Below are 111,646 nucleotides of genomic sequence, written 5' to 3' on the forward strand. Positions count from 1 at the left end.
CTGCCCGGCCGCGCCGAAGGCCAGCGCCAGGACGAAGGACAGCAGGACCGTGGGAATGAGCAGACCCCACCACAGCCCGGTGGTCAGCGTCTTGCGGAACTCCGACTTGATCAAGTTGCCCATCAGGCGTTACCCCCGAACCCGCCCTGGCCCGGCTGCTGGTAGCCCTGCGGCGGGTACTGCTGCTGTTGTTGCGGTGGTTGTTGCTGGTAGCCGGGCTGCTGGTAGCCCTGCTGCGGGTAGCCCTGCGGTGGCTGCTGCTGGTACTGCTGCGGCATCGGCCCACTGGGCGGACCCTGGTAGCCGCCGGTCGGCGGACCACCCTGGTAGCCGGTGTTGCCGTACGGGCTCGGGGCGCCCGTGTACTGGCCGCTGGTCAGCTGGAAGAACAGCCGCTCCAGGTCGACCTGCTCCTCCTGGATGCCGTACACGGACACGCTGGCCTTGAGGGCGACGTCGGCGACCTGCTTGGCGTCCATGCCGGCCACGGCCAGCCGGCCGTCCGGCAGCTGTTCGACCTGGTGCACGCCGGCCTCGTTGAGCGCCCTGACCAGCGTCGCCGGGTCGGACGGCTGCACCAGCACCCGGCTCTGCTGGGACCGGCGCAGCGTCTCCAGCGGGCCGTAGTACATGGTCTGGCCCCGGCTGACGATCACCACCTGGTCCACGGTCTGCTCGACCTCGGCCAGCAGGTGGCTGGAGATCAGCACGGTCCGGCCGGCGCGGGCGAAGGACTGCAGGAAGGACCGCAGCCACGCGATGCCCTCCGGGTCCAGCCCGTTGGCCGGCTCGTCCAGCACCAGCACCTGGGGGTCGCCGAGCAGCGCGGTGGCCAGGGCCAGCCGCTGCTTCATGCCCAGCGAGAACCCGCCGGCCCTGCGGTTGGCGGCCTCGTACAGCCCGACCAGCTGGAGCACCTCCTGCGCCCGCTGGTCGGGCACGCCGATGGCCGCCGCGTAGACCTTGAGGTGGTTCAGGGCGGTGCGCTTGGGGTGGAAGCCCTGGGCCTCCAGCACCGCACCGACCACCCGGCCCGGATTGCCGAGCTTGTCGAACGGGCGCCCGTTGATGGTCGCCGTGCCCGAGGTCGGATTGACCAGGCCGAGCAGCATCCGAAGGGTGGTGGTCTTGCCCGCTCCGTTCGGTCCGAGGAACCCGGTCACCGACCCCGGTTCCACGGTGAAGCTGAGATTCTGCACCGCGGTGACCGGACCGAACTGCTTGGTCAGTCCCTGCACCACGATGCGGCCACTGCCGTCGTGCACACTTCCTCCCGGTTGACGGCCTGCACTGGCTGGCGTCGTGTGGGCGATCCTGGGCGCGGGTAGGTGAGCGCCTCGGTGATTCACCGCGTTCGAGATCGCTTTGTGACCCACGGGCCCAACTCGTCACCGTCCGGCACGGTGTTGAACGCTCACGGTCACCTGGCGACCCTGCCAGGGCGCCATCCTGCCTCATCTGGGGGGATCAACCGGAACCGAGGGAAGCTACGCAACCCTGCGTGTCCGGTCGATCACGAATCGCTGTCCTGCTGCCGGTCGGCTGGTGGCCGCGCCCGGCCGAACCGCCGGGACGCGCGGTCGAGCAGGGCGCGCAGCACGCGCGGGGGGCGCGGCGCGAGCGGTGAGCGCGGTGGGCGTCGCCCGGTCCGGGGCGGGATGGCCTCGCCGATCAGGTGCTGGTGTGCCATCAGCCACACCTGGCAGGGCCAGCGCCGGTTGCGCAGCCAGCCGGGGCAGGCCCGGCAGCGGCCGTCCGGCGCGGGCTGGTGCACGGTGAGCAGCAGCCGCCAGCCCTCGGCGAGGCGGTGCAGTTCCACCCTGGCCAGCGGCAGCAGGGCGTCGGCCGCGCCGTGCTCGGCGACCTCGTCGAGCAGGGCCAGGCGGCGGAGCACCGCCTCGCGCAGTGATGCGTGCACATTCCCCCTCAGGTCACGGGTGCCGGTGCCGCGCGAGGCGACAGCGGTGCGCGCCGCGGGGCCGGGGCCGACGCGTGGCGCGAGCGGACCGGCGTGCGGCGCCAGGCGAGAGCCTGGTGGTGAAACCGAGCGGAGCGAGTGCGGAATCGAGAGATTCGACACCGACCGCAGACTCCGTTATCGGCTACCCGCGTGGTCAACTGAAGGTTCGCTGCCCGATTTCACTCTGTTGACCGAGCAGTTCGGGCACATGATGGCCTGTCAGCGTGAGTTTTTACGCCGTATGAGTGGGAGGCCTGGTCGAGGCCGGCTGGCGTTGTATAAGCTTGGGTTCGGCGGCCCGCTCCCGGTGACCCCCAGGCTGGTAGAGCGGGCCGCCCCTTCGTGAACAGGATCAGATTTCCTGTGTTGATCGGCCCCACGTCGGGGCCTGGATCTCACTCCGTCGGGCCAACAGCCCTCACTTGGTGTCCAGCACCGCCGTCAGCGGGGTGTGGGCCAGCTCGTGCGCCTGGGCGACCGGCAGGTTGGTGAGCTGGTGCGCGTGCGTGTTCAGGCCCAGCGCCAGGCTCCTGTCCTCGCGCAGCGCGGCCTGCCAGCCCTTGTCCGCCAGGGCCACCGCGTACGGCAGCGTGACGTTGGTCAACGCGTAGGTGGAGGTGCGCGGCACCGCGCCGGGCATGTTGGCCACGCAGTAGAACACCGACTCGTGCACCGGGTAGGTGGGGTCGTCGTGGGTGGTCGGCCGGGAGTCGGCGAAGCAGCCGCCCTGGTCGATGGAGATGTCCACCAGCACGCTGCCCGACTTCATCCGGGCCACCAGCTCGGAGGACACCAGCTTGGGCGCCCGCGCGCCGGGCACCAGCACCGCGCCGATCACCAGGTCGGCCTCGACCACGGCCTCGGCCAGGGCGTAGGCGTTCGAGGCCACGGTGTGCAGCGCGCCCCGGAACTGGTTGTCGATCTGGCGCAGCCGGTCCACGTTGGTGTCCAGCACCTGCACGTCCGCGCCCATGCCCACGGCGATGGTGGCCGCGTTGACGCCGGCCACGCCGCCGCCGATCACCACCACCCGGGCCGGGTGCACGCCGGGCACGCCGCCGGGCAGCACCCCGCGCCCGCCGCGCGGCCGCATCAGGGTGTAGGCGCCGACCTGGGCGGCCAGCCGACCGGCCACCTCGGACATGGGCGCGAGCAGGGGCAGCGCGCCGGTGGGCGTCTGCACGGTCTCGTAGGCGATGGCGGTGGTGCCGGCGTCCAGCAGGGCGGTGGTCAGCGCGGGGTCGGCGGCCAGGTGCAGGTAGGTGAACAGCACCTGGTTGGCGTGCAGCCGGGAGTACTCCTCGGCCACGGGCTCCTTGACCTTGAGGACGAGTTCGCCCTCACCCCACACGTCCTCGGCGGTGGCCAGCACCTTGGCCCCGGCGGCGAGGTACTCCTCGTCGGTGATGGCCGAGCCGAGCCCGGCGCCGGTCTCGACGAAGACGTCGTGTCCTCGGCTGGTCAGCTCGTGGGCGCCGGCCGGGGTCAGCGCGACGCGGTACTCGTGGTTCTTGATCTCGCGGGGAACGGCGATCCGCACGACGACTTCCTCTCGGCGGCCGAGGTGGCCGGCGGTGGCCACCACCTCGGTTGAACAGTGGGTTGCCTTCACGGTGCGGCAGGTTGTGGCGGCTGTCATCGTGCCGGCCGCACTATCCCCCGCCAGTGTGGTTGTTCCGGTCGCACAAGTGCGGGTTGCACGCTCGTGGCCCTGGGTTACCACGAGGTTGACGGTTTTTTGGCACGCATGTATTAGTACGGATGTGTTAAAAAATGAACAGGTTGTCCGGCCGTCGGCGCGGCGCATCGCCCTGCTCGACGTGTTGAGGGGGACGGCCATCCTGGGCACGCTCGGCACCAACATCTGGATCCTGACCAACCCCGAGGGGATCATCGGGTTCCTCAACGGCGCCTTCTACCCCGGCTTCACCAGCCTGGCCGCGGGCGCGGAAACCCTGCTGCGCTTCCTGGCCAACGGCAAGAGCCTGGCCCTGCTGACCCTGCTGTTCGGGGTCGGCCTGGAGATCCAGCGGCAGTCCGCCGCCCGACGCGGCCGGCGCTGGCCAGGCCGCTACCTGTGGCGGGCCACCCTGCTGCTGGTCGACGGGTTCCTGCACTACCTGCTGGTGGTCGAGTTCGACGTGCTGATGGGCTACGCGGTGACCTCCGTGGTGGTCGCCTACCTGGTGGCCACCAGCGCACGGGCGAGCCGCGGGTGGCTGGTCGCGGCCGGCGCGCTGCACGTGCTGCTGGTCGGGCTGGCCACCGCGGCACTGGCCCTGCTGCCGGCCGGGCAGGGCGGGAACCCCCCGCCGGTCACCCTGTACACCGAGGGCGGCTACCTGGACCAGATCCGGTTCCGCTGGGAGTACCTGCCGCTGATGCGCGCCGAGGCGGTGTTCATCCTGCCCATGGCGGTGTTCCTGTTCCTGCTCGGCGCGCGGCTGTACCGGGCCGGCGTGTTCGGCGCCGACGAGCGTGGCCGCATGCTGCGGCGGCGGATGCTGGCGGTCGGCCTCGGCGTCGGCCTGCCGCTGAACGTGGCCACCACCGTCAGCGGCCTGGCGGCGCTGGTGCTGGTCGACCGGTACCTGATCCCGCCGCTGGTCGCGATCGGCCTGATCGGCCTGGTCGGCTGGCTGGTGGACCGCCGAGGTCAGCGGGACGGACAGCCGGGCCAGGGCTGGCTGGCCCGCCGGCTCGCCCTGGTCGGCCGGATGGCGTTGAGCTGCTACATGCTGCAGAACCTGCTCGGCGTGGTGCTGTGCTACGGCTGGGGCTTCGGCCTGGCCGCCCGGTTCGGCGCGAACCGGACACTGTGGACGGTGGTGCTGTTCGCGGGGATCTGCGCCGCGCTGATGGCGTTCAGCACGCTGTGGCTGCGCCGGTTCAGCCAGGGGCCGGTCGAGATCGTGTGGCGCTGGGCCTACGAGCGCCCGTTCCGCCGCTCGGCCGAGTCCGACCGGGTCGCCGCCGCGCCACGTTGACAGGCTGATCGGGGCGACATAGCTTCGGCGGTCAGCGGTCGTGCCCGGTGGGACCGGCCGCGACCGAGCAGACCTCAAGTGAACCCCAACTGAACACAGCCGCTGTGCCGTGCCCTCGGGTGCGGCACGCAACCCGCGCGGGAGAGACCCCGGCACACGTGCTGACCGGGGCGCCGAAGGAGCAAGCCTCCCCGCACACTCTCAGGCAGCGAGACCGCGCGGGCGAGGCGACTCTGGAAAGCGCGCCACCAGCGCGCACCCACGGTGCAAACCGCGTCCCGCGGTGAAGCTCTCAGGTCCGATGACAGAGGGGGAAACCGTCAGCCGAGGCCGACCAGGGTCTCGGCGCCGCCTGCCGTTGGCGAGGACCGTGGAGGACACCGTGGGAACGAACAACACCGGGCTGGGCCCGTGCGGCTGGCCGCGGCCGGTCAGGGGCTGAGCGCGCCATGGCCATCAGCGTGTTCGACCTCTTCTCCATCGGCATCGGACCGTCCAGTTCGCACACGGTCGGCCCGATGCGCGCGGCGGCCCTGTTCGTCGACCGGCTGCGCGAGCGCGGCCTGGTGGCGCGCACCGAGCGGGTGCACGTGGAGCTATTCGGCTCGCTCGGCGCCACCGGGCACGGCCACGGCAGCCCCAAGGCCGTGCTGCTCGGTCTGGAGGGCGAACTGCCCGAGCGGGTCGCCCCGGACGCGGCCGAGGCGCGGGTCGCCGAGGTGCGCGCCAGCGGGCGGCTGCGGCTGGGCGGCGAGCGGGAGATCACCTTCACCGAGCAGACCGACCTGGTGATGCACCGCCGCAAGCAGCTGCCACTGCACCCCAACGGGATGAGCTTCGCCGCCAGCGACGAGCACGGCGGGGAACTGGACCGGGCCGTGTACTACTCGGTCGGCGGCGGGTTCGTGGTCGACGAGACCGCCAGCGGCACCGACCGGATCAAGCCGGACACCACCGCGTTGCCCCACCCCTTCCGCACCGGCGACGAACTGCTGGCGCGCGCCAGGGAAACCGGCCTGCCGATCAGCCAGCTCATGCTCGCCAACGAGCAGTGCTGGCGCGACGAGGCCGAGATCCGGTCCGGGCTGCTGCGCATCTGGCAGGTGATGCGCGACTGCGTGGACCACGGCTGCGCCACCCGGGGCACCCTGCCCGGCGGCCTGAAGGTGCGCCGCCGCGCCGCCGACCTGCACGCCAAACTGACCAGCGAGGGCGACGACACCGATCCGCTGCGGGTGATGGACTGGGTCACCCTGTTCGCGTTGGCCGTCAACGAGGAGAACGCCGCCGGCGGGCGCGTGGTGACCGCCCCGACCAACGGCGCCGCCGGCATCGTCCCGGCCGTGCTGCACTACTACGCCCGGTTCGTGCCCGGCGCCACCGACGACGGCGTGGTCCGCTTCCTGCTCACCGCCGGCGCGATCGGCGTGCTGTTCAAGGAGAACGCGTCCATCTCCGGCGCCGAGGTCGGCTGCCAGGGCGAGGTCGGCTCGGCCTGCTCCATGGCCGCCGCCGGCCTGGCCGAGGTGCTCGGCGGCACGCCCGAGCAGGTGGAGAACGCCGCCGAGATCGCCATGGAGCACAACCTCGGCCTGACCTGCGACCCGATCGGCGGCCTGGTGCAGATCCCGTGCATCGAGCGCAACGCGCTCGCGTCGATCAAGGCCATCACCGCCGCCCGCATGGCCCTGCGCGGCGACGGCGCGCACTTCGTGTCGCTGGACAAGGTCATCAAGACCATGCGGGAGACCGGCCGCGACATGAAGGACAAGTACAAGGAGACCGCCCGCGGCGGCCTGGCCGTCAACGTGATCGAGTGCTGAGCCCGACGCTCGGCCGGTGAGAGCCAGTTCTTAATTTTTCCTGGCGGCTTCTACCGCTGATTGATACCTGATGGATGGTAGATGGCCCGCAAGGTCGGCGCCTGCGGAGTTGCTGGTCTCCCTCAAACGACGAACGTTGACTAAAGTCGACATGGGGTACGCAGCTGCGTATGCTTTGCCGTACTTGCCACATGTCAAGTGGAAGCCGACACCCCGGACTGAGCTAGCCCAGTCCGGGGCATGCTGGTTAGCCGTTCAGGACGTCCAGTACAAGCCTGACCAGCGTCAGGACGACCTGAGTGGCGCCGAGAAGGAGTCCAGGTCGAGAGGAGTTGCCTCTCCTGTTCGGCCTGGCCCTTCTTTTCTTCTTGGACAAGGAACCTCCATGCCGACTGCTGCTTCAAGTGTTGATCAGCCGTCGTCAGCTCCCGGCCGATCAGCTGCGTCGGCCGGGAAGCAAAGGGGCTCCGTTGTGCACTTCTCCGATGCTGTCTGTCACGGATTGTGAGTGATCCTACCAACCGTTCACGCTGCGACGCGCCCCAGTTGCAGTTGCGAAGAAAGTATTCGTCGGTAGGGAACCTGGGGGTGGTGGAGTGCAATCGATGCGGCTTATAGCGCTGACTGGTCTGTGAGTGCCTGGCGTACCGTACGCCCCGCTGCTTCACTAGTTCGACGGCGTGTCAAGGATCGTTCCGCGGGTGAGGGCTGCGGTGGTGAATTCCTGCCACCGGTAGAGCCGGTTGGCGCGTTCCAGGCGGATCAGGGAAGCGGTGTGAATGGTGACCTGGACTGGATCGGGGGTGACGGCTGAGAGGGCGTCGCGGACTGGGGTGGCCGGACCGTCGGTTCGCACGTAGGCGAGGCTGAGGTGCGGTTGGTAGCCGTCGGCCTGCTCGGGTACCCGGTCGGGTCCCCAGACGTCGGCGATTGCCGCGCGGATCGCCGTCCGGATGTGGTGAACGGGCTCGGCCGGTTGTGGTGGGAGTGCGATGGCCTCGGGGCGGATGGACGGCTTGTCGAAGGTCAGGGTCGGTGCGGGCAGTGCGGCGAGTCTGGCCTGCGCCGCCTCGGCGATCGCGTGAGCGTCCGATTTGGACACTTCGTCGACGAATCCCACGCCCTGCATGGTGAGGTGCAGCCAGTCGTGGGGGATGAGGTCGAGCCCGGGCAGGTGGCGCAAGGCGTTCTGGTAGGTGGTGATCAGGGCGTGCAGCGCTGGTTCGCCGGCGAAGGTGAGGTGCCAGGTGTAGAAGTGGCGGCCTGGTTTCCAGCCTGGCCGCCACCACCAGTGGTCGCGGAGTTCCTGGGCGTCCTCGATCACGCTCCGATCGTCCCGGGACGGATCAGATTTCGCTAGGTGCTGCGGAGTCGTCGGGCTCCTGGTCGATTGGGTACTCGTCGATGAGAACCACGCGATCGGCCGGCCACACGGACTCCGACACTTCGAGCACGTCGCCGTTCTCGTCCCGAGCGCAGTGGATGACGTGCAGGACTGGTGCCCCGGTTGGCAGATCGAGAGCGGCGCTCTCCTCGGCCGTTGGCATCCGTGCGATCCACTGGTCCTGCGCCTGGCTGTACTTGCGGCCGGTCAACTCCTCGACGCACAGGAACAGGGCTTTCGGTGCTACCTCCGGCTCTGCGAGGAAGGTGCCGTCGGCCATCTCAACGGGAAAGTAGCTGGCACCGATCTCCTCGGGCTGGTTGGTCTCCTTGTTGAACAGGTGACGACGGCGAATGACCACCTCGGTACCTGGCTCGACGCCCATCACTTCCGCGATGTGCGCGGGTACCTGGCCTCGGCCGGCGAACAGGATCTCGTGCCTCAGGTGGTGGGTCAGCAACTTCTGGTGGTTGCGCGCGTTGCCGTAGCGACCACGGGAGCGCCGTTGCAGGCGACGCTGCTCCTTGACGAAGGTGCCGATGCCGTGTCGTGACTCGATCAGTCCCTCGGCGCGAAGCACACCGAGGGCTTGTCGAATCGTCGGCAGACTCACCCGGAACCGCTCCACCAGTGTTGTCTCCGCTGGCAGGCGGTGTCCTGGCGGGAGGTCGCCGTTCTTGATCTCACGCCGCAGCGCGTCCGCGACGCGGTGGTACTTCGGTGCGCGGGCGCCCAACTCGTCAGCCATCGTGCCCTCCTCGACCCGGTTCTTGGCCCCACATGGCATCGACGATAGCTCCTCATGAGGACTTGACGACTGGTTGCCGCAGTCCTATGGTCAACTCCACTCCTAATGAGGACCTGATGAGTTACCGACCTTTCTGGTGAGGCTCGGGCTGGTGGCCAGGGCCTCCGTGCGTACGAACGCAGGGGGAACTGATGGGTTTCAACGTGACGTGTCAGCCGGGGCGGCAGGCGGCTGCGGGGGTTCAGCAGATCGGGCCGGACATGTTGGCGGTGGTCATGTACTTCGACCCGGTCAACCTGGCGGTGTACCTGCCGCTGGCCGCGGGCGCGGGCACCCGTCGGGAGTTGGGGCGGTTCCTGCGGGAGTTGGCCGTGGCCGCGGCTGAGTCGGCCGCGCGGGTCGATCCGGACGGGGAGGGGCGGCACTGCCTGGCCCCGGCGCCGACGACGCGGACCAGCGGTTCCGCTGTTCCGCAGGGGGACAGCGCGTCGTGAGTGAGCCGGTCGGGCTGTTGGCGGCGTTGAGCGCGCACTTGCGGGAGCCGCCGGTCGACGCCTCACCGCTGCACCGGGAGATCGCCCGGTACGAGCGCCGGGTCGAGGTGATGCAACGGGTGGTCGAGCACGGGAGTGCCGAGGACGCGGAGTTGGCCAGGCAACTGGCGCTGGGGGCGCGGGCGGCGGCGGAGCACCTGCGCACGTACCTGGGTGGGTGAGCTGCCCCGGGCTGGGGCATCGGCGCGATCGAGGTCGGCGGGCCTGCGGTGTTGTGCAGGCTCGTCGCTGGTCGGATCACCCGGATGGGCCTGTTTGGAAAGTCGACTCGCGGGGTTTGCAAAGTCGACTCGCGGGGTGGGGGATATACATACATGATGGATGTATGTAAGGATGAGGGGAGTAGAGGTGGTGTCGAGGGGAGCTTGGGATGGGGACGTTCGTGCTGGTGGCGGGGGCTTGGCATGGCGGGTGGGTGTGGGAGCGGGTGGCTGGGCCGCTGCGGGAGCGGGGGCACCGGGTCAGCACGCCGGAGCTGGCCGGGGTGGGCGAGCGGGCGGGTGAACTCACGCCCAGGGTGGGGTTGGCGACGCACGTGGACGAGGTGTGCGCGGTGCTCGCCGAGCAGGGGCAGGGGCAGGACGAGGTCGTGCTGGTCGGGCACAGCTACGGCGGGCTGGTGGTGTGGGGTGCCGCCGACCGGATGCCCGACGCGGTCGCGCACCTGGTGCTGGTGGACGGGTGGATCGCCGACGACGGCGAGTCGCTGCTCAGCGTGGTCCCGCAGCCGCTCGCCCAGGCCATGCTCGGGTTGGCGCAGCGGGGCGACGGCGTGGGCGTTCCGGCGCCCGGGCCGGAGAACTTCGGTGTCACCGACCCGGCGGACGCGGCCTGGCTGGTGGACCGGATGACCCCGCACCCGCTGCGCACGTTCACCGACCCCGCGCAGCTGACCGGTGCGGTGGACCGCGTGCCAGGCACCGCGCTGGTGTGCCGGCCGGGCAACGGGGCGCCGTTCGACCAGGTCGCCAAGGAGCACGGCCTGCCCGTGGTCGAGCTGGCTAGCGGGCACAACGTCATGGTCACCGCGCCCGACCAGGTAGTGCGCGAGTTGCTGCGGGTGGTCAGCGCGGCAGCAGTGGGCCCAGTGGCCCGAGATCGAGGTTGAGGTCCTCCTGGGACAGGCCGAAGCGTTCGCGCAGTTCGGTCATCCGGTCCTCCAGCAGCATCAGGGTCAGCCCGATGCGCTCCTCCTCGTCCTCGGTCAGGTCGCCCTGGTCGACGCGGCGCAGCGCCTGGCGCTCCACCAGTTGGCGCAGCAGTTCCACGACGGTGAGGACCAGCTTCATCAGGTCGCGCTCGATGGTGTCCGGCTCGGCGTTGATCCGGTTGGACACCTCGTTGGCCGCCCGGACCAGCCGGGTGGTGGTGTCGGGCGGTGCTGGCTCCGCGGTCATGGCACCTCCGTGCGGTGGTTGCCCCACGGCGAGGGGCGGTCCGGCGAGATCGAGGTGATCAGGGCGCGCAGCGAGATGTGCACCAGGTCGACGTCGGCGATGGCCAGGGTCAGGTCACCGGTGAGCACCACGCCACCGGCCAGCAGCCGGTCCAACAGGTCGACCAGGGCGATCTCCCGGTGGGCGAGGGGATCGTCCACGTCGTCCAGCAGACCGGCGGTGGCCAGTGTGGACCGTGGTGGCGCGGGATCGGTGGGCATGGGCATCAGGCGACCTCGGTGCCGGACCCGTTGGGGGTGAACGCCTGCGGGACGAACGAGTAGGGCACCCAGGGGCCGGTGAGTTCCACGCGCACCCCGGTCAGCCCGCAGGCCAGTTCGCGGGCGCGCGCGGCGAACTCGGCGGAGCGGTCGGCGGGCACCAGGTACGCCGCGTTGAACACGTTTTCGCCGGGTGCGCCGGACAGGGCCGCGTCCTGCGGTCGGTGGTGGCGGCGGTCCTCGGCGAGGTCGCCGAGGACCTGGTCGATGCGGCGGCTCAGCTCGGTGGCCCGTTGCCAGGAGTCCTCTCTGGACCGTCGCTGGGCCAGGCGGCGGCGCAGGTAGGCCTTGCCGGCGCCACCCGTGCCGCCGCCAGCCCCACTGTCGGCGCTGGTGCCCCCACCGGTGTTCCCGCCGGAGCTGGGTGGGCTACCGGGTGCGGTCGGGTCGGTGTAGACCTTCACGCCCCACTCGGTGCGGCCGGTGAGCCGGTCCAGCGCGGTGCTGAAGGCCTCCCGCTGGTCGGCCAGCATCCGCCGGACCCGGTCGTCGTCGTGGTACACCGTGGCCAGCCGCAGCGGCAGGGCGGCGGTGTGCCTGGCCACGGTGTCGACCACGCCGTGGTGCGCCCTGGCCACCGCGGCCAACCAGTCCAGGTTCTCCAGCCGGGCGCGCAGGGCCGACTCGTCGAAGCCGGCGGCGGGCACGGTGTCGACCACGGCGACCAGGTCCTGGCAGGCCACCAGGTGGGGCTGGCCGCCGTCCACCCCGCGCACCCCGGCCAGCACGGCCGCGTCGACCGGTCGGGCCACCGCGTACACGTAGCTGACCGTGCCGGTCGGGGCAGTGGTGTCAACGCTCACCGCTGTTCCTCCGGTGCCACTCTGTCCGATGTGGACATGTCTGTCCCGCGCCCGGTCCAGTTGTCCGATGTGGACGGATCGAGCGCCTTGGTGCGGGACTCCAGTTCCTCGACGCGCTCCCGCAGCCGCCGGTTCTCCTCGGCGAGGTCGCGGGATCCGGTGTCCCCTCGGGTGTTGGCCCGCGAGGACAGCGTGGGATCGTGCTCCCACCAGTCGATGCCCATCTCCTTGGCCTTGTCCACCGAGGCGACCAGCAGGCGCAGCTTGATGGTGAGCAGCTCGATGTCCAACAGGCTGATCTTGATGTCGCCGGCGATCACCACCCCCTTCTCCAGCACCCGTTCCAGGATGTCGGCGAGGTTGGTGGTGGCCGCCTGACCGTGCGGTTGGGCGAGCCCGCCCGACGGGGCGGCCTGCCACGGAGCTGGCTGGGTCACTGGTTCCGCCTTCTCGTCTGCCGGCCGGAGGAGGAGCCGCCGTTGTCGGACGAGCCGTTGGTGGCCGAGCCCTTGCCGGACGAGTTCTTGCCGGACGAGCCGTTGCCGGACGAGTTGTCGCTGGACGAGCCGTTGTCGGAGGTCTTGCTGCTGCGGGACGGCTTGCGCCCGGTGGTCGAGCGGCCGGTGGTCGAGCGCCCCCCGTTGCCCGAGCCAGAACCCGAGCCGGAGTCCGATGTGGACTTGGCGCGGGTGGACCTGGCCGTGGCCGACTTCTTGGTGGCGGCACTGGAGCGGGACGCGCGGGCGCCGCCGTTCTGCTGGGACTTCCCGCCCCGCCGCTCGACCACCTCGCCGTCGTGGATCTCGCCGCGCCACGCGCCCGTGGCCTCACCGCGCAGCATCACGAACCGGCGGAAGTGCTTGAGGTCCAGCCGGACCCGGCGGCCCTGCGCCCGCCACAGGTTGCCGACGCGCTCCACCAGCCCGCGCGGCCGGTACTCCAGCACCAGCAGCACCCTGGTCAGGTTCTCGGCCAGCGCGTGGAAGCTCACCGCGCCGCGGACCGTGCCCTTGTTCGCCTCGGTGACCCAGACGATCCGGTCGTTGGGCACCTGCTCGGTGATGCGGGAGCGCCAGCGCCGGCGCACCGGCCCCACCTTGGCCGTCCACTCGGTCGTGGTGTCGTCCACGTCCTCGACCTGGTACACGCCCTGGGCGAACGAGCGGAAGTCGCGGAACTGGGTCCACTGGTCGTAGGCCACGGCGACCGGCACACCCACGTCGATGTCCTCGACGATGTTGGTGCACCTGCCATCGGTGTCAGCGGCCGATCTGGCACGTCGGCGCCGGGGCAGCACCCCGCGCACCGCACCGGTCACGGTCTCGCCGACCGCGTGGGCGCCGTCGCGCAACGCCGGGGTGGCCTTGCCCTCGGCCAGGTCGGCGATCCGGCGGGTGGTGGCGCCCAGCTTGTGCCCGGCCCAGGACGCCATGCGCTGGGCCTGGGCGCCCAGGTACTCCTCGGCCTCGGTGAACAGGCGCTCGGTGGCCGGGTTGCGGCTGGCGGCCCGGCGCAGGCTGGCCAGCGGACCGTCGTGCTGGCCGTCGCCGCTGGCGCGCCGGGCGATGCTGGCGTCAGCCACGCTGTCCACCCCTCTCGCCGGCGCCGCCGGGCACGGCGCCGGCGAGCTGGCGCAGCCCCTCGGTGCGCTGGTGCAGTCCGTCGGCCAGCCGGCCGATGCCCTGGTTGAGCAGGGCGTCCGAGGCGGCTCTGCCGGCGGTGCGCACGGTGGTTCTCAACTCGTCGCGCAACCCGGCCACCTGCGGGGTGGCCGCCAGCTCCCGGCCGAGGCCCTGGAGCAGCTTCTTCGGGTCGAAGTCGGCCAGCCTGCGGCCGACCAGCCACAGGCCGAGGCCCACGGCCAGCTTTGCCTTGCGCTGCCGGCCGAGCAGGTAACCACCGCCGACGGCCAGCGCGATCTTGGTGGGAACGTTCATGGTCATCGCCTTTCGGTTGCTGATCCGCCGAACGGTTCGCCGAAGGGGGTCCTCGGGGCGGCCGCGGCGGAGTCGAGCCGGTCCAGCCGGTCCAGCAGTTCGTCCTCGCGCTGGTCGAACTCGGCCTCGCTGATCTCACCCGCGCGCAGTGCCCGGTCCAGCTCGGCGAGTTCCCGGCGGATCAGGTCCGGGTTGTGGTACTGGTCCTCGGCCGCTCGGACGAGTTGCCCGATGGTCCAGCCGACCCCGCGCAGCGGGGCCAGCGGCAGCGTGAGCAGGCCGGTCAGCAGTCCCATGGCGGCCTGCCGCCTCAGCGGGCCGGGGCGGTGGCCCTGGCCGGTTCGGCGCTGGCGAAGCTGTAGGCGGGCAACGGCCCGTGCAGCCGGAAGTCCATCACCGCGCCGTGCTGCTTGGCCAGTTCGGCCACGGCCGAGGAGAAGGCCGGCAGCTGGTCGCGGTCGACCAGGTAGGAGACGTTGAGGAAGTAGCCCTCCACGCGCGGGCCGATGCTCTCCCGCCTGGCCAGCGGGCGCAGGTGGTGGCGCACCTGCTCGCCGTCGCGCCGCTGCCGCTCGGTGACGGCCTGGGTGGCCAGTTCACCGAGGCGCAGCCGCTGCTCGTAGCTGCCGCCGCCGGCCGAACGGGTGGCCTCGTTGAGTTCGCGCAGTTCCGCGTTCTCGGCGAGCAGTTCCAGCAGCACCGCGTCCTCGTGGTGGGCCACCTTGAGGTTGACCTCCACCCGCCCGGTCAACTCGCCGAGCAGCTCGCCGAATTGGTCGGCCCGGTCCCGCAGCGCGGTGCGCACCTCGTTGTCGTCCCTGGCGACGGTGCCGAACCGGAGTGGCAGCACGGCGCCGTCATCGGTCAGCGACTCCAGCACGCCCTCGTGGGCCAGCAGGTCACGGCGCTTGGCGCGCAGGTCCACCGGTGCGTCGCTGACCACCGCGGCCAGCCCGTCCTGGCGGATGACGCGCAGCTCACCCGGGGTGGCGCCGACACCGGTGCGGCCGGTCAGCCGCAGCGGGTGGTCGGAACCGACGATGGCGTAGACGTAGGTGCTCATTCCGCCTCCTGCTTGCGACGTGTCCTGGACCGCGGCCGGCTCTCGGCCTCCTGCTCGTCGTTGTCCCGGCCGATCCCGAAGGCCTCGGCGAAGCTCTCGGCGGCGCCGCTGAGCACGCCCTTGGACTTGCCCCGCGCGCCGCTCTCGGTGACGTCACCGACCAGGTCGGGCAGGCCGGCGGGCGAGTTGCGTCTGCTGGTCAGGTCCAGGCGGTTGCAGGCTTCGGCGAAGCGCAGGTAGGTGTCCACGCTGGCGACCACCACGCGCGCGTCAATGGTGACCAGCTCGATGCCGACCAGCGACACCCGGACGAAGACGTCGATCACCAGTCCCCGGTCCAGGATGAGTTCGAGGATGTCGTAGAGGTTTCCCGTGCCCGATCCGGAGCTGGCAGCGGCCCGGTTCGGGGTGTTGGTCGCGACCGTCAAAGCTGATCATCCCTTCCGTGGCGGTCGGGTTCGGCCACGTGGTGGCCCTGTCGGTCGACGGTGTGCCGCCCGGTCGGCGGCGGCCTCAGCCGCGGTCGGCCTGCCCCCGCGGGTAGCGGCGGACGCGCTGGTAGCCCACGAGGTCGCCGTCCTCGTCCAGTTCGACCTGGTAGGTGGCGAGCAGGCTCATGGTGTCGGGGATGCGCTCCAGTTCGACCACCTCGAACTGGATCAGCCAGCCGTCCTCGGTCCGCCGCAGGCCGGACACGGATTCGGGGTGGTAGCCGGTGATCTCACCGAACTGCTCGCGGGCGATCCGCACGCAGCGCGCGACCTTGGTGCGGCCACCAGACCTGCTGTTGTCCTGCTCTCCGGTGTCGCCCATGGCCGCCGCCCTCGCTCCCCTCACGTCCGTCAGACCCACCGCGGGTGGCGATCACACCGCGGTGATCTCTCGCACCGTCATGGCAAGCAAGTACCCGGGGCCTTCACCGGACAAACACCCGATCTCGCCGCGGCCGCGCGTGATCGATCGCGGAACACGAAAAAGTCCCTGTGCCGCAAGGGAAAGCAGCACAGGGACGGGGATCGGGAGGTGACCCGCTACTGGCGCAGGCTCACCTGGAACCCGGTGAACTCGGCGATGCCGGTGGCGCCGCTGCCGCCGTTGACCGCGGACATGAACACGCCCACGTCCTGCTGGGTGTCCGCGTCGATCTCCACCGTGCCGACCTCGGTCCAGGTATCCGGGGTGCCGCACCACGCGGTGAACCGCTTGCCCGTGCGGGTCAGCTTGAGCCGGACCGGCGCGGAGAAGCCGCCCACGCTGGTGTTGGCCTCCAGGTTGCCGTCGCCGTTGTTGTCCCAGGACAGCACGCAGCCGTTGGCCGGGGTGATCGCCAGGTTCAGGTAGCCGCCGGAACCGTTGGCGGCCAACGAGTTGCGCACCACCAGGCCGGCGCGCGCCCACGCCCCGGTCTGGTCCTGGCTGAGCACGGCGGTGGTGGCCGTCGCGCCGTCCACCATCCCGCGGGCCAGGTAGGCGGCGCCGAACTCGTTGGTGCCCTCCCACATGTCCCGGCCGCCCCCGGCGATGGCGATCCGCTCGCCGGTCTGGCCGAAGCTGGCGCTGTTGAACGACACCGTGTGCAGCGGGCTGCTCACCCCGTTGGCGGCCAGCACCGCGGTCCGGCCGCTGGCGTGGCCCTCCTGGTCGTCGAAGCCGAAGGTGGCCTCGGCGGACAGGCGCAGCACCGGGGAGCCGTTGGGCAGCACCGGCAGGGTCACCCGCCACTTCGCCGTGAACGAGCCACCCACCGCCACCGCGGGCGTGGTGTTCGGGGTGGTCGGCACGGCGAACGGCAGGGACAGCTTCAGCGACACGTTGGTGGCCGGCACGAACGCGTTGAGGTTGCGCAGGGTCACGCTGATCTCCACCGGCTCGCCGGGCTTGGCGGCCAGCGGCTGCGGCGTCACCGAGATCACCGCCTGGTGCGGGTCGGCGCGCAGTTCGGCGAGCACCTGGGCGGCCACCTCACCGGGGTCGCCGGTGGGCGTGGTGGGCAGGCCGGTGGCGGTGCGGGCCCAGGCCTCGTCCATCTCGTACCAGTCGATCGGGCTGGGCTGGCGCACGTCGGCCATGGCCGAGGCCAGCTCGGCGAAGTAGCGTTCCCACCTCGGCTTGTACAGGCCGCTGATCAGGCCGGACCACTCGCGGTTGGCGTAGTCGTGCAGCCCGATGTCGGACGAGCGCCGGGTGCCCCACACGGTCAGCAGGCTGCGCGCGTCGTACTCCATCTCGGCGCGCTCCTCCGGCGAGTCAGCCCAGTTGGCGGTCTGCGCCAGCCACGGCCCCAGCATGAACCGGGTGTCCGTGCCGGTGATCTCCTCCAGCCGGTCCATCCAGTGCAGCCAGGTGGTGGTCAGGTCGGTGAACAGCTCCTGGTCGCGGCCCAGGTAGGCGGACCTGATCTGGGGCAGCAGCGCCCGGCTGCGGTTGGCCAGCGCCTGCCTGGCCACGTCCACCACGTCGTAGTGGTAGGCGTCGGAGTCGCGCAGCCGCGCGGGCACGGCCACCAGGTGGCTGAGCGCGCGCTCCACCGCGGCCGGGTCGTAGCGCAGGTACTGCGGCGACCAGGAGGCCGCCGAGGTCACGTCCAGGCTGGGCCGCGCGCTGAACAGGCTGTCCTGCGGCTCGGACCAGCCGTCCAGCGGCGGGTCGTAGACGGACCTGCGCAGCTCGTCCCAGGCCGCGGCGGCGTGCGGGTCGGCCGCGCCGTAGCGGCTGCGCGTCCAGTTGGCGAACCAGGTGCTGAGGTTCTGCGGCGCGCGCTGCCAGGCCAGGTCGGTGAAGAAGTCGAAGGCGAGCGGGTTGTTGTCGCCGGCCTCGGGCATGATCGCGATGCCCCTGAGGTTGCTGCCCGGCTTGTTCTTCCACTCCCAGTAGCGCTTGTTCCAGATGGACAGGTTGGCGCCGAGCGCGGTGTGGCCGCCGAAGTTGGGGATGGTGCCGAACGTGTAGGGCGTGTTCGGCCAGTTCCGCTCGCGGTCCAGGTTGTCGTAGCGGTCGGACACGCCGTCCAGGATCAGGGTGCGGCTCTTGTTCAGCGGCGCGAGCAGTTCCTGGCGCGGGTTCTCCTGCCAGCCGAGGATCGCCCAGGTGGCGCCGGGGTGGGCGGTCTGCAGGGCCCGCTCCACGGTGCGCGCGGCCGTGCCGATCGGCACGTCACCGGGATTGCCGCCCTCGTGCAGCAGGTCCATCTTGTACATGGTGGTGTCGCCGAACAGCCGGCGCTGCGCCGAGTAGAAGGCGTTGGCCACGGCGGGGAAGTAGGCGTTGCGCGGGTCCAGCCAGTCCGGCCGGGGGAAGCCGCCCCAGTCGCCCTGCGGGATCACCCGGGCGCCGGAGTTCTTCAGGTCGAACGAGGGTGGCACCGTGCCGAAGTAGCCGGGCAGCACCGGGGTCATGCCCAGCTCGCGCAGTCGGTCCACGATGCGCCGGCCCAGTGCGGCCCGCTCCTCGATGTTCTGTTTGGACAGTGTGCCGCCGAAGCAGCACATGTTCTGCAGCAGCCACCACGGCTGGTGCGCGATGCCGGGAATCCAGTCGCGCAGCTCCGGGTCGGTGTAGCCGAACTGCCGGAAGGTCTCGTAGAGCACGGCTTCCGAGCCCGCGTAGACCAGCACCTCGTTGATGCCGTGCATGGCCAGCACGTCGATCTCGTGTTCCCAGCGGGACCAGTCCCAGTACGGCCCGGTGTAGCCGTCGTTGGTGTCGTTGAGCGCGAACCGGTGGGCCACAGTGGACTGTCGGACGATGTCGGTGCCTGGCACGGGCAGTCGGTCGGGCAGGTTGAGCTGTTCCCCGGCCCAGGACACGCTCGCGCCGACCACCTCGTTGAGGTAGGCGTTGACGCCGTTGAGCAGGGCCACCGGTGACGTCCCGGTGACCACGACCCGGCCGCCCTGTCCGGTGACCGTGGCCCGGTCACCGCCACCGGGGACGGCGAGCAGCCTGATCTGGTTGGCGTGCGCGGGAAGCAGCCGGCGCAGGGTCGCGCGCACGGCCAGCACGGCGAACGCCTGGCCGGTGGTGTCCTCGGTGGCGACCGTGGCGTCGTCGGGATTTCCGCCGTCCGCGGCGCCCGAACCGGGTTGCGCCGCGGCCGGCTGCGCCAGGCAGAGCAGGAGCGTGGCCAGGGTGACAACAGCGAGCAGCGTGCGACGCATGGGATAGCTCCCTCCGCTGGCGATCATCCGGTCAACTCTCTGATGTGCCTGGTAGGCGGGTCAAGGAGAATGCACCGTCCAAACCGGTGAAACATCGGCGCAAGCGCGTGATCACGATCAGTGTTGGTCTTTTTCGCCGAAACACCTCCGGTGCGTTCGGGTCAATCTCCGGCGGAATCCCCGGAATGCCCTGCCGGGGAATCACATCCGCGCGCACTCGCCGCGCCCCCGGGAGCCGCCCCGCCCCGGCGTCACCGCACTCACCAACCACACACCGTGACAGGTCCGATCCCTGAGTCTGTTGTCCGTGCGCGACCATGAACGCGGCCCGGCCGACTGCCTGTTGAGTGTCAAGAGATCGGATGTCTAGCGGTCCGGCCTGGAGAAGTGCGGTGTCAACGGTGGCAGATCCGAACCGGCGGGAACCGACCGGGCGACAACGGCAGGCGACGACCCGGCCGGCGGCGGACATCCCCGGGGTCAGACCCGCACGCCAGCCGTGCGGGCTGTCCGGCTGAACCGCGCCGGCACCCGGCACGGGCGCACACGCGAGCGGGCGGGCACGTCCGGGGTGACGTGGCCCGCCCGCTCGGTGCGGTTCGGTTGTCGCTGGCTCAGAACTCGAAGACCTTGCCGGTCTTCGCGCGCAGTGCGCACGCGTTCGGGTACTCCTTGCGGAAGGACACCGGCTTGCCGCGCCAGGTGCCCTGGGCCGAGGCCGTGACCGGCCGGTAGTCCATCGTGCAGACCATGCTGTCCTGGCCGCCGGACAACTTGTCGAAGTCGCCCTCGGCGCTGGTCAGGGCCTGGCACGCCTGGTCGGCGGCCGGGTGGTTGCCCGAAGCCGGATCGCACAACAACGAGACACTGCGGCTGCCGTCCATGCCGGTGGTCGTCAACACCAGGGAGGACGGTTCTGGGGCCCGCTGGTCGTGCTCGCCGCTGGCCAGGGCCGGCGTGGCCAGCGGCGCGACCGCCACCACGGCGGCGGCGAGCACGGTGCCGACAATGAAACGATGAGATGCCATACAACAACGGTGCCGCCTGACGGCGAACCTCGACGGGTGACCGGCCGGTAGCCACCACATCGAGTGACGGGTGTCGGGCGCTGTCCCTCCTATTCGGACAGTGCGGTCCGGTCCGGTGTGCCGCCGAGCGCGTCGGTCACCAGCTCGGCCACCACGTGCATGCCGGCCAGGTTCGGGTGCACGGGCGCGGCCAGTGAGGTGGGCAGCAGCGCCTCCACCCACTTCACCCCGGGCAGCTGGCACACGTCGTGGCCGAGCGACGCCTGGTAGGGGTCGACGAACAGCGCGCCGTTGGCCGCGGCCTGCTCGGCCAGCATGCGGTTGAGCGCCTGCTGCACCCCGTCCAGGTAGGGCACGTCACCCGCGGACACCGGCAGCACCGGCCAGCACCCGCCGGTGGGCGGCAGGATCCGCAGGTACCCGACCAGCACCACGGTGGCGTGCGGGGCGCGCTGGTGGATGGTGGCCAGCGCGGTGGACACCTTGGCCGCGGTCTGGCCGATCCGGGCGCGCAACTGGTCGACGCCGTCCGCGGTGTACCGCTCGGTGCACGGCGCGCCGAACGGGTTGGTGAGGCTGGCCGTGCCGCAGGTGCTGATGATGTCGCCGAAGCCGATGTCGTTGCCGCCGATGGTCAGGGTGACCAGGTCGGTGCCGGCGGTGAGCGCGTCGAACTGGGGTGGGTTGCTGCCGAACAGCACGGACTGCGGCTCGGTCAGGTGGGGCGTCTGGGCGCCGCCGCAGCTCACGTCGGTGAACGAGGCGACGTCCAGGCGGTCGGCGACCAGCGACGGGTAGTTCTTGGTGGAGCGCAGGCAGCCGAGTGGATCGGTGCGCTGCACGGGGATCAGCGGGCCGGAGGCGAAGGAGTCGCCCAGGGCCACGTAGTCCAGGGCGGTGGTGGTGGTCGTGGGGGCGGCGGCCGCGGTGCCGGGCGTGCCGGTGAGCACGGCGACCAGCGCGGCGGACAACAGGCTGAGCAGGGTGAGTGGGCGTCGAACCGATCGACCGGACATGGCGCCTCGCTACTGGTGAGTAGGTACCGTCCCTGGATGGTTCTGGTGATCGCCATCACTGTCAATGCTCGATCGGTCACGCAGCGGAAACATCACCGCAACGGCGGCACCGCCGGGGTTGTCCGCCACGCGGGGCATTTCGGCGTCCGCTGCTCAACTCGCTGATTCCACCCTTGTGGGTGAACCGGTGAACCGGCGCCAATTCGATAACCTGACCAGCTCGGGGAGGAGAAAAGTATTCGGGGGGTTGCTCGTTGTCGGGGCGGTTACCGTCGTTTCAGCGGATAGCGGATTCATGTGAGAGCGCCGTTGATCTCCTGGGGCACGTCGAGCAGCTGATCTGCCTCGTCAGTGACCGGGTGGACGAGATCGTGGGGGTACTGGTCGTCGTCGGCGAGGGCACGACGTGGAACGATTTCGAGTTGGCCATCACCCGGTTCGGCCACCTCCAGACGCGTGTAGCGGACCTGCTGGTCTGTTGCGACACCGTCAAACAACACGTGGCGACCTGGCTGGCCAAGTCGCTGGGAATGACGCTCACCGGCCAGCCGGTCTACCCACTGCCCGACGACATTCCGGCCCCGGAACCGTTCACCCTGCCCAAGTACCCACTCCGCGAATGGGTGGACACCCACCTGTTCACCGGACACCGCCGCCGGAACCGGTTGTCGGGGTTGCACTACCTACCGGGTGAGGTGCTGCCACCGGGCATGTCCCTGGAAGGACGATCGCCAAATGATCACAATGGCGTTTTCGCAGGGAGGATGCGGCAGACGCTGCCAAACGGCGAGGAGGCCGCAAAGCCGCACTCGACATTCTTCCCATCCCACTGGAGCCGGGAGGAAGTGGCTCATGCCATCCGCTCCGCGTTCGCTGATCGACGCCGGCCAGAGCCTGACGCGCGGAATCAGGCTACCAATCAGAGCAAGTGGGAAGGCTACTATCGGGGAGTGCGCATCCAGGGCTTTGTTTTGCCTGGCAAAGACGCCATGAACGCCACTTTCGACGATGTGGGTACGGCCTGGCCAGTATATGAAGATCGGGAGGGGTTGAGGTGAAGGTTGAGATTGAGCGGCAGCAGGATGGCAGGCTGACCATTGAGATTGACACGAAAACGCATCCCGAGGCTCAGGTGCTCTACGACCTGATCGGCGACATCCGGCCGTGGCCGGAGTCTCTCCTGGAGGGAGTGGAACAGGCGCGGCATCCGGAGCAGCTCACCGCGGACAACGTGCCATTTTTTACTGGCAACGAGACTGAGGCCCAGGTGACCCCGGACGGTGTTCTTGTTGAGAACATGTGGACCGGGGGCAGGATGTTTCTCAGTCACGGAGATTTTGTTGACTTTGTTGATACCTACCTGCGGCTGCTGGAGTTGCGCAAGAGGGACAGGGACGCCAGGCACGACGCGAGCGGCATGACCGAGACGTGATCTCTGATGGGACCAGCGGTGCAGGTTTGGATTGAACGGCAGTCAGACGGCAGGCTGACCATTGAGATCGACACGAAAACCCATCCCGAGGCTCAGGTGCTCTACGACCTGATCAGGGACACCGAGCCGCAGCCCAAGTTTCTTGTCAAGGGCGCGGAACAGGCGCGGCACCCGGAGTTGGTCACCGCGGACAACGAGCCTTTTTACACCGGCGACGAGACCGAGGCTCAGGTGACTCCAGACGGCGTTCTCGTTGAGAACATGTGGACTGAGGACAAGATGCTCGTGAGTCATGAGGATTTTGTCAACGTCGTTGAGACGTACCTGCGGTTGCTGGAGTTGCGGAAGCGGGAGCGGGCGGCCGAGCGGGCGGCGGCGGACGAGGCCGAGGGGTGAGCCGCCGGGCCGGCCGGCGGGTGCGGCTCGCAGCGCGAAGCCCCTGGTGTGATCGTCCGCTGTGCGTGCGGGGAACGATCGACCAGGGGCTTCGCGCGTGATCAGCCGAGCTGGGCGGGGAAGCGCCGGCTAGTCCAGCAGGTCCTCAAGCAGGATGGGGATGTGCCGGATCCGGGTGCCGGTGGCGTTGTAGATGGCGTTGGCGATGGCGGCCGCCACGCCGACCACGCCGATCTCGCCGACGCCCTTGGCGCCGAGGTCGTTGTGCAGCGTGTCCGGGTACTCGACGAAGTGCACGTCGATCTCGGGGATGTCGGCGTTGACCGGAACCAGGTAGCTCGCCAGGTCAGCGTTGGCGGGGCGGCCGTTCGCCTCGAAGTCCAGTCCCTCGTGCAGCGCGGCGGACACGCCCCAGATCATGCCGCCCATGAGCTGGCTGCGGGCCGGCTGCGGGTTGATGATCCGGCCGGCGTCGAACACGCCGAGCAGGCGGGACACGCGGATCTCGCGCGTCCACCGGTGCACCCGGACCTCGCAGAACTGGGCGCCGAAGGAGCTGAACGAGTGCTTGGTCAGCTCCTCGCCGGGGGCGGACGAGCCGGTCGCGGTGATCGACTCGCGGCCCACCGCGCGCAGCAGTTCCCCGAACGTCATGGACCGGCCGTCGGCCAGCACGCGGCCGTCCGCGTAGGAGACCTCCGTGCCGGCGAACGGCGCGCCGGGGGCGGCGGCCAGGGCCAGCAGGTCGTCGATCACCTTGGCCGCGGCGACCATGATGGCCGTGCCCGCGCTCGCCGTGGCGGTCGAGCCGCCGGACATGCCGCCGGGTGGCAGTGCCGAGTCGCCCAGCTGGGGCGTGACCCGGTCCGGGGAGATGTCCAGCGATTCGGCTCCCACCAGGGAGAGCACGGTCAGCAGGCCGGTTCCCGGGTCCGCGCCGCTGGTCGCGACGAGTGCCGTGTCGTCGGCGCGCAGGGTGACCCCGACGGTGGCCGGGAACCGCAGGGCGGGGAACATCGCGGTGGCCGTGCCCAGCCCCACCAGCCAGTCACCGTCGGTGTGGCCGTTGGGGGAGCGGTTGGCCCAGCCGAACCGGGCCGCGCCGATGCGGAAGCACTCGTCGAGGTGTTTGCTCGACCACTGCAGGTCCTTGCCGGGCGGCGCGACCGAGTTGTTCCGCAGCCGCAGCTCGATCGGGTCCATGCGCAGTGCGACCGCCAGCTCGTCGATCGCGCTCTCCAGGGCGAACGACCCGGGGGCCTCGCCCGGTGCCCGCATGAACGTGCCCGGCGGGATGTGCAGCGGGACGATCTTCTGGCTGATGGCCAGGTTCTGCGTGGTGTACCACTCGCGCGAGGTGCCGTGCGAGGTCGGTTCAACGAACGAGCGGTCCATCGCGGTGCCGCACCACGAGTCGTGGCGCAGCGCGATCAGGGTGCCGTCCGCGTCCGCGCCCAGGGAGAGTCGCTGCACCGTGGCCGGGCGGTTGGCGGTCGCGGTGAAGACCTGTTCCCGGGTGAGCGCGGCCTTCACCGGCCGGTTGAGGGCCCTGGCCGCGGCCGCGGCCAGGAACGCCGGAGCCGAGGTGCGGCCCTTGCCGCCGAACGCCCCGCCCACGAACGGGTTCACCACGCGCACCGACGCCGGGTCCGCCGCCACCGCGCTGGCCAGCTCGGCGGCCACCATGTGGGAGCCCTGGTTTCCACTGTAGACGGTCAGGCCGTCGGCGTCCCACACCGCGACCGCGGAGTGCGGTTCCATGGGGGCGTGGTTCTGGGCCGCGGTGGTGTAGGTCGCCGAGACCACCACCGGGCTCGCCGCCAGCGCGTCCTCAATGGACTCGACACCGGGCGCGAGGACCTCAAGGGACGGCGGCGCGCCGTCGTGGCCGGGCGGCGGGTCCTCCGCCGAGTCCAGGCCGTCCAGCAGCGAGGTCCGGGCCGGCCGCTGGTGGTAGGAGACCTCGATGAGCGCCGCCGCGTCCCGAGCCTGCTCGAAGGTCTCGGCCACCACGAAGCCGATCGGCTGGCCGTAGTAGGCGACTTCCCGGTCCTGCAGGGGAACCCAGGTGTCGCCGAACAGCGGGGAGTTCGGTGTGCGCAGTTCGAGCGGGTCGAACGGGGTGTACACGGCGAGCACGCCGGGCGCGCTCCTCGCCGCCGTGACGTCCATGGCCGCGATCTCGCCGTGCGCGATCGTGCTGAGCACGAGGTAGCCGTAGACCATGCCGGGGAAGTTGTTGTCCACCCCGTACTTGGCCCGGCCGGTGACCTTCAGCGGCGCGTCCACCCGACTGGCCATCAGCGGCTCCCCTCGGTCAGTTCGAGCAGGGCGCGGACAATGGTCCGCTTCAGCAACGACACCTTGAACCCGTTGCCGGACAACGGCTTTGCTCCTTCGGGGGCCAGGGACGCGGCCTGCTCGAAGGCCGCCGGGGTCGCGGGCGCGCCGCGCAGGGCCGCCTCGACCGCGGGCAGCCGCCACGGCACGGTCGCCACGCCACCGGCCGCGACCCTGGCGTCGACGACGTGCCCGTCCTGGACGTCCAGGGCGACCGCGGCCGAGCACAGCGCGAACTCGTAGGACTGGCGGTCCCGCACCTTGACGTAGGTGGAGCGCGACGCCCAGTCCAGCCGGGGGACCACGACCTCGGTGATCAGTTCGCCCGGGCGCAGGTCGTGCTCCACCTCGGGGGTCTCGCCCGGCGTGCGGTAGAAGTCGGCCAGCGCGACGGTGCGGGTGCCCTCGGCGCTGGCCAGCCGCAGTTCGGCGTCGAGCGCGACCAGGGCGACCGCCACGTCGCTGGCGTGCGTTGCCACGCACTGCTCGCTGGTGCCCAGCACGGCGTGCATCCGGTTGGTGCCGGAGATCGCGGGGCAGCCGCTGCCGGGGTGCCGCCGGTTGCACGGCGTGGCGACATCGCGGAAGTACGAGCACCGGGTGCGCTGCATCAGGTTGCCGCCGATGCTGGCCATGTTCCGCAGCTGCTGGGAGGCGCTCAGCAGCAGGGCACGGGCGATCACCGGGTACACGCCGGGGTGCGCGGCGATGTCGCTCATCCGCTCCAGCGCACCGATCCGCAGTCCGTCACCGGTGTCGATGCCGCGCAGCGGCAGGTCGTTGATGTCCACCACGTGCTGTGGCGTGAGGACGTCGAGCTTCATCAGGTCGACCAGGGTGGTGCCGCCGGCCAGGAACGTGCCCGGCGCGGCGAGCGCGGCGTCGACCGTGGTGGGCGCGGTCAGCTCAAAGGGACGCATTGGCCTGCCTCGCCTGTTCGATGGCCGCGACGATGTTCGGGTAGGCCGAGCAGCGGCAGATGTTGCCGGACATGAACTCCCGGACGTCCTCGACGCCCTGTTCGACCGCGGCGACCGCCGACATCACCTGCCCGGGCGTGCAGAACCCGCACTGCAGCGCGTCCTGGTCGACGAACGCCTGCTGGACCGGGTGCAGCTGGTCTCCGGTGGACAGCCCTTCCACCGTGGTCACCGGCTGTCGCACGGTGGCGGCCAGGGTCAGGCAGGACAGCACCGGCCGGCCGCCGACGTGCACGGTGCAGGCACCGCACTGCCCTCGGTCGCAGCCCTTCTTGGGGCCGGTGATGTCGAGCCGCTCCCGCAACGCGTCCAGCAGGGTCACACCGGGATCGACGGTGAGTTCTTCGGTGGTGCCGTTGACTTCGAGTGAGATGTCCACTGATCTCTTTCCGACGGGTCGTCCAGAGGGGGAAGCCTTGACGCATGATGGGTTGGTGGCGGCGGTGTGGCGCCGTCGCGGAGGTGAAGCAAGCGGATAAATATCCGATTCGCCGTGCCGCCGACGCTAGCGGATTAGAATCCGCTTCGCAAGGAGTGCTCGTTCTGGAGTTGCTCCGGGGCCAGGGGGGTTAGCCTGCACGCGGGACGAGTCGGGAGGGGCGATGACGACGGGAGCGGTCAGTCCCCGGCGCGCCGACACCCGGCGCAACCACGAGCGGATCCTCGTCGCGGCCGCGGCCGCGCTGGCCACCTCGGGCGAGGTGGCGTACAACGCCATCGCCAAGCAGGCCGAGGTGGGCGTCGGCACGGTCTACCGGCACTTCCCCACGCCCGAGGCGCTCATCCTCGCGGTCTACCAGCGCGAGGTGCGCCACCTCGTCGAGGTGGTGCCGTGCCTGCTGGAGGCGCACTCCGCCGACGAGGCCTTCCGGATCTGGGCCACCGACCACCTGGCCCACTACATGATGACCAAGCGCGGCCTTGCCGACGCCCTGCGCGCCGCGACCAAGTCCCAGCGGGAACTGCCCGCCAGCGCTTACGAGGCGGTCGTCGGCGCGGTCACCACGCTGGTGCGGGCCAACGCGGCGGCCGGCACCGTCCGCGCTGACCTGGACCCGGAAACGGTCATGCGGGCGCTGGGCGGAATGCTGTTGCTCGATCCGCACGGCGACTGGCACGGCCAGGCCGCGAGCCTCACCGACCTGCTGTGGCGGGGGATGCGCGCCGACGCCTGACCGCACCGGCCGGGATGTGTCCAGCGGGCGGGATTGGGCGTGCGCTCGGTGGGGGGAAGGCAGGATTATGGGCCCGGTGTGCTCGCACCGGGCGGGCGGACCGGGTGACCAGACCTGGAGGCGCGGTGGCGAGCACGACGCAGAGCGTTCCCCGGCCCGCGGTGCGCAGGGCGGCGCTCGCCGCATCCGTGGGCAACACGGTCGAGCTGTACGACTTCCTGCTCTACGGGACGGCCTCGGCCACCGTGTTCGACCAGTTGTTCTTCCCCCGGTTCGACCCGCGGATCGGCACGCTGCTGTCCCTGCTCACCTTCGGGGTCGGGTTCCTGGCGCGGCCGCTGGGCGCGGTGGTGATCGGCCACTTCGGTGACCGGATCGGCCGGCGGGCCATGCTGGTGCTCACCCTGACCGCGACCGGCGTGTGCACCGCGCTCATCGGCGTGCTGCCGTCCTACGAGTCGATCGGGCTGCTGGCGCCGGTGCTGCTGGTGGTGCTGCGGCTGGTGCAGGGCTTCTTCCTCGGCGGCGAACAGGGCGGGGCGTCGCTGCTGGCCGTGGAGTACGCGCCGCCGGGGCGCACCGGGTGGTACGGCAGTTGGACGTTCCTGGGTTCGCCGCTGGGGCTGTTCCTGGCCAACGCGGCCGTGGCGCTGGCCGCGGTGGTGTCCGGGGACGCGTTCCTGTCCTGGGGCTGGCGGCTGCCGTTCCTGTTCGGGCTCGTGCTGGTCGGTCTCGGCCTGTACGTGCGGCTGGGCATCGCGGAGAGCCCGGCGTTCCAGCGGGTGCGCGCCGAGGCCGGCGCGGTGCGGCTGCCCGTGGTCGAGGTGCTGCGCGGCGCGTGGCGCCGGGTGCTGCTGGGCGCCGGCGTGAACCTCGGGTTCAACATGTTCATCTTCGTGCTGGCCACGTTCGTGATCTCCTACGGGCAGAAGAACCTGGGCATGGCCAGGACGACGCTGCTCAACGCCAGCCTGCTGGGCGGGCTGGCGCAGGCCGTGTCGATCCTGCTGTTCGCCCGGCTGTCCGACCGGATCGGGCGGCTGCCGGTGATGCTCGGCGGCGCGGTCTTCCTCGGGGTGTTCGCCTTCCCGCTGTTCTGGCTGCTGGAGACGCGGCAGCCGGCGCTGGTGCTGCTCGCCGTGGTGCTCGGCTACTTCGGGTCGGGCGCGATCTTCGGTGTGATGCCGGTGTACTACGCGGAGCTGTTCCGCACGGGCGTGCGCTACAGCGGGGTGTCGCTGAGCTACCAGTTGGGCGCGGTGCTCGGCGGCGGGCTCTCCCCGGCGGTGGCCGCCGCGCTGCTCGGGGTGACCGCCGACCACGCGTCCTGGCCGATCTCGCTGTACCTGGTCGGCGGCGCGGTGGTGAGCGCGGTGTGCCTGCTGGCCCTGGGCGAGACCCTGCGGCGCGCTGCCCCGTCAGTCCGAACCGGACAGGTTGTCGACGCAGCGGTCGAGTAGCTCGCGCAGGGTTTTCTGGTCCTGTTCGGACAGTCCGGCGGCCAGCCTGGCCTCCACGGCGAGCGCGGCCCGGTCGGCCTTGTCCACCAGCCGGCGGCCGGCCGGGGTGAGCCGGATCTCGTGCAGCTTGCGGTGGTAGGGGTGGGGCTGGCGCTCCACCAGGCCCTTGCTCTCCAGGTTGGCCAGCACGGTGGCCATCGTCTGCGGGGTGACCAGGCAGCGCCGGGCCAGTTCCGCGCCGGAGGCGCCGGGGAGTTCCAGCAGCACCACCATGGCCGCGTACTGCGGCACGGTCAGCCCGAGCGGGCGCAGCGCGTGCTCCTTGGCCGCGATCATGGTCTGCTCGGCACGCTTGATCCACAACCCGAGCCGCTCCGTCATGTGCGGCAGCCTACCCGGGGGTGGGAGCACTTTGCCGTGTATCAGAACTCTGATATAAACCTCGCTCGTGTCTGTATCAGAGTTCGAATACAAGGATGAGGTCTCATGACCGGGGTGCGGGTCGACCAGGTGTGGTTCGACAGCGAGGGGGTGCGCTGTGCCGGCACGCTGTTCCGGCCCGCGGACCAGGCGGGCGAGCTGCCCGGGGTGGTGCTGGGCAACGGGTTCGCCAGCGTGCGGCAGATGTACCTGCCGGCGTGCGCCGAGCGGCTGGCCGCCGCCGGGCTGGTGGCGCTCACCATCGACTACCGCTACCTGGGCGAGTCCGAGGGGCTGCCGCGCCAGCAGGTGCTGCCCTCGGCGCAGTGCGCCGACCTGCGCAACGCCCTGACCTGGCTGGCCGCCCAGCCCGGGGTGGCCGCCGACCGGCTGGGCCTGTGGGGCACCTCGTTCGCCGGCGGGCACGTGCTCCAGGTCGCCGCGCTGGACCGCCGGGTGCGCGCGGTGGTGTCCCAGGTGCCCGGGCTCGGCCTGTGGCCCTACCTGCGCCAGCGACCGGCCGACGAGCGCGAGGCACTGCTGGCGTCCCTGGTGGCCGAGCGGGACGAGCGGCTGCGCCGGCACGAGCAGGACCTCACCGCCGACGCCCACCGGCGCGTCCGGATCACCGCGCCCGAGGGGGAGGAGTCCCTGCTGGGCGCGGGCGGGCTGGACTGGCACCTGCGCAACGAGGCCGCCCACCCCACCTTCCACAACGAGATCACCGTGTCCTCGCTGGCGCAGGTCCTGGAACACCAGCCGGCCAGCTTCGCCGAGGACATCGCGCCGACCCCGCTGCTGATGATCGTGGCCAACCAGGACCGGACCGCGCCACCGGAACCGGCCCTGGCCGCCTTCCACCGGGCCGGCCAGCCCAAGCGGCTGGTCACCTTCGACGGCGACCACTACGACGTCTACGAGCGGCCGGAGATCGTCGAGCTGGCGACCGGCGCGGCCCGCGACTTCTTCCGCACCCACCTCACCCCCACCCCGCGAGGAGCGGCATGAGCACCACGACCACCACCACCACCACCACGACTCGGATCGCACGGGCCGTCCCGGTCAGCGGCGGGACCAGCGACGTGGCCTACGACCTGACCGGCAGCGGTCCCGGGCTGGTCCTGGTGCACGGCACCGGCGCGACCAAGGAGGGCTGGGCCGGCCTGACCGCCTCGGCCAGCGAGCGGTACACCGTGGTCGCGCCGAACCTGTCCGGGTCCGGCGCCACCACCGACCCGGGCGGCCCGCTGCGACTGCCCGACCTGGTCGCCCAGGTGCTCGGCGCGGCCGAGCACGCCGGGCTGGACCGGTTCCACCTGGTCGGCCAGTCCATGGGCGCGGTGGTCGCGGCGGCCGTGGCCGCTGCCGCGCCCGGGCGGGTCACCGCGCTCGGCCTGGTGTCCGGGTGGGTCACCACCGACGCCCGGATGGCCTTCCAGTTCGACCACTGGGCCAGGCTGCTGGCGGCCGGCAAGCACGCCTGGGCCGGTGAGGTGGTGCTGTCCGGCATGTCCCCGGCGTTCGTCGCCGGTCAGCGCCCGGCCGAGGTGGTCGCGCTGGCCGACGGCCTGGCCGCGATGATCCCGGACGGCACCGCCCGCCAGTGCGAGTTCGACCGGACCGTGGACATCGCCGCGCTGCTGCCGGACATCACCGCGCCCACCCTGGTGGTGGCGGCCGGCCAGGACCAGATGGTGCCGCCCCACCACCAGCGGGCCATGGCCGAGGCGATCAGCGGCGCGCGGTACGTGGCGGTCGACGCCGGGCACGCGCTGCCGTTCGAGCGCCCGGAGCTGTTCGCCGCGCTGGTGCTGGACTTCCTGGCCGAGCACCCGGTGGGCTGAGCCTCAGGGCACGCGCCGGTCGAGCACCCGGCACAGCACGTCCAGCAGGGTGGCGGTCGGGTCGACGGGCTGGTCGGCGCGGCGCCAGGCCACCATCCCGTCCGGCCGCACCAGGCTGGCCCCGGCCGCGCCGATCCCGTAGACCTCGGTGAACCTGCCGGTGGGGTCGTCGAGGCCGGCGGCGCCGCCCACCTGGACCACGCGCAGCGGAACACCCAGCCGCGCGGCCACCTCATCGGCCGCGCCGTGCCACGCGTCGCCGTCCGGCCCGGTGAACACCAGCCAGTCCACTCCGTACAGGTCCAGAGTGGACACTTCGGTTCCGTTGTCCCGCAACGGCACGTGCGGTGCGCGGAAGCCGGGGCGGCCGGTGGGCTGGAACGGGTCCTCGGTCGGCGCGGGGTCGTCGTCCTCGGCCAGGATCGCGCCCGACCGGTAGCGGAAGCCGAGCAGCACCCGGTCGTGGCCGGCGGACTCGGGGATGTCCGGGCCGGCCAGGTGCGGCGCCATCCGCTCCACGTAGTTGGCCAGCGAGTCGTTCACCACCAGCTCGGCCACGGGCGCGCGCTCGGCGTGGTAGCTGTCCAGCAGGCCGGGGCCGGCCTGGCCGGTGAGCACCGCGGCGAGCTTCCAGGCCAGGTCGTAGCCGTCCTGCACGGCGGCGTTGCCACCCATGCCGCCGGTGGGTGGGGTGACCTTGGCCGCGTCACCGGCCAGGAAGACGCGACCGACCCGGAAGGTGTCGGCGATCCGGGCCGCCATCTCCCAGGACTGCACGCCCCGGATGACCGGCTCCAGCTCGGGCGCGTCGGTGGCGATCCGAATCAGCTCGACCAGCCGCCGCTCGGTGAACTGCTCGGCCGACTCGCCGCGTTCCGGGTGGTACTGCACGGTGAAGATATGCCGGCCGCCGGTCTCGTCGGAGGCGCCCAGCACCCCGGTGAACGCGGGGTTCTGCAGGTAGAACAGGGTGATCTTGTTGGGCTCGACCAGTTCGGCCAGGTCGGCCTCGAAGATCACGCCGATGTGGTGGGACAGCGCGCCCCGGCCGTGCGTGGGGATGTCCAGCTTGCGCCGGATCGGGCTGCGCCCGCCGTCCGCGGCGACCAGGTAGTCGGCCCGGACCGTGCTCAGCCGGCCGGTCGGCCGGTCCAGCACCCGCGCGGTCACCCCGGTCCCGTCCTGCTCGACCGACACCACCTCGGTGTCGAACCACACCCGCGCGCCCAGCTTCTCCGCCTGCCGCAACAGGATCGGCTCGACCCGGTCCTGCGTGGCCATGCCCCAGGGGGCGGGCGAGGCGGTGCTGAAGTCCATGTCCTGCTGGCTGTGCACGATGCTGTGGAACACCCGGCCGTGCAGGCTCTCGGCGACCTTGATCACCAGGCTGTCGTTGATCGTGCCGTAGCTGGCCGCCAGCACCTCGTCGGCCACGCCGCCGATCCGCAGCAGCTCCATGGTGCGCGGGTTCTGCCCGTTGGCCTTGGGGTGGATGGAGGTGCCCTGGTGGCGCTCCAGGACCAGCGGCCGGATTCCCCGCCGCGCCAGGAACATCGCGGTGGACAGCCCGGCCAGGCCGGCACCCACCACCAGAACCGGAACCCGCTCGTCCACTGTGCTGCTCTCGCTGTTCGTCGTCACGAGAGAGAAGCTTAGTTGCTAAGAGAGTTAGAAGACAAGAGTTACTGTGAGTGAGAGGAATGGCGGGTGCGGCTGAACCAGGTCCGGCCCCACGGCTTGAGCACGGACAGCGCGGTGGCGGCGGTCAGCAGGGTCAGCCCCACGCACATCGCGCTCACCAGCGAGGGCTGGTTGGCGAACCCCACCACCCGGCCCTGCGCGGCCAGCCGCGCCGCCGTGCCGAACATGGGCACCACCAGCAGGTTCCCGCCCACCACCAGGGCGGTGTTGAGCACCAGCTTGATCGCCACCCAGGAGAACCGCACCAGGCCCCACTTGGTGCCCAGGCCCAACACCACCCCGGTGACCAGCGCCAGCACGCTGACCGGCAGGTAGAACGCGCCGGCCAGCAGCCCGGCCGCCCGGTAGGCCGACTCGACCAGCGCGGGATCGGTACCGGCCAGCCCGGTCAGCGCCAGGGTGAGCAGGCAGAGTTCGACCCCGATCCAGCCGACCGACACCACCACGTGCGCCAGCAGCACCAGGCGCCGCGCCCGCGGGCGCAGCCGCCAGCCGGCGCGGGCCTGGGTCGTGTGCCGCGACCGGTTCGTCGCGTGCGAACCAGTCGCATGTGGACGGTCAGGTGCACTGGGGGAAAGCCCGGATCGGGCCGGCGCGGTCGGCATGCGCCCATGCTGGTCCGCGCCGGCCCCGCCGTCGTCCGTTGTCAGGCGGCATCGCGCGTACGGCAGCCGATGTACGCCGCGCCGACCACTGCGAGACCCCGGGTAGCGGGCGAACCCGGCACCCTGGTCAGCGCCCGCGGAAGTGCTCGACCAGCCACGAGTAGTTGTCGTCGGCGTGGCCGTCGGCAACGGCCCTGCGCACCAGGGCCAGGGTGGAGCCAGGCAGGTCGTCGTCGACGCCGCGCGCCCGGCTCTCCCGGACGAGGTCCTCCACCGAGGGCAGGTGGTGCTTGAGCGCCCCGTACTCGACCGCGTGCTCGCCCCGGTCGACGCACTCGGCGATGGACGGCAGGAACGCCATCAGCGCGGACATCGACGCGTCGGCGCGCTCCAGGAACTGCCGCACCGGAAGTCCCTCGCTGGACAGCACCGCGGCCGCGTGCAGGAACCCGTTGAGCAGGCCCCACATGGTGCCGTGCACGGCCATCCCGTACAGGACCGGCACCCCGGGATCGGCCGCGACCAGGGTGGCCCGGCCGCCCAGCAGCCCCAGGGCCGACTGGTAGCGGTCGTACACCGCCTGCGCGCCGCCGTAGAACACCACCGCCTCGGGGTGCCCGACGCCAGGGGCGATGGTCATGATCTGCCCGTGCAGGTACTCCGCTCCCTGCTCGGTGACCCACTGGGCCAGTTCCCTGACCTCCGCCGAGGTCCCGTCGGTCAGGTTGACCACGGTGCGGCCGGCCAGTGCGGCACCGGCCGACGCCAGGAGTTCCCGAGCGACGGCGTTGCCCTTCACGCTCACCACCACCAGGTCACCGGCGGCCACGGCGTCCCGAACGGTCGCCGACCGCTCCGCCCCCCTGGCCACCAGGGCGTCGCCCCGGTCCGGAGTGCGGTTCCACACGGTGGTGGCGTGGCCACCGTCCAGGAACGCGGCCGCGACCGCGGCGCCCATCTCCCCCAGGCCGATCACGGCCACAGCCGGCGCAGCGTCAGTGCGTGCAGTGCTCGTTGTCACCGAGGTTGTCCTTCCCCAGGGCGGTGGGCGGGCATGCCGCGCCACCGCGACGTGTTGATCGACAACCACGGTAAAATCTCGACAAAACTGGAGGTCAAGGGATAATTCGGGCAGGTAAGCGGGGGTGCGCCGCCAAGATCGCCTAGGGCAGCTCCACCACGGTGTGCGTCTGGCTGGAGCGGTAGGCGGCCTCGATGACCTCCAGCCCGGTGACGGCGTCGTCGGCGGTCACCGGGGGCTGGCCGCCGTCGGTGAGCGCCGCGGCGATGCCGGCGTAGTAGTCCTGGTAGCCGCCGGGCTCGGTGCGCACCGGGCGGAACTCCTCGCCCGCGCCGAGCCGGCCCCACGCCGACTCGGGTTCCTCGCCCCAGCCGGGGCCGCCGGGCACGGCGCCGGTGCGCAGCGCGTCCTCCTGCGGGTCCATCCCGTGCTTGACGTAGGCGCCGGCGTCGCCGAGCACCCGGAAGCGCGGCCCGCGGTCCGCGGCCAGCGCGCTCAGCCACAGGTGGCTGTGCACCCCGCCCTCGTGCTGCAGGGCGAGGAAGGCGTCGTCGGGGACCTGGGAGCCGGCGCGCCGCGCGCTGATCTCCGCGTACACCCGCCTCGGCCGGCCGAACAGCACCAGTGCCTGGTCGATCAGGTGGCTGCCCAGGTCGAACACGATGCCGCTGGCGTCGGCCGGGTCGGTGCTCTCCTTCCAGCCCGCCTTCAGCTCGGGCCGCCACCGCTCGAACCGCGACTCGAACCGGTGCACCGCGCCCAGCGCGTCGCCCTCGGCCAGCAGCCGGCGCACCGTGCGGAAGTCGCCGTCGTAGCGGCGGTTGTGGAACGGGGAGAGCAGCAGCCCGCGCCGCCCCGCGAGTTCGGCCAGCTGCCTGGCCTCGGCGGAGCTGGCCGCGAACGGCTTGTCCACCACCGCGGCCATGCCGTGCTCCAGTGCGGCCCTGGCCTGCTCGGCGTGGTGGCGGTTGGGCGTGGTGATCACCGCCAGGTCGAACTCGGCCGCCCGCGACCACAGGCTCGCCGCGTCCGGCAGCACCTCGACGCCCGGGTAGCGGGACCGCGCCCTGGCCGCCCGCTCCGGGTTGCCGGTCACCACGGCCGCCAGCCGCAGGCCGGCGGTGACGTCGATGAACGGCGCGTGGAACGACTCCCCGCCCAGCCCGTATCCGATCAGTGCGACCCGTGCCTCTGCCATGTGCTCCAGCCTAAGCCGACCCCTGACTCCCACAGGGTGAACGTCCTGTCGCAAATGGTCGACGCTGCGCTACGTTGCCTGGCGTGGGACCGCTCGTGACACGAAGGCACGTCGACCTCAAGCGTGTCACCAGCATGTCCTGTCACCCGGCGAGCTGATCGCCGCCACCACCCGACTCGCCGAGCGCCACGCGGAATCCGCCCTCCACCGGCACCGCGTGGGGCTGATTCGACGTGCCCTCATCCCGCCACACCACCAGGAGCAGGCAGATGACCGTTGACGCCCCGGACACCAGCCCGGTTTCCCCCGAACCGACGCGCACCGAACCCGCTCCCGGCCCGGACACCTCGGCGTGGTCGTTCGAGACCAAGCAGATCCACGCCGGCGCCGCGCCCGACCCGGTCACCGGTGCCAGGGCCACCCCGATCTACCAGACCACGTCGTTCGTGTTCCGGGACACCGCGCACGGCGAGGCCCTGTTCAACCTGTCCGAGCCGGGCAACATCTACACCCGGATCAACAACCCCACCCAGGAGGTGCTGGAGAACCGGGTGGCCGCGCTGGAGGGCGGGGTGGCCGCGGTCGCCCTGGCCTCCGGGCAGGCCGCCGAGACCGCCACCATCCTCACCCTGGCCGGGGCCGGCGACCACGTGGTGTCCAGCGCCTCGCTGTACGGCGGCACCTACAACCTGTTCCGCTACACGCTGCCCCGGCTGGGCATCGAGGTCAGCTTCGTGGCCGACCCGGACGACCTGGACCAGTGGCGCGCGGCGGCGCGGCCCAACACCAAGCTGTTCTTCGCCGAGTCGCTGGGCAACCCGCGCGGCAACGTGCTCGACGTGGCGGCCGTGGCCGAGGTGGCGCACGCGGTGGGTGTGCCCCTGGTGGTGGACAACACCGTGACCACCCCGTACCTGTTGCGGCCCATCGAGCACGGCGCGGACATCGTGGTGCACTCGGCCACCAAGTACCTGGGCGGGCACGGCACGGCCGTGGCCGGTGTGGTGGTGGACGGCGGCACCTTCGACTTCGGCGCGCACGAGCAGCGCTTCCCCGACTTCAGCGCGCCCGACCCCAGCTACCACGGGCTGCGCTACTGGCCGGCGCTCGGCCCGGGCGCGTTCGCCGCCAAGCTGCGGGTGCAGCTGCTGCGCGACACCGGCGCGGCGATCGCCCCGCTGACCAGCTTCCTGGTCATCCAGGGCATCGAAACGCTGTCGCTGCGCCTGGAGCGGCACGTGGCCAACGCGCAGGCGCTGGCCGAGTGGCTGGAGCGGCGCGACGAGGTGGAGCGGGTGCACTACGCGGGCCTGCCCTCCAGCCCCTGGTACGAGCTGGGCCGCAAGTACCTGCCCGGCGGCGCGGGCGCGGTGGTGTCCTTCGAGTTGCGCGGCGGCGTGCCGGCCGGCCGGGCGTTCGTGGACGGCACCGAGCTGTTCAGCCACCTGGTCAACATCGGTGACGTGCGCAGCCTGATCGTGCACCCGGCCAGCACCACGCACAGCCAGCTCAGCGAACAGGAGCAGGCCCTGGCCGGGGTCAGTCCGGGGCTGGTGCGGCTGTCGGTGGGCCTGGAGGGGCTGGACGACCTCAAGGCCGACCTGGAGGCCGGGTTCCGGGCCGCCAAGGCGGCCCAGGACTGATGGCGTTCGACCCACCTCCCGCCACGGGCGCGTGGCGGGAGGGCGCCCATCCCGGCCTGCGGCGGTGGCTGCGCTCGCCCGACCCGCTGGTGCTGGAGTCGGGCGAGGTGCTGCCCGGGTTCACGCTGGCCTACCAGACCTGGGGTGCGCTGTCCCCGGAGCGCGACAACGCCGTGCTGGTGCTGCACGCGCTCACCGGCGACAGCCACGTGACCGGCCCCAGCCAGCCCGGCCACCCCACCCCCGGCTGGTGGCGCGGGGTGGTCGGCCCCGGCCGGCCGCTGGATCCGGCGCGCTGGTTCGTGGTGGCGCCCAACGTGTTGGGCGGCTGCCAGGGCAGCACCGGGCCGGCCAGCACCGCGCCGGACGGCCGGCCGTGGGGCAGCCGGTTCCCCCGGCTGAGCGTGCGCGACCAGGTGGCCGCCGAGACCGCGCTGGCCGACGCGCTGGGCGTGCGCCGGTGGGCGGCGGTGCTGGGCGGGTCGATGGGCGGCATGCGCGCGCTGGAGTGGGCGGTGTCCCACCCGGACCGGGTGGCCGCGCTGCTGCTGTTGGCCTGCACGGCCGCGGCCTCGGCCGAGCAGATCGCGCTGGCCGCCGCCCAGGTGCACGCGATCACGGCGGACGCCGGCTGGCAGGGCGGGGACTACCACGACGCCAAGCCGGGTGAGGGGCCGCACCGGGGTTTGGGTGTCGCCCGGCGGATCGCGCACATCAGCTACCGCAGCGAGACCGAGCTGGCCAACCGGTTCGGCCGGGCCGCGCAGCCGGGCGAGGATCCCGCGACCGGCGGGCGGTTCGCGGTCGAGTCCTATTTGGACCACCACGCGGCCAAGCTGGTGCGCCGCTTCGACGCGGGCAGCTACGTCGTGCTCAGCCAGGCGATGAACGGCCACGACGTGGGCCGGCAGCGGGGCGGGGTGGCCGAGGCGCTGCGCCGGGTGCGGGCCCGCACCGTGGTCGCCGGCATCGACAGCGACCGGCTCTACCCGTTGGCGCAGCAGGCCGAACTGGCCGAGGGCATTCCCACCGCCACCGGGCTGCGGGTGGTCCGCTCGCCGTACGGCCACGACGCGTTCCTCATCGAGACCGACCAGGTCGGCAACCTGGTGCGGGAGGTGCTGGCGCGGTGAGGCCGCGCCCGGGTCGGGCCACCCGGGTTCGATCGCGCGGGTTCGCCGATCGCCCGGACCGCCCCGAACGCCCGGGCGCGGTGCACGCGGACGTCGCGGGTTGGGTCAGGTCGACCACGCACCCCGGGCAAATGCATGTAATCTAACAATAGTTGTAAACTGGCATGCATGTCGAGGAGTGACCAGGACGAGGCGGTCGCCGCGGTCGAACGGGCCCTGGTGGCGATCCGGCGCAGCCAGACCCGCCGGTCGCTGTCGCGGCTGGCCCCGCCCGGCGGTGACCAGCCGGTGGACCCCACCCTGTTCGGGGTGCTGGACGTGGTCGAGGACCGCGGCGAGCCGTGCGCCGTCACCGACGTGGCCACCGCGCTGGGCGTGGACCAGCCCAGGGCCAGCCGACTGGTGTCGCGTGCCGTCGACCAGGGGCTGCTGGCCCGCCGGGCCGACCCGGCCGACGCGCGGCGCAGCGCGCTCACCCTGACCGACAGCGGGCGCGCCGTGCTCACCCGCACCCACCAGCTCCGCCAGCGGGTGTTCGCCCGCGTGATGGCCGACTGGTCAGCGGCCGACCGCACCGAGTTCGCCCGGCTCATCACCCGGTTCGTGACCTCGTTCTCCGAGGTGGTCCCCGGCGCCGACTAGCGCGGGTGGGCAGCGGGGTGCGCGGTCGGGCTCAGTCCGCCAGTGCGGCGGCGATCCACGGGGGCACCGGCAGGTCGCGGGACGCGCACTCGGCGGCCAACCGGATGGTCCAGCGCAGCGCCTGGAGCACCACCGTGGCCAACTCGTCGGGCGCGCCGCTGGTCAACACGATCTCGATCTGGGCGGCCGCCGCCTCGGGGTCGCCGTGCACCTCGGCCAGCAGGGTGCGGATCGCGGTGCGCACCGGCGGGTCGGCGTCGTCGATCTGCACCTCCTGGCCGTCCTCGTCGAACACCTGCATCTGCACCGGTGTGCTCTCGCCGGAACCCAGGCTGGCGACCATGCCGCTGCACTCCGCGAACAGCAGCAGCACCAGCTCCCTGATGTCCTGGTTGGGTTCGCGCGACCCGGTCAGATACCCGGTCACCAGGTCGACGGCCACCGCGTCCTCCCCGGCCTTGGCCGCGGCCAACGCCTCGGCGGCGACGCTCGTCATCCGGTGCCAGCGCTCCTGGTCGTGCGGCCGGTCCATGCGACCCATCTTTCCCTTGTGGTGGTGCTGCTGCCGGTGGTGATCGTCGCAACCCGCGCCCGCCGCTGTCCACGCCACCTCCGGTCGCCGGTCGGTTCCGGTGCGGCCGACCCACGCCCACCGCGCGGCTGAGCTGCGTCTGCCGGTAGGTAGTACCCAGGTAGCGCGGAAAATCTCACGCCCGGGTCGCATGTTCGCGCACCGGCCGGCCGCTTACCATCGCCCGGACACGGCACCAGGGCAGTGACCAGGGGTGATGAATGAGCGGCAGGGACAGCGGCGCGGCGCGGGCCGGTCGGGCCCGGCGCTGGTGGGCGCCGCTGGGCACCGCACTGCTGGACGTCCTGGTCCGGGCCGAGCAGCCGGCGCCGCTGGTGCCCGCGCGCTGGCCGCGCTGGACGGCCCGGCTGGTCTGGCTGGCCGCGGCCGGCTACGCGCTGGTGGTCAGCATCGTGGCCAGCGCCTGGTTCGTCGCCTGCCACGGGGCGCCGCCGTTCTGGCTGCTGATCTTCGCGCTCACCGCCGCGCCCATGCTGGTGTCGGTGCGCCGGCCGCTGGACGGCTGGTGGCTGGCCACGCTCGCGCTGCCGGTGCTGCGGCTGGTGCTGGCCACCCTGCCCGCGCCGGTGATCACGCCGCTGACCGCGTGGCAGTGGTGCGCCTACCTGCCGGTGCTGCTGTCCGTGGCGGTCCGGTACCGGGCCGGCGTCGTGGTCACCACCACCGGGTTCACCGTGCTGGCGCTGCTGGTGGTCCCGCCGCTGAGCGCCCAGCCGGCGCAGACCCTCGACATGGTGCCGTTGACCGCGGTGGCCCTGGTGGTCGTGGTGGCGCTCGGCTACAGCGTCGGCGCGCGCGGACGCATCCAGCAGGCCCTGCTGGTGCAGCAGCGGCGCTCCGAGCAGGCCCAGGCCGAGCAGGCCAGGCTGGCCGAGCGGGCGCGCATCGCCAGGGAGATGCACGACGTGGTGGCCCACCACATGTCCATGATCGCGGTGCGCGGCGAGACCGCGCCCTACCGGATCGCCGACCTGCCCGAGGCCGGGCGGCAGGAGTTCGGCGAGATCGGCGCGGCGGCGCGGGCCGCCATGACCGACATGCAGCGGCTGCTGGGCGTGCTGCGCGGCACCGACCAGCCGGCGGACCGGTCCCCGCAGCCCGGCCTGGCCCAACTGCCCGAGCTGGTGGCGACCACCCGGCGGGCCGGCGTGGACGTGCGGCTGGCCGAGGCGGGGTGGGCCGAGCTGGCGGCCGGCGTGCCCGAGGCGGTCGGCCTGTCGGCGTACCGGATCGTGCAGGAGGCGCTGACCAACGCGCGCCGGCACGCGCCCGGCGCCACCGTGCTGGTCGAGGTGCGGCGGCGGTCGGACGCGCTGGAGGTGGCCGTGCGCAACGGCCCCGGCGACGGCACACCCGCCGCCGGCCCCGGCCCCACCGACGGCCCCACGGACGGCCCCAGCGGTGGTCACGGCCTGGTGGGCATGCGGGAACGGGCCGCGCTGCACAACGGGTCGGTGCGCACCGGCCCCACCGACGACGGCGGCTTCGCCGTGCTGGCGAGGCTGGCGCTGCCCGCGCCGGTGGGACAGGGGGAGCAGTGGCAGCGGTGATCAGGGTCGTCGTGGTGGACGACCAGGCCATGGTGCGCGAGGGGTTCTCCGCGCTGCTCAACGCCCAACCCGACATCGAGGTGGTGGGCACCGCCGAGGACGGCCGCGCCGCGGTCGGCCTGGTGCGCGCGCTCGCCGCCGCCGGCACCGGCCCGGACGTGGTGCTGATGGACGTGCGCATGCCCGAACTGGACGGGCTGGCCGCCACCCGGCTGATCCTGGACCACCCCGACACCCCCGACGGCCAGCGGCCCAGGGTGCTCATGCTGACCACGTTCGACCTGGACGACTACGTCTACGAGGCACTGCGCGCCGGGGCCAGCGGCTTCCTGCTCAAGCACGCCTCCGCCGCCGACCTGCTCGCGGCCGTGCGGGTGGTGGCCGGCGGCGAGGCCCTGCTGGCCCCGTCGGTGACCAGGCGGCTGATCGAGGACTTCGTCCGGGCCCAGCCCGTGGGCACGGCGGCGCGGGAACGCCCGGCCGAGCTGGCCGCGCTGACCGACCGCGAGACCGAGGTGCTCCGGCTGGTCGCGCAGGGCCTGTCCAACACCGAGATCGCCGGCCACCTGGTGCTGGCGGAGCAGACGGTGAAGACCCACGTCAGCCGGGTGCTGGGCAAGCTCGGCCTGCGCGACCGGGCCCAGGCCGTGGTGGTCGCCTACGAGTCCGGTCTGGTCACCCCGGCCCGGTGAGCGTGCTACCCGGGTAGCAGCGGAAAACCGCTACGCCAGCGGGACGATTCCGCCCGGGTCACCTTCCTAGCTTCGCCTTCCGTCACCACCACCGGGACGGAAGGACAGCGGACATGGCGTGGACTTGGCGGGGCATCGCCGCACTGGTGATCGGGCTGGCCACCGCGGTCGGCGCGCACCCACCGGCGACCGCGGACGTCGACGACCGGCCGAAGGGGATCGGCAACACCGACGGCGCGCCGATCGCCGTGCGCTACCAGGCCAACCAGGACACCCTGGCGCGGCTGGCCACCGACCCGGCCACGCCGCCGGAGCTGGCCGCGATCGCCGCCCGGTGGCGGGGCGCGCAGGTGCTCGCCTTCGACCCGGCGGGCCGGGGCCGGCTGGCCGTGGTGCTGGGCGACCTGCACCGGGCCAGCAGCGTCGCCGTGGTCGTTCCCGGGTCCGATGTGGACCTCGCCAGGTTCGACAACCCGACCGCGCCGGAGCGCTCCCCGTACGGCATGGCCACCGCGCTGGCCAACGCCACGTCTGTCAACAGTGGACAGTCCAGAGTGGCTGTGGTGGCGTGGCTCGGCTACGACACGCCCGAGGGCGTCGGCCTGGACGCGGCCAGCGGCCGGCTGGCCGAGCGGGGCGCGCGCTCACTGGTCTCGTTCGTCGCCGGGCTGCGCACCGTGCTCGGCGACGCGGTGCCGATCCGGCTGTTCTGCCACAGCTACGGCACGGTCGTGTGTGGACTGGCCGCCGCGCGGACGCGGGTGGACGACATCGTGTTCACCGGCAGCCCCGGGGTGCGCGCCCGCACCGCGGCCGAGCTGGGCACCACCGCGCGGGTGTGGGCGGCCAGGGCGGACGACGACTGGATCGGCTGGGTGCCCAACATCCGCCTGGGCGACCTGGGGCACGGCACCGACCCCACCGACCCCGCGTTCGGCGCCCGCCGCTTCGGCACCGCCGGGGCGCACCGGCACGAGGACTACTACCGGCCGGGCACCGAGTCCCTGCGCAACCTGGCCCGCATCGCGCTGGGCGAGACCGCGGCGGTGCGCGCGTGAACGGGGGGACGGGCGTGACCGCCCAGCGCGAGCCGCTGGTGGACGTGATCCGGGGCATCGCCGTCGCCGGCGTGGTGCTGGGCCACTGGCTGGTCACCGCGATCGTGGCCGGCCCCACCGGGTTCACAGTGGACAGTCCGCTGCGCTGGTCGCCGGGGCTGGCGCCGGTGAGCTGGCTGTTGCAGACCCTCGGCCTGTTCTTCGTGGCCGGCGGGTACGCGGCGGCCACCAGCCTGGCCGCGGCCAGGGCCAGGGGCGTTGCCGCGCCGCGCTGGTGGCTGCGGCGGCTGCGGCCACTGGTGGGCGCCGTGCTGGTGGTGGCGGCCTGCTGGGCGGCGGGCCTGGCCGTGCTGGCGCTGCGCGGATTGCCGCAGCAGACCGTGAGCACCGTGGCCCAGCTGCTGGTCAGCCCGCTGTGGTTCGTGCTGGTGCACCTGGCGCTGCTCGCGCTCACCCCGGTGGCGTGCTCGCTGGACCGGCGGCTGGGCCTGGCCGCGCCGGCCCTGCTGGTGGGCGTGGTGGCCCTGGTCGACCTGGCCGTGGGCACGGGGGTCGCGCCGGCCGCGCTGGGCTGGGTGAACCTGCTGGCGGCCTGGTGGGCGTCGTGGCAGTTCGGCGTGGGCCTGCGCCGGGTGCGCGGCCGGACCCTGCCGGCGCTGCTGCTGGCCGGTGGGGCCGGGCTGGGCGCGCTGCTGGTCGGCCTGGGCTACCCGGCCAGCGCGGTGGGCGTCACCGGCGCGGCCCGGTCCAACCTGTTCCCGCCGTCGCTGGCGGCGGTGGCACTGGCCGCGGCCCAGGTCGGCGCGGTGCTGCTGGCCGGACCGCGGCTGGCCCGCCTGGCCGCGAGCGGGCCGGGTGGCGCGGTGCTGCGCTGGGTGAACCGCCGGGCGCTGCCGGTGTTCCTGCTGCACCAGACCGCGCTGGTGAGCGTCACGCTGCTGGCCGGCGTGCTGGGGGCGCTGCCCGGCCTGCACCAGCCCCCGACCGGGGCCGGCTGGGTGCTGGCCAGACTGGCCTGGCTGCCGGTGTTCGCGGCGCTGCTCGCCGGCCTGCTCCGGCTGTTCCAGCCCAGGTCACGCCGGGTTTCGCCGGAAACATCCCAAATGGTTGCGAGCTGAGCCACCCGACCGCGACGAAGGCTGTTGCCAGGGACTGGCAAGTACCACACTTTGCTGTCAGGGGCGGCGCGCACGGCGGACGGCGCCGCCGGCGGGACAGCAGGAGGACAGCCATGAGCGTGGTCGCCGACCCGACGCCGGCCCCCACCCGGCTCGGCCGCCGCGAGTGGACCAACCTCGCCGGCATGGGCGGGTTCATCGCCCTGCTGCACGTGTTCGGCTGGGGCAGCCTGCTGTTCCTGGTCGTCCCGCACAACTACGACCTGGGCACCAGTGGCGTGTTCGGCGTCGGCCTCGGCGTGACCGCCTACACCCTGGGCATGCGGCACGCCTTCGACGCCGACCACATCGCGGCCATCGACAACACCACCCGCAAGCTGATGCTGGACGGCAAGCGCCCGCTGTCGGTGGGCTTCTGGTTCTCCCTGGGCCACTCCAGCGTGGTGTTCCTGCTGTGCTTCCTGCTCGGGCTGGGGGTGCGCGCGCTGGCCGGCCAGGTGGCCGACGACTCGTCCACCCTGCACCTGGTCACCGGGCTGATCGGCACCCTGGTGTCCGGGGTGTTCCTGATGATCATCGGGATCATCAACCTGGTGGTGCTGCTGGGCGTGATCCGGGTGTTCCGGCAGATGCGCACCGGCCGGTTCGACGAGGCCGAACTGGAGCGCAAGCTCAACCAGCGCGGCTTCGCCAACCGGCTGCTGGGCGGGCTCACCGCGGCCATCCGCAAGCCGTGGCAGATGTACCCGCTTGGCCTGCTGTTCGGGCTGGGCTTCGACACGGCCACCGAGGTGTCGCTGCTGGTGCTGGCCGGTGGCGCCGCCGCGTTCAACCTGCCCTGGTACGCGATCCTGACCCTGCCGGTGCTGTTCGCCGCCGGCATGTGCCTGCTGGACTCGATCGACGGCTGCTTCATGAACTTCGCCTACGGGTGGGCCTTCGCCCAGCCGGTGCGCAAGGTCTTCTACAACATCACCGTCACCGGCCTGTCCGTGGCCGTGGCCCTGGGCATCGGGCTGGTCGAGCTGCTCGGCCTGCTCGGTGAGGAACTGGGCGTCGAGTCCGGCCCGCTGGCCTGGGCCGCCGCCCTGGACCTCAACTACGTGGGCTACGCGATCGTCGGGCTGTTCATCCCGGTCTGGCTGATCGCGCTGGCGGTGTGGCGGTTCGGCCGGATCGAGCAGCGGTGGAGCACGCCAGTGGCCGCCGAGGAGGCAGCCCCCTCCCGCTAGCGGTGCGGATCGGCCGGCGCGGCCGGGCGAGAGCCGGAAAGTCTCCCCCCAGCGAGCCCTCTCAGCGGGTCCGGATCGGCGGGCCTGGCCGGGTGAGCGCCCTGGGTGCCCGGCCACGCGAGCTGACCAGCACGGCCGTCAGCGCCACCGCGATGGTGCCGCCGTGCAGCAGCACCACGGCCGGGGCGACCGCCTCGGCCGGGTCGAACGCGAGCAGCGGCGGCAGGCAGGCGAACGCGGTCAGCAGCCAGACCAGCCGGGGGTGGCGGGCACCGGCGTGCGCCACGTGCACCAGGTACCAGCCCAGCAGCACGTGGATGATGTTCTGCAGCGGGTCGACCGGCAGCACGACCAGGGTGGCGCTGCCGGCGAACCCGGTCACCACGAAGCCGAGGACGCCGAGCGTGCCGTAGAACGCGCCCAGCACGATGGCCAGCTGGCCGTGCCGGTCGCCTCGGCCGGCGGCGGTCAGGTGGTGGCCGGGGCCGCCGGCCTGGCGCAGCCCGTGCTGGTGGCGCTCGAAGTCGCGCAGCGCGACCAGCAGCGGCAGCGCCAGCAGGGTCAGCGCGGCCAGCCACAGCAGCCGGCCCGGCTGGCCGCCGTCACCGAGCACGCCGAACAGGCCCAGCACCAGGGTGAGGCCGATCAGGTAGGCCAGGTAGCTGGTCATCGGCACCGCGCGGACCAGGGTGATCAGCTGCCACGGCCGGTGCCGGCCCAGCCAGCCGACCAGCCGTCCGCGCACCGCGAGCACCAGGCACACCTGCGCCACGCCGAGCAGCAGCAGGCACGCCGTGGGCGGGTGCGGGCCGGTGTTGGCCTCGCCGGGCAGGCCCGTGGTGTCCCGGGGGAAACCGGGCAGGCTGAGCAGCGCGACCAGCACGACCAGGCTCAGCGCGGCGACGCCGGCCAGCAGCCGCCGGGACGGGCGGCGGGTGTGCTCGGTCGCGGTGTGGAAGCCGAGCTGGTGCAGCAGCAGCGCGGCCAGCAGCACACCGAGGTAGCCGGCCGCGCTCCACCCGGTGACCAGCTTGACCGCGTCCGCGGCCAGCACGCCGGCGGTGAGCGCCGCGGACGTGCCCAGCCGGGCCCGCTGGTGCAGCCGGGCCAGCACCGGTGTGGCCACCACCAGCACCAGGTACATGCCCAGCACCCACAGCGGCTGGGCCAGCAGCCGGCCCAGTTCGCGCAGCCGGTCGGTGGGCGCGTCGAGCAGGTCCAGCGGCACCGGCAGCAGCAGCCAGGCCAGCACGAACGCCAGCGCCGGCCGCAGCAGCCCGGCCACCCGGTGCGCCAGGTAGCGCGGGGCCGAGTGGCGGAGGCGGGCGCCGGCTGCGAGCGCGGTCCACCTCCTCCAGTCGGCGAGGTTGACCTGGCCGGCGGCGAAGAAGAAGACCGGGACGGCCTGCGACCCCCAGGCCAGCACCCACAGCCAGGTCGGGCCGGCGTCCAGCCAGTGCGCCACGGACAGCGCGGACTGGCCCAGCACCACCACGGCGAGGCTGGCCAGCAGCAGGAACGCCGGGTAGCGGGACGGCTCGGCGGCCGGGTCGAGGGCGGGGTCGGTCGCCGGGGCGGCCGGGGTGTCGACGTCGCCGGGCCGCTGCCGGGCGGCCGGGGCGAGCGGCCGGCTGGACAGCCGGGCCAGCAGCAGCAGGATGATCGCGACCAGCCCGGACGCCCAGGACAGCACGGGTTCGTAGCTGGGCGGCCCCCACCGCTGCCGCCACGAGTTGAAGTCCATGCCGAACGTGTAGGCCGAGGCCACCACGTGGCACCACCGGCCGGAGTCCAGCGGGTTGATCTCGCACTGCGCGTGCATGTCCACGGACAGCTGGTGGTCCAGCTGCCGGCGCGCCTCCGGGCCCAGCGGCTGCCCCTTGTGCTGGGCGTAGCGCAGCAGGTCGTAGCCGAGGTCGTGGGCGCGACAGCCCACGCCGTAGTCCCACCGGGTGTCGCCGTCCGGCCCGGAGCACCCGCCGCCCGGGTGGGTGGCCCGCAGGGTGCCGTCGGGCGCGCGCACCACCTGGGGGGTCACCTTGGTCACGGCGGTGAAGTCGGCCGGCAGGTCCGCCAGCGGGTCGCCGTCCGGTCGCGGGTGGGTGAGGTTGGTCACCGTGCGCTGCGCGGCGGCCACGTCACCGGTGAGCGGTTGGTCGGGAAAGGCGTGCAGCGGCCGGGACGCGATCACCCCGCAGGCCAGCACGGCCAGGCTGAGCAGGGTGAGCCGGAACCAGGCCGGTAACCGCCCCAGCCATCGCAGACCCGGCCAGCTGTGCTGGTGCGGCTGGGGTGGCGGTCGGGGCGGGGTCCTCATCGGCGAGACAGGTTACGGATTTGCCACGCGAGGTGACCAGTCGGGGTTTTCTTCACCGTGGCGGGTTCGGGGTGCCGTGCGACCGCCATCGCGCTGCGCCTACCGTGGAGGACGTGCGGTTTCGCTTCCTGCTCAAGCCCGGTTGGCTGGCGCTGACAGCGCTGGTGTTCGTGTTCGCCGCCGTGTGCTTCACCGTGCTCTCGCCGTGGCAGTTCGGCCGCAACGACGATCGGGACGCGCAGAACAAGGCGCTGGCCGCGGCGCTGCGCACCGACGCGGTGCCGCTGGAGCAGCTGCTGCCCACCCCGGCCGAGCCGGCCAGCGGCGCGGAGTGGCGGCAGGTCACCATGACCGGCCACTACCTGCCCGACGGTGAGACCCTGGCCCGCCTGCGCACCGTGCAGGGCGAGGCCGCCTACGAGGTGCTCACCCCGTTCCAGCTGTCCGGCGGCGGCCAGCTGCTGGTGGACCGGGGCTATGTGCGGCCGGTCAACGGCAACCAGGTGCCGGACTACGCGGCTCCGCCCAGCGGCGAGGTCACGCTCACCGCGCGGGTGCGGGTGGACGAGAACACCGACCGGGACGCGTTCACCGAGGGCGGGCACCGCCAGGTGTACGCGGTGAGTTCGGCCGCCGTGGGCAAGGCGGTCGGCCTCGACCTGCGACCCGGCTACTTCCAGCTGGTCGAGGGCCAGCCCGGGGTGCTCGGCGCGCTGCCGCTGCCCACCACCGAGGCCGGCCCGTTCCTGTCCTACGCGCTGCAGTGGATCGCGTTCGGGGCGATGGCCGTGCTGGCCTGGATCTACTTCACCGTCCGCGAGGTCAGGCCGGGTGGCGCGCTCAGCGAGAACGCGGGTGGGCAGGCCGACCAGCGCACCGAGCCGGGCGAACCGGACCAGCCGGACCACACCGCCCAGGCCGAACCGGACCAGTCAGGGCAGGACCAGTCAGGGCAGGACCAGTCAGGGCAGGACCAGCCCGGCCAGTCGGGCCAGACCCAGCGGCCGGCGCCCCGGTACCGGCCGGTGCCCGCCGCCCGGCAGCCGAAGAAGAAGCGGGCCCGCCGGCTGTCCGTGGCCGAGATGCTGGCCGAGGACGAAGCCGAGGAACGCGCCGAGGCCGAGCGCAGGGCCGCCCAGCGCAGGGCCGCCCAGCGGGAGCAGGGGCAGGCCACGGCCAGCAGCCAGTCCTGACCGCAGCGCGGTGTCCAGTGCCCGGCCACCGGGTGATCTAGCATCGCCAGATGCTCAACCAGTACTGCGACGATCTCATCCGCGCGGTGGCCGACCAGGACGCCGCCGCCATCGCCGAGGCGATCGGCCCGCTGTGGCACGCGACCGAGCAGGCCGGTGACGAGGAACTGTCCGCCGTCCTCGCCAGGGTGAGCGGAGCGGTCGCCGTGGTTCCCGGTGAACTCGGCGGCACCCTCGCCATGCTGTGCGGCGGGCTGATCGAACGGGGCGCCGAGCCGTCGCCGCTCGCCGCGCCGCTGGCCGTCGGGCTGGCCAGGACCATCACCTCGGCCACCGGGTTCGCCGCCCACTGGCAGGCGGTCAGCGACGACTACGAGCTGCCCGGCCCGGAGGACGGCCCGCCGGCGTTCCGGGCCGTCATGGCGCACCTGGTGGAACGCAACGACGCACTGCGCGAGCAGGGCCGCGGCGCCGAGGCGCTGCCCACCGAGCGGATCGCCGAACTCGCCGAGGCGTGGTTCACCCTGCCGACCTGGCTGACCCCGGCGACCAGCCTGCTCCAGCTGTCGCCGGCGGCCCGCGCGGACATGGCGGCGCAGCCCCAGCTCACCTCGGCCGTGGCCGCCGCCGGCGAGTCCGTGCCGAACCTGGGCTTCCTCACCAAGCTGCTTGCGGTGCTGGACGGGGAGCGGCTGATCGTGCTGCACCGCGAGTCCGGCCGCGGCTACCAGCTCACCATCGGGGGCGTCGGCGACAACTTCCAGCTGCACACGCTGCTGGCGGCCACGCTCAGCGGTCCGGTCGAGGCCGGTCTGCTGGCCGAGGACGGCGTCCGCCCGGACCCGAGCTGGGTGGCGTCGGCCACCGACGGTCCGCTCGAACCGGCCGTGGCACCGATCCGCGGCCAGTTCAACCTGGTGGCCGCGGACGGCGAGTGGATCTTCAACGAGGGCGTGCCGGCCGACATCCCGGTGCTGGACGGGCACCGCGTGGTGGTGCTCGACCCGCCGACCTACGCGCGCAGCTGGAACATTGGCCGGCTGTTCCCGATGATGCGGCCCAGCGTGGTGCTCGACCGGGTCATGCCGGCCGACGAGGCAGCCGGCTGGCTGGCCAGGATCGCCCCGCCCCAGCCGGTGGGCGCGGCCGACTAGTCACGCGACCGGCCCTCACGCGGACCGGCCGGCCAGGCGGGGCGGGGGTGGCTCAGCGCCGCACGCGCCCGCGCCGCCGCCGGCGGCGGCCCGAGGCCAGCGCGACCACCGTGGCCACCCCGGCCGCGGCCATGCCGACCACCCGGGACAGCTCCACCGCCCGGGTGACGTGGCCGGCGTCCGGGTTGCGGCCGTCGCCCAGCACCGGGCGCTCCTCGGTGCCGTGCGGGTAGACCGTGGGGCCGCCGAGCCGGATCTCCAGCGCGCCGGCGAAGGCCGACTCGACCTGGCCGGCGTTCGGGCTGGGGTGGGCGGCGGCGTCCCGGCGCCAGGTCTGCCACGCCGCGCCGGCCGACCCACCCACCACCGGGGCGGTGGCCGCGGTCAGCGCGGCCGCCACCCGGGACGGCACCAGGTTGGCCAGGTCGTCCAGCCGGGCCGCGGCCCAGCCGAACCGGCGGTAGCGGGGGGAGCGGTGGCCGACCATGGCGTCCAGCGTGTTGACCGCCCGGTAGCCGAGCAGCCCGGGCACGCCGGCCACCGCGCCCCACAGCAGCGGGGCGACCACCGCGTCCGAGGTGTTCTCGGCGACCGACTCCACCGCGGCCCTGGCCAGGCCGAGGTTGTCCAGCACGTCGGGATCCCGGCCGCACAGGTTGGGCAGCTGGGCGCGGGCCGCGACCAGGTCGCCGCCGTCCAGTTCCCGCCCGATGGCGGTGCCCTGCGCGGCCAGCGAGGCACCACCGAGCACCGCCCAGGTGGCCACGGCCGTGGTGGCGGCGCGCAGCACCGGGCCGCGGCCGGCGAACCGCTCCACGGCCACACCGGCCAGCACGGTGCCGCCGACCAGCAGGGCGGTGTGCACCACGCCGGGCAGCTTGTGGTCCCGGTACAGCACACGCTCGGCCGCGGTGGCCACCCGCCCGAACGCGGCGACCGGGTGACCCCGCCTCGGGTCACCCAGCACGGCGTCGGCGGCCACCCCGAGCAGTAGACCAACAGCGCGGCCCGCGCTCACAGGGCCTCCTCCTGGCAGCTCAAAGGCTCGACAAACGGGAACGCCGGGTGTCACTCGATGGTGATGCCAGCGATGATGTCGCACCGTATCGCCTGCTGACTCACCCGATGGAGGGAGGGCGGTACTGGTTGTGCCGCAACCTGTGGTGTGGATCTCCCCCGACCGGGGTGGTGACCCGCTCCGAACCGGGACTGTCCGCCGGGCCGGTTAGGGTGGCCGATCGTGAAACCGGCGCAGCAGAACCAGCGAGTGATCGCCGAGGAGACGGGGGCGACGCAGCGCCGACTCAAGCTCTACGCCTACCTCGACGCCCGCGACTACCAGCGCACCTACCTGGCCATCATGCGGCTGTTCACGTCCACGCTGCTGGCCGACCTGTCCGCCGGCGAGGTGGCCGCTGCCCTGGCCGCGGCCGAGCGCGACGGCGCCATCGACATGGGTGAGTCGCGCATCGAGAACGTGATCGCCCGGCTCAAGCAGCTGGTCGAGTGGGGCAACCTGGTGCAGGGCCGGCGCGAGGTGGTGGCCGCCAGCATCGCCGAGTTCCAGCACGGCAGCGTCCGCTACCAGGTCAGCAAGCTGGCCGTGCGGGTGCAGCGGGACGTGGACGAGCTGCTGCGGGTGCCCGAGGGCGCCCGCGAGGTGTCCCGGGAGCTGCTGCCGGCCATCGAGCGCGGCGTCGGCCAGCTGGAGCGGTCCCTGGCCGAGGCCGTGGTCGCCGACACCACCGATCCGGCCGGCGCCGCGGCCAGGCGGGCCAGGGAGGTGCTGGCCGAGCAGGTCACCACGCTGTTCCTGCAGCACGCCGAGCTGGCCGCCACCGTCCGCGACTTCTACGCCTACCTGGGCCACGTGGTCACCCGCAACCACCTGGCGCCCGAGGAGCTGTCCGGGTTCCGCAACCTGCTGGTCGAGTACATCCAGATGGTGGTGGAGGACGTGCTCAGGCACACGCCCACCATCGCCGAGCGGCTGGCCGGCCGGTTCGGCTCGGCCCGGCCCGAACTGCTCCGGCTGCTCGGCACCGGCCCCGCCGGCCCCGCCGGCCGGGGCGGGTTGGGCGGCGACCCGGACGCCGAGGTGGAGCGGGCCAGGGGCCGCACCTGGGACGACTGGCAGGAGCTGACCGACTGGTTCGTGGACCGGCCGGGCCGGCCCAGCCAGGTCACGGCGCTGCGCGAGGCCACGGCCAAGGCCATCGGCTCGCTGCTGGCCAGCGTCAAGCGCGCCACCTCCGGCGCCGGCCCGCTGCCCGGCCGCCGCGCCGAGCTGCTGAAGCTGGCCGGCTGGTTCGACCAGGCCGGCCCCAGGCAGTGCCACGAGCTGTACGCGGCGGCGTTCGCCCTGCACTCGGCCAGGCACGTGCTGCCGGCACCGGAGCACGACGGCGACGACGAGCGCACCCCGTGGCGGGACGGCCCGGTGCGGGACGTGACGGTGAGCGTGCGCAGCCGGGGCGACCGGGGCGCGCGGGGCCGCACCTCGCGGATCACCCGCGACCCGATCACCGAGCAGTCGCTGCTGGCCGAGGCGCGGGAGGCGGCCGAGCGGCGCGGCACCGCGATCGCCGAACTCACCGCGGCGGCCGGCGACCTGTCCGGGGTGCGGCTGTCCGGCGAGGCCCTCGGCGTGCTGTGCGAACTGCTCACCATGGCCATGGCCCAGCGGGAACGCGCCGTGGACACCGGGTCGGCCGCCGACCCGGTGCACGGGCTGCGGGTCACCGTCAGCCACCGGCCCGGCCACACCACCCGGATCGCCTCGGCCGGCGGCGCGCTGACCCTGCGCGACACCGCACTCGAACTGAGCGGCGGCAAGACCACCGGAGGTGCCGCCCGATGAGCACCGCGCAGTCCGCGCTGTTCGACGAGCTGTCCGACATCGACGCCGCCAACGTGGTGCGCTGTGCCCGCACCCTGCTGCGCCGGCCGCTGCTGCGCGCCGAGGCCGCCGACGGCGACCTGCTGCCGCTGATCTACCGGCACCGGTTCGTGCTCCAGGAGCTGTTCGCCAGCCTGCTCGGCTACCGGCTGGTGGTGGAGCGCCGGTTCGCCCGCCTCTACAAGGCCGGCCCCGGCCACGACGCCACCCGGGGCGTGCCCGGGCTGTCCCCGCGCGGCTACGCCTACCTGGCGCTGACCCTGGCCGTGCTCACCGGCGCCGGCCGGCAGCTGCTGCTGTCCCGGCTGGTCAAGGACGTGCGCGCGGCGGCGGCCGAGGCCGGCGTCGACGTGGTGGACGACCCGGCCGACCGGCGCGCGCTGGCCGCGGCCCTGCGCCACCTGGTCTCGCTCGGCGTGCTCAGCGAGACCGAGGGCACGGTCAGCTCGGCCACCCACGACGCCCCGGCCGAGGCGCTGATCACCGTGGACACCGACCTGCTCGGCCAGCTGCTGGCCGCGCCGGTCGCCGAGGCCGACAGCCCCGACCACCTGGTGGAGCTGGCCGCCCGGCCGGGCGCGCGCGGCGCGGAGCACGCGGTGCGGCGCCGACTGGTGGAGCAGCCGGTGGTGCTCTACGCCGACCTGCCCGAGGACGAGGCGGCGTGGCTGCGCCGCAACCAGCGGCGCGAGTCGGTGCTGCTGGAGCGCTACTTCGGGCTGTTCACCGAGAGCCGGCTGGAGGGCGTGCTGGCCAGCGACCCCGAGGACTACCTGACCGACCTGCTGTTCCCCGGCACCAGCACGGTCGCCAGGATCGCCCTGCTGGCCCTGCCCACCCTGCTGGCCGGCGCGGACACCCCGGACGAGGTCCCGGACGACGCCGATGACCCCGACCCGGTCGGCGCTGAACCGGTCGGCGCCGAACCGGTCGGCCGGCCGGACGGGCGCGTCCTGGTGTCGGCCGAACGCGTCCGCCAGGTGTGCGCCGAGCTGGTCGAGGACTACCCGGCCGCGTGGTCGCGGCAGGTCACCGAGGACCTGGCCAAGCTCACCGACGAGGTCACCGACCTGCTGGAGCGGATGGGCCTCGCCGTCCACTCCGAAGTGGACGGTGGCTGGCTGCTCAGCCCGGTGGCGCACCGCTGGGTGCCCGTGCCGGACGGCGACCCCGAGCGCGAGGCACCCGCACCCCCACCGCCAGCGCCGGAACCGGCCAGCTGGTCGCTGTTCGACTGAGAGCCCCACTTGACCAAGGAAGGACCAGGAGTCCGTTGAGCCCGGAACCCACGCAGTCCCGACACAGCACCGGCGGGCGGCGGTGGCGGCTGCACCGTGGCGGCATCGTCAACATCTGGCAGTACGCCGAGCAGGAGTTCGACTTCTCCGGCGGCCGGGTGATCTTCCAGGGCACCAACGGCTCGGGCAAGTCCCGCACGCTGGAGCTGCTGTTCCCGCTGTGCCTGGACGGCGAGCTGCGCTACCTGGGGTCCAAGGGCGCCGGCACGGTGTCCATCCGCCGGCTGATGCTGGACGACTACGACGCCGGCCCCAACCGGGTCGGCTACACCTGGGTCGAGCTGGTCCGCTCCACCGGTTCCGGCGAGGAGTACCTGACCTGCGGGCTGGGCCTGAAGGCGTCCAAGAGTTCCCAGCAGATCACCGACTCGTGGCGGTTCATCACCCCGGCGCGGGTCGGCAGGCAGTTCCGCCTGGTCGGCGCGGACGAGGTGCCGCTGGGCCGGATCCACCTGCGCGACGAGATCGGCGCGGACTGCCTCTACGAGGAGGCGGCGTTCCGCGCGAAGATCGCCGAGACCGTCTACGGCATGCCCGCCGGCCGCTACGGCGACCTGCTGCACCTGCAACGCACCCTGCGCAACCCGGACGTGGGCCTGAAGGTGCTGGACGGCCAGTTGGAGCAGATCCTCTCCGACGCGCTGCCGCCGCTGGACCCGGGCATGGTCGAGCACATCGCCACCTCGTTCGACGACCTGGAGTCGATCCGGGAGAACATCACCCGGCTCAGCGACGCCGACCAGGCGCTCGGCAAGTTCCTGTCCACCTACTCCGACTACGCGCTGCGGGGCCTGCGCTCGGCCGCCGAGCAGTGGGAGAGCGCCGAGGGCGGGGTGCGGGCGCGGCAGCGGGAGACCCGCACCCTGGCCGGGCAGCTGGCCGAGGCGCAGCGCAGGCGGGCCGAGGCGGACCAGCGGCACGCCGAACTGGAGGCGGCCGAGCAGACCACCGACGAGCAGATCAACGGCCTCAAGCAGGCGCCCGCCTACCGGGACCTGCAGGACCTGCGCGGCCAGGAGGCGGTGGTGGCGGCCGAGCGGGCCGCGGCCAGCACCGCGCTGGAGGCCGCGGCGCGGCAGCGCGCCCAGGAGAACAGCGCGGCCGAGGGCGTGCTGCGGCTGCACCGCCGGCTCGCCCAGGACCTGGCCGCGGCCGCGGCGGACTGCGCCGAGCCGCTGCGCCGCCGCCTGGTGCAGGCCGGGCTGGACACCGGTCTGTGCCCGGAACTGCCGGTGCTGGCCGAGGCCACGGCGGGTGCGGTCGAGGACCGGGTGCGGGTGGGCCCGGACCCGGAGGCCGAGCCGGTCGCGGTCACCCGGGTGATCCCGCCGGTCGTCGACGGCGAGGAACTGGGCAAGGCACTGGACGTGGCGGCCGAGGCGGCCGACGCCGCCGTGGCCGTGGTGCGCCAGCGCGCGGCCCTGGTGCTGAACCTGCACCAGCAGGCCAGCGACCTGGACGCGCAGCAGCAGCGGCTGGACGGCCAGCGCCGGTCCGCCCAGGACGCCCAGCAGGCCGCGACCGAGGCCGCCGCCCGGCGCGAGGCCGCCGCCAAGGACCTGGGTGCCGCCGCGCGCGACTGGCTGCGCCGGGTGACCCAGTGGCGCGACGCGGTGGCCGCCGAAGGGTCCACCGTGGAGCTTGAACTGCCCGCGGTGGACGAGCTGGTCGCCGACCCGGGTGCGGCCAGGGCACTGGCCGGACAGGCCAGGCAGGCGATCACCCCGCTGCTGAACCAGGCCAGGGAAGCAGAACACGGCCTGGCCCGGCGCCGCGCGGAGATCCAGCAGCGCATCGACGCCCACCAGGCCGAACTGGCCGGCTTGCGCGCCGGTGGGGAACGGGAACCGGAGCCACCCCGGTACGCCACCCAGCCCCGCGACCCGGCCGGCGGCGCGCCGTTCTACCGGCTGGTCGACTTCCACCCCGACCTGACCACGGTGCAGCGCGCCGACCTGGAAGCCGCCATCCAGGCCAGCGGCCTGCTCAACGCCTGGGTGAGCGCCACCGGCGAGGTGCGCGCCGACGCGCGCGGCGAGGTCTTCGCCACCGTGCACGGCCCGGCACTGGCCGACGGCGGCCTGGCCGAGGTGCTGGTGCCGGCCACCGACGCGGACTGCCCGGTCCCCGCCGACGTGGTGGCCGCCCTTCTCGCCCGGATCAGCACGACTACCAGCGCTGACTCTGCTGACTCGGCTGGCCTTGCGGTCTCGCCCACCGGGCACTGGCGGGCCGGCGCGCTGGCCGGCGCGTGGTCCAAGCCGGCGGCCGAGTTCATCGGCGCGGGCGCGCGCGAGGCGGCCCGGCGGCAGCGGATCAGCCTGCTCGACGAGGAACTGCGCGCGCTGCGCAGCGAACTGGCCGGCGCCGGCGGTGAGCTGGCCGAGGCACGCGAGCGGGTGAGCGCGTGGGAGCGGCGGATCGAGGAGTTCCCCGGCGACGGCGAACTGATCGCCGGGCACGGCCGGCTCCAGGCCACCGAGGAAGCCGCCGAGCGGGCCCTGCACCAGGCGCTGGCCCTGCGCGAGCAGGCCGAGGCAGCCCAGGGCCGGTGGGAGGCGGCGCGCGGCGAACTGGCCCGCCACGCCGGTGCGGCCGGTCTGTCCAGCCCGACCACCGAGGCGCTGCGCCAGGCCCGCCAGGCCACCCAGGACGCCCAGCACAGCGCGGAACGCCTGGCCGAGGCGCTGCGCCGGCAGTGCCGCAACACCCTCAACGACCTGGTCACCGCCGGCCACACGCACCAGGCGGCCATCGCCGACCGGACCACGGCCGAACGCGAGGCCGAAGCCCGGTGTCGGTCCTATGTGGCCGGTGCGGCGCGGCTGGCCGAACTCAGCAAAGCCGTTGGCGGGGAAGCCAAGCAGGTCGCGGACACCCTGCGCGAGCTGGAGCAGGGCCGGGGCCGGCTGCGCGAGGAACTCAGGCAGGTTCGCGAACGCGTGGCCGACCTGCGCGAGCAGGCCGCCAAACTGGACGCCCTGCTCGGCACCGCCCGCGACGCCCTGGCCGGCGCCGAGGCCAACCACGAGCGCGCCAAGGAGGCGTTCCGCCAGGCCGCGGCCGCCCCCGGCATCGTGGCCGCGGCCTTCCCCGCGCTGGAGACCCTGCCCGACACCGACGACCTGGCGGCGGTGCGCGCGGCCATCGCCGAGGCCGGCAACCGGCGCGGGGCGGTGGAGAGCAACGTGCTGGCCAAGCTCCAGGCGTTGCAGACCTCGCTGTCCGGCAGCCACGACATCACCGCCGAGCACCACGCCGGCCTGCTCACCGTGACCGTGACCGGCGAGGACGGCCCGCGCCCGGTGGCCGTGGCCGCGCGCCAGGTGTCCGCGAAACTGGCCGAGCAGCGCGGTTTCCTGGACGAGCGCTACCAGGACATCTTCGCCGACTACCTGATCCGCGACGTGGCCGAGTCGCTGCGCGAGCAGATCGCGGTCGCCGAGGACCTGAGCCGGCGGATGAACGAGGTGTTGGCCAGGGCGCGGTCCAGTCAGGGTGTGCACGTGAAGCTGACCTGGAAGACGTCGGCGGCGCTGGACGAGGACACCCGGCAGGCGCTGGAGCTGGTGCGGATGCCGTTCGGGGAGCGCACGCCCGAGCAGGACGCGTTGCTGCGCCGGATGTTCACCGAGCGCATCGAGCTGGAGCGGGGTTCGGCGTCCGGTGGTTACGCCGAGATCCTGGCCAGGGCACTCGACTACCGGTCGTGGTACGAGTTCAAGGTGACCGTGGCCGACACCGGCCCGGACGGGCGCTCGCGGGAGCGGCGGCTGCGCCAGCTGTCCTCGGGGGAGACGCGGCTGGTGTCGTACGTGACGCTGTTCGCGGCGGCGGCGTCGTTCTACGACGCGGTCGGTGACGGCGCCGCCGGGTTCGACCCGCTGCGGCTGGTGCTGCTGGACGAGGCGTTCGAGCGGTTGGACGACCCGACGATCCAGCGGATGCTGGGCCTGCTGGTGGATCTGGACATGGACTGGGTGATCACCTGGCCGAGCGGCTGGGGCGTGTCCGAGAAGATCCCGCGCATGCACATCTACGACGTGCTGCGCCCGCGCGCGGGCGGTGGTGTGGCGTGCACCCAGACCACTTGGGACGGTGCCGGTCTGGACCGCGTCGACCCGTAGCCCCAGGGCCACCCCGGGTCGCACCCGGAGCGAACACCAGGGTGCGACCGGGGTTTCACCCGGTGGTCGGAGATCGATCTACTTGGGACTGTTGTCGCATGACGACAACAGCCAAGTCACGGCTCAGCCGGAAGGCCGTCCTGCTGCTCGGCGCGGCCGTGCTGGCCCTCGCCCCGGTCACCGCGGCCTGCGCCACCGCCAGCGCCGACACCAGCGTCGACAGCGGCGCCGACAGCAGCGGGGCCGACCGGCACCAGAACCAGAATCCCCTGCTGGCGGCCCGGCACCTGACCACACTGTCCCAACAGGACGTGGTCGCCGCACTGCGCACCGCCCAGTTCGACCCGGGCGTCGCCAAGTACGGGGTGGACACCTACCAGCTGGTCTACCGCACCTCCGACGAGCGGGGACAGTCCACGGTGGCCAGCGGTCTGCTGGTGCTGCCCGCCAACGGGGAGCGGGAACTGCGCCCGGTTTCCTTCACCCACGGCACCACCAGCTACAAGTTCGACGCCCCCTCGATGAAGCAGCCCTCGGACTTCGCGGTCGCCCCGGTGCTGAGCTACGGCGCGGCCGGCTTCGCCGCGGTCGCCCCGGACTACCTCGGCCTGGGCATCAGCCCGGGGCCGCACCCCTGGATGGACGTGCCGACCGAGACCACCGCGTCGCTGGACATGCTGCGGGCGGCCCGAGGTTTCGTCACCGGACAGGGTCGGAAACTGGACCGCGAGGTGATGGTCACCGGGTTCTCGCAGGGCGCCTCGGCCGCGCTCGGACTGGCCCGCGACCTCCAGGCCGGCCGCGCGCCGGAGTTCCGACTGGGCGCGCTGGCGCCGGTCAGCGGTGCCTACGACTTCCAGCACGCCGAACTGCCGGCGCTGCTCAACGGGGAGCTGGAACCGAAGAGCAGTGCCCTGTACGCGGCCTACCTGCTGGTCTCGTGGAACCGCCTGCACCACCTGTACGACTCGCCGAGCGAGATGTTCCAGGCCCCCTACGACGCCACCATCGAGCACCTGTTCGACAGTACGGCGCCTGGCCGTGACCTGATGACCGGCACGCCCGCCCGGGTCGACCAGCTGCTCACCCCGCGCGCGCTGGAACTGCTGCGCAACCCGGACGGACCGCTGGCCGCCGCGCTGCGCGTGTCCGACAGCGTGTGCACGGACTGGGCGCCCCGGGTGCCCACCCGCCTGTACGTGATGGCCGGCGACGAGCAGGCCGTGGACACGAACACCGAGCACTGCCGGTCCGGCCTGCGCGCCAACGGCGTCGACCCGCAGGTCGTCACCGTCGGCCCCGGCGAGTACCAGGGCTCCCGGCACCTGGGGTCCAACGCACTGGCCACACCGTCCATCGTGGAGTGGTTCGTCCAGCTGGCGGGGTGAGAACCCTCCGGCCGCCGAGCCCTGGCGAGATCCCTCGCCAGCGCTGGTTGCGCGTGGGTGGCGCTGGACGTCGCCCCTGCCGAACGAATCACGTCACGGACAGGCACGGTCATGAACGCATCTGGTCGGGGAACCCGCACCTGGTCGTCGTTTGTCGCCCCCGTCGGCAAACCGGCGACAACCCGACGGTTGGCGGAAGTCCGCCTTGCCCCGGCCCCGTCCTGGGAACGTCACACGACAGCGATGGCGTCGATCTCGACGAGGAATCCGGGGCCCAGGCCGGCGACGACGTGGACCGTGATGGCCGGCGGCGGATCGGCCCGGTTCCACACCCGCTGGAAGGCGGCCACGCCTTCGTCGAGCGAGTGGCCGTCCACCACGGCGATGGTCCAGGACACGATGTTCGCCAGGGTTGCCCCCTCGCTCTCCAGGATGGTGGCGAGGTTGCGCAACGCCTGCTCGGCCTGCTCCCCGACCGTGGGCCCGACGACCTTTCCGTCCGCGTCGACACCGTTCTGCCCGCCGATGTAGATCGTCTTCGTGGGCTGTTCGACCACGACTGCCTGGCTGAAGGCCGGGCTGCGGTGGAGTCCCTCGGGGTTGATGTGCCGTACGGCCATGTGCTTGCCCTTCCGCGCTGGCGAAACCATTTAAACCGGTTATCCCTGACGACACTAGTTATAGTGGTTTCATGCGAACGAACGCAACCGGACGGGTCCTGCACGACACCCGGGGAGGGTCGTTCCGGTTCGACGCCGGTGCCGTCTGCCTGGACTTCGCCCACAGCGGTGGCGAGGGCGAGTACGCGGTGTACGAGACCCTCCACGAGCCCTCCGACCTGGCCGAGTGGTTGGCGCAGCCGCCGCTGGCCGCGGTCATGACGGTCCAAGTGACAGCCCGCGAACTGGCCGAGGCCAAGTCCCTCCGCCAGGCGATCTGGGACGCGGCGCACGCCCAGGCCGCACGTCGTCCCCTCCCCGTCGAGGCGATCGCGACCATCAACCGGGCCGCGGCCGCCGCACCGCTGGTCCCCGAGCTGACCAACGACCTGACCGCGCGGTGGGCGCCGCCGGTTCGGGCGACGCACGCGCTGTCGACGTTGGCTCGGGAGATGATCGAACTGCTGTCCGGACCGCTCGCCAACCGGATCCGCGAGTGCGCGAGCGACAACTGCCCACTCGTGTTCGTCGACTCGTCCCGGCCCGGCGCCCGCCGCTGGTGTGCGATGGAGCGCTGCGGCAACCGCCACAAGCTCCGCGCCCTGCGCACCCGGCGGAGCACCACTCCGTGACGCGGCCACGGACACGACCAGTCCGGTGTCCGCCCGAACATGCTGCGCCTCGCTGCGGCGAAGTACCCGAAGCGCGCTGATGCCGCTGATCTGGCTCACCGCATCGTGCTGGCCCTCGCGCAGGCTGACCAACACGATGCGGTTCTTCAGGTGGGCGAGTGACACCGACGAAGTCGGCGTTGGCTGGGCCGAGCAGTTGGGGTGACCCCGCTCGGTGGAATGGGTCAGTGCTGTCCACAGTGGAATGTGATCAGGTCACCGGGGTGTTCTGGCCGACGCGGATGCGCCACTCGCCGTTGGTGCGCTGCGCGACGAGCAGGAGGATCGCCGCCATCGGGTCCTCGCCAGCGACCTGGCCGTCCGCCCCGTCCTGGCGGGTTCGCTGGCGGGCGTGGACCGCGGCCAGGTCCGGGGCGAGGTGGGTGATGTTCTCGATGGTGTAGCTGACGCTGATCCGCTCCAGCGGCCCGCCCGGAGCGAACACGAACGACTGGGCGCGGTGCAGCGCCTGCTTGTCCCTGACCAGGTTGCCGCCGAAGTTGACGAAGACCGGCTCGTCGGCGAACAGGTCGTTCATCGCCCTGGCGTTGTTGGTGTTGAAGGCGTTCTCGTAGCTCCTGACGAGGTCGGCCAGTTGGTCATCGGTGTTGGTCGGCACGCGATCCTCCTGTCGCCTGTGGACAGGACCAAGCCTGCTACTTCCAGCTAACCCGAGGTCAAGGAGCCGGCTGCCACGCCGCGGCAGCCATCGGGAACACGACGGCGGCCAGGGGAATCAGTCGCGCTCCGGGGAGAACGGGCCGCCGTTGCCGAAGACGAGCTTGGCGAAGCGCTCACCGATGCGGCGGTGCGTGGCCGCGTCCGGGTGGAGTTGGTCGGGCAGGGGCAGCTCGGCGAAGTCCGCCGCGCCGTAGAGGTCGAGGCCGTCGAGGTAGGTCAGGTTCGGGTCGTCGGCGCTCCGCTGCCGGACGATGCGGGACAGTTCCTCCCGGATGACGGTGAGCGTCAGCTTTCCCTTGGCACGCTCGGCCGGGTCACCGGTCGCGCGGAACCGCACTTCGCCGGCGCGCAGCGCGTCGAGGTCGAACGCGCCGGGGCCAGGGGTGTCCTCGTGGATGGGGCAGTGGATCGGCGAGACGACCAGCAGCGGCGTGGTGGGGTGGCCCTCGCGGATGGTGTCGAGGAAGCCGTGCACCGCCGGGCCGAACGCGCGCAGCCGCATCAGGTCCGCGTTGACCAGGTTGATGCCGATCTTGACGCTGATCAGGTCGGCGGGCGTGTCCCGCATCGTGCGGGCGGTGAACGGGTCGAGCAGGGCGCTGCCGCCGAACCCGAGGTTGACCAGGTCCACGCCACCCAGCGCGGCGGCCAGGGCCGGCCAGATGGTGGTGGGGCTGGCGGCGTTGGAGCCGTGGCTGATCGAACTGCCGTGGTGCAGCCACACCGGGCGGCCCCGGTCCGGTACGGGCTCGACCGGGGCGTTGGCGCGCAGGGCGACGAGTTGGGTGGTCTCGTTGTGCGGCAACCAGATCTCGACGTCCTTGCCGTGCTCGGGCAGGTCGGAGAAGCGGAGGGTGCTGACCGGGCCGGGCCGGTGTTCGGCGTTGCCGGTGGCCATGTCGATGGTCAGGGTGTCGCCACCGGTCGCGGTGGCCTGGCCGGTGAGGTGACCGTCAACGAGCAGGTCGTACACGCCCTCCGGGCGGGGCGGGACACCCCGGTAGACGCGCTTGGTGGGCAGCGTGTCCAGTTCCACGGCGGTGGCCCGGGTGCGGAAGACCAGCCGCACGCCGGAGGGCTGGGACTCGGCCATGGCCAGTTGCGGGTCGGTGCACTGGGCGCGGGCCCACGCGGGCAGCCGGTGCGGCAGCAGGCCGCGCTCGGTGCGCTCCAGGTCGAGGGCGCCGCGCAGGAGGTCGGCGGTGATGGGCGTGCTGATCCAGGTGTGCTGGGTGTGCGTCATGTCAACCTGCTGATCGAGAGGGGGAGCGCTCGGGTTCGGTGGTGCGGTGTGGAGGTAGCGGCCCGCGCGGGGCGTGCGCCGAGGGTCAGGGCGCTGGCCAGTTGCGCAGCAGGGCGTCGAGCGCGTCCAGGGTGCGCGTCCAGCTCTCCTGGGAGTCGGGGGCGCTGTGGCTGAACCCGCCGCTCAGCTCCAACGTCACGTAGCCGTGGAAGACGCTGCCCAGCAGCCGGACCGCGTGGGTCTGGTCCGGTTCGCTCAGGTCGTAGCCGCGCAGGACCGCCCGGGTCAACTGGGCGTGCCGGACCCCGGCGCTGGCGGCGGCCGTCGCCGAGTCGAGCCGGAGCTGGGCGGCGGCGTAGCGGCCGGGGTGCTCGCGGGCGTAGTCGCGGTAGACGTTGGCCAGGGCGGTCAGCGCGTCCTTGCCGGCCCGGCCGGCCAGGGCGTCGGCGGCCCGGTCGGCGAGTTCCTCCAGGGCGAGCAGGGCGATCCTGGTCCTGAGGTCCTGGGAGTTCTTCACGTGCGAGTACAGGCTCGCCACCTTGACGTCGAACCGCCTGGCCAACGCCGAGACGGTCACCTGGTCGAAGCCGACCTCGTCGGCCAGTTCCGCCCCGGCCTGGGTGAGGCGTTCCGCAGTCAGTCCCGCGCGTGCCATGCCCTTCCTTCCCCTTGCCTAACTCCAACGTACATCCACCTAAAGCATTTAGGCAACCGGGGTGGAAGGTTAGGCAGCAGGTCATGCTGAGTGGGCGGCTTCGCGAGTGACGTCGAAGGTGTCGAAGGTGTTGTGCTTGTCGACTTTCGTTGTATCGTTTTTCGATAACAACGATTATCGATAAGCAAGGGGGCGTTCAGATGCGGAACCGAGATCCCCTGGAGCCGGCGGCGTCGCTGGTGCGCATGGTGGCCGCCTTCGCCGGCGTGCTGGCGGTGCTGGCGGTGCTGCTGAGGATCTTCGGCACGGGCGGCTCGTTGTTCGGTTTCGGTGCCGAGACCGTGTGTGTGGAGGCGCGGGCCGGGCTGGTTCCGAACGTCCTGTCGTCCGCCGAGTTGGCGCCGGACACGGCGGCGGGTGTGAACGCGTCCCCGGCGAGTGTGAGCCTCTGCACGGCCGCGCCGACGTGGTCACAGCGCACCCTGCTGGTGCTCACCCAGCTGCCGAGCTTCCTGGTGTTCGCGGCCGCGCTGGTGCTGGCCACCCGGGCGATCAGGCTGGCGGGGCGGGGCGGGATCTTCACGGCGGCCACGGCGGGTCGGCTGCGCCTGCTCGGCTGGTTCGTGCTGCTCGGTGAGGTGGTGGTCACGCTGGTCGAGACGATCGCCCGCAGCGCGCTGGCCAGTACGATGCTCACCCAGCCGCTGGGTGGACAGTTCGGCCTGAACGACTGGAACCCGCCGGTGCTGGCGGTGTTCCTCGGGGCGGTGCTCATCTCGATGGCCAGGATCATGCGGGTCGGCACGGCCATGCGTGAGGACCTGGAAGGAACGGTGTAGGCGTGTCGGACGAGGCGGAGTCCCACGGCATCGAGGTGACCCTCGACCGGCTGTTGCGGGAGCGGGGGATGACGCTGACCGAGCTGTCCCAGCGGGTGGGGGTCTCGCTGGTGAACCTGTCGGTCCTGAAGAACGGCAGGGCCAGGGCGATCCGGTTCAGCACGTTGAGCCGGCTGTGCGCGGTGCTCGACTGCCAGCCGGGCGATCTGCTCGGCTACCGGCCGCGCGAGCCGAACCCCTGACCGTCCACAGCGGACCGAGCTGCAGCTCCACAGTGGACGGCGGCCGGGGGACTGCGGGTCGACCGCCGTCCACTGTGGTCAGCTGTGGTCAGCCGCGCGCGGGCGCGGGCTGGGGTTGGGCCGGTGGCGCGGGCAGGGCGGCGCGGTGCAGCGGGCGCAGCACGACGCCGCTCGCCGGGCGGGCCGGGATGCGGCTCAGGGAGATGGTCAGGTCCTGGTCGGGCACCTCGTAGTCCAGCTGGGCCAGCCGCATGGCCAGCGCCGCCACCAGCGCCACGGTGAACGGCTCACCCGGGCAGCGGTGCCCGGTTCGCGGGTCCCCGGCCCCCTGAGGGACCAGGTCGAACGCCCCGGGTTCGCGGCCGAGGAACCGCCGGGGGTCGAACGTGTAGGGCTCCGGCCACAGCTCGGGGTCGTGGTTCTGGCCGTACAGGTCCAGCAGCACCAGCGCGCCCGCGGGGATGTGCTCGCCCTGCCAGGTCAGGTCGCGCACGGCGTGCCCGCCGAGGAACGGGGCGAACGGGTAGAAGCGCCGCAGTTCGTGGGCGAAGGCCAGGGCGAAGTCGGGGTCACCGGCCCGCAGCGGCACCCGGTGCTGGGGCCAGCGGTGCAGGGCGTGCCCGGCGAACGCCACGAACCAGCAGACCGCGGCGGTCGGTCGGATCACGTTGAGCAGTTCCACCGCCGCCACCCTCGGCTCCAGCGGGTTGCCCTCGGCGTCCCGGTGCTGGGCCACCACCCACAGCGCCGAGTCGGCCGGCGCGCTCGCCCCACCCTGGCGCACGTCGTCGACCAGCCGGGCGAACCGGTCCTCCCAGTGGCGCCGGGCGCGTCGGCCCCGCCAGTGCCGGGGGCCGAGCGTGGCGAAGCCGTCGACCATGGCCACCAGGTCACCGGCCAGCGCGTCCAGTTCCGCCTCGGGCAGGCTGATCCCGGCCCACCGGCACGCCCCGCGGGTCAGCACCCGGCTGGCCGCGTCGAACAGCACGACGGGTTCGTTCTCCGGCCACGACGGCAGCAGCTCGTCCCAGGCGGCCGTGACCTGCTCCACCAGCACGGCCGTGTGCTCGGGCGTGGCCAGGGACAGGAAGATGCTCTTGCGGTGGCGGTGGGCGGGCCCGTCCAGGGTGTGCACGGCGCCGTGCCCGAACAGGGTGCTCAGCACCGGACCGGGGATGGCGCCGTGCCGTTCGATGTTGGTCTCGTCGTAGAAGAGCCGGGCGGCGCCCGGCCCGCACACGCCGACCGCGGGCTGGCCGAGCAGGCGGGTGTGCACCACACCGTTCGGTGTGCGGCGCCGGCGGTTGGGCAGCCAGCCGTAACCCTCCAGCAGCAGCGGCACCGAACTGTCCACGAGTCGAGGTCGCATTGGCCTGGTATGCCCCGCGCGGCGGCTGGTCAAACGCCCATCCGGGGGTGGTGCGGCCGGGTGGGCGGGGCACCCGCCAGTTGGCTGGCCCCGTCCGGTCCGCCGGCCCTGGTCACCGCTGGTCGGCGCGCAGGAAGGCGAGGATCGCGGCGGTCTGGCCGGTGAACGAGTGCCCGACCCCGGCCAGCACGGTCACCTGGGCGTGTGGCACGGTCCGCCGGACGCGCCGCGCGGTGCCGGCCGAGTCGAACATGGCGTCCCGGTCGCCCACGGTCACCTGCACCGGCATGGACAGCCGGCGCAGGGCGTCGTCGGAGAAGATCGGCAGCGGCGCGGTGCGGTACCGGAAGTGGGTGGAGACCGACGCCATGTGGTCGGCGAAGGCCGCCATCTTCGGGTCCCGGGCGTCGATGCCCGGGCCGATCCTCATGGTCATGCGCTGCCCCCACCGGCCGAACGCCCGCAGCGGCACCGCCAGGAACATCCAGCCGTACTTCTGCCGGCCGATCCCGCCGGGGCAGAGCAGCGACAGCCGGCGCACCCGGTCGACTCGCCTGGTCGCGTAGTCCAGCCCCAGCCAGCCGCCCAGCGAGGCGCCGACCACGGACGCGCTGGTGACGCCCAGGCCGTCGAGCACGTCGTCCAGCCAGAGCGCGTACGCGTCGGAGTCCAGCGGCGGGCGGGCCGGCGCGCTCAGCCCGGGCTCGCCGATCATGTCGATGGCGTACACCCGGAAGTGCTCCGACCAGGCGGTGACGTCGTCCAGCCACATCGCCGCGTTGGTGCCCGAACCGTGCATCAGCACCAGGGGTGGCGCGTCGTGCGGACCGGACGCCACCACGAAGGTCTCGCCCTGCCTGGTGGGCACGCGCAGGTGCTCGTTGGGCACCGGCCAGCGGCGCAGGATGGCCAGGTAGTTCTGCCGGATCGCGGCGGCGCCGGCCGCTGACCTGTAGATGGCGCTCGCTGAGTGGTCGCCGCGCTGCCGGACGCGATCGGACATGGCTGCCTCCTCGGCTGCGGGGTGCTGTCGGTCAGTCGAACCTGGCCAACTACGCATCAGTACCGTAAACTACCTAAACAGGGTCATCAATAGGGAAGTTTGGGGAATGTTGTGACTATTCCTGACGGGGCGATGGTCGCGGTTCCCCGGGGTCGGGTGCGGCTGTCGGACCGGCGGACCCGGCGCGACTGGACCCTCGCGGTCGCGCCGTTCGAGTTGGCGGCGGTTCCGGTCACGCGGTCGTGGTACGCCGAGGTCACCGGGGAGCGGCCGGGCAACGCCGCGGGTGGGCGGACACCCGTGGTGGACGTGTCGTGGTGGGACGCGATCCGGTTCTGCAACGCCCTGTCCCGCCAGCAGGGCCTGCGCCCGGCGTACCACGAGCACGCCGACGGCGCGGACGTCGAGTGGGACACCACCGCAGACGGGTACCGGCTGCCGACCGAGGCCGAATGGGAGCACGCCTGCCGCGCCGGCAGCACCGGCCCCCGGTACGGGCCGCTCGACGAGATCGCCTGGTATCGGGGCAACTCCGGGGAGCGCGTGCACGACGTGGGTGGTCGGCGGCCCAACGCGTGGGGCCTGCACGACATGCTGGGCAACGCGTGGGACTGGTGCTGGGACCACTACGACACCGAGGTGTACGGCAGCTACCGGGTGCTGCGCGGCGGCGGGTGGTTCGACGAGCACTGGAGCTGCCGGGCCTCGGTGCGGCGGCGCAGCCACCCGCGCTTCCGCAGCGACGACGTGGGGTTCCGGGTGGCGCGCTCACTGCCGGGCTGAGCCGGGGTGGCGGTGGCGCTGATCAGCTGTTTTGTCGCCACCCAGGGCATCCCCCGCCCTCCCAGGGGGGCGACCCCGGGTCCAGCCTATCCGCCCCCGCCCCACAACGGCCCCGCGTCGACCGGCCCTGTGGACAACCCGAGGGCCTGTGGACAACTCCAGCCACGAACGGGTGAAAACCGCGGCCGCGCGCCGCCTTCGTGATAACAGACCAGCCCGGGCGGCGCGCTCGCCGAGCCGGGTGGCGCTGCCTCAGCCCAGGGCCAGGTCGAGGGCGTGCTCGACGTGGATGCGGGTGGAGTCGAACAGCGGCAGGGGACTGTCGGCCTGGCCGATCAGCAGGGTGATCTCGGTGCAGCCCAGGATCACCGCCTGGGCGCCGCGCTCGGCCAGCGCGGCGAGCACCCGGACGTAGCGCTGCCTGGCGGGGTCGGTGACCAGCCCCTGGGTGAGTTCGCGGTAGATGATCTCGTGCACGGCCGCGCGGTCGTCCTCGTCGGGCACGATCACCTCGATGCCGTGCCGGTCGCGCATCCGGGCCCGGTAGAAGTCCAGTTCCATGGTGTACCGGGTGCCCAGCAGGCCAACCCTGGTCAGCCCGGCGGCGCTGATCCGGGCGGCCGTGGCGTCCACGATGTGCACGAACGGCACCTCGACAGCGTCCTCAATGGACTGTGCCACCTGGTGCATGGTGTTGGTGCACAACAGGATCAGCTCGGCGCCCGCGTCCTGCAAGCGCTTGGCGCCGTCGGCGAGGAACCGGCCGGCCCGGTCCCACTCGCCGGCCTCCTGCATGGCGGCGACCGTGGCGAAGTCCACGCTGTACAGCAGGCTCGGCACGGTGCGGTGGCCGCCGAGCCGCTCCCGGCTGCCCTCGTTGAGCAACCGGTAGTACTCGGCCGACGACTCCCAGCTCATCCCGCCGAGCATCCCCACCGTGCGCATGCCGCCTCCCCGCTGTTCAGGTGCTTCACCGTGCCGACACAGCCTGACACAGCGCCCTGACCAGGGCGGTCCCCGGCCCTGGCCGGGCCGGGCGGGCGCGGGGACCACCGTGGGGATCGACCGTGGTGGTGGCCGGCCGGGTCAGCCGGCCGGGCGGGTGCCGATGGCCACGGTGGCGTCCCACTCCGCCGAGCGGGCCACCCGCACGACCAGGCCGGCGCCGGCCAGGATCGCCGCGCTGCGCTCGGCCTGGCGGGCACTGGTCTCCACCAGCAGGTGGCCGCCGGGCGCCAGCCACTCCGGTGCCTCGGCCGCGACCCGCCGGTGCACGTCCAGCCCGTCCGCGCCACCGTCCAGCGCCACCAGCGGCTCGTGGTCGCGGGCCTCCGGCGGCATCAGCCCGACCGCGTCGGTGGGCACGTAGGGCGCGTTCACCGCCAGCACCTGGACCCGGCCGCGCAGCGCCGGGGGCAGCGACCGGTAGAGGTCGCCCTGGTGGACCTGACCGCCGAGCGCGGCCACGTTGCGGCGCGCGCACGCCACCGCGGCCGGGTCGATGTCGGCGGCGTGCAGCTCGACCCGGCCCAGCGCCGCGCCGATCGCGGCACCCACCGCGCCCGACCCGCAGCACAGGTCGACCACCACGGCCCCGGCGCGCGCCAGGGCAACGGCCTGGTGCACCAGGAACTCGGTGCGCCGGCGCGGCACGAACACCGCCGGGTCCACGGCGACGCGCCGGCCGCAGAACTCGGCCCAGCCCAGCACGTGTTCCAGCGGCAGGCCGGCGACGCGGCGGTCCACCATGGACGCCAGTTCGGCCGGGGTGCGGGCGGTGTCGACGAGCAGCCGTGCCTCGTCCTCGGCGAACACGCATCCGGCGGCCCGGAGCTGGGCGACGACGGCGGAGTACGGGGGAGACAGGGGAGATAACGGAGAAACCGACATGGGAGCCTTTCGGATTGCCGAATGGGCGCTCCCCGGCTCACCCGTCCCGATGAACCGAGTGGCCGTGCGGTGGGAGCACCCGGCCTGACCGGACAGAAACCGGACTCACCTCCTCACACCGTGGGACACCAGGCGGAACCCTACCCCGGACCCGGATTCCCCTGCCGGGGCAGGACGCGGTTGGCGCGGGTGTCGTCGAACACGCCCCGCACACCGGCCGGTGTCTCCGCCCGTCACGCCGCCCGCGTCAACCGGGCGGCGTCAACCGGCGGCACCGGCCGCCCGGGTCGGCCGCCCGGGTCGGCCGCCCGGGTCGGCCGCCCAGGTCGGCCGCCCAGGTCAGCCGACCGCGCCGACCGGGCTGCCGAACCAGGTGGTCAGCGCCGCGCGCAGGCCGGAGTGGACGGTGTCGGCCGGGTCGGTCGGCCCGGCCGCCCACGCCACGTAGCCGTCCGGCCGCACCAGCAGCGCGGTCACCGGTGCCGGCGCGGGCCGGCCGGCCGCGCGGGGTTGGGCGGCCACGACGTCCACCCGGTCGCGCCAGCCGTCCGCCACCTCGGCCAGGTCCGTGCCGCCACCGCCCAGGTCGAGCAGCACCGGCCGGGCCGCGTGCATGAGGGCGGCCAACTGGGTCGGCCCGGTGGCGGTGACCAGGTCCAGATCCGGGGCGAAGTAGCCGACGAGGTCGTGCGGCGGCTCCCGGTCGGTGGCCGGGTCCATGCGGTAGCGGATGTCGGTGCCGGCCATCAAGGCGGCCACCCGCCGGGTGTTCGCCTCGTCCCGCAGCAGCTCGGCGAACAGCTCGCGCAGCGCCGTGACCTCCGCGCCCGGCTTGGTCAGCGCGGTCTGCGCCTGGGAGTGCATGGCCACCCGCTGGCCCACCGGGCGCCGCTCGGCCTGGTAGGTGTCCAGCAGCCCGGCCGGCGCGGTGCCCCGGACCTGCGCGGCCAGCTTCCAGCCGAGGTTGGCCACGTCCTGCAACCCCAGGTTGAGGCCGGGGCCGCCCATGGCGGAGTGCACGTGCGCGGCGTCGCCGGCCAGCAGCACCCGCCCGGCCCGGTACCGCTCGGCGAGCCGGGTGTTGCGACCGACCAGCCGGCGCAACGCGTTCGGCGCGCCCTGCTCGGCGGGCGGGCCGATCGGCAGGTCCGCGCCGAGCACCCGGCGGACACTGGCCCGCAGTTCGGCGATGCTCATGGGCGCGTCCTCGTCGCACGGCCGGTTCCACTCCATTGTGGACACCAGTGGCCGGCCCGGCTCCAGTTCGGCGAAGGTGAACACCCCGTGTTCGGTGCGGGTGAACCCGGGCGGCACCGGGCCGAACCCGGGCACGTCCAGGCCACCGCCCGGCCGGCGCAGTGCGTCGGGCACGCTGACGTGTGCCATGCGGGAGACCGGGTCGGTGCTGGTCTCGCCGACGAAGTCGATGCCGGCCAGCTTGCGCACGGTGCTGTGCCCGCCGTCGCAGCCGACCACGTGCGCGGCGCGCAGCCGGTAGTCGCCGTGCGGGCCGCGCACCAGCAGGTCCACCCGGTCGGCGTGCTGGGTCAGGTCCACCAGTTCGTGGCCGCGCCGAGGCAGCACGCCCAGTTCCCGCGCGCGTTCCTCCAGCAGGGCCTCCAGTCGCCGCTGCGGAACCGGCAGCACGTGCAGCGGGTTGTCGTCCACTGTGGTCAGATCGAGGGGGAGCGCGCCGAACATGTAACTGGGCACCGGAAACGGCGCGGGACGACCGCTGAACCGCTGGTAGAGGCCGCGGTGGTGGAGGAACCTGACCACCTGGCCGACCAGGCCGTTGGCCCTGGGCTCGGTGCTGCGCTCAGCAAGTCGTTCCAGCACCACCGGCCGCACCCCGGCCAGCGCCAGTTCGGCCGCCAGCATCAGGCCGTTGGGGCCGCCGCCGACGACGACCACATCAGTGACATCACTGTCCACTCAAGACTCCTGTGTGTGGGGGGCCAGCCGGATCAGGGCATGGCGAGCAGAACGGCTGTGCCGCAGCCGTTCTGGGGCGTGTGGGAAGGGTTTCGGGGGCGGTGCGGGGACCGCCGGGCGAGTGCGCGGTGCCGCGCTACCGGCCGCCGGGGTTCGCGCGGTCGGCGGACGGGTCGGGCAGCCCGGCGGGCAACTGCTCCAGTGCCGCGCGCAGCAGCGCCACGAGCGCCACCGGCGGGTCGGCGTGCAGCCACCGGTCGGTGGCCACCTGCACGGCCGTGTTCACCGCGGCGGACACCAGCCCCGGGTAGAGGTCGCGGTGCACGTCCGTGCCGGTGCGCTCGGCCACGACCGCGGCCAGCGCGTCGTCCTGGTCGAACGCCAGCCGCAGCAGCTCGCCGCGCATGCCGGGATCGCGGAGCATCCGGCGGGTGCGGGCCTGTGTCTCCGGGCTCGGTTCCTGGTCACCGCCGGCGAACGCGGCCAGCACCGCGTTGATGACCGCCGGCCACAGCGGTTCCCCGGCCGGCCGGGCCCGCAGTTCGTCGGCGGCCTGGCGCAGGCGGTCCCGGTGCCGCACGGCGATCGCCTCGTACTTGCTGGTGAAGTAGTTGTTGAAGGTGCGTGCCGACACGCCCACGCTGGCGGCGATGTCCTCGACGCGCACGTTCTCCACCCCGTGTTCCAGGGCGAGCCGCACCGCGGCCAGGCTCAACGCCGCGCGGGTTTCCTGCTTCTTGCGTTCCCGCAGCCCCGGGCGTGGGGCTGCGGACGCGGGCGGGTCGGTGTCCACGCCCACCACCGTACAGAAAGATGCGGGGTACGCAAGTATTCGGAGTCAGCAAATTTTCGGGCCGCGCAGATTTGTGCCCGCGGGTGTCCCCCGGCTACTGCCCGGTGAACCGGGCGTCACGGCGCTCCACGAAGCTGCGCAGGCCCTCGGCCGCGTCCGCGCTGGCCACGATGCCGGGCAGCAGCCCACGCAGGTGCTCGGCGGCGGCCTGCTCGGAGCCGGCCCGCAGCGCCACCCGGGCGTTGGCCAGCGTGCCCCGCACACCCAGCGGCGCCTGCGCGGCGATCAGCCGGGCCAGCTCACGGGCCCGGTCCAGGTGCGCACCCACCGGCACGACCTCCTGGACCAGGCCGATCCGGTGCGCCTCGGCCGCGCCGAACTCCTCACCGGTGAGCAGGAACCGCATGGCGTTGCCCCACCCCAGCTGGGCGGGCGCGCGCAGGGTGGCGCCGCCGAACGGCAGGATGCCCCGGCCCACTTCGAGCTGGCGGAACCGCACGTCCTCGGCGGCCACCACGATGTCGCTGGCCAGCGCCAGCTCGATGGACAGGGTGAACGCGATGCCCTGCACGGCGAGCACCACCGGCTTGTCCACCGGCGGCTTCCACAGCCCGAACGGGTCGTGCCGGCTGTCGCCGGACAGCGCGTCCGGCCCGCGCTCGACCACGGCGGGCAGCACGTCGGCCAGGTCGAGCCCGGCGCTGAAGTGCGGGCCGTGCCCGAACAGCACGCCGACCCGAACCTCCGGGTCGTCGGCCAGCCGGTCGTAGGCCGCGCCCACCGCGGAGATGGTCGCCAGGTCCCAGGCGTTGCGCTTGGCCGGGCGGTTGACGCCGATCAGCAGGACGTGACCGTCGCGCTCGACGGTGACGCGGTCGGACATGGCGCTCCTCACGGGTCGGGCAGGATGCCGGTGGGTCTTGCCACCCCGATCCTGCCCGACCGGGCACGGCGTGTCCGCGCTGTCCCGCTGTGCTGTCCCCGCTGTTGACTACGCGGGGACGGTCCACTTCTGGTTGGCGGTGCCCGCGCAGGTCCAGATCTGCAGGCGGGTGCCGTTGGCCGAGTTGTTGTCGGTCACGTCCAGGCACTTGTTGGCCGCGATGTTCACGATGTCCCTGGCCGCGGGCACGGCCCAGTTCTGCGCCCCGGTGCCGTTGCAGTCGTAGAGCTGCACCTTGGCGCCGTCGTTGGTGGCGCCGCTGGTGACGTCGAGGCACTTGCCCAGGGCGCGGATGGTGCCGTCAGCGCCGATGGTCCACTGCTGGGCGGCCGAACCATTGCAGTCGTAGAGCTGCACCGGGGTGCCGTTGGCGCTGTTGCCGCCGGCCACGTCAACGCACTTGCCGGCCAGGCCGGTGATCGGGCCGGTGCGCCCGGGGTTGCCGCCGCTCGTGTCATTGGTGACGCGCACGTAGTCCCAAACGCATGGGTTCTAGCTGGCAGAACTTGAAGATCGTGGGACTGACGTGGGACGAGTTGCCCGCTCCTGCTGCTCAGGATCGTCCTTGACGGCCTTCAACAGAACAGCCGGGTCGCCGAGCTTCGAGAGGATGCGCAGCCGCGCGCCGGCCGTCCGGTGGATGTAGTCCTGGCTCTGATCGAGATCAGCGTGTCCCATGATCCGAGCGATTTCGAACGCGTCCACTCCGGCCTCGGCGAGCTGTGTCGCGAACATGTGTCTCAGCCCGTAGATCGGGCCGAGGTCGGGCACGCCAGCGTCCCTCCGTGCCCGCCCCCACGCCGCACCCAACGTGCTGGTAGCCAACGGTCCCTGCCCGCGTTTCAGTCGGAACAGCAGATCGCTGGTGCACCTGCCGCGCTGGTGAGGGATACCGCAACCTGTCCGATCCGACGGGTGCAGCCGCTCCCACTCGTCCACCAGTTCCAGCGCACGCGACGTGAGCGGGATCAGCCGCCACTCGCGATCTTTCGGATACGCCTTGATGCGTTTCGCGACTTCGTCGTAGGTCTCGCGAACCGTCAACCAGCCTGTCTCCCGGTCGATGGAGTTGCGGTGCAGGCCGCCGAACTCCGCCGGCCGAAGACCGGTCTCAGCGATGAAGTTGGTGACGAACACGTACTCGTCGGCCATCGCGCGCTGCACCACGTCCAATGTGGAGCGGGCGTAGATCCGGTTGCTGGGCTGCCCCTTGCGGCTGCCTGGCAACCGGATACGGACGCAAGGCGACGACATGAGAACGCGCTTGTCGAGTGCTGCGGCGATCGACGCAGAAAACGGGCCGTAGATGCGCCGCACGTAGCCAGCGGAGAAGCCCTGTCGGGACAGCTCGTTGACCCACGTCTGCACGTCGTCGCGCTCGATCTTCGCCAGTTCCTCATCCCCCCACCGAGGAAGGATGAACTTCTCGATCAGTGCGAGTTCGGTTTCCTCGGTGCTGGGTTCGACAACACGGCTCTCCAGCCAGATCGGGTACCACTCGCGCCACTTGGTGTGTCCGGCCAACTTCCCCCTACTGGCCGCGGCACTGCGCTTCGCGTTGACCTCAGCTTCGCGCGCGTCGTTGAGCGCGTCGCGTTTCCGGTCCCTGGCGGGAGTGTGCTGTTTCTTGCCCGAGGCGTCGTAGTAGACGCCACGGTATCTGCCTGACGGTAACTTCTCAGTCGACGCCATGCTCGTCTCCGGTCATTCTCTGAACTGCCTCCTTGTACGCCCTATGTGCTGCTTCCGCTTCAACGAGGGCTTCCCTCGCGCGCATTTCAGCACGCTCATAACTCGCCCGGGCTGACGCAACCATCGCCCGGAGATGCCCCGTCGTCCTTGAGTGGTATTTCGCCTCAACATCGAGTCGCTTATCTAAGGCTGCCTTGAGCCAGTTATAGGTTGCTTGATACTCCATCTCTCGACCCATCAACTCGGCCCACGCTTCGGCGACCTCCTCGGGGGCGTCAGGGTCGGGCTCATCCACTGCTGCGATTCGGCTTGGATCAGGAAGCCCGATGCTCTTTTCGCGCTCGATGTGCTTGGCCTCTGCGGTTGCCATCGCTGCAACCGACAGCTTTTCTAGCTCCTCAATAGTGAGGCCGGGAAGGACGTGACGAATTAACTGATCCACTGTTACTATGCTGCGAGGGGGTAGCATAGAGGCTGGGTCAGACAAGCGCCCCCAGACAGAGAGTGTCTCCATCGGCTTAAGCATGCCATGACGTACTCCTATTACCGTCGGAAGCTGCTTTTCTTCTTCCGGTGGCGGTGCTGAAGTGTCACCAACGAGTCGATCGTATTTCTCGTTAACGAACTCGCTTACCCTATTAATTGCATCCTCTACGAAATCATCGTAATTGGGCGCAAAGCATGCGGATGGAGTCCCGCCTTCAATTAGGCAAGTGGCGGTACCTTTGATCCAGGACAATGCGTTATCAAGGGAAAATAGCGTCTTGGAGCGGAAGGACTTGGCGAGGCCGTTTTCGATCGTGTGCATGCTCGCTACTGACGGTCCTCCATACTTCTCGGCCACGTCCTCCTGGGTGATGCCAAGGCGTTCGCGTCGCCGTCGCACCACCTCAGCAAGCAACTGCATCCCGGGTTCGTACTTAGACATGTGGTTGAGGGTTCCTCAAGATATGGGACAAGTCCAGACATCCTAGAACAACCAGAGGGGCACCCTTAACTTCCAGGTCTCGATCCTTGAGTTCGGATCTGGTAACGGAGGGTAGTTTTTCTCGCTGTCGGCGCCCCTCTGCTTCGTTCTGCCTGCTACTTCAGGCTACTTCAGACTCCTTCACGCTACTTCAGGCTACCTCAACTCGAGCCGCGTCGATCTTGATCGACGGCTACGATCCGTAACTTGCAGGCCCTATCTAGGGGTGTCTAGCTTGCACTAGCCGGATCTTGTGGCTTACGGTCAGCTCATGCCAGCAACCGATCCGGTAGGACCGATGGTCCGAATCAGTCAACTCAGACGGGCGCACGGCATGACGCTCGCGGACCTGGTACGGCGCATCGCCGAGCAGGGCGTCACCGTCACCCAGTCCGGTATCTCTAACGTGGAGAACGGCCGGAAGCGGGCGAGTGACCGCCTGCTCATCGCGTGGGCGAAGGCCCTCGGCCTGAACCCGCTGGACGTGTGGCACGGACCCGTAAGCACTCCCCAGCCGGAGGTCGACGAGCCGGAGCATGCCGCATGACCACCGACTCACCCTGGTTCCCGCAGCCGGCTGTCAAGAACGCGGCTGAGTACGCCGGATGCCACCCGAAGACGCTGCTCGCCGCGCTCCAGTCCGGCGAGTGCAAGGGCTACCAGGCCAAGGCCCGTGGCCGGTGGCGTGTCCACAAGGACGACGTGGACCGCTGGATTCGCGGGGAGAAGCCCGCTCGGCGCCGGCTCGGTGCCGCATGACCAGTCAGATCAGAAGTCCCAGAGAGGGAAACGGGGCCGTGCCGGCTGCCACCGGTCCGACCCCACCGAACACGCAGATTGGCGATCCCATGTTCTCTACGCAGAGTAGAGCGTTTCCGCAGATCACCTCAACCCCTGAGCCGGAAATCACCCTGCCCGCGCCTGCCCTTCCCCCGGAGGTGTGCCAGGTGCGGGAGTGGTGCGAGACCGGCCACCAGCGCGGCGCTCCCGACGACCAGATGTGCTTCTCGCGTCTGGAGCAGGTCGAGTTGTCCATGCACGAGCCCACCCCGCTGGGGGTTCAGGTGGGTGAGACGACCGTGTTCGCCTCGGCGTGGCTGGAGGGAGCGCCGGCCGCAGTCGAGCCGGTGGTCTGCCTGGGCATCGGCGAGGACCCGGAGACGTTTCGGATGCGCCCGGCCGAGGCCCGCGCGTTGGGCTTGAAGCTGGTGGCCTTGGCGGACGATGCCGAGTGGCCGGCTGACCTGATCCCGCCGCAGGCGGCCCGCGAGTGGTTGAAGGACTTCTTCAAGCTCGGGTTGCAAGCGCACCGGGACCTGTTGGAGCGCGAGCCGGACGCGGACATTCCCGACATGGTCGACGCGTTCGAGGGGCTGGCCATGCTCGCGGGCATGTCCCCGAAGGGCAGGGACTTAGTGGAGTTGGTGGACCCGGTGGTGGACCGCCTCGACACCAAGATGCTGGGCGCGACGCTGCGTGGCTTCCTGGCGTGGGTGGAGAAGACCGGGGGTGCCCAGTGAGCAACCTCGACCTCGACCTGTTCGAGCCGATGCCGCTCGACTTGACCGCGCCGGAGGCCCGCCGGGAGCGGGACCGCTACGGCGACCGCACGGACGTGCTCGACAAGGTGAAGGCGCTGGAGTACCTGCCGGACGGCGTGCACGTCACGACCGAGTTGGTGGCGAACTACTTCGAGGTGCCCGCCGAGACCATCAAGTCTCTGGTCCACGACAACCGCGAAGAACTGGAGAACAACGGGTACCGGGTGATCACGGGTACCGAACTGAGTTCCTTCAAGAAACTCAGTTGCGTAGGGCTGCGGGCGCGGTCACTGGCCGTGTTCAACGAGCGTGCCGTGGTCCGCGTCGGTCTGCTGCTCCGGGACTCGCCGATCGCTCAGGCCGTGCGCGACGCCGTGCAGGACGGCTACGACTACGCACGCCGTGAGCTGGCCCGACCGGCTCGGCGCACCGGCGGTCGACTCGACTTTCTCCGGGAGATGCTCGATCAGGTCGAGGCCGTGGAAGCCGAGCAGGAGCGTCAGCGCGAGGAGCAGAACCGGCAGGCACGCGAGCTGTTCCAGCAGGCGCAAGAGCAGCTCCGGCAGGCTCGGGAACTGGCCGAGGTGCGGGCGCGCATCGACAGCGCGGAGAACGCCAACGGCTGGTTGACGGCGCTGGCCTACGCGAAGCTGAACGGGCTGCCTACCGATCAGTGGTCCACCAATCAGCTCGGACGGCTGGCCAGCAAGCTGATGCGCACGGCTGGGCAGGAGCCGAAGAAGGTTCACCACACGGTGTGGGGTGAGGTCGGCAGCTACCCGACCGACGTGTTGGACGAGGCCGCCGACACTCTCTTCGGGGGTGCGTGATGGCCGAGGAACTTAGCGGGAATCCTCAAACTTCTGGCGCGGCCAACCCGCCCGATCGGGCTAACAATGGCCTGACCAGCGTTTTTGCGGACATGCGCAAGAAGTCCGACGACGTTGAGGGCGCGGCGTTCCGCCTGTCCGATCGGACTGAAAACCCCCTGGCCAGCGTTTTCGGTGAAGCCACCGAGAAGTCCCTGACCGAGCCGGAGGAGCAGGGGTTCAACCAGTCCGACCGGACTAAGAATGCCCTGACCAGGCTTTTTCCCGGTGCCGGGAAGAAGCCCGAACAGGGGTCCTTCCGGGACCTCAGTGCGGACCAGGCCGCCGCCGAGCTGGAGCGGGTGGCGTTCCTGCCGGACTCGGTGGAGCGCCACGCCGAACTGGAGCGGTTGATGGCCGCGCCTGGCGTGCTGGGGCAGATGACCCGCCGGTACCTGATGGACCTCGCCGAACTGGCCGAGGCGGAGCAGGGCACCGGGGGCCAGTTGGTCTCCTCGGAGGAAGCCAGTCGCGGGAGCGGGCTTCTTGCCAGCGCCGGCAAAAAGCCGTCTGACCAGCACTTTCCTGCGATCCCAGAAAATCTGCCCCCGAGGCCGGCACCGGTTGTCACTTCCTCAAAGGAAGGGTCAAACCGGCTCACCACGGGGCTGCTGCGGGACGTGGTCAAGGTGTTGGAGCGGCACGGCTTCCACCGGCCCGACGACCGCACCGCCGCGCGCCACGCGATGGGCGGCACGATCGCCGGCCTGATCGAGTTGTGCGCTGCGTTCGAGGGCTCCCGGTTCGACATCCCGCCGGACGCCGTGCTGACCGCGCTCTCTCGGCAGGGTGCCGAGATCAACCAGGACGGTGACCGGTGGCCGCCTTGCAACTGATCACCGTCGTCGTCAACCACACCACGGTCATGGTCGTGATCTGGACTGCGCTGTATGTCCGTCACCTGCTGGAGGGGAACCGGTGAACCTCATCCCGGAGAACATCGAGTACTGGGAGTCCAAGGGCATCAGCGACCAGACGCCCGAGGAGTTCCAAGAGCACATCGAATCCAGGATTGCCGTGCTGGTGAAGCGGGAAGGGCTGATCCGGAACACTGTGGCCACTGCCCCTCAGCTCAACCTGTTCGGGTACGGCACGGTGCACGAGGTATTGAGCGGTTCCGAGGGGCACGGTTACTTCTGGGGTCACGAGGCTGCCAACGCTCTGGGCTGGGACCAGGCTGAGTTCGCCAAGTGGTCAGAGGAGCAGTGGCACTGGGACCTCGTGATGCAGCGCGAAGCTGACGAGGAGAGCGGCACGCTCGGCTGGGACTGCATCCATCACTATCCGATGCACGTGAACGTGTGGCAAGGCGAAGGCAACAGTCGTGACCACTACGTCAACGGCGTCATGCAGGGGCCGATCATGAGGTACTGGACCGACCTCTACCTGATTAGCACGGATCGGCTCATGGGCATGATGATGAGTAGCCCTTGGGGTGAGGAGTGGTTCGAGTCGGTGAAGCCCATGTTGTCGTGGGGCTTTAAGAAGTCCGGCCTTGAGGACTTGCTGTCCGGCGTCAAGACCTACACCGACGACGTGAACTCGTTGGGTGAGGTCGAGACGCGCGAGACCGGCGGCAGCCTCGGCGACAGCATCGCCCGGGACCGCGAAGGGGTCACCGAGGAGGAAGCCATCCGGCGCGCGTTCCGCGGTCCGGTGTTCGACCAGGGCGGGGAGGCGTCGTGCTGAAGTGGCGCCGCAAGACCGAGCAGCCCGCCGTTTGTGACTTTCCCGAGCAAAGTCACAACGTCCCCGCGGTCCCGCCGGTGACTCTCGTCTACGAGTACGACCGGTCCGACTTGCACGACCACCGCATGGCCGCGCCCGCAGGATCCACGGTCCGCATCAACGTCGGGTTCCTCGGCGAGCACGTGTCCTACTCGGAGCAGCAGGCCGCCGCGTCCCTGGCCAGCTCCGCCGCCGCGGTCGAGATCGTCGGCTCCGGACCGGGCGCGCGGTGGCTCGCCGAAGCGGTCGCCCGGCAACTCGCCGAGTGGCGCGACCACAACGCCCTCTGACCTTCTTCACCTTCTGCGGCGCCGGCCGACAGCGACCCCGGCCGGCGCCGCACCCCTCGAAGGGCACACGACCCATGAACACGCTTGAGAGCGCCCTGCACTACGCGTCGCTGGGTTGGCGCGTGGTGCCGCTCCACCACATCACCAAGAACGGCGGCTGCTCCTGCAACAAGGGCACCGACTGCCGCTCAGCCGGCAAGCACCCCATCGCCGCGGACTGGCCGCAGATCGCCACCACCGACACCGAGCAGATCACCCGCTGGTTGACCGAGAACCCCAACGCGAACATCGGCATCGCCACCGGGCAGGCGTCCAACCTGCTGGTGCTCGACATCGACCCGGACAACGGCGGTGAGGCCAGCATCAACGCCCTGTTCGCCGAGTACGGCGCCCTGCCCGCCACCTACGAGGTGGGCACCGGCGGCGACGGGGTGCACTACTACCTCACCTACCCGTCCCGCCCCCGCAAGGACGGCAAGCCGTGGGGGCAGCAGCGCGGCCGGCTCGGTGCCGGGCTGGACATCCGGGCCGAGGGCGGCATGGTGGTGGCGCCACCGTCCGCCTCCGCCAAAGGCACCTACCAGTTGTTGACCGGCGCCGTACCGGCCGAGCCGCCGGAATGGCTGCTGGACCTGATCGACGCGCCGAAGGAACGCCCCGCCCCGCCGCCGGTCCTGCCCCGGCCACGCCCCACCCCGGGCAGCCGGGACCGCATCACCGCCTACGTGGACGCCGCGCTGAAGCGTGCGCGCGAGGAGATCGTGGCGGCGCCGTGGGGGGAGTTCAACTCCACCCTCAACGCCGTCGCCTACTCGATCGGCCGGATCGTCGGCGCCGACCCGGTGGCCCTGCCCTACGACCAAGCATTGTCCGAACTGGTGGCGGCGAACAACTCGGTGGCCAAGCCGGACCCGAACGGGGAGCGCACCATCCGATCCGGGCTGGACAGTGGGATGCGGGAGCCCGCCACCCCGTGGCCGCCGGTGGACCGGTCGCGCCCGGAGCTTTCTACGGTTCACCGTGAAAAGCCCGAAGCTTCCCAGCAGCGGGAGGCTTCCCCGAGTACCGCGGTACTGACCGTGGGAGCCCCCGAGACGGGCGCGGCGGTCCAGGTTGAGGTGTCGACCGCGACGCCACCGCGTGACCCCGGGCTGTGGGGCAAGCTGCTGAACCGCCGGCAGCTCGCCGACCTGCCCGCGTTGAAGCCGCTGATCGCCGACACCATCGACCTCGGCACCGTCGCGCTGCTGGCCGGCGGCTGGGGCACCTGCAAGAGCTTCACCGCCCTGGACTGGTCGGCGTGCGTCGCAACCGGCCGCTCGTGGCAGGGACGCGCCACCGAAGTCCGGCGGGTCCTGTACCTCGCCGCTGAGGGCGCGTACGGCTTGGACGCCCGGTTGCGCGCGTGGGAACAGGGCTGGCAGCAGAGCATCGGTGACGAGCAGTTCGTCACCCTGCCCGCCCCGGTGAACCTCAGCCAGCCCGAGCAGGTGCGGCAGCTTGTCCACCTGGTGGCCGCTGAGGGCTTCGGCCTGGTCGTGTTCGACACGCTGGCGAAGTGCGCGGTGGGCTGCGACGAGAACAGCGCGCGGGACATGGGCAAGCTGGTGGACGCCCTGTACCGGGTGCGGGACGCGACCAACGGCGGCACCGTGCTGGCCGTGCACCACGCCGGCAAGGCGGGCACGGTCCGGGGCTCCTCAGCGCTGGAGGCCGGTGTGGACACGGCGTACGTCACCGAGGGCGACTCACACAACCTCGTGTTGCGCCGCCACAAGCGCAAGGACGGCCCGTTGCGGGACGAACACGCCCTGACCCTGTCCGGGGTGCCCGGCACCGGCTCGGCGATCCTCGTGGCCCGCTCAGCGCCGCCCGGCGACGCCTCGGCCGCGAAGCTGCTGGACGCCTTCCGGGACGCGTTCAGCGTGGACGGCGCCACCAAGCAGGAACTCCAGTCGGTGTCCGGGATGGAGCCGGCCGAGTTCTACGGCGCGCTGAACGACCTGCTCCAGACCGGGGACCTGATCAACGTCAGCACCAACAGCCGCGCCTACTACCGCTTGGGGGACGCGTGACCCCCGAGTGGATCGCCGACAGCGGGCAACCGCACGTGGAGGTCCCCACCGCGATCTTCCCCGAGCTGACCGTGGGTCTGCCGGCCGCCCGGGTCTATGGGGCACTGGCCAGGGAAGCTGACCCCGAAACCGGGGTGGTGGTGTGCAGCCTGCGGAAGCTCGCCGAGGACATCGGCATGAGCAGGTCACAGGTGGTCGCCGGCCGCCGGAAGCTGCGCGAGGCCGGCTGGATCACCGTCATGCACGAGGAGCCCGGCGGACCGGTCCTGTACCGGATGCACACCGCGCCGCAGCGAGAGGAGAGCGTGCCGTGAGGCGCACCCACTGGACACAGGAGGGCAACGTGTCTCGGGTGATGGTCCCCACCGCGATCTTCCCCGAGCAGGTGGTGGGGGCACCGGCGGCGCGCGCCTACGCGGCGATGGCCAAGCGTGCCGACAATGTCACCGGCTTGGTGGACTCGACCATCGCTCAGATCGCCGCCGACGCCGCGATGGGCCGTTCTCAGGCTGCGGCTGGTGTGGCGAAGCTGATCCGACTGGGGTGGGTGACGCAGGTTCGGCAGGGCAACAGCCGGTCGTCGTCGCAGTACCAGATGCACATGACTCCGACCGCCGGACTGTCCGGAAATCCGGATGGTCCAACCGCCCGCGAAGGGTCCGGAAATCCGGACTGTCCACAGGGGTCTGAACAGTCCGGAAAACCGGATGGTCCAGCAGTGCCCGAACAGTCCGGAAAATCGGACGGCCTAACCCTGGTTCAAGGGTCCGGAAACCCGGATGGTCCAGACAGTCCGGAAACCCGGACTCTCCAAGTGGTTGGACCGTCCGGAAACCCGGATGGTTCGGAGACTCGGACCGTCCGGAAATCCGGAGCCCCTCTTGTAAGTACTTACCTACCTACGAGAAGTACTACGTACTTCTCGCCGAACGCTGACGCGTCGGCAGGAGAGGACACCCCCCTCGTGGACACCGGCTCGAAGGACAACCGGGAGCCAGCCGGGCAGGCCGAACTGATCGCCGTTGACGCCCCGACCGCGCCCGGCAAGAAGGCCGCCAAGGGCAAGGCGCCGCGCAAGCCAAAGCCGGCGATGTCGGCCCCCGTGGTGCTGTCCCACCCGTACGCCGAGCCGGAGCCCGGCTGGGATCACGGCAAGGCGATTCAGACGATCGTCGGCCGGTGGGTGGACGCCTCCCGGGCGCGCAACATCGAACCGGACGGCCGGAAGCGCGGCCAGGCTGCGAAGGAGATCCGCGCGTTGATTGAGGCGGGTAACAACCCGCGCCTGGTGTCGGATGCGGCGATCCGGGCGGGGCAGAAGCTGCGGGCCACCGTGATCGAGGAGGTCCACCGGATGGCCGCCGAGTTCAGCGGGGCCGGTCCCGTGACGCCGGGGCGTCGCCCGGTGATGGCCGGCGGCTACGACCTGTCCGGCCTGTCCACCGGGGATCAGCGGCTCGTGCAGGCCGAGCTGAGCAAGGACAACCCGAACATGGACCTGATCAACGAGATCCTTCGCTCCAAGAGCGCCTAGGAGGCGACGACATGACCGAGATCGCACACCGTGAAGCGTCTGCCCCCGTGGTCGCTGGGGCGATGACGATGGACCAGATCACCACCCTGTTGCAGTTGGCCGCCACCGACGACCGCCGCACCATCGGCTACGCCGAGAAGTCCGCCTGGTCCTCGGCGGCACAGATCGGCGGCTGGACCTACGAGGAAGCCGCGGAGGCGATCCGCTACCACCAGGCCACCAACCGGGAGTACCTGCGGGCCGCGCACATCACGCAGCGGATTGAGTTCGCTCGCCGGGTGGCGCGGATCGACCAGGACGCCGGCGCCATCGCCCAGTCCGGCGCGACGCTGCCCAGCCACGCCGAAGCCGTGGACCTGTGGGCGGGGGACATGCGGGCCGCTGGGGCGAACCCGACCTGCGAGCAGCGGCAGAAGGCCGGCGAGCTGTTGGCGGAGCTGCTGGACGGCGCCCCGGACGCGTCGCTCGTGCTGACCGCCGCTGTGTTGGCCGCTCGGAAGTTCTCCGCCCGCATCGACCTGGAGTTGCTGCGGTTGGGCCGTGACCCGTGGGAGGGCATGTTGCCGATCCCCGTGCAGTACCAGCCGGATGACCGGGTGGACCTGTTCCGGGCACTTCAGCGGGGACTGTCTGCCCGGTGGGCGAGCTACGAGGCCGTCGAGCCGCCGGAGTGGGTGACCGCCCACGAGGCCGACGTCAGGCCCCGCATCGACGGGAACTTCCTTGCGGAGCCGGACTGGGACCACACCACCCCCGAAGGGGAGCAGCGGTGGTTCGAGGAGGGGTCGGCCTGGTCGGAGCGCGAGTTCCGGGTCAGGCAGTGGCACAAGCAGGACCTGGCCCGCTGGACCGCCGAGCAGGTGGCCGCGGCCCGCGCTTGGTACTCGGCGCACCCGGAGTGGCGCGAGGAGTGCATTCAGCTCCAGGAAGGGCGGAACGCGTCATGAACCCCGCTACCCCACCGAGGACGCCGGACGCACACCGTTCGCCCGTCCACGAGCCAACCAGGGGGCAGGAAGCGGCGATCGAGTACCGCTGCTACCGCGCCGAGCGGTGCGTGGGCTGGGAGCGGGTGGACGGCGAGCAGGTCGGTGCCCCGATCAACGCCAGCCGCGGTCTGTGCCCGGACTGTGAGCGGGTGGTGGAAGCCGCCATCGCGCAACTGCCCGAGGACTACGTCCGGCTGTCCCTGCGCCTCGGCCGCTCGGGCGGAGCCGGGGGCGGTACACCGGTTGCCTGCACCCCTGAGGTGCAGGCCCCGCTGAACCTGCACGTGGAGGCCCTGATGGCCGAAATGTGCAGGGAAACTTCCACGTGGGCGGAGTCGGTGGCTGAGGTGCACGGGCGCCGCCGGGACACGCAGCGCGACGCCCGCACCCGCCCCGGTGTGCTGCTTCAGGGTGCCGCGCAGTTCCTCGTCTACGCCATGCCCGCGTTCCTCGCCCTGCGGAACGCCGAGCACCTGGTGTGGCAGGACGGCCACTTGGAGCCGGACCCGAAGGGCGACAAGAGGATGCGCCTTGACGGGCAGCTGGTTCCAGCCCGGTGGGTAGACGGTCGCCTCGAAGCGACCGAACGCGACGGCCTGGACGGGGCGCTGCTCCTGCTGGAGTTGCACCGCCGCGCCACCGCGCTGCTCGGCCAGACCAAGAAGACCAGGCGCCTGCCGGAACCCTGCTCGGCGTGCGGTCTGCAATCCCTGGTGCACGCTGATGGCGCGGACACGGTGGAGTGCCGCAACTGCGCCGTCGTCATCACCTGGGACGACTACCAGGCCGCGAACGACCTCACGGGAGGTGCTGCCGCATGAGCCCCCGCCGCAAGGCTCCCGACCCGTGGCCGTGGCCGGAAGACAGCACGCTCGACCGTGCCCGCCGTGTCGCCGGCCAGTACCGCGAGTCCCTGTCCAAGGTGGACCCCGACGAGTGTGCCCGCATCGATGCGGCCGTGATCCGGCTCGGTCAGGGCTGGGTGGTGCCGCAACCCGTCACCGCGGACATGGATGACCTGCTCACCGTGGACCAGGCCGCCGAGTACGCCGGGGTGCGGTTGCGCACGATCGATGAGTGGCGGCGCCGGGGACTGGTGGTCGTCACCACGCCGGATGGTGTGCGGGTGACGCCCCGGGCGCTGGCGGAGTACCAGCGGTCCCGTAGGGAGCGGCGGGCTTCCCGCGTCGCCTGATCAACTGTGGTACCATTTGGACGGCGGAGCTATGCCCGCAGTCAGGTTGGCTCATCGGAGCCGCGCACGGACTCCCGACATTCTGTGAGACGCCCCCACCGGATTGTTCTCGTACCGGGCGTTACCAGGGCTGACGCCCTGGACTTGCCACCGAGTCTCTGTCGCATCCGAACCACCACCCCAGCGCTGGTCCGTCCGCATGGTCGGGGTAGGCGCTGCCCGCGCTGCCATCACCTTCCCGACCGGGAAAGCGATGCAACATGATCACTTTCCCGGAGCTGGGAAAGTGACACTGGGATCGCTTCCCCAAGTCGGGAAGTGATGCGCCTTGATCACTTTGCGGAGATGCGCAATGTGATGGCGGCGCCCCACGCTCTCGGCACCCCCGCCGAGGACCGGCCGTGGAGGCTGGGACAACCCGTCTCCACGGCCGGCAACCCCGCAGTGTTTGTGAAGTCACCGATTGACCTCGCAAACCCGGCAGCGCCGTAAGTTTCTGCTGGAAACTTACAGACCGGGCAGGCCGCACGGTTCACCGGCCACATGAGGAACGACGATGGACTGGTCGTATGACGCCCGCACGATGGCGCTGCACCCCGAACTATGGCCCGAGTTCATTGAGCCGCAGCCCTACTCGGCTGACCCAGCTTGGGTACCTGACGAGGACTGACCACGGCGGCGCCGGAACCAGCGTGGTGTCTGTTGCGCAAGCACACGCTCCGGCTCCTCGTAGTCAGTTCTCCTCCAGCGCAGGCCCGCCGCGTCGGTGAACGAATACGTCACACTTACTGCGGTCGGGAAAGGATGATCCGGTACTTCCGGCCATTCAGGGTTGTATTTGAAGGAGATGGCATCCCCTGGTGCCATGACTTCCTGGATTCGAACCGACTGATGCCAGAGCTCCCCAGGGTATAGCCATTCGGGAAGCACCCATCGTGTCGAACGCACGCCGCCCGACCATGCTTGTACGTTCTCAACGGTGAGATGCATAACCGGGCTTGCACTGTGGTTAGTGATAACCAATCTGAAGCTGCGAGCTTCCGTGAGGTCGACCAACACGAGCCGAGCCTGTGTCACTTCTTGGTCTCGGCGTTCAGCACGCCAGCGGCGCCCATCCACCACGCTCACACTGAGCGCGACCAGCACCGCAGCCAGCGTGAAGGCAGCACCGAGTACTTGCCCCCACGCCGCGAACACGTCAGCATCCGTAGGTCCGAACCACCATAGGTCGATGTCGGCAGCAAGCCAACTGCTCACAGATCAGCCGACCTTCTTCCAGGTGCCGCAGCCCTGGGACGTGAACCCGCCATCGCTCGCCTTGATGGTCACCTTGATGTCCGAGGCCACCGACGCGAAGTTGTTGTCGATGATCTCCCCAGACTTGGTGCTGCGCTCCCAGTAGCAGTCAGTCACCTTCCCAGTGACCTGGTATGTGCCCGGAGGAATCTCCTCGCCAACCACATACTTACCGTCTTGGTACCAACGCTCGTAGTTCCCTGACTTCGCCTGCTCCAGCACCGGCACATGCTCCGGGCACAACATCGGGATACCCAACTCGGTCCACTGCCTGCGCCGGTCATTGCCGAACACCTCGTCAACGAGCCACTGGGCCGGCGCCTTCGTCAAGTCGTTGGGGCTGCTCAAGATCCTGCAGGTCCAGCCGACGTCATCCGATGCCTCCGTCGTGGCGATCGAGGTCAACCCCCGCTGGTAGACGAGCACATTGAGTTGCGCTTCCGGGGTCTGCGGTCGGGTGGTGGTAGACACCGTAGTCGCTGATGGTGTGCTCACTCCGGAGACATGGTCCAGTAGCCAGCGGTTCAGTCCGTTAACGGCCGACAAGACGTCGCTTTGCACCGCCTCTGATGTTGTCCCCTTCTCCGCTGCCAACTCGACCTGATCGACCAGTGGGATAGCGTCGGCGTAGATCCTCGGGTCCTCGCTGCCCTCCAGCAGCATCCTGATCGACCGCGACTGGAGCACCAACCAGTCAACGTGCCCCTGGCACGAAGGCCCCGGCTTCCCGTCTGGACATCCATCGGACAGCTCGTCGTACAGCTTCTGCACGGCTTCCGTGATCTCCTCCTTGGAGACCGGCTTAACCCCGGCAGCCCGAGTAGGTGCAGCGGATGAGGACGGCGAGTCCCCGACCTGCGTCGAGCAACCAGCCAGCGCCACTCCGGCCAGCGCCAAGACAACGAGGTGCCGCTTCAAGGTTCCCCCCTCGATCGGGTGTTCATGACCCAATCGACCGACACAGCCCCCGTGTTACCGATGCCGCCCGCTTGGAGTAGCCATGGCCCGAGCTAACCGGTCGCACACCTCGATCAGCCACAGCGGAATCGCATCCGGCGTCGAGGCCACCGGCGACTCCATAAACGGGCACTCCACCGGCAACGACGGTCGCACTTTTCCTGCTGGTGCGCCAGCAACAGCACCAGCACCGCCACCACCGTCACCTTCCGCTGGCGATTGCACCACAGTCCCTAGTGGGTGGACTGACCGCCGCACCCACCTACGGCTGCTCCACCTCGTAGATCCGGTCCAGCATGGCCTCAGAGCCGGTCCGCAATGTCCCCATCGTCGGCAGACAGGCGCTGCGCTCGGTAGACCCCGCATCGGTGTGGACACAGTGCTCGGTCCACTCATCGGCCGCAGCCTTGACCTTCTGCGCCTCGGCCACCACACCGGCGTACTGCTCTCCCATCGCTCCAGCGATGGTGACGAGATCCCGAGCAGTGCCGCCAAGGTTGCGGATGGACTGCACGCACACCGACCCGAACGGGTCGGTGTCGCACCGCACCAGCTGCTGCCGCTCCAGCCGTGCACCGAACCGCGACAGCAGCGGGCCCGTGGTTGTCGTGGTAGTCGACGTGGCCGCCGCAGTCGTGCTGGTGGACGTCGGCGCTGTCGGTGTCGGTGTGCCTCCACCCGACGAGCACCCGGTCAGAACACCCAGGCCGACCAGCACCGCCACGGACAACAGCTCCCGCACCGCACGCAACACGCGCTCCCCCTTCAAGGTGACCATCATCGGCCCATCGAGGTGATCACCGCACCCGTTACCGGCGGCACCGGGCGTCACACGAACGGAGCAGGGAGGTGCGGCGTGCCTCGCAGCCCCGGACGAGCCGGCTACCGCTGGCGCCGCCTGGTCGCATCCCTGCGCAAGCAGGGCGCCACCTGCGCGATCTGCGGCCACCAGATTGACCTCCGACTGAAGTGGCCGGACCCGATGTCGTTCAGCGTCGACCACACCCAGCCCCTCAGCCGCGGCGGCGCCCCGCTCGACCCGGCCAACGCCCGGCCCGCGCACCTCGGGTGCAACAGCCGCAAGGGCAACCGGGTGTCGGCTCCGCTCCGCACCTCCCGCCCCTGGTGACGGTGACCGGGTGTCACCACCGGGGGAGGGGGGTGTTGATCTCCCGACCTGGGGATAGGTGACCACGCTCGGGGTCTCCTTTTCTCTCCCCGCGCTGCGTAGCCAGGAGGTGCGGATCGTGACCGATGGTGACCGCTCGGAGGATTTCGGGGCGTTTGGGCAGGTCGAGGGGGCTCTACGAGCCGACATCGAGCGGCACGCCGGGCTCCAGCACGCGCCCCGCGCGCTGATCGAGACGGCGTTGGCGCTCGCGCGGGCCCTGGACGACGGAACCCAACCGGCGGCTACAGCGCGTGAACTTCGTGCCGCGCTGCACGAGTTGTTCGGCGAGGTCGAGCAGGCACCGGCAGGGGGTGGGCTTGATGACCTCCAGGCCCGCCGGGCCGCTCGACGTGCAGGGGCGACCGGATGAGCTGATCGGGCACCAGGAGCCGCGCATCCTGCTGGTGCCGGAGTACCGCACGAGTGCCGGCCAGGAGGCCATCGAGCTGGCGGAGTCGGCCGGGCTGGTGCTGGACCCGTGGCAGAAGCTGGTGCTCCACCACGCGCTCGGCGAGCGTGATGACGGGAAGTGGGCTGCCTTCGAGGTCGGCCTGGTCGTGCCGCGCCAGAACGGTAAGGGCTCGATCCTCGAAGCGCGGGAGTTGGCCGGCCTGTTCCTGTTCGGCGAGCGGTTGATCATTCACTCGGCGCACCTGTTCGACACGTCGATGGACCACATGCGCCGCGTGCTGGATCTGATCGAGGCCAACCCGGATCTGGACCGGCGCGTGAAGCGCGTCTCGCGGTCGCACGGGGAGGAGGGCATCGAGCTACGCGGCGGCCAGCGGCTGCGGTTCAAGACCCGCACGACGGGTGGCGGCCGCGGTCTCTCCGGCGACACCGTGATCCTGGACGAGGCGTACAACGTGCCCGAGGCGGTGCTGTCGGCGCTCATGCCCACGATGGCCGCCAGGTCGGTCACTGGGTCGCCGCAGCTGTGGTACACGTCGAGCCCGGTCGATCAGAAGGAGCACGCACACGGCCATGTGCTGGCCCGTGTCCGCCGTCGCGGCCTGACCGGTGACGGGCGCTCGCTGGGGTACTTCGAGTGGTCTGTGCCCGAGGACGTGTACGCGGAGAACCCCAAGGCCGTCGCGACCGACCCAGCGATGTGGGCGCTGGCTAACCCGGGCATGGGCATCCGGATCAGCGCGGAGTACATCGGCAACGAGCAAGAGAGCATGGGCGCCGCGGGGTTCGCGGTCGAGCGTCTCGGGATCGGTGACTGGCCAGAGCCCAAGGAGGACGAGGGTTGGGCGGTCATCGCCCAGCAGACGTGGTCTGGCCTGGCTGACGTCACCTCGAAGCTGGGCGGCCGGCTGGCGATCGCTGTGGACGTGGCCCCGGACCGCGGTTCGGCCGCGATCGGCGCGGCGGGCCGGCGGCCGGACGGGCGTGTGCATGTCGAGGTGGTCGACCACCGGCCTGGTACCCGGTGGACGGTCGGGCGCGTCATCGACCTGGTGGAGCGCCACGGCCCGTGCGTCGTCGTGATCGATGACGGCGGGCCGGCCGGGTCGCTCATCAAGCCTCTGCGGGACGCGGGCGTCACGGTGGTGGTGCCGACCGCCCGGCAGGTGGGGCAGGCGTGCGGCGGCTTCTACGACGCCGTGACCGAAGCGCAGCTGCGGCACCTGAACCAGGAGCCGCTCACCGCCGCGCTGGCCGGCGCGCAGCAGCGCCCCCTCGGTGATGCGTGGGCGTGGGCCCGCCGGGCATCCACTGTGGACATAAGCCCGCTAGTGGCTGTGACGTTTGCGTTGTGGGGAGCCGAGTCCTTTGCAGACGGCGCACCGAATCTGTGGTGAGAGGGGGTGGGCCGTGCTCCTGTGGTTGGTCGAGGTGCTGTGTCTGGTCGTCGCGGTGATCGGCCTGGCACTGCTGGCCGGGGCGCCCGTGGCGCTGATCGTCGCCGGTGTGCTCGGCGTGCTGGCCTGCGAGCGGGCCGCCGCCCGCCGGCCGCCTACGGGAGGAGGTGACCGGCCGTGAGCCTCTTCGGGCTGTTCGAGCGCCGCTCGAACCTGGAGAACCCCGCGGTGCCGTTGACGTCGCCGAGCCTGCTGGAGTGGATGGGTGGCCAGCCCGGTGACGCCGGGGTGGTGGTCACCGAGGTCTCCGCCCTGTCGATGCCGGCGGTGTGGCGGTCGGTGTCGGTGATCGCGTGCGTGTCGGCGTCGGTGCCGCTGCACACCTACCGGGACGGCACCAAGACCAAGACGACGTCACGGCTGCTGCGTGATCCGCACCCGGAGCTGACGCGCTACGAGCTGTGGCGACTGTCCTATGTGCACAGGTTGATGTGGGGCAACGCGTACCTGCAGAAGGTCCGCAACGGGGCCGGCCAGGTGGTCGAGCTGTGGCCGATCCGGCCGGACCGGGTGCGCGTTGGCCAAGCACAGCCAACAGCCGATGTGCCCAGCGGCAAGGTGTTCGAGGTCACCGACGACAGTGGACAACAGCACGCGTTGACGTCGCGGGAGATCCTGCACCTGCCCGCGCTCGGCTACGACGGCGTGACCGGTGTGTCCCCGATCCGTGCCGCGGCGGCCGGCATCGGCATGGCGATGGCTGCAGAGCAGGCAGGCGCCCGCTTCTTCGGCCAGGGCGCCATGTTGAGCGGCATCCTGCAGACCGAGCAGCGGCTGACCGCCGACCAGGCCGAGGCGCTGAAACAACGCTGGAAAGCCAAGATGGCCGGCGCGGCCAACGCCGGTGATGTGGCCGTGCTCGACTCCGGCGCGAGCTTCCAGCCCGTGACCATGCCCTACCGCGACGCTCAGTTCCTGGAGTCCAGGCGGTTCCAGGTCACCGAGATCGCGCGTATGTTCGGCGTGCCGCTGTTCCTGCTGATGGAGACCGAGCGCAGCACCAGCTGGGGAACCGGCCTGGAGCAGCAGGCCACCGGATTCGTGACTTTCGACCTGCACCCGACGTGGCTGGTGCCGACCGAGCAGCGCATCACCAAGGAGCTGCTTCCTGCGGCCCAGTACGCGGAGTACAGCGTGGAGGGTCTGCTGCGCGCCGACAGCACCGCGCGTGCCGAGTTCTACCGGGTCATGCGCGAAGTCGGCGCGTTCTCCGCCAACGACATCAGGGCGTTGGAGAACCGGCCGCCGGTCGAGGGCGGCGACACCTACCTGCAGCCGCTGAACATGGCGCCGCTCGGCGCCCCTGCCCAGAACGACAGCGAGGGAAGCAATGACGATGACGACCCTGGCGCAGGCTGAGGAGCGCCGCCGCCTACCTCTGGCCACGGCAGGGGTCACGATCACCTGGGCCGACGACGACAGCGCCAGTGAGCGGTTCGCCGGGTACGCCGCGGTGTTCAACAGCCGCACCTCGATCGGTAACCCCCTCCAGTGGGGCATCTACGAGGAGATCGCGCCCGGGGCGTTCACCAAGACCCTCCAGGAGGGCGACGCCCGGATGCTGATCGACCACGACAGCTACTACGTGGTGTCCCGGGTGTCAGCTGGCACGCTGCGGCTGTCCCAGGACACCAAGGGGCTGGTGGTCGAGTCCGATCTGGACACCGAGCTGTCGTACGTGCGTGACCTGAAGGCCAACGTCCGCAACGGGAACATCACCGGGATGAGCTTCGGCTTCCAGGTCGTCAAGGACGAATGGAAGACCGAAGAGGTCGAGGTGGCCGGCCTGGACGACCCGATCGAGGTCGACGTGCGAACCATCCGCGAGGTGCGACTGATCGAGGTGTCCGCGGTCACGTGGCCGGCCTACGAGGACACCGAGGCCGGGCTGCGGTCGGTGGCCACCGCCCTGGTGCACCGCGGCGACCGCGCCGCCATCGAACGTCGGACCGTCTACCGGCCCGAGCTGCAAGACCTACTGCGTGTCGTCGGCCGCGAGCCGTGTGAGTCCACTCGCGACGCTGACGGTGCCGAGCCGGCCCGGTCCACTCGGCTGTCCGTCGCCTCGATCGACCGCGTCATGAGGGGGCTCGCCGCGCGATACCGGCTGCCCCACACCATCGATCCTGAGAGGACTGTGCAGTGAGCACTGCGATGCTGGACCGGCTTGTCACCGAGCAGAACCGGGTGTGGCAGCGGATGCTGGACATCCGCGCCGCCGCCGAGGGCGAGGGCCGGGACCTGTCCGCTGAGGAGCGGACCAACTGGGACGCCGCCGAGCAGAGGCTGACCGAGGTGTCCGCCGACATCGAGCGGCTGCAGCGCATGGCCAGCCTGGAGCAGGTCGACCGGTCGCAGATCGTCGTCACCGGTGCGGGCGGCGACGACCGCGCCGACGAGGACCAGGCGAAGCGGTACGACGTCGCGTTCGGCGAGTACATGCGGCGCGGGATGGACGGGCTGCGGCCGGAGCAGCGCGAGCTGCTGGCCGGCGGCTTCTCCGAGGTGCGCGCGCAGGGCGTGGCCACTCCGGCGGCCGGCGGCTACCTGGTCCCCGAAGGGTTCCGGGCCGTGCTGAGCGAGACCATGAAGGCGTACGGCGGCCTAATGAACGTCGCCAACGTCATCAACACCACGACCGGCAACGATCTGCCGTGGCCGACCAACGACGACACCGGCAACGAGGGCGCCATCCTCGGCGAGAACACGCAGGTGACCGAGCAGGACGTGACGCTCGGCCAGCGGAAGCTGTCGGCGCACACCTACACGTCCAAGCTGGTGCGGGTGTCGCTGCAGTTGCTGCAGGACAGCGCGTTCAACCTGGACGTGTGGCTGCCGCGCAAGTTGGGTGAGCGCATCGGCCGCGCCGCCGCGAAGCACTTCGCAACCGGCACCGGCACCGGTCAACCGGAGGGCATCACCACCAACATCACCGTGGGTGTGACCGGCGCGGCCGGTCAGGTCACGTCCATCACCTACGACGACCTGGTGGATCTGGAGCACTCGGTGGACCCCGCGTACCGGCTCAACGCGCGCTATGTTTTCCACGACCAGGCGCTGAAGATGCTGCGGAAGCTCAAGGACTCCGAGGGCCGGCCGCTGTGGCAGCCCGTCCCCGCGCCCGGGATGCCGGCCACCATCAACGGCTGGCAGTACACCATCGACAACTCGATGCCGGTCCCCGCGGCGGGTGCGAAGTCGCTAGTGTTCGGCGACATCGCGGCCGGCTACATCATCCGCCAGGTGCTGGACGTCCAGACCCTGCGGCTCACCGAACGGTACGCGGACTTCCTGCAGGTGGGGTTCCTCGCGTTCGCGCGGATGGACGGGCGCCCGGACGACCCGGCGGCCATCCGCGCCTACGCCCACCCCGCTGCATGATCCAGGAAGGAGGCGAGCAGCTGATGGTGCTGGTGCGGTTCCTGGTGCCCGTGGCTGGCCTGGACTGGTCGCGGGTGCCCGGTGACGAGGTGGAGATGTCCGAGGAGGACGCGGTCCGGTGGGCGGACGGCGTGCGCGCCGTCCGCGTCGAGCGGCAGGCCGACAGTCCGGTGTGGAGCGTGCCGCGGTGCAGTCGCGGCGTGGCGGCCGTGGCCGGCGGCCGGAGACCAGGTGAGCACGTGGCCGGCCCGGTGCGGGAGCCGGCCGGCCACGCCCCTGGAGCGGAGGTGGTGAGCGGTGCCCTACGACCTCGGTGACACCGTGCGCCTGATCGGCGAGTGCCGGGGCCCTGACGGGGCGCTCGTCACCGCCGCGACGGCGGCGCTCACCATCACCCTGCCGGACGGCACAACCACCCGGCCGCCGGTGCCGGCCGCCGACCCGGTCGGGGTCTACACAGTGGACTACGTGCCGGAGCAGGCCGGCCGGCACCTGGTGCGGTGGCAGTGGACCGGGCCGGCCGCGGCCTACACCGACGCGGTCGACGTGCGCCCGGCCGACGTGCCGCTGATCCTGTCCCTGGCCGATGCCCGTGACCACCTGCGGGTGTCGGGCACCAGCCAGGACGAGAACATCCGGGCGTGGTTGGAGGCCACCACGCGGTGCGTGGAGGCCATCGTCGGCCCGGTCGTGCGCCGCACGGTGGTCGAGGACCACGACGTGTCCGGGTGGACGCTGATGGTGCGGCAGCCGCCGCTGCTGTCACTGACCTCGGTGACCGCGATCCTGGCCGGCGGCACCAGCCCGGCACTGTCCGACCTGGACGCCTCACCGGCGGGTGTGATCCGGCGCCGGGACGGTGCACGCCTGACCGGGCCGCTGCGGGTGACCTACGTGGCCGGCCGGCACATCGTGCCGGCGAACATCACGGCGGCGGCGAGGATCATCCTCGCGCACCTGTGGCGGGCCCGGTACGGCGCGGACGGCCTGCCGAACATCGGCGGCGCCGACGACTACTCGCTGAGCGAGCCCATTCCCGGGCTCGGCTACGCGGTACCGAACCGTGCCCTGGAGCTTCTGCAGGGCGACCAGATGCCGCCGGGAGTGGCCTGATGCAGATGCAGACCTCGCGCATCCCCGCGGCCATCGATGGGCTGCTGACGCTGTGCACCGGCGCTGCCGCGCCCGGCGGCCCCCTGGCCGGGGTGCGGATCTACGACGGGCCACCGGTCAGCGACCTGTCGGACGAGCTGCTGCTGTTCATCGGCGACGACCCGGCCGGAGAGGACTCGGTGACCGGCACGCAGGAGTACGCCACGCTCGGCCGCCCCGGCAAGGACGAGACGTTCACCATCTACTGCTGCGCCGCCAGCCGGAGCGGAAACGTCGACATGAAGCGCGAGCGCGGCCGTGCGTTCGGCATCGTCGGCGCGGTCGAACGCCTGGTGCGCCCGAACGAGCCGGGCGGGGACACGCAGCTCGGCGGCGCGGTGCTGTGGTCCGGGGTCGGCGGTGACATCACGCTCTCGCAGATGCAGACCAACACCGGGGCGTTGGCCAGGGTCACGTTCGGCGTCGTGTGCCGCGCCCGCCTCTGACCGTCCAGAGAGGACACCATGCGTATCAGCTACACCGGCCCGCACCGGGCCGTGACCGTGCCCGCGCTCGGCCTGACCGCCGAGCGGGACCGACCCATCGAGGTCCCGGACGACCTGGCCGCGCCGCTGCTCGACCAACCCGACTGGGCAGCGGTCAAGCCGGCGGCCAAGGACAGCAGGAAGGAGGCGAGCTGATGGCGATCCCCAGCGGGTTGAGCGCGCAGCTCGGCGTCGGCGAGGAGACCACGTACGGCACCGCCGTCACCCCGTCGCGGTTCTACGAGTTCCGCCAGGAGAGCGTCTCCCTGAGCATCGAGCGGCTGGCGAGCACGGCGCTGCGCGCTGGTGCCCGCGTGCTGCGGTCGGACCGGTGGGCACCGGGCCAGCGGTCGGTGTCCGGCGACATCACGATGGAGGTCGGCACCGAGGGCTACGGGCTCTGGCTCAAGCACGCGCTCGGCTCCGTCACCTCGACGCAGCCGGACGCGACGAACGCGCCAACCGTGTGGCGGCACGTCTTCACGCCAGGTGACCTGCCGCCCGGACTGACCGTCCAGATCGGACGGCCGGACACCGGCGGTGTGGTGCGCCCGTTCACGTACTCCGGCTGCCGCGTCAGCTCATGGACGCTGGAGTGCAGCGTCGGCGAGTTCCTCACCTTGCAGGTGTCGCTGCTCGGCCGCGACGAGACCACCGCGACCGCTCTGGCGACCGCCGCTTACCCGGCCGGCTCGGTCCCGCTCACGTTCGTCACCGGTTCCCTGTCGCTCGGCGGCACCGAGACGTGCGTCCGGTCAGTGAGCATCGCGGGCTCCAACGCACTCGCGGAGGACCGGTACTGCATCGGCGGCGGCGGTCTCCGCGACGTACCGGTGGAGCAGGGACTGCGCGAGATCACCGGCACCCTCGAAGGTGAGTTCAAGGACCTGACGGCCTACAACCGATTCACCAACGGTGAGGAGGCCGAGCTGGTGCTGACGTTCCAGGGCCCGGTCATCAGCGGGACGCTGCGTCACGAGCTGGTGCTGACCGCGAACACGAGGTTCGACGGTGCGACGCCCGCAGTCGGCGGCCCCGAGATCGTGATGCAGTCCCTGCCCATCGTGGTCACCGACACCGGCACGCAGAGCGTGCGGGTGGAGTACCAGACCACCGACACCACCCCGTAGGCCGGCGCCATGCCGGCCCGGGTCGAGATCCGCGGTACCGCCGAGTTCCGGGCGACCGCGGCCAAGCTGAAGGCGGCCGGCCGCGGGGACCTGGTGCGGGAGATGGCGCGCGAGATGCGCACCGCCGCCCGGCCGGTCGTGCAGGACGCACAGCGGTCGGTGCAGTCGCTGGCGTCGCGGGCCGTCCGCGGTGGCGGCGGGCAGGCGCGGCGCGCGTACGACGTCAGCCGGTCCCGCCGGGCCACAGACCGTGTCCAGGACCGTGCGTTCCGGCGGCGTGGACTGCGGGCCACGATCGCACGGGCGGTGCGCACCCAGGTGTCCACCGGGGCGCGGTCGGCGTCGGTGCGCATCCGCACCAACCGCTCGATGCTGCCGCCCGATCAGCGGAAGCTGCCGCGGCTGATGAATAAGGGCGCCTGGCGCCACCCGGTCATGGGCAACCGCGACCGGTGGGTGGAGCAGAAGGTCACGCCGGAGGGCTGGTTCGACAAGCCCATGCTGCGCGGCGGCCCGCAGGTGCGCCGCGCAGCAGTGTCCGTTGTGGACGACATCGTGAAAAAGCTTGCAGAGTAGGAGCAATCGGTGCGTGAGCTGACGTACGACTACCGGCTCGGCGAGAGCCGGTACTCGCTGAACCTGCTGGACGTGACGGTCGACGAGTCCATCGAGGTGGAGCGGCTGACCGGGCGCGGCTGGACGTGGCTGTGCGCGGCGCACGACCGCGGCGAGGCCCTGGCGGTGAAAACGTTTTTCTGGCTGGCGCGGCGGCACGCCGGCGAGGCCGTCGAGTTCGCCGGTCCCGCGATGAACTTCCGCTGGAGGGAGTTTCGGGCGGAGATTCGCCGCGATCAATCCACTCAGGACAGTGAGGGTGAGGCGTCGCCGGACCCTACCGAGGAGACGGACCAGCCGAAACCGCCGGCCAGGACGTCTCGATCTCAGACGAGCTGACCCGGTACCTGCCCTGGATGGTGCACCTGTGGCACTGGCTGCCCACCGACATACGGCAGCTGCGGCTCCGGGACTGGTGGCTGTGCTGCGCGCTGATCGATGAGCACCGGCGGCGCGCCCAAGACCAGCAGCAGCGGTCACGGCCGAGGAGGTGACGCCCGATGGCTGCCAAAGACTTGATCTTCACGGTTTTGGGCATTGACAAGGCCAGCAAGACCTTTGACAAGGTCGGCGACAGCATGGACCGGATGGGCCAGCGCGGGCTCAAGGCGGTCGCGGGGCTGGCGGGCGGTTCGGCGGCTGCGGCCGGCGCGGTCGCCGCGACCGTAGGCGGCCTGCCGCTCGTGTTCGCCGCGATAGGCGCCGCCGCTGTCAAGGGCAACGCCGAGGTGGCCAACTCGTTCCGGAGCCTGGGTGACGAGATCCGGACCGGTGCCGCCGCTGACGCCGCGCCGCTGGCGGACGCCTATGTGGACGCGGCCAGCGAGATCAGCGCGGCCTACGAGCAGCTGCGTCCACAGATCCGGACGGCGTTCGCCGCGGCCGTGCCGGACGTCCAGGCGCTCACGCGCGGTGTCACCGGCTTCGCGCGTGAGGCGATGCCCGGCGCGGTCGCCGTGGTGCAGTCCAGCGGCCCGGTCTTCGACGCCCTGGGCCGGCTGCTCGTCCAGTCTGGCCGCGCCGCCGGTGAGTTCTTCGGTGAGGTCGCCTCAGCGGCACCGGAAGCCGCACAGGGCGTTGACCACTTTGGACGGTTGATCTCGATCGCGCTGCCGGCCGCCGGTGAGGTGCTGACCACGCTCACCGGTCAGTGGGCGGAGCACGGCGGCCAGGCCGTTGACGTCGTCGGCAAGTTGACCGACGTCGTTAGCGACCTCGGCGGCGGCGCGCTGCCGGTGATGTCCGAGGCGCTGGGCATCGGCCTGGACGTCCTGGAAGGCGTTCTCGACGTGATCGGTCCGATCTCGGACGCGCTGGGCCCGATGATCGGGCTGTGGCTGTCGGTCGCGACCGCGATGCGCGTGGTCGGCACCGTCAAGGGCGTCATCGACGGTGTGGGCACCAGCGTCAGTGACCTGCGCACCAAGTTCAAGGAAGCCGGAGGCGAAAACGGCGCAGGGCGACTGGCTACTGCGGCGGGTGGGCTCATGGGGCTGCTCGGTGGCCCGTGGGGCATCGCAGTCACTGCGGCTGGCGCGCTTCTCGGTGCTTTCGGTGCCAAGTCGCAGGAGGCCGAAGGGTCGCAGCGGTCGCTCGCTGCGGCGCTGCGTGAGTCCGGCGGCCAGTTCGACGCGTCCGCGCGTCGTGCACTGGCGCAGTCCGACTCGTACAAGGCCCTGGCTGACGCGGTGTCCGCGGCTGGGCTGTCGCAGCAGGACTATCTGGACGCGATCATCACCGGTGGGCCGACGCTGGATGCACTCAAGGCGCGCCTGCAGGCTCAGGTCACCGCCGGCGAGCAGGTCAACACCGAGTCTGGTGAGCTGGTTACCAGCTACACCGGGCAGGCTGAGGCGGCGCGGACCCTGCTGCGGGATACGGACGGCCTGCGGGCTGTCGTGACCGGGGCGATGACTGACTTCCAGCAGGAGCAGGAGGCGGTCGGGGGCGCGGCTGGCGCGATGCAGTCGGCGCTTCCGGGTACCCAGGCGCTGGAAGAGGCGATGGCCACGCTGCGGGATACCACCGGCGACACGGCCGAGCGCGCGGACGCCCTGAACACCGCGTGGCAGCTGCTTTTCGGCGGCGGTATCCCACTGGAGGAGGCCGTTGCCACCTGGGAGGCCGGGCTGGCCGACCTGCGCAGCGATATCGACGGCGTGAAGAAGTCCACTAAGGACTGGCAGGGCGAGCTGTTCGCCGCCGGCGGGCAGATCGATCTCACGACCGAGGCTGGGAGGGCGCTGCAGCAGCACCTGGTCGAGCAGGGTCAGAGCTACAGGACTCTGGCGCAGACGGTCTACGACACGACACTGCAGCAGACCGGGTCGCAACAGCAGGCCACGGTCGCCGCTCTGGACGCAGTCGCCCAGCGGCGCAACGCGTTCATCAGCGAGATGCAGCAGATGGGGTTCAACGCCGACCAGGCGCGGGTGTTGGCTGACCGGTACCTGGGCCTGCCCGACGACGTGTCCACGCTGATCACCCAGCCCGGCATGGACGTGGCGATTGGCAACGCGGGAACGCTGAAACGCCAGCTCGACTCGATCCCACGGCACATCACCGTGGAGGTCCAGTACCACCAGATCGGCGGCTACTACTACTCGGTCGATCAGAATGGCCAGCGGTTCGGGCTGCCGTTCAAGGCGGAGGGCGGTCCGGTCGAGGCCGGTCACGCGTACGTCGTGGGTGAGGAGGGACCGGAGATCGTGGTGCCGCGCCAGGACGGCACGGTGATCCCTGCTGGCCCGTCAGCGGAGATCATGCGGGCGGCGCGGCGGGTGGGCGCGTCGGTGGCTGGCCCTGCCGTGGCCAGCAGCGGCAGCTCGGTGGTGAAGAACTTCTACCTCACCGTGAACACCACGGAGTCGAGTGTGGACCTGCAGGCGCAGTTCGCGCGCATGGAGCGGCTGGAGATGCTGCCGTGAGGGGGTGCGCGTGGCTGACGAGGTGATCCAGCACGTGGACCCGGACGGGGTGGTAACCGATCTGGCGGTGGCGTGGGACGTGTCCGGGCGGTACGGCGTGACCGTGCGCCTGGACGAGCAGGGCGTGCCCGGCCAGCCGGGGCTGCTGCTGCGGGATGTGCAGCACGGCGCCCGGGACATCAGCCTGTCGCTGTGGATCAACGCGCCGACGCCCGCCGAACTGCAGGCGCGGCTGCGTGACCTGGTGCACCGGATGGACCCGCGGCGTGGGGACAGCGTGCTGCGGATGACGGGCCCGGCGGGGGACACGCGGGAGATCACGGTGCGGGTCGTGGCCGGGCTGGACGTGGCCGAGCGGCTCGGCGACACGTCGGGCCCCACCACACAGCGAATGCCGATCATGTGCCGGGCGTACGACCCGTACTGGGCGGCCGGTTCCGACATCGTGCAGCAGTTCCAACGTGGCGAGGCGCCGAAGTTCTTCCCGTTCTTCCCGTTGCGCCTCGCGTCGTCCGAGATCTGGGCTGACGTCACGGTGACCAACCCCGGCGACGTGGACGCCTGGCCAGTGTGGACGATCGTCGGGCCGGGCTCGCACCCGGTCATCCGCAACGAGACCACTGGCAAGGTGCTGGACCTCGCCGTGGACCTCGGCGGCGGCGAGTCGGTCACGATCGACACCAGGCCGCGCCGGAAGGAGGTGACCCGGTCCGACGGCACCAGCGCATTTGGCCGGTTGTCGTGGGGCAGCTCGTTCTGGCCGCTCGCGCCCGGAACCAACGCCATCAGCATCGAGATGGGGTCTGCGGTGTCGGCCGACTCGCGTGTCGTCCTGTCGTACCGGCCCCGCTACCTGTCTATGTGAGGAGGTGACCGTGGCCTGGACGCTGTACCTCCGCGCGCCCGACCTGAGCCGGGTGGCGGCGATCGAGGACTACCAGACCCTGGAGTGCGTGAGCCGCTACCGGGATGTCGGTACGTGGCAGCTCACCCTGCCGGCCGGGACAGCACATGCGGCGGCGCTCATGCAGCCGCGGTACGGGATCGTGCTGGTGCGCGACGACACGACCGTGGTGTTCTCAGGCCGTGTGCGGCAGCCGCAGCGGCAGACCACCGACACCAGCGACACCCTGACGGTGTCCGGTGTGGACGACAACACCGTGCTCGCCAACAGGGTGGTGCACCCCCAGCCGACGAAGGCGGCACCGCCGTACGACTCGGTCGAGTACGACGTGCGCAGCGGCATCGCTTCATCAGTGCTGATGCAGTACGTCAACGTCAACGCCGGACCGGGCGCGCTGGCGCCCCGGCGCGAGCCCGGCTTGGTGCTGGGCATCGACCCGCTGGTCGGCGCCCAGGTGACCGGTCGTGGCCGGTGGCAGCAACTGCTCACGCTGGAACAGGATCTGGCCGTGGCCGGCGGTGTCGGCTGGCGCGTTCAGCAGACCGGGGGCGATCGGCTGGAGTTCCAGGTCTGGGCTCCCCAGGACCGATCCGACGAGATCCTGCTGTCACAGGAACTGGGCAATGTCGCGGAGCTGTCGTACGAGCGCGCCGCGCCGGAGCTGACCTATGTGTACGTCGGCGGGTCCGGTGAGGGCACAGCCCGGGTGATCCGGGAGGGGCAGGCCAACCCGCAGGGGTGGGACCGAGCCGAGCGCTTCGTGGACCGCCGGGACACCGCGGCGGCCGACGAACTCAACCAGGAGATCCGCGCCACCTTGGTCGAAGGCGCTGAGCAGACCACGCTGAGCGTGACACCAGTCGATGCGGGCAAGCACCAGTACCTGCGTGACTACGGACTGGGCGACACGGTGACGGTGGTCCCGTCACCTGGCGAGCGCGTCACGTCCGTGATCCGCGAGGTCCGGACCCGGCTCGGGCCGGACTCGCAGACCGTGATCCCCACGATCAGCGCGACCAGCAACGGCGTGCTGCGGATCTTCGATCGACTCAGGCAGATGAGCGTCAGGCTCAGGAACTTGGAGAGACGCTGATGGCTGCACCAGCGAACACGTACGCCCCGTTCGACAGCGGGCCCGGGTCGAGCGTCACGGCCGACACCTGGCGCAAGTTCATGACCGGCCTCGCCTCAGCCGGCGTGCTCCAGGACGTAGCTGGCGAGCTTGAGGTGTACGCCGACAGCAGCGGGATGCAGGTCAAGGTCCGCGCTGGGCAAGCGTGGATTCGCGGCCACTGGGGCGAGTGGACTACCGAGTCCACGCTGCAGATCCAGCCCCCGACGCCGGGCGAGACGCTGCCGCGCACCGACCGCGTGATCGTCCGGGCGGACTTCTTGCGCGAGCTGTTGGAGCTGGATGTCCTGCAAGGCGTGCCAGGCGGTGGGGTACCGCCGGTCACGCAGGACAATGCGAAGTGGGAGATTCCCGTTGCCCTGGTTCCCGTTGCGCCTGACGCCACCACGATCAGCACGGTCACCGACGACCGGCGCTACGCCGGCCAGAAACCGGTTGTGCACCGGCTCAGGGCCGTCAACCAGGCGATCCCGGTACCTACCACAGATGGTGACCTGCTCGCGCTTTCCTTTACCCCACACGGAGATTGCCACGCTAACGTCAGCATGACCGTGGTCGTCCAGGCGCACCAGGGCGCCTCCGGCCAACTCGCTGAGCCGTCCACTGCGATGCTTGGCTTGAAGCTCCGGCGAGCGTCGGACGGCGTCGATGTCGCCTTCGGCGACAAGATTTTCCCGGCGGAAGTCATCGACTGGAACACCCGGGGCGTTCGCGGACACGGCAGCACCACGATGACGCTCTGCCCGGACGTAACGCTGTCCCGGCATGAGAAGTACCAGGTGGTGCTGTTCGGGGCCCGCACCAGCGTCCTGGGCTGCAACGTCGTCCACCTCCTGGGCACCGTGACCGAGTGCTCGCAGGTCCAAGACGCATAAGGAGAATCCTTGTCTGACTTCTTGGCCGACTTGTCCATTTTGGACGTTGGTCTTGCTCTGGGCGCCCTCGCCGCTGTGTGGGCGGTCGTCGTCCGGGTCGCCCGTGTGGGCCGCAAGCTCTCGCACGTCGCCGATGACTGGCTCGGTGAGCCGGAGCGCGACGGGGTGCCGGCGCGGCCGGGCGTCATGGAGCGCCTGGCCGCCATCGAGCAGCGGGTGACCGTCATCGAACACGAGGTGCGGCCCAACTCTGGCGCGTCGCTGCGCGACGCCGTGGACCGCGTCGAGCGCCGGATCGTGGGAGGTGACCAGTGAGGGGGCTGGACTACTCGACCGGGCCGCCCTCGGCCGCCGCCGTGCGGGCCGCCGGCTACCGGTTCGTCGTGCGCTACCTGTCGAGGCCGGGCAACCGGAAGAACATCACCGCGCGCGAGTTCGCCGACATGACCCGGAACGGGGTGGCGGTGGCGCTGGTGTTCGAGACCACGGCCAACCGGGCCCTGTCCGGGTACGCCGGCGGCCAGGCCGACGCCCGGGCCGCGGCCGAGCAGGCCGCCGCGGTCGGGATGCCCAGTAGCCGGCCCATCTACTTCGCCGTCGACTTCGACGCCCAGCCCCATCAGCTCGGGGCCATCGATGCGTACCTGCGCGGCGCCGCCTCGGTGCTGGGCCCCGGCCGGATCGGCGTCTACGGCTCCTACTCCGTGGTCCGGCACTGCCTCGACGCGGGCACAGCCCGGTACGCGTGGCAGACCGCCGCCTGGTCCGGCGGCCGGGCTGATCTCCGCGCCCACCTGTTCCAGCGCATCGGCACCGTCCACGTGGCCGGTGTCGCCTGCGACGTCAACGACTCCAACGCCAACGACTTCGGCCAGTGGCCATACGAGGAGGACGACATGCCCCTGTCCGATGAGGACGTGAACCGGATCGCCGACGCGTCCGCGCGCGCCCTGCTCAACTTCAACTGCGGCATCCCCGAGCACCTGCGCCGGCCCGGTGACGGCGAGACCGCGCGCTTCGAGGACCTGGCGCTGCACACCAACCGCGGTGTGTTCACCGTCTACGACATGGTGGTTGCCTACCGGACGGCGTTCGAGCAGTTGGCGGACGCGGTCGCGCGGGACCAGGAGATCGACGCCGCCGCGATCAAGCAGGCTGTCGCCGACGCGATCCGAGAGAACGTCGTGACGGTCGATGTGGCAGTGCGAGGCCAGGAGGTGCAGCAGTGACGACGTACATGCGGGACCTCGTGGAGCGGGCGGTGTCGTCGTTCGCTGGGGCGGTGCTGGCCGCTCTCGGTGCCGAGGCGGTGGACCTGCTCGCGGTGGATTGGCGGGGCGTGCTCGGTGTCGGGCTGGGCGCGGCCGTGGTGAGCGTGTTGAAGGCGCTGGCCGCTCGGCGGGTGGGTGACCCGGGTTCGGCGTCGCTGAGCACCAAGGTTGGTTCCACCCCGCGCTGACCTGCACACAGACACGTCTCGCCGATCAGAGTGACGGCCTGTCACTCTCATCTGACCATGACCTGCGTCTTACAGGCCATGCCTTCTGACCAGCCACGTTAGGGGATCGCCTAACGTGGCTCTGGGGTACGGCCTCCGTCTTGGAGATCATGGCCCCGCTGGTCGCTTCATGCGATCCCATGAGATGGCAGATGCCCAGGTTACCGGCACCGGTAAGTTTGATGACCTGCGCAAACGCACCACTGCATGATCACGCCCCTCCCGCGCCGGCTGGTGTCCGGTAGCGGGAGGGGCGTTCTGCGTTCCCCTGCGGGGTCGATGAGTGCTGGCCACAATGGGTCGTACCGCGTGGACCGGGTCGTGGCCCGAATGTTGCGATCCCCTCAGGGGTCGATGAGTGCTGGCCACCGTCACGATCTTGGCGACCCGCATGGACGTCATCGTTGCGATCCCCGTTGGGGTCGATGAGTGGTGGCCACACCGACCGCCACCTCCCGGTGTGGATCGTGCTGCGCGAGTTGCGATCCCCTGTGGGGTCGATGAGACCTGGCCGCCCGCACCGCCAACGCCGACGCCGTGAGCCTGGAGGGGTTGCGATCCCCTGCGGGGTCAATGAGCCCTGGCCACCTGCTCTGGATGGCCACCTGGGCCCTCGGCCTGTCGTTGCGATTCCCTGCCGGGTCGATGAGCCCTGGCCACATGCGCCAGCTGACCGCCCGTGACCAGGTGGTCCGGTTGCGATCCCCTGCGGGGTCAATGAGTGCTGGCCATGCCACCCGACCTCGACCAGTTCATCCCGTGAGCGAGTTGCGATCCCCTGCGGGGTCAATGAGCCCTGGCCACACGCGCGGGATTGTGCGACGGAATACCGGGACGTGAGGTTGCGATCCCCTGCGGGGTCGATGAGTGGTGGCCACTGGTCGCTGTCGAGGCGAGCCCAACATGCAGGCCGTTGCGATCCTCTCAGGGCCAATTAGTCCGGCCAGCCTACCCCCGGACGCGGTGCAGCCCTGCGCGCCTACATCCACGGGCAGCAGGGGCATTCGTCGCGTTGATGCGCCTTTCGGGGAACACCCCTTGCTCAACTCATGACTGGGTCGGCACGATCGCGCCGGGTGAGTGCACCATGAGTGCGCAAAGGAACTGATCTTGACCAACACGACGATGGGTCTCGTGGCGTGGCCGCCTGCGGACCCGAACCTGCGCAGCAGCGACGTGCCCAGCGGCCCGGGAGTGCGCCCCTGGGGCTTGACCCGCACCACCCCGGTGGGCGCCGCGCACCACTTCGACGGCCTGCACTACGACCCCGAGCGGCAGATCACCACGACCGCTGACGGCGTGCCGCTGATCGACGCGGACCGGCCGAAGGACCCCACCGGCCCCTACACCCCGTGCGACACGAAGTTCGACCACCAGTGGGAGACGGACTCCGACCCCGCTGACTGATCATGGGCTCCGTCGCTGTAGTGACGCGCCCGGGAGATGTTACAGCGGACTTCGTCATCGCCGAGCTGAACAGGCGTGACGCGTCTGTCGTGCGGTTCGATCTCGCTGACTTCCCGGAGCGGCTGACTGAGGCGGCGCTGATCACCTCCGGCGGTGAGGGGTGGCGTGGGTTTCTGCGCACCCCTTACCGCCAGCTCGACATCGAGCAGATCAGTGCCGTGTGGTACCGCAAGCCCCAGGGCTTCGCGGTGCATCCCCAGATGACGGCGACGGAAGCGCAGTGGGCGACCGCCGAGGCCCGTGCTGGTCTCGGCGGTCTGCTCGCCGCGTTGTCCGTCCGCTGGGTCAACCACCCCTACGCCAACACCGCAGCCGACCAGCGTGCCCACCAGTTGGCCGTTGCCGATGCTTGTGGCCTGACCATCCCTATCTCGCTGATCACGAACTCGCCGGAGCAGGCCCGGGACTTCTGCCGCGACCACGCCGACACCGGGGTGATCTACAAACCGCTCACCACCGGGCCACGCAGCGAGAACGGCGAGTACGTGGCGTTGCGCACCGCGCTGGTGCAGCCCGAGGACATCACCGACGACGTGGCGCGCACCGCCCACCTGTTCCAGACTCGGGTGCCCTGCGCCTACTCGGTGCGGGTGGTCGCGGTCGACGGGCGGCTGTTCGCGGTGCGCATCGACCATCCCAGCCGATCCACTGTGGACTGGAGGGCTGACCATGACCGGCTGACCTACCAGGCCACCGAGGTACCCGATCGGGTGGCAGCTGGCCTACGCCGGCTCATGGCCACGTTCCGGCTGGTCTACTCCTCGTCGGACTGGATCATCAGGCCGGACGGCGAGTGGGTGTTCATCGGGGACCTGAACCCCAACGGCCAGTGGGCGTGGCTGGAGCCCATCCGGCAGGACGTGATCCAGGCGTTGGCCGACTACCTCACAGGAGAGACGTGATCACCAGTACCGACCCCGCCGAGTTGCGCCGCGGGCTCGTCGCTGACCTCAACGCACGGGGCTGCCTGACCACGCCCCGGTGGGTCGACGCGTTCGGATCGGTGCCCAGGGACCTGTTCGTTACCCGGTTCTCGGTGCCCGGCACCGCCGGCCGGTTGACCGAACACGACCTGGGCGACCCTGGCCGCCACGCCGACGCACTGGCCGCGGTCTACTCGGACACGAGTCTGATCACCCAGTTCATCGGCCGCACCGCCACCAGTTCGTCCACCAGGCCCTCACTGATGGCAACCATGCTGGAGGCACTGGACGCTCGACCAGGACACCGGGTGCTGGAAATCGGCACCGGCACTGGCTACAACGCCGCCCTGCTCAGTCATGCGTTGGGGCACGGTGCGGTCACCACGGTGGACGTGGACCCCGAGTTGGTGGACGCGGCCCGGGAGTCCCTGCGGCAGGCCGGCTACGCGCCCACCGTGGTTTGTGGTGACGGCGCGGACGGTGTGGCTGCCCATGCGCCGTATGAGCGGCTGATCGCCACCTGCCAGGTACCGCGGGTGCCGGGCGCATGGCTGGAACAGGTGCGGCCGGGCGGCGTGCTCGTGGTCAACGTGGCGTTCGGCGTCGCCCGGCTCACCGTCACCAACACGGTGGCCAGCGGCCCGTTCATCGAGTCGGCCGGCTTCATGGGCATACGCACGACTGCGGCACCGGCCCACCTGTCTCCGCAGGAGGTGTTGAACGCAGCCAGCGGAGACGGCGAGCAGTACGAGGCGGCGCCGCTGCCCCGCGAACTTTGGACGACCGCCGCAGGGGCACACCTGCGGGTGCTGTTCTATCCCGCGCTGGGGCACCACCTGCTGCTCGACTCGCCGCCCGACTCGCCGGTGCACCTCTACGACCCGTCTACCGGGTCGTGGGCGCGCGGCGAGCCGGCCGGTGCTGGGCGCGTACTCGTGACATGGAGCGGTCCACGGGACGTGTGGTCGGGGCTGCTGAACATCATGCGGGCGTGGGAGGACGCCGGACGCCCAGACCTTGACCGGTACGGGCTGACGGTGCGGCCGGGTGGCGCCCACCTGCTGTGGTTGGACTCACCGGACCACCTGGTGTTGGAACTGCCGTAGATGGATCGGTGGGACCGGGCCGAAACCCGGTCCCACCTCCCCGCAACTGGGCCACGGTGCTGGGTGAGTGCACCGGATGATGGATGTGGCCCAGAGGTCAGAAGAAACACAGGAACCAGAGCAGCAGCAGCCAGAACGCCAGTCCGGCGACCAGCGGCCAGGTCGGGTCGTCGTAGTCCTGGCGGCTCCGCCAGTACCGGATGAGGTAGCGCAGGTGCTTCCTCATGCGATCCCCCGCAGCGGCAGGACGGTGGTCGCGCACTGGTCGTAGTCCGCGGTCACCAGTGCCGCGTCCCAGTCGAGGCGGATTCGCCGACCCACCGCCCACATCCGGGCGAGCAGCTGCGGCACGGTCACCGCGGTGTGCCCCACCTGCTCGGGCCAGTGCCGGCCGGCGTCACCAGGGCTGGTCACGGCCGCCACCGCGTGTCCTCCACCTGCGTGCCCACGTAGACCAGGCAGTCGGGGCAGAACGGCTGTCCGGACGGCGTCTCGATCAGTGTGGAGTCGTCGGGGGTGAGCACCGTCCCGCAGGCCGCGTCGAAGAGTCCGAACCGGTCGCCGGTGGAGGTGGCTGGGACAGCGTGCAGGAGGTTGTCCTCCACCCACTGCCGCCACAGGTAGTCCGCCGCCGTCGTCATCGGATCACCTGCGAATCAGCCTGATGCTGCTCGGTCTGGCGCTGCGCGGGCAGCACCGGCCCGTAGTGGTACCCCGCGAGAGAGATGTGGGTGTAGCCGCGGGCCCGCTCGTAGCAGACCTGGCAGGTCGGCCACAGCCACTCCCGCTTGGAGGGTTCGCCGCCGAGATAGGTGACCGGGTGCAGGCAGAGGGTTTCGCCGGTGTCGCCGGGCCGGAGTTCACCGGGGATGGCGTGCCGCCCGTGGTCCACCGGCCACCAGCGGAACGTCTTCCGGCCTGAGGTGGTCACGTCGTACTCACCCCCTGCCGAATCAGCTCGTCGGCCGTGAGCAGGCAGGCGTCGCAGGCGTAGGCCGGCACCGGCTTGGCCACGTCGTCGGACAGGCCGTGGCCGCACACCGCCCGGTACGAACGGCCCTGGTCGACCTCGCCGGCGGGGATGATGTGGGCGGCACCGTCCAGCGCGGACCGGCGCATCACGTACAGCGGTGTACCGCCCGGCGTGTGCTGACTGACCAGGTAGCAGCCCGCGCACCACGTGGCGTTCTCCCGGGTGGGGCGCGGGTAGCTGGTGATGAGCGTGTCGGCGAGCTGGATTCCGCAGAGGGCGCGGTGGAACCCGGGCTTGTCGGGCAGCCAGCCGTGCACCCGTGGGGTGGCGAACGTGCTGTGCCCGTAGATCAGCGTGTTGGTCATCGTGGCCACCTCAGCAGCGATTCCGGGCGCCGCTTGGCGATCTCGTAGCGCGGGCAGTCGCAGTCGCTCCGGGCGGTGACGACGGTCAGGATCCAGCCCCACCGTGCCAGCCACCGCCGGCGCAGGCGTCCACGCCATGTCGCCAGGTACTCGCCCAAGGCCACCTTGGCCTTGTCGTAGTCGGTGTATGTGCGCCGTTTCATGCTGCCTCCTGTCCGATGTGGACTGGTGTGGCGGTGTCGGGCTGTGGGGGCAGTCCGGGCCACGCCGCCATCCAGCGGTAGTCCGGGGCGGGGTCAGTCGGAGTGTTGGGCCGCGCCTGGTGGGCAGGGGAGGTGTCCGCTTGGCGCGGTTGGTCAGCGAGGTGCTCATCCAGCGGGAACGCCGTGATCAGGTAGCGCCAGAGTCCGCCGATCACCGTCGTGGCCATGAGGCCGAGAACGGACCAGACGAGTAGTGCTGTCACGATCACCACCACCTTCGCTGGGTGGAGCAGCAGGACGGGAGCCGGGGGCCTACTCGACCGTCTTGCTGCTCCACGGGGTGGCGGGAATCGCGTGATGCCACCACCCGTAGGTGTCCGGCCGGTCGGGGTCGGACATAAGAGGCGGTAAGCCGGTAGTGGAGCCGGTGGCTCGCCGCTCTGGCGCCCGCGGGACCATGTGGTCACGCTGGCAGCAGTGAACGCTACCCGGTGCAATGCACCGGCGCATTGCACCTATCGGGTGAAGTTGTGACCTTGGCTACGGAGCCTGCGGGATGCTGGCGACAGGCCGTAATCACCAGGAGGGGCAGATGCCGAGCACCCAGACCCGACGCAAGCGCAAGCTGGGCAAGTTTTTGGTTGAACTGCGGGAGCGAGCCGGGCTCAAGCCAGAGGCGGTCGCCGGCTTGCTCCGCAAGAGCACTTCCACGATTTCCCGCATGGAGAACGGGCACACGTTGTGCGACTACGCCGTTCTTACCGCCATGCTCGGCTTCTATCAGGCAACGGCCGAGCAACGAAAACAAGCCGAAGACCTCTGGGAAGAAGCGAAGCAAGAGACCGCT

General features: G+C 71.3%; 121 protein-coding genes, 1 pseudogene and 2 riboswitches (2 of these 124 only partly in view). Of the genes and pseudogenes, 69 read left to right on the plus strand and 53 right to left on the minus strand.

Features of this window, described 5'->3' with window-relative positions; translation table 11 throughout:
* The 4 genes from LX83_RS24870 to ald form a co-directional block, all read right to left on the minus strand.
* A protein-coding gene (locus LX83_RS24870; protein WP_253775491.1) for an ABC transporter permease crosses the window boundary here: on the minus strand, window positions 1-123 show its start. 753 nt of this gene lie to the left of the window's left edge; 123 of the gene's 876 nt are visible here — the first part of the coding sequence; it begins with the start codon at window positions 121-123; the stop codon falls past the left edge of the window.
* A complete protein-coding gene (locus LX83_RS24875) occupies window positions 123-1,265 on the minus strand; it encodes an ABC transporter ATP-binding protein (protein WP_253775493.1) in 1,143 nt (380 codons plus the stop codon). Before LX83_RS24875 ends, LX83_RS24870 begins: the two co-directional genes overlap by 1 nt.
* Before the next feature lie 248 nt (window positions 1,266-1,513).
* A complete protein-coding gene (locus tag LX83_RS24880) occupies window positions 1,514-1,918 on the minus strand; it encodes a hypothetical protein (RefSeq protein ID WP_253775495.1) in 405 nt (134 codons plus the stop codon).
* Window positions 1,919-2,378: 460 nt separating this feature from the next.
* Window positions 2,379-3,500, minus strand: a complete 1,122-nt coding sequence (gene ald, locus LX83_RS24885) for an alanine dehydrogenase (protein ID WP_253775497.1) — start codon at window positions 3,498-3,500, stop codon at window positions 2,379-2,381.
* 280 nt (window positions 3,501-3,780) lie between these two features.
* Here ald and LX83_RS24890 point away from each other — a divergent pair, with 280 nt between their 5' ends.
* Both LX83_RS24890 and LX83_RS24895 read left to right on the plus strand, forming a co-directional pair.
* A complete protein-coding gene (locus LX83_RS24890) occupies window positions 3,781-4,947 on the plus strand; it encodes a DUF418 domain-containing protein (protein WP_308204039.1) in 1,167 nt (388 codons plus the stop codon).
* A gap of 128 nt (window positions 4,948-5,075) precedes the next feature.
* Window positions 5,076-5,174: riboswitch (glycine riboswitch) on the plus strand.
* Window positions 5,175-5,265: riboswitch (glycine riboswitch) on the plus strand.
* Between the two features lie 131 nt (window positions 5,266-5,396).
* A complete protein-coding gene (locus tag LX83_RS24895) occupies window positions 5,397-6,770 on the plus strand; it encodes an L-serine ammonia-lyase (protein WP_253775499.1) in 1,374 nt (457 codons plus the stop codon).
* A gap of 667 nt (window positions 6,771-7,437) precedes the next feature.
* Here the strand turns inward: LX83_RS24895 and LX83_RS24900 are convergent.
* Window positions 7,438-8,094: a 2'-5' RNA ligase family protein gene (locus LX83_RS24900; RefSeq protein ID WP_253775501.1), complete on the minus strand. Its 657-nt coding sequence runs from the start codon at window positions 8,092-8,094 to the stop codon at window positions 7,438-7,440.
* 22 nt (window positions 8,095-8,116) lie between these two features.
* The gene (locus tag LX83_RS24905) at window positions 8,117-8,902 is read right to left on the minus strand and encodes a GntR family transcriptional regulator (RefSeq protein ID WP_253775503.1); all 786 of its coding nucleotides are present in this window, start codon (window positions 8,900-8,902) and stop codon (window positions 8,117-8,119) included.
* A 191-nt stretch (window positions 8,903-9,093) separates the two neighbouring features.
* Between LX83_RS24905 and LX83_RS24910 the strand changes: the two genes are divergently transcribed.
* The 3 genes from LX83_RS24910 to LX83_RS24920 all read left to right on the plus strand — a co-directional run bounded on the left by LX83_RS24910 (window position 9,094) and on the right by LX83_RS24920 (window position 10,564).
* The gene (locus LX83_RS24910) at window positions 9,094-9,396 is read left to right on the plus strand and encodes a hypothetical protein (protein WP_253775505.1); all 303 of its coding nucleotides are present in this window, start codon (window positions 9,094-9,096) and stop codon (window positions 9,394-9,396) included.
* On the plus strand, window positions 9,393-9,617 hold the full coding sequence (locus LX83_RS24915; protein WP_253775507.1) for a hypothetical protein: 225 nt from the start codon (window positions 9,393-9,395) through the stop codon (window positions 9,615-9,617). The genes LX83_RS24910 and LX83_RS24915 overlap by 4 nt, the downstream gene beginning before the upstream one ends.
* Window positions 9,618-9,826: 209 nt before the next feature.
* Window positions 9,827-10,564, plus strand: coding sequence for an alpha/beta fold hydrolase (locus tag LX83_RS24920; protein WP_253775509.1), 738 nt, complete (start codon window positions 9,827-9,829; stop codon window positions 10,562-10,564).
* On the opposite strand, the gene LX83_RS24925 is transcribed toward LX83_RS24920, so the two are convergent.
* The 13 genes from LX83_RS24925 to LX83_RS24985 all read right to left on the minus strand — a co-directional run bounded on the left by LX83_RS24925 (window position 10,521) and on the right by LX83_RS24985 (window position 21,177).
* Entirely contained in the window at window positions 10,521-10,745 is a 225-nt protein-coding gene (locus LX83_RS24925; RefSeq protein WP_407649659.1) for a gas vesicle protein K, read from the minus strand. The two genes, LX83_RS24920 and LX83_RS24925, sit on opposite strands and share 44 nt — an antisense overlap.
* Window positions 10,746-10,849: 104 nt before the next feature.
* Complete coding sequence (locus LX83_RS24930) at window positions 10,850-11,113, minus strand: gas vesicle protein (RefSeq protein WP_407649660.1); 264 nt, start codon at window positions 11,111-11,113, stop codon at window positions 10,850-10,852.
* A gap of 5 nt (window positions 11,114-11,118) precedes the next feature.
* A complete protein-coding gene (locus LX83_RS24935) occupies window positions 11,119-11,976 on the minus strand; it encodes a GvpL/GvpF family gas vesicle protein (protein ID WP_253775516.1) in 858 nt (285 codons plus the stop codon).
* The gene (locus tag LX83_RS24940) at window positions 11,973-12,413 is read right to left on the minus strand and encodes a gas vesicle protein (protein ID WP_301328843.1); all 441 of its coding nucleotides are present in this window, start codon (window positions 12,411-12,413) and stop codon (window positions 11,973-11,975) included. Before LX83_RS24940 ends, LX83_RS24935 begins: the two co-directional genes overlap by 4 nt.
* The gene (locus LX83_RS24945) at window positions 12,410-13,558 is read right to left on the minus strand and encodes an SRPBCC family protein (RefSeq protein WP_253775518.1); all 1,149 of its coding nucleotides are present in this window, start codon (window positions 13,556-13,558) and stop codon (window positions 12,410-12,412) included. Before LX83_RS24945 ends, LX83_RS24940 begins: the two co-directional genes overlap by 4 nt.
* Window positions 13,551-13,913, minus strand: coding sequence for a hypothetical protein (locus tag LX83_RS24950; RefSeq protein WP_253775520.1), 363 nt, complete (start codon window positions 13,911-13,913; stop codon window positions 13,551-13,553). Before LX83_RS24950 ends, LX83_RS24945 begins: the two co-directional genes overlap by 8 nt.
* Before the next feature lie 2 nt (window positions 13,914-13,915).
* Window positions 13,916-14,209: a gas vesicle protein GvpG gene (locus LX83_RS24955; protein WP_253775522.1), complete on the minus strand. Its 294-nt coding sequence runs from the start codon at window positions 14,207-14,209 to the stop codon at window positions 13,916-13,918.
* Between the two features lie 14 nt (window positions 14,210-14,223).
* The gene (locus tag LX83_RS24960) at window positions 14,224-14,976 is read right to left on the minus strand and encodes a GvpL/GvpF family gas vesicle protein (protein WP_253775524.1); all 753 of its coding nucleotides are present in this window, start codon (window positions 14,974-14,976) and stop codon (window positions 14,224-14,226) included.
* Window positions 14,973-15,404 (minus strand): gas vesicle structural protein GvpA, encoded by a 432-nt coding sequence (locus LX83_RS24965; RefSeq protein WP_253775526.1) that lies wholly within the window; start codon window positions 15,402-15,404, stop codon window positions 14,973-14,975. Before LX83_RS24965 ends, LX83_RS24960 begins: the two co-directional genes overlap by 4 nt.
* 85 nt (window positions 15,405-15,489) lie before the next feature.
* Window positions 15,490-15,789 carry a gas vesicle protein GvpO gene (locus tag LX83_RS24970; protein WP_253775528.1) on the minus strand — a complete coding sequence of 100 codons (300 nt, stop codon included), beginning with the start codon at window positions 15,787-15,789 and terminating at the stop codon, window positions 15,490-15,492.
* Between the two features lie 218 nt (window positions 15,790-16,007).
* On the minus strand, window positions 16,008-19,133 hold the full coding sequence (locus tag LX83_RS24975) for an alpha-N-acetylglucosaminidase (protein WP_253775530.1): 3,126 nt from the start codon (window positions 19,131-19,133) through the stop codon (window positions 16,008-16,010).
* A 614-nt stretch (window positions 19,134-19,747) separates the two neighbouring features.
* Window positions 19,748-20,161: a subtilase-type protease inhibitor gene (locus LX83_RS24980; protein WP_253775532.1), complete on the minus strand. Its 414-nt coding sequence runs from the start codon at window positions 20,159-20,161 to the stop codon at window positions 19,748-19,750.
* A gap of 89 nt (window positions 20,162-20,250) precedes the next feature.
* On the minus strand, window positions 20,251-21,177 hold the full coding sequence (locus tag LX83_RS24985) for an SGNH/GDSL hydrolase family protein (protein WP_253775534.1): 927 nt from the start codon (window positions 21,175-21,177) through the stop codon (window positions 20,251-20,253).
* 36 nt (window positions 21,178-21,213) lie between these two features.
* On the opposite strand from LX83_RS24985, the gene LX83_RS38030 reads away from it, so the two are divergent.
* The 4 genes from LX83_RS38030 to LX83_RS25000 all read left to right on the plus strand — a co-directional run bounded on the left by LX83_RS38030 (window position 21,214) and on the right by LX83_RS25000 (window position 23,005).
* Complete coding sequence (locus LX83_RS38030; protein ID WP_301328844.1) at window positions 21,214-21,342, plus strand: hypothetical protein; 129 nt, start codon at window positions 21,214-21,216, stop codon at window positions 21,340-21,342.
* 194 nt (window positions 21,343-21,536) lie between these two features.
* Complete coding sequence (locus tag LX83_RS24990; protein ID WP_253775537.1) at window positions 21,537-22,235, plus strand: EndoU domain-containing protein; 699 nt, start codon at window positions 21,537-21,539, stop codon at window positions 22,233-22,235.
* Entirely contained in the window at window positions 22,232-22,609 is a 378-nt protein-coding gene (locus LX83_RS24995; RefSeq protein WP_253775539.1) for a hypothetical protein, read from the plus strand. Before LX83_RS24990 ends, LX83_RS24995 begins: the two co-directional genes overlap by 4 nt.
* An 18-nt stretch (window positions 22,610-22,627) precedes the next feature.
* Window positions 22,628-23,005 (plus strand): hypothetical protein, encoded by a 378-nt coding sequence (locus LX83_RS25000; protein ID WP_253775541.1) that lies wholly within the window; start codon window positions 22,628-22,630, stop codon window positions 23,003-23,005.
* Between the two features lie 129 nt (window positions 23,006-23,134).
* Here LX83_RS25000 and LX83_RS25005 read toward each other — a convergent pair whose 3' ends face one another.
* Genes LX83_RS25005 through LX83_RS25015 form a run of 3 tightly spaced genes read right to left on the minus strand, consistent with a single transcriptional unit; the run spans window position 23,135 to window position 26,704 of the window.
* The gene (locus LX83_RS25005; RefSeq protein WP_253775543.1) at window positions 23,135-25,306 is read right to left on the minus strand and encodes a xanthine dehydrogenase family protein molybdopterin-binding subunit; all 2,172 of its coding nucleotides are present in this window, start codon (window positions 25,304-25,306) and stop codon (window positions 23,135-23,137) included.
* Window positions 25,306-26,265: an FAD binding domain-containing protein gene (locus LX83_RS25010; protein ID WP_253775545.1), complete on the minus strand. Its 960-nt coding sequence runs from the start codon at window positions 26,263-26,265 to the stop codon at window positions 25,306-25,308. Before LX83_RS25010 ends, LX83_RS25005 begins: the two co-directional genes overlap by 1 nt.
* Window positions 26,252-26,704, minus strand: coding sequence for a (2Fe-2S)-binding protein (locus LX83_RS25015; protein ID WP_253775547.1), 453 nt, complete (start codon window positions 26,702-26,704; stop codon window positions 26,252-26,254). Before LX83_RS25015 ends, LX83_RS25010 begins: the two co-directional genes overlap by 14 nt.
* 223 nt (window positions 26,705-26,927) lie before the next feature.
* Between LX83_RS25015 and LX83_RS25020 the strand changes: the two genes are divergently transcribed.
* Window positions 26,928-27,500 carry a TetR/AcrR family transcriptional regulator gene (locus LX83_RS25020; RefSeq protein ID WP_253775549.1) on the plus strand — a complete coding sequence of 191 codons (573 nt, stop codon included), beginning with the start codon at window positions 26,928-26,930 and terminating at the stop codon, window positions 27,498-27,500.
* Between the two features lie 125 nt (window positions 27,501-27,625).
* The gene (locus tag LX83_RS25025; protein ID WP_253775551.1) at window positions 27,626-28,960 is read left to right on the plus strand and encodes an MFS transporter; all 1,335 of its coding nucleotides are present in this window, start codon (window positions 27,626-27,628) and stop codon (window positions 28,958-28,960) included.
* Here LX83_RS25025 and LX83_RS25030 read toward each other — a convergent pair.
* Window positions 28,919-29,341 (minus strand): MarR family winged helix-turn-helix transcriptional regulator, encoded by a 423-nt coding sequence (locus tag LX83_RS25030; protein ID WP_253775553.1) that lies wholly within the window; start codon window positions 29,339-29,341, stop codon window positions 28,919-28,921. The genes LX83_RS25025 and LX83_RS25030 overlap by 42 nt on opposite strands.
* 105 nt (window positions 29,342-29,446) lie before the next feature.
* Between LX83_RS25030 and LX83_RS25035 the strand changes: the two genes are divergently transcribed.
* Entirely contained in the window at window positions 29,447-30,388 is a 942-nt protein-coding gene (locus LX83_RS25035) for an alpha/beta hydrolase (RefSeq protein ID WP_253775555.1), read from the plus strand.
* Complete coding sequence (locus LX83_RS25040; RefSeq protein ID WP_253775557.1) at window positions 30,385-31,224, plus strand: alpha/beta fold hydrolase; 840 nt, start codon at window positions 30,385-30,387, stop codon at window positions 31,222-31,224. The genes LX83_RS25035 and LX83_RS25040 overlap by 4 nt, the downstream gene beginning before the upstream one ends.
* 3 nt (window positions 31,225-31,227) lie before the next feature.
* On the opposite strand, the gene rdmE is transcribed toward LX83_RS25040, so the two are convergent.
* From rdmE to LX83_RS25060, 4 genes are all read right to left on the minus strand, one after another.
* The gene (gene rdmE / locus LX83_RS25045) at window positions 31,228-32,865 is read right to left on the minus strand and encodes an aklavinone 12-hydroxylase RdmE (protein ID WP_253775559.1); all 1,638 of its coding nucleotides are present in this window, start codon (window positions 32,863-32,865) and stop codon (window positions 31,228-31,230) included.
* Window positions 32,866-32,906: 41 nt separating this feature from the next.
* A complete protein-coding gene (locus tag LX83_RS25050) occupies window positions 32,907-33,530 on the minus strand; it encodes a hypothetical protein (protein ID WP_253775561.1) in 624 nt (207 codons plus the stop codon).
* A gap of 127 nt (window positions 33,531-33,657) precedes the next feature.
* On the minus strand, window positions 33,658-34,512 hold the full coding sequence (locus LX83_RS25055) for an NAD(P)-dependent oxidoreductase (RefSeq protein WP_253775563.1): 855 nt from the start codon (window positions 34,510-34,512) through the stop codon (window positions 33,658-33,660).
* Window positions 34,513-34,693: 181 nt separating this feature from the next.
* Complete coding sequence (locus LX83_RS25060) at window positions 34,694-35,749, minus strand: Gfo/Idh/MocA family oxidoreductase (protein ID WP_253775565.1); 1,056 nt, start codon at window positions 35,747-35,749, stop codon at window positions 34,694-34,696.
* A 269-nt stretch (window positions 35,750-36,018) separates the two neighbouring features.
* Here LX83_RS25060 and LX83_RS25065 point away from each other — a divergent pair, with 269 nt between their 5' ends.
* The 3 genes from LX83_RS25065 (at window position 36,019) to LX83_RS25075 (ending at window position 39,167) form a co-directional block, all read left to right on the plus strand.
* Window positions 36,019-37,392 carry a bifunctional o-acetylhomoserine/o-acetylserine sulfhydrylase gene (locus LX83_RS25065; RefSeq protein ID WP_253775567.1) on the plus strand — a complete coding sequence of 458 codons (1,374 nt, stop codon included), beginning with the start codon at window positions 36,019-36,021 and terminating at the stop codon, window positions 37,390-37,392.
* Window positions 37,392-38,525 (plus strand): homoserine O-acetyltransferase MetX, encoded by a 1,134-nt coding sequence (gene metX / locus LX83_RS25070; RefSeq protein WP_253775569.1) that lies wholly within the window; start codon window positions 37,392-37,394, stop codon window positions 38,523-38,525. The genes LX83_RS25065 and metX overlap by 1 nt, the downstream gene beginning before the upstream one ends.
* Before the next feature lie 168 nt (window positions 38,526-38,693).
* Complete coding sequence (locus tag LX83_RS25075; RefSeq protein WP_253775571.1) at window positions 38,694-39,167, plus strand: MarR family winged helix-turn-helix transcriptional regulator; 474 nt, start codon at window positions 38,694-38,696, stop codon at window positions 39,165-39,167.
* A gap of 31 nt (window positions 39,168-39,198) precedes the next feature.
* Here the strand turns inward: LX83_RS25075 and LX83_RS25080 are convergent, their stop codons facing one another.
* Window positions 39,199-39,708: a hypothetical protein gene (locus LX83_RS25080; RefSeq protein ID WP_407649655.1), complete on the minus strand. Its 510-nt coding sequence runs from the start codon at window positions 39,706-39,708 to the stop codon at window positions 39,199-39,201.
* A 251-nt stretch (window positions 39,709-39,959) separates the two neighbouring features.
* Here LX83_RS25080 and LX83_RS38520 point away from each other — a divergent pair, with 251 nt between their 5' ends.
* From LX83_RS38520 to nicT, 5 genes are all read left to right on the plus strand, one after another.
* A complete protein-coding gene (locus LX83_RS38520) occupies window positions 39,960-41,309 on the plus strand; it encodes a sensor histidine kinase (protein WP_253775573.1) in 1,350 nt (449 codons plus the stop codon).
* Complete coding sequence (locus tag LX83_RS25090) at window positions 41,306-42,001, plus strand: response regulator (RefSeq protein ID WP_253775575.1); 696 nt, start codon at window positions 41,306-41,308, stop codon at window positions 41,999-42,001. The genes LX83_RS38520 and LX83_RS25090 overlap by 4 nt, the downstream gene beginning before the upstream one ends.
* A gap of 113 nt (window positions 42,002-42,114) precedes the next feature.
* Window positions 42,115-43,059 carry an alpha/beta hydrolase gene (locus LX83_RS25095; protein ID WP_253775577.1) on the plus strand — a complete coding sequence of 315 codons (945 nt, stop codon included), beginning with the start codon at window positions 42,115-42,117 and terminating at the stop codon, window positions 43,057-43,059.
* Window positions 43,056-44,177: an acyltransferase family protein gene (locus LX83_RS25100; RefSeq protein ID WP_253775796.1), complete on the plus strand. Its 1,122-nt coding sequence runs from the start codon at window positions 43,056-43,058 to the stop codon at window positions 44,175-44,177. The genes LX83_RS25095 and LX83_RS25100 overlap by 4 nt, the downstream gene beginning before the upstream one ends.
* Before the next feature lie 113 nt (window positions 44,178-44,290).
* Window positions 44,291-45,409 carry a Nickel transporter NicT gene (gene nicT / locus LX83_RS25105; RefSeq protein ID WP_253775782.1) on the plus strand — a complete coding sequence of 373 codons (1,119 nt, stop codon included), beginning with the start codon at window positions 44,291-44,293 and terminating at the stop codon, window positions 45,407-45,409.
* Between the two features lie 61 nt (window positions 45,410-45,470).
* On the opposite strand, the gene LX83_RS25110 is transcribed toward nicT, so the two are convergent.
* The gene (locus LX83_RS25110; RefSeq protein WP_253775579.1) at window positions 45,471-47,726 is read right to left on the minus strand and encodes a phospholipase A2; all 2,256 of its coding nucleotides are present in this window, start codon (window positions 47,724-47,726) and stop codon (window positions 45,471-45,473) included.
* Between the two features lie 113 nt (window positions 47,727-47,839).
* Between LX83_RS25110 and LX83_RS25115 the strand changes: the two are divergent.
* Both LX83_RS25115 and LX83_RS25120 read left to right on the plus strand, forming a co-directional pair.
* Window positions 47,840-48,574 (plus strand): annotated as a pseudogene (locus LX83_RS25115) (SURF1 family cytochrome oxidase biogenesis protein); the annotation flags it as partial.
* 395 nt (window positions 48,575-48,969) lie between these two features.
* The gene (locus tag LX83_RS25120) at window positions 48,970-50,073 is read left to right on the plus strand and encodes a hypothetical protein (protein WP_253775582.1); all 1,104 of its coding nucleotides are present in this window, start codon (window positions 48,970-48,972) and stop codon (window positions 50,071-50,073) included.
* Between the two features lie 52 nt (window positions 50,074-50,125).
* Here the strand turns inward: LX83_RS25120 and LX83_RS25125 are convergent, their stop codons facing one another.
* Window positions 50,126-51,091 (minus strand): cobalamin biosynthesis protein, encoded by a 966-nt coding sequence (locus LX83_RS25125; protein WP_253775584.1) that lies wholly within the window; start codon window positions 51,089-51,091, stop codon window positions 50,126-50,128.
* Between the two features lie 222 nt (window positions 51,092-51,313).
* On the opposite strand from LX83_RS25125, the gene LX83_RS25130 reads away from it, so the two are divergent.
* The 4 genes from LX83_RS25130 to LX83_RS25145 all read left to right on the plus strand — a co-directional run bounded on the left by LX83_RS25130 (window position 51,314) and on the right by LX83_RS25145 (window position 59,785).
* The gene (locus tag LX83_RS25130; RefSeq protein ID WP_253775586.1) at window positions 51,314-52,933 is read left to right on the plus strand and encodes a DUF2397 domain-containing protein; all 1,620 of its coding nucleotides are present in this window, start codon (window positions 51,314-51,316) and stop codon (window positions 52,931-52,933) included.
* Window positions 52,930-54,210: a TIGR02678 family protein gene (locus LX83_RS25135; protein WP_253775588.1), complete on the plus strand. Its 1,281-nt coding sequence runs from the start codon at window positions 52,930-52,932 to the stop codon at window positions 54,208-54,210. Before LX83_RS25130 ends, LX83_RS25135 begins: the two co-directional genes overlap by 4 nt.
* Before the next feature lie 35 nt (window positions 54,211-54,245).
* Window positions 54,246-58,397: a TIGR02680 family protein gene (locus LX83_RS25140; RefSeq protein WP_253775590.1), complete on the plus strand. Its 4,152-nt coding sequence runs from the start codon at window positions 54,246-54,248 to the stop codon at window positions 58,395-58,397.
* Window positions 58,398-58,495: 98 nt separating this feature from the next.
* The gene (locus LX83_RS25145; RefSeq protein ID WP_253775592.1) at window positions 58,496-59,785 is read left to right on the plus strand and encodes an alpha/beta hydrolase family protein; all 1,290 of its coding nucleotides are present in this window, start codon (window positions 58,496-58,498) and stop codon (window positions 59,783-59,785) included.
* Window positions 59,786-60,015: 230 nt separating this feature from the next.
* On the opposite strand, the gene LX83_RS25150 is transcribed toward LX83_RS25145, so the two are convergent.
* Complete coding sequence (locus LX83_RS25150) at window positions 60,016-60,405, minus strand: RidA family protein (protein WP_253775594.1); 390 nt, start codon at window positions 60,403-60,405, stop codon at window positions 60,016-60,018.
* 71 nt (window positions 60,406-60,476) lie between these two features.
* Between LX83_RS25150 and LX83_RS25155 the strand changes: the two genes are divergently transcribed.
* Window positions 60,477-61,076 carry a CGNR zinc finger domain-containing protein gene (locus LX83_RS25155; RefSeq protein WP_253775596.1) on the plus strand — a complete coding sequence of 200 codons (600 nt, stop codon included), beginning with the start codon at window positions 60,477-60,479 and terminating at the stop codon, window positions 61,074-61,076.
* 250 nt (window positions 61,077-61,326) lie between these two features.
* Here LX83_RS25155 and LX83_RS25160 read toward each other — a convergent pair whose 3' ends face one another.
* The 3 genes from LX83_RS25160 to LX83_RS25170 form a co-directional block, all read right to left on the minus strand.
* Window positions 61,327-61,734: a YybH family protein gene (locus tag LX83_RS25160; protein ID WP_253775598.1), complete on the minus strand. Its 408-nt coding sequence runs from the start codon at window positions 61,732-61,734 to the stop codon at window positions 61,327-61,329.
* A gap of 117 nt (window positions 61,735-61,851) precedes the next feature.
* Window positions 61,852-63,039 (minus strand): GDSL-type esterase/lipase family protein, encoded by a 1,188-nt coding sequence (locus LX83_RS25165; RefSeq protein WP_253775600.1) that lies wholly within the window; start codon window positions 63,037-63,039, stop codon window positions 61,852-61,854.
* Between the two features lie 85 nt (window positions 63,040-63,124).
* Window positions 63,125-63,694, minus strand: coding sequence for a TetR/AcrR family transcriptional regulator (locus LX83_RS25170; RefSeq protein ID WP_253775602.1), 570 nt, complete (start codon window positions 63,692-63,694; stop codon window positions 63,125-63,127).
* A 200-nt stretch (window positions 63,695-63,894) separates the two neighbouring features.
* On the opposite strand from LX83_RS25170, the gene LX83_RS25175 reads away from it, so the two are divergent.
* Together LX83_RS25175 and LX83_RS25180 are read left to right on the plus strand one after the other, a co-directional pair.
* Window positions 63,895-64,533, plus strand: a complete 639-nt coding sequence (locus LX83_RS25175; protein ID WP_253775605.1) for a DUF2975 domain-containing protein — start codon at window positions 63,895-63,897, stop codon at window positions 64,531-64,533.
* Window positions 64,534-64,535: 2 nt separating this feature from the next.
* Window positions 64,536-64,775 carry a helix-turn-helix domain-containing protein gene (locus LX83_RS25180; protein WP_308204041.1) on the plus strand — a complete coding sequence of 80 codons (240 nt, stop codon included), beginning with the start codon at window positions 64,536-64,538 and terminating at the stop codon, window positions 64,773-64,775.
* 88 nt (window positions 64,776-64,863) lie between these two features.
* On the opposite strand, the gene LX83_RS25185 is transcribed toward LX83_RS25180, so the two are convergent.
* Window positions 64,864-66,144 (minus strand): cytochrome P450, encoded by a 1,281-nt coding sequence (locus tag LX83_RS25185; RefSeq protein ID WP_253775607.1) that lies wholly within the window; start codon window positions 66,142-66,144, stop codon window positions 64,864-64,866.
* 112 nt (window positions 66,145-66,256) lie between these two features.
* Window positions 66,257-67,147, minus strand: a complete 891-nt coding sequence (locus LX83_RS25190) for an alpha/beta fold hydrolase (RefSeq protein WP_253775609.1) — start codon at window positions 67,145-67,147, stop codon at window positions 66,257-66,259.
* A 132-nt stretch (window positions 67,148-67,279) separates the two neighbouring features.
* Between LX83_RS25190 and LX83_RS25195 the strand changes: the two genes are divergently transcribed.
* Window positions 67,280-67,930 (plus strand): formylglycine-generating enzyme family protein, encoded by a 651-nt coding sequence (locus tag LX83_RS25195; RefSeq protein ID WP_253775786.1) that lies wholly within the window; start codon window positions 67,280-67,282, stop codon window positions 67,928-67,930.
* 252 nt (window positions 67,931-68,182) lie between these two features.
* On the opposite strand, the gene LX83_RS25200 is transcribed toward LX83_RS25195, so the two are convergent.
* The 8 genes from LX83_RS25200 to LX83_RS25235 form a co-directional block, all read right to left on the minus strand.
* Window positions 68,183-68,875, minus strand: coding sequence for an aspartate/glutamate racemase family protein (locus LX83_RS25200; RefSeq protein ID WP_253775611.1), 693 nt, complete (start codon window positions 68,873-68,875; stop codon window positions 68,183-68,185).
* 141 nt (window positions 68,876-69,016) lie between these two features.
* Window positions 69,017-69,820, minus strand: a complete 804-nt coding sequence (locus tag LX83_RS25205; RefSeq protein ID WP_253775613.1) for a putative protein N(5)-glutamine methyltransferase — start codon at window positions 69,818-69,820, stop codon at window positions 69,017-69,019.
* A 339-nt stretch (window positions 69,821-70,159) separates the two neighbouring features.
* Window positions 70,160-71,755 (minus strand): FAD-dependent monooxygenase, encoded by a 1,596-nt coding sequence (locus LX83_RS25210; RefSeq protein ID WP_308204042.1) that lies wholly within the window; start codon window positions 71,753-71,755, stop codon window positions 70,160-70,162.
* A 136-nt stretch (window positions 71,756-71,891) separates the two neighbouring features.
* Entirely contained in the window at window positions 71,892-72,548 is a 657-nt protein-coding gene (locus tag LX83_RS25215; protein WP_253775615.1) for a TetR/AcrR family transcriptional regulator, read from the minus strand.
* 94 nt (window positions 72,549-72,642) lie between these two features.
* Window positions 72,643-73,431 carry a crotonase/enoyl-CoA hydratase family protein gene (locus tag LX83_RS25220; RefSeq protein ID WP_253775617.1) on the minus strand — a complete coding sequence of 263 codons (789 nt, stop codon included), beginning with the start codon at window positions 73,429-73,431 and terminating at the stop codon, window positions 72,643-72,645.
* A 108-nt stretch (window positions 73,432-73,539) separates the two neighbouring features.
* On the minus strand, window positions 73,540-73,962 hold the full coding sequence (locus tag LX83_RS25225; protein WP_253775619.1) for a lectin: 423 nt from the start codon (window positions 73,960-73,962) through the stop codon (window positions 73,540-73,542).
* 21 nt (window positions 73,963-73,983) lie between these two features.
* Window positions 73,984-75,183 carry a tyrosine-type recombinase/integrase gene (locus tag LX83_RS25230; protein WP_253775621.1) on the minus strand — a complete coding sequence of 400 codons (1,200 nt, stop codon included), beginning with the start codon at window positions 75,181-75,183 and terminating at the stop codon, window positions 73,984-73,986.
* On the minus strand, window positions 75,170-76,111 hold the full coding sequence (locus LX83_RS25235) for a hypothetical protein (protein ID WP_253775623.1): 942 nt from the start codon (window positions 76,109-76,111) through the stop codon (window positions 75,170-75,172). The genes LX83_RS25230 and LX83_RS25235 overlap by 14 nt, the downstream gene beginning before the upstream one ends.
* A gap of 310 nt (window positions 76,112-76,421) precedes the next feature.
* On the opposite strand from LX83_RS25235, the gene LX83_RS25240 reads away from it, so the two are divergent.
* From LX83_RS25240 to LX83_RS25300, 13 genes are all read left to right on the plus strand, one after another.
* Entirely contained in the window at window positions 76,422-76,697 is a 276-nt protein-coding gene (locus tag LX83_RS25240) for a helix-turn-helix domain-containing protein (protein ID WP_253775625.1), read from the plus strand.
* The gene (locus tag LX83_RS25245; protein WP_253775627.1) at window positions 76,694-76,909 is read left to right on the plus strand and encodes a helix-turn-helix domain-containing protein; all 216 of its coding nucleotides are present in this window, start codon (window positions 76,694-76,696) and stop codon (window positions 76,907-76,909) included. Before LX83_RS25240 ends, LX83_RS25245 begins: the two co-directional genes overlap by 4 nt.
* A 188-nt stretch (window positions 76,910-77,097) precedes the next feature.
* Window positions 77,098-77,670, plus strand: coding sequence for a hypothetical protein (locus tag LX83_RS25250; RefSeq protein ID WP_253775629.1), 573 nt, complete (start codon window positions 77,098-77,100; stop codon window positions 77,668-77,670).
* On the plus strand, window positions 77,667-78,521 hold the full coding sequence (locus LX83_RS25255) for a hypothetical protein (protein WP_253775631.1): 855 nt from the start codon (window positions 77,667-77,669) through the stop codon (window positions 78,519-78,521). Before LX83_RS25250 ends, LX83_RS25255 begins: the two co-directional genes overlap by 4 nt.
* Window positions 78,521-79,396: a hypothetical protein gene (locus LX83_RS25260; RefSeq protein WP_253775633.1), complete on the plus strand. Its 876-nt coding sequence runs from the start codon at window positions 78,521-78,523 to the stop codon at window positions 79,394-79,396. Before LX83_RS25255 ends, LX83_RS25260 begins: the two co-directional genes overlap by 1 nt.
* Before the next feature lie 82 nt (window positions 79,397-79,478).
* A complete protein-coding gene (locus LX83_RS25265) occupies window positions 79,479-80,249 on the plus strand; it encodes a hypothetical protein (RefSeq protein ID WP_253775635.1) in 771 nt (256 codons plus the stop codon).
* A 77-nt stretch (window positions 80,250-80,326) separates the two neighbouring features.
* On the plus strand, window positions 80,327-80,578 hold the full coding sequence (locus tag LX83_RS25270; RefSeq protein ID WP_253775636.1) for a hypothetical protein: 252 nt from the start codon (window positions 80,327-80,329) through the stop codon (window positions 80,576-80,578).
* Window positions 80,579-80,652: 74 nt separating this feature from the next.
* Entirely contained in the window at window positions 80,653-82,653 is a 2,001-nt protein-coding gene (locus LX83_RS25275; protein WP_253775637.1) for a bifunctional DNA primase/polymerase, read from the plus strand.
* Window positions 82,650-82,967, plus strand: coding sequence for a helix-turn-helix domain-containing protein (locus LX83_RS25280; protein ID WP_253775638.1), 318 nt, complete (start codon window positions 82,650-82,652; stop codon window positions 82,965-82,967). Before LX83_RS25275 ends, LX83_RS25280 begins: the two co-directional genes overlap by 4 nt.
* Complete coding sequence (locus LX83_RS25285) at window positions 82,964-84,187, plus strand: hypothetical protein (RefSeq protein WP_253775639.1); 1,224 nt, start codon at window positions 82,964-82,966, stop codon at window positions 84,185-84,187. The genes LX83_RS25280 and LX83_RS25285 overlap by 4 nt, the downstream gene beginning before the upstream one ends.
* A 62-nt stretch (window positions 84,188-84,249) precedes the next feature.
* The gene (locus LX83_RS25290) at window positions 84,250-85,134 is read left to right on the plus strand and encodes a hypothetical protein (RefSeq protein WP_253775640.1); all 885 of its coding nucleotides are present in this window, start codon (window positions 84,250-84,252) and stop codon (window positions 85,132-85,134) included.
* Window positions 85,131-85,997, plus strand: coding sequence for a hypothetical protein (locus LX83_RS25295; RefSeq protein WP_253775641.1), 867 nt, complete (start codon window positions 85,131-85,133; stop codon window positions 85,995-85,997). Before LX83_RS25290 ends, LX83_RS25295 begins: the two co-directional genes overlap by 4 nt.
* A complete protein-coding gene (locus LX83_RS25300; RefSeq protein WP_253775642.1) occupies window positions 85,994-86,371 on the plus strand; it encodes a helix-turn-helix domain-containing protein in 378 nt (125 codons plus the stop codon). Before LX83_RS25295 ends, LX83_RS25300 begins: the two co-directional genes overlap by 4 nt.
* Before the next feature lie 630 nt (window positions 86,372-87,001).
* Here the strand turns inward: LX83_RS25300 and LX83_RS25305 are convergent.
* The 3 genes from LX83_RS25305 to LX83_RS25315 all read right to left on the minus strand — a co-directional run bounded on the left by LX83_RS25305 (window position 87,002) and on the right by LX83_RS25315 (window position 89,405).
* Window positions 87,002-87,628 (minus strand): hypothetical protein, encoded by a 627-nt coding sequence (locus LX83_RS25305; protein ID WP_253775644.1) that lies wholly within the window; start codon window positions 87,626-87,628, stop codon window positions 87,002-87,004.
* A 3-nt stretch (window positions 87,629-87,631) separates the two neighbouring features.
* Window positions 87,632-88,438, minus strand: coding sequence for a hypothetical protein (locus tag LX83_RS25310; RefSeq protein ID WP_253775646.1), 807 nt, complete (start codon window positions 88,436-88,438; stop codon window positions 87,632-87,634).
* A gap of 448 nt (window positions 88,439-88,886) precedes the next feature.
* Complete coding sequence (locus tag LX83_RS25315) at window positions 88,887-89,405, minus strand: hypothetical protein (RefSeq protein ID WP_253775648.1); 519 nt, start codon at window positions 89,403-89,405, stop codon at window positions 88,887-88,889.
* A gap of 75 nt (window positions 89,406-89,480) precedes the next feature.
* On the opposite strand from LX83_RS25315, the gene LX83_RS25320 reads away from it, so the two are divergent.
* The 24 genes from LX83_RS25320 (at window position 89,481) to LX83_RS25435 (ending at window position 109,258) form a co-directional block, all read left to right on the plus strand.
* On the plus strand, window positions 89,481-89,753 hold the full coding sequence (locus LX83_RS25320) for an HNH endonuclease (RefSeq protein ID WP_253775650.1): 273 nt from the start codon (window positions 89,481-89,483) through the stop codon (window positions 89,751-89,753).
* Between the two features lie 58 nt (window positions 89,754-89,811).
* On the plus strand, window positions 89,812-90,165 hold the full coding sequence (locus tag LX83_RS25325; RefSeq protein ID WP_253775652.1) for a hypothetical protein: 354 nt from the start codon (window positions 89,812-89,814) through the stop codon (window positions 90,163-90,165).
* Window positions 90,116-91,603: a hypothetical protein gene (locus LX83_RS25330; protein WP_253775654.1), complete on the plus strand. Its 1,488-nt coding sequence runs from the start codon at window positions 90,116-90,118 to the stop codon at window positions 91,601-91,603. Before LX83_RS25325 ends, LX83_RS25330 begins: the two co-directional genes overlap by 50 nt.
* A gap of 13 nt (window positions 91,604-91,616) precedes the next feature.
* On the plus strand, window positions 91,617-91,784 hold the full coding sequence (locus LX83_RS25335; RefSeq protein ID WP_253775656.1) for a hypothetical protein: 168 nt from the start codon (window positions 91,617-91,619) through the stop codon (window positions 91,782-91,784).
* Complete coding sequence (locus tag LX83_RS25340; RefSeq protein WP_253775658.1) at window positions 91,781-93,022, plus strand: phage portal protein; 1,242 nt, start codon at window positions 91,781-91,783, stop codon at window positions 93,020-93,022. Before LX83_RS25335 ends, LX83_RS25340 begins: the two co-directional genes overlap by 4 nt.
* Window positions 92,994-93,809 (plus strand): HK97 family phage prohead protease, encoded by an 816-nt coding sequence (locus LX83_RS25345; RefSeq protein ID WP_253775660.1) that lies wholly within the window; start codon window positions 92,994-92,996, stop codon window positions 93,807-93,809. The genes LX83_RS25340 and LX83_RS25345 overlap by 29 nt, the downstream gene beginning before the upstream one ends.
* Window positions 93,806-95,044, plus strand: coding sequence for a phage major capsid protein (locus LX83_RS25350; protein WP_253775662.1), 1,239 nt, complete (start codon window positions 93,806-93,808; stop codon window positions 95,042-95,044). Before LX83_RS25345 ends, LX83_RS25350 begins: the two co-directional genes overlap by 4 nt.
* Window positions 95,041-95,361 carry a hypothetical protein gene (locus tag LX83_RS25355; RefSeq protein ID WP_253775664.1) on the plus strand — a complete coding sequence of 107 codons (321 nt, stop codon included), beginning with the start codon at window positions 95,041-95,043 and terminating at the stop codon, window positions 95,359-95,361. Before LX83_RS25350 ends, LX83_RS25355 begins: the two co-directional genes overlap by 4 nt.
* Window positions 95,342-96,157, plus strand: a complete 816-nt coding sequence (locus LX83_RS25360) for a head-tail connector protein (RefSeq protein WP_253775666.1) — start codon at window positions 95,342-95,344, stop codon at window positions 96,155-96,157. Before LX83_RS25355 ends, LX83_RS25360 begins: the two co-directional genes overlap by 20 nt.
* On the plus strand, window positions 96,157-96,642 hold the full coding sequence (locus tag LX83_RS25365) for a hypothetical protein (RefSeq protein WP_253775668.1): 486 nt from the start codon (window positions 96,157-96,159) through the stop codon (window positions 96,640-96,642). The genes LX83_RS25360 and LX83_RS25365 overlap by 1 nt, the downstream gene beginning before the upstream one ends.
* An 18-nt stretch (window positions 96,643-96,660) precedes the next feature.
* Window positions 96,661-96,837, plus strand: coding sequence for a hypothetical protein (locus LX83_RS25370; protein WP_253775670.1), 177 nt, complete (start codon window positions 96,661-96,663; stop codon window positions 96,835-96,837).
* The gene (locus LX83_RS25375) at window positions 96,837-97,811 is read left to right on the plus strand and encodes a phage tail tube protein (RefSeq protein WP_253775672.1); all 975 of its coding nucleotides are present in this window, start codon (window positions 96,837-96,839) and stop codon (window positions 97,809-97,811) included. Before LX83_RS25370 ends, LX83_RS25375 begins: the two co-directional genes overlap by 1 nt.
* 9 nt (window positions 97,812-97,820) lie before the next feature.
* Window positions 97,821-98,387, plus strand: a complete 567-nt coding sequence (locus tag LX83_RS25380; protein ID WP_253775674.1) for a hypothetical protein — start codon at window positions 97,821-97,823, stop codon at window positions 98,385-98,387.
* Between the two features lie 9 nt (window positions 98,388-98,396).
* Entirely contained in the window at window positions 98,397-98,765 is a 369-nt protein-coding gene (locus LX83_RS25385; protein WP_253775676.1) for a hypothetical protein, read from the plus strand.
* A 161-nt stretch (window positions 98,766-98,926) separates the two neighbouring features.
* Window positions 98,927-101,353 carry a hypothetical protein gene (locus LX83_RS25390; RefSeq protein WP_253775678.1) on the plus strand — a complete coding sequence of 809 codons (2,427 nt, stop codon included), beginning with the start codon at window positions 98,927-98,929 and terminating at the stop codon, window positions 101,351-101,353.
* Window positions 101,354-101,363: 10 nt separating this feature from the next.
* On the plus strand, window positions 101,364-102,218 hold the full coding sequence (locus LX83_RS25395) for a phage distal tail protein (protein WP_253775680.1): 855 nt from the start codon (window positions 101,364-101,366) through the stop codon (window positions 102,216-102,218).
* Window positions 102,219-102,228: 10 nt separating this feature from the next.
* Complete coding sequence (locus tag LX83_RS25400) at window positions 102,229-103,350, plus strand: siphovirus ReqiPepy6 Gp37-like family protein (protein ID WP_253775682.1); 1,122 nt, start codon at window positions 102,229-102,231, stop codon at window positions 103,348-103,350.
* On the plus strand, window positions 103,350-104,264 hold the full coding sequence (locus tag LX83_RS25405; protein WP_253775684.1) for a hypothetical protein: 915 nt from the start codon (window positions 103,350-103,352) through the stop codon (window positions 104,262-104,264). Before LX83_RS25400 ends, LX83_RS25405 begins: the two co-directional genes overlap by 1 nt.
* 9 nt (window positions 104,265-104,273) lie before the next feature.
* Window positions 104,274-104,579 (plus strand): hypothetical protein, encoded by a 306-nt coding sequence (locus LX83_RS25410; protein WP_253775686.1) that lies wholly within the window; start codon window positions 104,274-104,276, stop codon window positions 104,577-104,579.
* A complete protein-coding gene (locus LX83_RS25415; protein WP_253775688.1) occupies window positions 104,576-105,493 on the plus strand; it encodes a DUF1906 domain-containing protein in 918 nt (305 codons plus the stop codon). The genes LX83_RS25410 and LX83_RS25415 overlap by 4 nt, the downstream gene beginning before the upstream one ends.
* Window positions 105,490-105,723 (plus strand): holin, encoded by a 234-nt coding sequence (locus LX83_RS25420; protein WP_253775690.1) that lies wholly within the window; start codon window positions 105,490-105,492, stop codon window positions 105,721-105,723. Before LX83_RS25415 ends, LX83_RS25420 begins: the two co-directional genes overlap by 4 nt.
* Before the next feature lie 1,149 nt (window positions 105,724-106,872).
* Window positions 106,873-107,169 (plus strand): putative ATP-grasp-modified RiPP, encoded by a 297-nt coding sequence (tgmA, locus tag LX83_RS25425; RefSeq protein WP_253775692.1) that lies wholly within the window; start codon window positions 106,873-106,875, stop codon window positions 107,167-107,169.
* A gap of 20 nt (window positions 107,170-107,189) precedes the next feature.
* Window positions 107,190-108,131: an MvdC/MvdD family ATP grasp protein gene (locus LX83_RS25430; RefSeq protein ID WP_253775694.1), complete on the plus strand. Its 942-nt coding sequence runs from the start codon at window positions 107,190-107,192 to the stop codon at window positions 108,129-108,131.
* A complete protein-coding gene (locus tag LX83_RS25435; protein WP_253775696.1) occupies window positions 108,128-109,258 on the plus strand; it encodes a methyltransferase domain-containing protein in 1,131 nt (376 codons plus the stop codon). Before LX83_RS25430 ends, LX83_RS25435 begins: the two co-directional genes overlap by 4 nt.
* Before the next feature lie 97 nt (window positions 109,259-109,355).
* On the opposite strand, the gene LX83_RS38040 is transcribed toward LX83_RS25435, so the two are convergent.
* From LX83_RS38040 to LX83_RS25460, 6 genes are read right to left on the minus strand one after another with little or no spacing between them, the layout of a single operon-like run.
* The gene (locus LX83_RS38040; protein ID WP_301328846.1) at window positions 109,356-109,484 is read right to left on the minus strand and encodes a hypothetical protein; all 129 of its coding nucleotides are present in this window, start codon (window positions 109,482-109,484) and stop codon (window positions 109,356-109,358) included.
* On the minus strand, window positions 109,481-109,672 hold the full coding sequence (locus LX83_RS25440; protein WP_253775698.1) for a hypothetical protein: 192 nt from the start codon (window positions 109,670-109,672) through the stop codon (window positions 109,481-109,483). The genes LX83_RS38040 and LX83_RS25440 overlap by 4 nt, the downstream gene beginning before the upstream one ends.
* The gene (locus LX83_RS25445; protein ID WP_253775700.1) at window positions 109,669-109,899 is read right to left on the minus strand and encodes a hypothetical protein; all 231 of its coding nucleotides are present in this window, start codon (window positions 109,897-109,899) and stop codon (window positions 109,669-109,671) included. Before LX83_RS25445 ends, LX83_RS25440 begins: the two co-directional genes overlap by 4 nt.
* Window positions 109,896-110,189 (minus strand): zinc finger protein, encoded by a 294-nt coding sequence (locus tag LX83_RS25450; RefSeq protein WP_253775702.1) that lies wholly within the window; start codon window positions 110,187-110,189, stop codon window positions 109,896-109,898. Before LX83_RS25450 ends, LX83_RS25445 begins: the two co-directional genes overlap by 4 nt.
* Window positions 110,186-110,596: a hypothetical protein gene (locus LX83_RS25455; RefSeq protein WP_253775704.1), complete on the minus strand. Its 411-nt coding sequence runs from the start codon at window positions 110,594-110,596 to the stop codon at window positions 110,186-110,188. Before LX83_RS25455 ends, LX83_RS25450 begins: the two co-directional genes overlap by 4 nt.
* Window positions 110,593-110,799, minus strand: coding sequence for a hypothetical protein (locus LX83_RS25460; protein WP_253775706.1), 207 nt, complete (start codon window positions 110,797-110,799; stop codon window positions 110,593-110,595). Before LX83_RS25460 ends, LX83_RS25455 begins: the two co-directional genes overlap by 4 nt.
* Before the next feature lie 592 nt (window positions 110,800-111,391).
* On the opposite strand from LX83_RS25460, the gene LX83_RS25465 reads away from it, so the two are divergent.
* Window positions 111,392-111,646 carry the beginning of a helix-turn-helix domain-containing protein gene (locus LX83_RS25465; protein WP_253775708.1) on the plus strand. 609 nt of this gene lie beyond the right edge of the window, so 255 of the gene's 864 nt are visible here — the first part of the coding sequence; it begins with the start codon at window positions 111,392-111,394; its stop codon lies beyond the right edge, outside the window.

The sequence above is a fragment of the Goodfellowiella coeruleoviolacea genome, assembly GCF_024171785.1.
Classification (GTDB): domain Bacteria; phylum Actinomycetota; class Actinomycetes; order Mycobacteriales; family Pseudonocardiaceae; genus Goodfellowiella; species Goodfellowiella coeruleoviolacea.

Bases quoted from the DNA above. Each gene is read 5' to 3' on its own strand.
- LX83_RS24895 (WP_253775499.1), top strand. From the start codon at position 5,397: ATGGCCATCAGCGTGTTCGACCTCTTCTCCATCGGCATCGGACCGTCC.
- LX83_RS24905 (WP_253775503.1), bottom strand. From the start codon at position 8,902: ATGGCTGACGAGTTGGGCGCCCGCGCACCGAAGTACCACCGCGTCGCG.
- LX83_RS24910 (WP_253775505.1), top strand. From the start codon at position 9,094: ATGGGTTTCAACGTGACGTGTCAGCCGGGGCGGCAGGCGGCTGCGGGG.
- LX83_RS24920 (WP_253775509.1), top strand. From the start codon at position 9,827: ATGGGGACGTTCGTGCTGGTGGCGGGGGCTTGGCATGGCGGGTGGGTG.
- LX83_RS24925 (WP_407649659.1), bottom strand. From the start codon at position 10,745: ATGAAGCTGGTCCTCACCGTCGTGGAACTGCTGCGCCAACTGGTGGAG.
- LX83_RS24930 (WP_407649660.1), bottom strand. From the start codon at position 11,113: ATGCCCACCGATCCCGCGCCACCACGGTCCACACTGGCCACCGCCGGT.
- LX83_RS24950 (WP_253775520.1), bottom strand. From the start codon at position 13,913: ATGAACGTTCCCACCAAGATCGCGCTGGCCGTCGGCGGTGGTTACCTG.
- LX83_RS24955 (WP_253775522.1), bottom strand. From the start codon at position 14,209: ATGGGACTGCTGACCGGCCTGCTCACGCTGCCGCTGGCCCCGCTGCGC.
- LX83_RS24960 (WP_253775524.1), bottom strand. From the start codon at position 14,976: ATGAGCACCTACGTCTACGCCATCGTCGGTTCCGACCACCCGCTGCGG.
- LX83_RS24970 (WP_253775528.1), bottom strand. From the start codon at position 15,789: ATGGGCGACACCGGAGAGCAGGACAACAGCAGGTCTGGTGGCCGCACC.
- LX83_RS24975 (WP_253775530.1), bottom strand. From the start codon at position 19,133: ATGCGTCGCACGCTGCTCGCTGTTGTCACCCTGGCCACGCTCCTGCTC.
- LX83_RS24980 (WP_253775532.1), bottom strand. From the start codon at position 20,161: ATGGCATCTCATCGTTTCATTGTCGGCACCGTGCTCGCCGCCGCCGTG.
- LX83_RS24985 (WP_253775534.1), bottom strand. From the start codon at position 21,177: ATGTCCGGTCGATCGGTTCGACGCCCACTCACCCTGCTCAGCCTGTTG.
- LX83_RS38030 (WP_301328844.1), top strand. From the start codon at position 21,214: ATGGTTCTGGTGATCGCCATCACTGTCAATGCTCGATCGGTCACGCAG.
- LX83_RS25005 (WP_253775543.1), bottom strand. From the start codon at position 25,306: ATGGCCAGTCGGGTGGACGCGCCGCTGAAGGTCACCGGCCGGGCCAAG.
- LX83_RS25010 (WP_253775545.1), bottom strand. From the start codon at position 26,265: ATGCGTCCCTTTGAGCTGACCGCGCCCACCACGGTCGACGCCGCGCTC.
- LX83_RS25020 (WP_253775549.1), top strand. From the start codon at position 26,928: ATGACGACGGGAGCGGTCAGTCCCCGGCGCGCCGACACCCGGCGCAAC.
- LX83_RS25030 (WP_253775553.1), bottom strand. From the start codon at position 29,341: ATGACGGAGCGGCTCGGGTTGTGGATCAAGCGTGCCGAGCAGACCATG.
- LX83_RS25035 (WP_253775555.1), top strand. From the start codon at position 29,447: ATGACCGGGGTGCGGGTCGACCAGGTGTGGTTCGACAGCGAGGGGGTG.
- LX83_RS25040 (WP_253775557.1), top strand. From the start codon at position 30,385: ATGAGCACCACGACCACCACCACCACCACCACGACTCGGATCGCACGG.
- LX83_RS25050 (WP_253775561.1), bottom strand. From the start codon at position 33,530: ATGCCGACCGCGCCGGCCCGATCCGGGCTTTCCCCCAGTGCACCTGAC.
- LX83_RS25060 (WP_253775565.1), bottom strand. From the start codon at position 35,749: ATGGCAGAGGCACGGGTCGCACTGATCGGATACGGGCTGGGCGGGGAG.
- LX83_RS25065 (WP_253775567.1), top strand. From the start codon at position 36,019: ATGACCGTTGACGCCCCGGACACCAGCCCGGTTTCCCCCGAACCGACG.
- metX (WP_253775569.1), top strand. From the start codon at position 37,392: ATGGCGTTCGACCCACCTCCCGCCACGGGCGCGTGGCGGGAGGGCGCC.
- LX83_RS25075 (WP_253775571.1), top strand. From the start codon at position 38,694: ATGTCGAGGAGTGACCAGGACGAGGCGGTCGCCGCGGTCGAACGGGCC.
- LX83_RS25080 (WP_407649655.1), bottom strand. From the start codon at position 39,708: ATGGGTCGCATGGACCGGCCGCACGACCAGGAGCGCTGGCACCGGATG.
- LX83_RS38520 (WP_253775573.1), top strand. From the start codon at position 39,960: ATGAGCGGCAGGGACAGCGGCGCGGCGCGGGCCGGTCGGGCCCGGCGC.
- LX83_RS25095 (WP_253775577.1), top strand. From the start codon at position 42,115: ATGGCGTGGACTTGGCGGGGCATCGCCGCACTGGTGATCGGGCTGGCC.
- nicT (WP_253775782.1), top strand. From the start codon at position 44,291: ATGAGCGTGGTCGCCGACCCGACGCCGGCCCCCACCCGGCTCGGCCGC.
- LX83_RS25110 (WP_253775579.1), bottom strand. From the start codon at position 47,726: ATGAGGACCCCGCCCCGACCGCCACCCCAGCCGCACCAGCACAGCTGG.
- LX83_RS25120 (WP_253775582.1), top strand. From the start codon at position 48,970: ATGCTCAACCAGTACTGCGACGATCTCATCCGCGCGGTGGCCGACCAG.
- LX83_RS25135 (WP_253775588.1), top strand. From the start codon at position 52,930: ATGAGCACCGCGCAGTCCGCGCTGTTCGACGAGCTGTCCGACATCGAC.
- LX83_RS25145 (WP_253775592.1), top strand. From the start codon at position 58,496: ATGACGACAACAGCCAAGTCACGGCTCAGCCGGAAGGCCGTCCTGCTG.
- LX83_RS25150 (WP_253775594.1), bottom strand. From the start codon at position 60,405: ATGGCCGTACGGCACATCAACCCCGAGGGACTCCACCGCAGCCCGGCC.
- LX83_RS25155 (WP_253775596.1), top strand. From the start codon at position 60,477: ATGCGAACGAACGCAACCGGACGGGTCCTGCACGACACCCGGGGAGGG.
- LX83_RS25165 (WP_253775600.1), bottom strand. From the start codon at position 63,039: ATGACGCACACCCAGCACACCTGGATCAGCACGCCCATCACCGCCGAC.
- LX83_RS25170 (WP_253775602.1), bottom strand. From the start codon at position 63,694: ATGGCACGCGCGGGACTGACTGCGGAACGCCTCACCCAGGCCGGGGCG.
- LX83_RS25175 (WP_253775605.1), top strand. From the start codon at position 63,895: ATGCGGAACCGAGATCCCCTGGAGCCGGCGGCGTCGCTGGTGCGCATG.
- LX83_RS25185 (WP_253775607.1), bottom strand. From the start codon at position 66,144: ATGCGACCTCGACTCGTGGACAGTTCGGTGCCGCTGCTGCTGGAGGGT.
- LX83_RS25190 (WP_253775609.1), bottom strand. From the start codon at position 67,147: ATGTCCGATCGCGTCCGGCAGCGCGGCGACCACTCAGCGAGCGCCATC.
- LX83_RS25195 (WP_253775786.1), top strand. From the start codon at position 67,280: ATGGTCGCGGTTCCCCGGGGTCGGGTGCGGCTGTCGGACCGGCGGACC.
- LX83_RS25200 (WP_253775611.1), bottom strand. From the start codon at position 68,875: ATGCGCACGGTGGGGATGCTCGGCGGGATGAGCTGGGAGTCGTCGGCC.
- LX83_RS25205 (WP_253775613.1), bottom strand. From the start codon at position 69,820: ATGTCGGTTTCTCCGTTATCTCCCCTGTCTCCCCCGTACTCCGCCGTC.
- LX83_RS25220 (WP_253775617.1), bottom strand. From the start codon at position 73,431: ATGTCCGACCGCGTCACCGTCGAGCGCGACGGTCACGTCCTGCTGATC.
- LX83_RS25230 (WP_253775621.1), bottom strand. From the start codon at position 75,183: ATGGCGTCGACTGAGAAGTTACCGTCAGGCAGATACCGTGGCGTCTAC.
- LX83_RS25235 (WP_253775623.1), bottom strand. From the start codon at position 76,111: ATGTCTAAGTACGAACCCGGGATGCAGTTGCTTGCTGAGGTGGTGCGA.
- LX83_RS25240 (WP_253775625.1), top strand. From the start codon at position 76,422: ATGCCAGCAACCGATCCGGTAGGACCGATGGTCCGAATCAGTCAACTC.
- LX83_RS25245 (WP_253775627.1), top strand. From the start codon at position 76,694: ATGACCACCGACTCACCCTGGTTCCCGCAGCCGGCTGTCAAGAACGCG.
- LX83_RS25260 (WP_253775633.1), top strand. From the start codon at position 78,521: ATGGCCGAGGAACTTAGCGGGAATCCTCAAACTTCTGGCGCGGCCAAC.
- LX83_RS25275 (WP_253775637.1), top strand. From the start codon at position 80,653: ATGAACACGCTTGAGAGCGCCCTGCACTACGCGTCGCTGGGTTGGCGC.
- LX83_RS25290 (WP_253775640.1), top strand. From the start codon at position 84,250: ATGACGATGGACCAGATCACCACCCTGTTGCAGTTGGCCGCCACCGAC.
- LX83_RS25295 (WP_253775641.1), top strand. From the start codon at position 85,131: ATGAACCCCGCTACCCCACCGAGGACGCCGGACGCACACCGTTCGCCC.
- LX83_RS25300 (WP_253775642.1), top strand. From the start codon at position 85,994: ATGAGCCCCCGCCGCAAGGCTCCCGACCCGTGGCCGTGGCCGGAAGAC.
- LX83_RS25315 (WP_253775648.1), bottom strand. From the start codon at position 89,405: ATGATGGTCACCTTGAAGGGGGAGCGCGTGTTGCGTGCGGTGCGGGAG.
- LX83_RS25330 (WP_253775654.1), top strand. From the start codon at position 90,116: ATGACCTCCAGGCCCGCCGGGCCGCTCGACGTGCAGGGGCGACCGGAT.
- LX83_RS25345 (WP_253775660.1), top strand. From the start codon at position 92,994: ATGACGATGACGACCCTGGCGCAGGCTGAGGAGCGCCGCCGCCTACCT.
- LX83_RS25355 (WP_253775664.1), top strand. From the start codon at position 95,041: ATGATCCAGGAAGGAGGCGAGCAGCTGATGGTGCTGGTGCGGTTCCTG.
- LX83_RS25365 (WP_253775668.1), top strand. From the start codon at position 96,157: ATGCAGATGCAGACCTCGCGCATCCCCGCGGCCATCGATGGGCTGCTG.
- LX83_RS25370 (WP_253775670.1), top strand. From the start codon at position 96,661: ATGCGTATCAGCTACACCGGCCCGCACCGGGCCGTGACCGTGCCCGCG.
- LX83_RS25375 (WP_253775672.1), top strand. From the start codon at position 96,837: ATGGCGATCCCCAGCGGGTTGAGCGCGCAGCTCGGCGTCGGCGAGGAG.
- LX83_RS25380 (WP_253775674.1), top strand. From the start codon at position 97,821: ATGCCGGCCCGGGTCGAGATCCGCGGTACCGCCGAGTTCCGGGCGACC.
- LX83_RS25390 (WP_253775678.1), top strand. From the start codon at position 98,927: ATGGCTGCCAAAGACTTGATCTTCACGGTTTTGGGCATTGACAAGGCC.
- LX83_RS25405 (WP_253775684.1), top strand. From the start codon at position 103,350: ATGGCTGCACCAGCGAACACGTACGCCCCGTTCGACAGCGGGCCCGGG.
- LX83_RS38040 (WP_301328846.1), bottom strand. From the start codon at position 109,484: ATGAGGAAGCACCTGCGCTACCTCATCCGGTACTGGCGGAGCCGCCAG.
- LX83_RS25445 (WP_253775700.1), bottom strand. From the start codon at position 109,899: ATGACGACGGCGGCGGACTACCTGTGGCGGCAGTGGGTGGAGGACAAC.
- LX83_RS25455 (WP_253775704.1), bottom strand. From the start codon at position 110,596: ATGACCAACACGCTGATCTACGGGCACAGCACGTTCGCCACCCCACGG.
- LX83_RS25460 (WP_253775706.1), bottom strand. From the start codon at position 110,799: ATGAAACGGCGCACATACACCGACTACGACAAGGCCAAGGTGGCCTTG.